The sequence below is a fragment of the Geomonas sp. Red276 genome, from assembly GCF_054784495.1.
The window spans coordinates 1-115,343 of sequence record NZ_BLXW01000017.1 but is presented as its reverse complement, the minus strand read 5'-3'; the positions used below and the strand labels follow the sequence as shown (position 1 = coordinate 115,343).

92 protein-coding genes, 1 tRNA gene and 1 pseudogene (1 of these 94 running past the window's edge) are annotated in these 115,343 nt (G+C 64.6%); 13 read left to right on the top strand and 81 right to left on the bottom strand.

The window, feature by feature from the left end; genetic code table 11:
* Nucleotides 1-668: the 3' end of a selenocysteine-specific translation elongation factor gene (gene selB, locus ACYVL5_RS13465; protein WP_460596092.1), read on the top strand. It extends 1,243 nt beyond the left edge of the window; the window shows 668 of its 1,911 coding nt (coding positions 1,244-1,911); the start codon falls outside the window, past its left edge; the stop codon is at nucleotides 666-668.
* Here the strand turns inward: selB and ACYVL5_RS13460 are convergent.
* From ACYVL5_RS13460 to ACYVL5_RS13430, 7 genes are all read right to left on the bottom strand, one after another.
* Nucleotides 625-840 carry a hypothetical protein gene (locus tag ACYVL5_RS13460; protein ID WP_460596091.1) on the bottom strand — a complete coding sequence of 72 codons (216 nt, stop codon included), beginning with the start codon at nucleotides 838-840 and terminating at the stop codon, nucleotides 625-627. The two genes, selB and ACYVL5_RS13460, sit on opposite strands and share 44 nt — an antisense overlap.
* Before the next feature lie 308 nt (nucleotides 841-1,148).
* Entirely contained in the window at nucleotides 1,149-2,153 is a 1,005-nt protein-coding gene (locus tag ACYVL5_RS13455; protein ID WP_460596090.1) for a peptidylprolyl isomerase, read from the bottom strand.
* 40 nt (nucleotides 2,154-2,193) lie between these two features.
* Nucleotides 2,194-2,754, bottom strand: a complete 561-nt coding sequence (locus ACYVL5_RS13450; protein ID WP_460596089.1) for a tetratricopeptide repeat protein — start codon at nucleotides 2,752-2,754, stop codon at nucleotides 2,194-2,196.
* A gap of 99 nt (nucleotides 2,755-2,853) precedes the next feature.
* Nucleotides 2,854-5,637, bottom strand: a complete 2,784-nt coding sequence (locus ACYVL5_RS13445) for a PKD domain-containing protein (protein ID WP_460596088.1) — start codon at nucleotides 5,635-5,637, stop codon at nucleotides 2,854-2,856.
* A 30-nt stretch (nucleotides 5,638-5,667) separates the two neighbouring features.
* The gene (locus ACYVL5_RS13440) at nucleotides 5,668-7,359 is read right to left on the bottom strand and encodes a hypothetical protein (RefSeq protein ID WP_460596087.1); all 1,692 of its coding nucleotides are present in this window, start codon (nucleotides 7,357-7,359) and stop codon (nucleotides 5,668-5,670) included.
* Nucleotides 7,360-7,450: 91 nt separating this feature from the next.
* The gene (locus ACYVL5_RS13435) at nucleotides 7,451-8,344 is read right to left on the bottom strand and encodes a cytochrome C (RefSeq protein WP_460596086.1); all 894 of its coding nucleotides are present in this window, start codon (nucleotides 8,342-8,344) and stop codon (nucleotides 7,451-7,453) included.
* A 440-nt stretch (nucleotides 8,345-8,784) separates the two neighbouring features.
* Nucleotides 8,785-8,882: transfer RNA gene (locus ACYVL5_RS13430), tRNA-Sec, on the bottom strand.
* Nucleotides 8,883-9,419: 537 nt separating this feature from the next.
* Between ACYVL5_RS13430 and ACYVL5_RS13425 the strand changes: the two genes are divergently transcribed.
* The 4 genes from ACYVL5_RS13425 (at nucleotide 9,420) to ACYVL5_RS13410 (ending at nucleotide 17,553) form a co-directional block, all read left to right on the top strand.
* Complete coding sequence (locus tag ACYVL5_RS13425) at nucleotides 9,420-15,542, top strand: DUF7933 domain-containing protein (RefSeq protein WP_460596085.1); 6,123 nt, start codon at nucleotides 9,420-9,422, stop codon at nucleotides 15,540-15,542.
* Between the two features lie 121 nt (nucleotides 15,543-15,663).
* A complete protein-coding gene (locus ACYVL5_RS13420; RefSeq protein WP_460596084.1) occupies nucleotides 15,664-16,857 on the top strand; it encodes an ATP-binding protein in 1,194 nt (397 codons plus the stop codon).
* The gene (locus ACYVL5_RS13415; RefSeq protein WP_460596083.1) at nucleotides 16,850-17,224 is read left to right on the top strand and encodes a response regulator; all 375 of its coding nucleotides are present in this window, start codon (nucleotides 16,850-16,852) and stop codon (nucleotides 17,222-17,224) included. Before ACYVL5_RS13420 ends, ACYVL5_RS13415 begins: the two co-directional genes overlap by 8 nt.
* A gap of 89 nt (nucleotides 17,225-17,313) precedes the next feature.
* Nucleotides 17,314-17,553, top strand: coding sequence for a hypothetical protein (locus tag ACYVL5_RS13410; protein WP_460596082.1), 240 nt, complete (start codon nucleotides 17,314-17,316; stop codon nucleotides 17,551-17,553).
* Nucleotides 17,554-17,631: 78 nt separating this feature from the next.
* Here the strand turns inward: ACYVL5_RS13410 and ACYVL5_RS13405 are convergent, their stop codons facing one another.
* The 14 genes from ACYVL5_RS13405 to ACYVL5_RS13340 form a co-directional block, all read right to left on the bottom strand.
* Nucleotides 17,632-17,946: an STAS domain-containing protein gene (locus tag ACYVL5_RS13405; protein WP_460596081.1), complete on the bottom strand. Its 315-nt coding sequence runs from the start codon at nucleotides 17,944-17,946 to the stop codon at nucleotides 17,632-17,634.
* Nucleotides 17,931-18,899 (bottom strand): hypothetical protein, encoded by a 969-nt coding sequence (locus tag ACYVL5_RS13400; RefSeq protein ID WP_460596080.1) that lies wholly within the window; start codon nucleotides 18,897-18,899, stop codon nucleotides 17,931-17,933. Before ACYVL5_RS13400 ends, ACYVL5_RS13405 begins: the two co-directional genes overlap by 16 nt.
* A gap of 20 nt (nucleotides 18,900-18,919) precedes the next feature.
* On the bottom strand, nucleotides 18,920-20,119 hold the full coding sequence (locus tag ACYVL5_RS13395) for a PP2C family protein-serine/threonine phosphatase (protein WP_460596079.1): 1,200 nt from the start codon (nucleotides 20,117-20,119) through the stop codon (nucleotides 18,920-18,922).
* Between the two features lie 74 nt (nucleotides 20,120-20,193).
* Nucleotides 20,194-20,331, bottom strand: coding sequence for a hypothetical protein (locus tag ACYVL5_RS13390; RefSeq protein ID WP_460596078.1), 138 nt, complete (start codon nucleotides 20,329-20,331; stop codon nucleotides 20,194-20,196).
* Nucleotides 20,332-20,697: 366 nt separating this feature from the next.
* Nucleotides 20,698-21,747 (bottom strand): prolipoprotein diacylglyceryl transferase family protein, encoded by a 1,050-nt coding sequence (locus ACYVL5_RS13385; protein WP_460596077.1) that lies wholly within the window; start codon nucleotides 21,745-21,747, stop codon nucleotides 20,698-20,700.
* Nucleotides 21,748-21,899: 152 nt separating this feature from the next.
* Complete coding sequence (locus ACYVL5_RS13380) at nucleotides 21,900-22,913, bottom strand: phosphatidylserine decarboxylase (RefSeq protein WP_460596076.1); 1,014 nt, start codon at nucleotides 22,911-22,913, stop codon at nucleotides 21,900-21,902.
* Entirely contained in the window at nucleotides 22,876-25,341 is a 2,466-nt protein-coding gene (locus ACYVL5_RS13375) for a hypothetical protein (protein WP_460596075.1), read from the bottom strand. Before ACYVL5_RS13375 ends, ACYVL5_RS13380 begins: the two co-directional genes overlap by 38 nt.
* Before the next feature lie 203 nt (nucleotides 25,342-25,544).
* On the bottom strand, nucleotides 25,545-25,997 hold the full coding sequence (locus ACYVL5_RS13370; RefSeq protein ID WP_460596074.1) for a DUF2062 domain-containing protein: 453 nt from the start codon (nucleotides 25,995-25,997) through the stop codon (nucleotides 25,545-25,547).
* Between the two features lie 75 nt (nucleotides 25,998-26,072).
* Nucleotides 26,073-26,753 carry a response regulator gene (locus tag ACYVL5_RS13365; protein ID WP_460596073.1) on the bottom strand — a complete coding sequence of 227 codons (681 nt, stop codon included), beginning with the start codon at nucleotides 26,751-26,753 and terminating at the stop codon, nucleotides 26,073-26,075.
* 269 nt (nucleotides 26,754-27,022) lie between these two features.
* On the bottom strand, nucleotides 27,023-27,379 hold the full coding sequence (locus tag ACYVL5_RS13360) for a hypothetical protein (RefSeq protein ID WP_460596072.1): 357 nt from the start codon (nucleotides 27,377-27,379) through the stop codon (nucleotides 27,023-27,025).
* 171 nt (nucleotides 27,380-27,550) lie between these two features.
* On the bottom strand, nucleotides 27,551-29,008 hold the full coding sequence (locus ACYVL5_RS13355; RefSeq protein ID WP_460596071.1) for an SLC13 family permease: 1,458 nt from the start codon (nucleotides 29,006-29,008) through the stop codon (nucleotides 27,551-27,553).
* A 42-nt stretch (nucleotides 29,009-29,050) separates the two neighbouring features.
* Nucleotides 29,051-29,824 carry a beta/alpha barrel domain-containing protein gene (locus tag ACYVL5_RS13350; RefSeq protein WP_460596070.1) on the bottom strand — a complete coding sequence of 258 codons (774 nt, stop codon included), beginning with the start codon at nucleotides 29,822-29,824 and terminating at the stop codon, nucleotides 29,051-29,053.
* Between the two features lie 280 nt (nucleotides 29,825-30,104).
* A complete protein-coding gene (locus tag ACYVL5_RS13345; RefSeq protein WP_460596069.1) occupies nucleotides 30,105-33,818 on the bottom strand; it encodes an AAA family ATPase in 3,714 nt (1,237 codons plus the stop codon).
* Nucleotides 33,815-35,062 carry an exonuclease SbcCD subunit D C-terminal domain-containing protein gene (locus ACYVL5_RS13340; RefSeq protein ID WP_460596068.1) on the bottom strand — a complete coding sequence of 416 codons (1,248 nt, stop codon included), beginning with the start codon at nucleotides 35,060-35,062 and terminating at the stop codon, nucleotides 33,815-33,817. Before ACYVL5_RS13340 ends, ACYVL5_RS13345 begins: the two co-directional genes overlap by 4 nt.
* Before the next feature lie 194 nt (nucleotides 35,063-35,256).
* On the opposite strand from ACYVL5_RS13340, the gene ACYVL5_RS13335 reads away from it, so the two are divergent.
* Both ACYVL5_RS13335 and ACYVL5_RS13330 read left to right on the top strand, forming a co-directional pair.
* Nucleotides 35,257-36,507, top strand: a complete 1,251-nt coding sequence (locus ACYVL5_RS13335; protein ID WP_460596067.1) for an OmpA family protein — start codon at nucleotides 35,257-35,259, stop codon at nucleotides 36,505-36,507.
* A 77-nt stretch (nucleotides 36,508-36,584) separates the two neighbouring features.
* The gene (locus ACYVL5_RS13330) at nucleotides 36,585-37,112 is read left to right on the top strand and encodes a DUF3332 domain-containing protein (RefSeq protein ID WP_460596066.1); all 528 of its coding nucleotides are present in this window, start codon (nucleotides 36,585-36,587) and stop codon (nucleotides 37,110-37,112) included.
* A gap of 192 nt (nucleotides 37,113-37,304) precedes the next feature.
* On the opposite strand, the gene recD is transcribed toward ACYVL5_RS13330, so the two are convergent.
* From recD to ACYVL5_RS13260, 14 genes are all read right to left on the bottom strand, one after another.
* Nucleotides 37,305-39,110, bottom strand: coding sequence for an exodeoxyribonuclease V subunit alpha family protein (recD, locus tag ACYVL5_RS13325; protein ID WP_460596065.1), 1,806 nt, complete (start codon nucleotides 39,108-39,110; stop codon nucleotides 37,305-37,307).
* A gap of 4 nt (nucleotides 39,111-39,114) precedes the next feature.
* Entirely contained in the window at nucleotides 39,115-42,726 is a 3,612-nt protein-coding gene (recB, locus tag ACYVL5_RS13320) for an exodeoxyribonuclease V subunit beta (protein WP_460596064.1), read from the bottom strand.
* Between the two features lie 42 nt (nucleotides 42,727-42,768).
* Nucleotides 42,769-45,996, bottom strand: a complete 3,228-nt coding sequence (gene recC / locus ACYVL5_RS13315; protein ID WP_460596063.1) for an exodeoxyribonuclease V subunit gamma — start codon at nucleotides 45,994-45,996, stop codon at nucleotides 42,769-42,771.
* A gap of 80 nt (nucleotides 45,997-46,076) precedes the next feature.
* Complete coding sequence (locus tag ACYVL5_RS13310) at nucleotides 46,077-46,433, bottom strand: type II toxin-antitoxin system VapC family toxin (RefSeq protein ID WP_460596062.1); 357 nt, start codon at nucleotides 46,431-46,433, stop codon at nucleotides 46,077-46,079.
* A complete protein-coding gene (locus ACYVL5_RS13305; RefSeq protein ID WP_460596061.1) occupies nucleotides 46,430-46,624 on the bottom strand; it encodes a type II toxin-antitoxin system VapB family antitoxin in 195 nt (64 codons plus the stop codon). The genes ACYVL5_RS13310 and ACYVL5_RS13305 overlap by 4 nt, the downstream gene beginning before the upstream one ends.
* Before the next feature lie 165 nt (nucleotides 46,625-46,789).
* A complete protein-coding gene (locus ACYVL5_RS13300) occupies nucleotides 46,790-47,782 on the bottom strand; it encodes a tetratricopeptide repeat protein (protein ID WP_460596060.1) in 993 nt (330 codons plus the stop codon).
* Nucleotides 47,775-48,761 (bottom strand): MlaD family protein, encoded by a 987-nt coding sequence (locus ACYVL5_RS13295; RefSeq protein WP_460596059.1) that lies wholly within the window; start codon nucleotides 48,759-48,761, stop codon nucleotides 47,775-47,777. Before ACYVL5_RS13295 ends, ACYVL5_RS13300 begins: the two co-directional genes overlap by 8 nt.
* Nucleotides 48,754-49,410 (bottom strand): ATP-binding cassette domain-containing protein, encoded by a 657-nt coding sequence (locus ACYVL5_RS13290; RefSeq protein ID WP_460596058.1) that lies wholly within the window; start codon nucleotides 49,408-49,410, stop codon nucleotides 48,754-48,756. Before ACYVL5_RS13290 ends, ACYVL5_RS13295 begins: the two co-directional genes overlap by 8 nt.
* Nucleotides 49,411-49,414: 4 nt before the next feature.
* Nucleotides 49,415-50,194, bottom strand: a complete 780-nt coding sequence (locus ACYVL5_RS13285) for an ABC transporter permease (protein WP_460596057.1) — start codon at nucleotides 50,192-50,194, stop codon at nucleotides 49,415-49,417.
* Between the two features lie 27 nt (nucleotides 50,195-50,221).
* Nucleotides 50,222-50,980 carry a 3',5'-cyclic-nucleotide phosphodiesterase gene (locus ACYVL5_RS13280; RefSeq protein WP_460596056.1) on the bottom strand — a complete coding sequence of 253 codons (759 nt, stop codon included), beginning with the start codon at nucleotides 50,978-50,980 and terminating at the stop codon, nucleotides 50,222-50,224.
* A gap of 309 nt (nucleotides 50,981-51,289) precedes the next feature.
* Nucleotides 51,290-53,377, bottom strand: coding sequence for a CHASE2 domain-containing protein (locus ACYVL5_RS13275; protein WP_460596055.1), 2,088 nt, complete (start codon nucleotides 53,375-53,377; stop codon nucleotides 51,290-51,292).
* Complete coding sequence (locus ACYVL5_RS13270) at nucleotides 53,374-54,420, bottom strand: FecR domain-containing protein (RefSeq protein WP_460596054.1); 1,047 nt, start codon at nucleotides 54,418-54,420, stop codon at nucleotides 53,374-53,376. Before ACYVL5_RS13270 ends, ACYVL5_RS13275 begins: the two co-directional genes overlap by 4 nt.
* Before the next feature lie 19 nt (nucleotides 54,421-54,439).
* Nucleotides 54,440-56,740 carry a GNA1162 family protein gene (locus tag ACYVL5_RS13265; protein ID WP_460596053.1) on the bottom strand — a complete coding sequence of 767 codons (2,301 nt, stop codon included), beginning with the start codon at nucleotides 56,738-56,740 and terminating at the stop codon, nucleotides 54,440-54,442.
* A 119-nt stretch (nucleotides 56,741-56,859) separates the two neighbouring features.
* Entirely contained in the window at nucleotides 56,860-57,741 is an 882-nt protein-coding gene (locus tag ACYVL5_RS13260) for a DUF4384 domain-containing protein (protein WP_460596052.1), read from the bottom strand.
* A gap of 204 nt (nucleotides 57,742-57,945) precedes the next feature.
* On the opposite strand from ACYVL5_RS13260, the gene ACYVL5_RS13255 reads away from it, so the two are divergent.
* Nucleotides 57,946-58,419 (top strand): OmpA family protein, encoded by a 474-nt coding sequence (locus ACYVL5_RS13255; protein ID WP_460596051.1) that lies wholly within the window; start codon nucleotides 57,946-57,948, stop codon nucleotides 58,417-58,419.
* 175 nt (nucleotides 58,420-58,594) lie between these two features.
* Here ACYVL5_RS13255 and ACYVL5_RS13250 read toward each other — a convergent pair whose 3' ends face one another.
* The 13 genes from ACYVL5_RS13250 to ACYVL5_RS13190 form a co-directional block, all read right to left on the bottom strand.
* Entirely contained in the window at nucleotides 58,595-61,474 is a 2,880-nt protein-coding gene (locus tag ACYVL5_RS13250; protein WP_460596050.1) for a caspase family protein, read from the bottom strand.
* 236 nt (nucleotides 61,475-61,710) lie between these two features.
* Nucleotides 61,711-62,316, bottom strand: a complete 606-nt coding sequence (locus ACYVL5_RS13245; protein ID WP_460596049.1) for a hypothetical protein — start codon at nucleotides 62,314-62,316, stop codon at nucleotides 61,711-61,713.
* Between the two features lie 119 nt (nucleotides 62,317-62,435).
* Nucleotides 62,436-63,353, bottom strand: a complete 918-nt coding sequence (locus tag ACYVL5_RS13240) for a hypothetical protein (protein WP_460596048.1) — start codon at nucleotides 63,351-63,353, stop codon at nucleotides 62,436-62,438.
* 120 nt (nucleotides 63,354-63,473) lie between these two features.
* A complete protein-coding gene (locus ACYVL5_RS13235) occupies nucleotides 63,474-65,417 on the bottom strand; it encodes a transglutaminase-like domain-containing protein (protein WP_460596047.1) in 1,944 nt (647 codons plus the stop codon).
* Between the two features lie 178 nt (nucleotides 65,418-65,595).
* Nucleotides 65,596-67,362, bottom strand: a complete 1,767-nt coding sequence (locus ACYVL5_RS13230) for a transglutaminase domain-containing protein (RefSeq protein WP_460596046.1) — start codon at nucleotides 67,360-67,362, stop codon at nucleotides 65,596-65,598.
* 256 nt (nucleotides 67,363-67,618) lie between these two features.
* The gene (locus ACYVL5_RS13225; protein WP_460596045.1) at nucleotides 67,619-68,884 is read right to left on the bottom strand and encodes a CsgG/HfaB family protein; all 1,266 of its coding nucleotides are present in this window, start codon (nucleotides 68,882-68,884) and stop codon (nucleotides 67,619-67,621) included.
* A gap of 26 nt (nucleotides 68,885-68,910) precedes the next feature.
* A complete protein-coding gene (locus ACYVL5_RS13220) occupies nucleotides 68,911-70,032 on the bottom strand; it encodes a flagellar assembly protein T N-terminal domain-containing protein (protein WP_460596044.1) in 1,122 nt (373 codons plus the stop codon).
* Nucleotides 70,033-70,152: 120 nt separating this feature from the next.
* On the bottom strand, nucleotides 70,153-71,091 hold the full coding sequence (locus ACYVL5_RS13215) for a hypothetical protein (protein WP_460596043.1): 939 nt from the start codon (nucleotides 71,089-71,091) through the stop codon (nucleotides 70,153-70,155).
* 34 nt (nucleotides 71,092-71,125) lie between these two features.
* A complete protein-coding gene (locus ACYVL5_RS13210) occupies nucleotides 71,126-72,340 on the bottom strand; it encodes an S-layer homology domain-containing protein (protein ID WP_460596042.1) in 1,215 nt (404 codons plus the stop codon).
* Between the two features lie 191 nt (nucleotides 72,341-72,531).
* Nucleotides 72,532-74,241, bottom strand: coding sequence for a M48 family metalloprotease (locus ACYVL5_RS13205; protein ID WP_460596041.1), 1,710 nt, complete (start codon nucleotides 74,239-74,241; stop codon nucleotides 72,532-72,534).
* A gap of 169 nt (nucleotides 74,242-74,410) precedes the next feature.
* Nucleotides 74,411-74,872, bottom strand: coding sequence for a hypothetical protein (locus tag ACYVL5_RS13200; protein ID WP_460596040.1), 462 nt, complete (start codon nucleotides 74,870-74,872; stop codon nucleotides 74,411-74,413).
* 60 nt (nucleotides 74,873-74,932) lie between these two features.
* The gene (locus tag ACYVL5_RS13195) at nucleotides 74,933-76,000 is read right to left on the bottom strand and encodes a zf-HC2 domain-containing protein (RefSeq protein WP_460596039.1); all 1,068 of its coding nucleotides are present in this window, start codon (nucleotides 75,998-76,000) and stop codon (nucleotides 74,933-74,935) included.
* 61 nt (nucleotides 76,001-76,061) lie between these two features.
* A complete protein-coding gene (locus tag ACYVL5_RS13190; protein WP_460596038.1) occupies nucleotides 76,062-76,940 on the bottom strand; it encodes an RNA polymerase sigma factor in 879 nt (292 codons plus the stop codon).
* Between the two features lie 411 nt (nucleotides 76,941-77,351).
* On the opposite strand from ACYVL5_RS13190, the gene ACYVL5_RS13185 reads away from it, so the two are divergent.
* From ACYVL5_RS13185 to ACYVL5_RS13165, 5 genes are all read left to right on the top strand, one after another.
* Nucleotides 77,352-79,820: an FAD-dependent oxidoreductase gene (locus tag ACYVL5_RS13185; protein WP_460596037.1), complete on the top strand. Its 2,469-nt coding sequence runs from the start codon at nucleotides 77,352-77,354 to the stop codon at nucleotides 79,818-79,820.
* Between the two features lie 322 nt (nucleotides 79,821-80,142).
* Nucleotides 80,143-80,331 carry a hypothetical protein gene (locus ACYVL5_RS13180; RefSeq protein WP_460596036.1) on the top strand — a complete coding sequence of 63 codons (189 nt, stop codon included), beginning with the start codon at nucleotides 80,143-80,145 and terminating at the stop codon, nucleotides 80,329-80,331.
* 272 nt (nucleotides 80,332-80,603) lie between these two features.
* A complete protein-coding gene (locus ACYVL5_RS13175) occupies nucleotides 80,604-80,981 on the top strand; it encodes a response regulator (protein ID WP_460596035.1) in 378 nt (125 codons plus the stop codon).
* Complete coding sequence (locus ACYVL5_RS13170; RefSeq protein ID WP_460596034.1) at nucleotides 80,978-81,682, top strand: hypothetical protein; 705 nt, start codon at nucleotides 80,978-80,980, stop codon at nucleotides 81,680-81,682. Before ACYVL5_RS13175 ends, ACYVL5_RS13170 begins: the two co-directional genes overlap by 4 nt.
* A 1-nt stretch (nucleotide 81,683) precedes the next feature.
* Nucleotides 81,684-82,586 (top strand): sensor domain-containing diguanylate cyclase, encoded by a 903-nt coding sequence (locus tag ACYVL5_RS13165; protein WP_460596033.1) that lies wholly within the window; start codon nucleotides 81,684-81,686, stop codon nucleotides 82,584-82,586.
* Nucleotides 82,587-82,811: 225 nt separating this feature from the next.
* On the opposite strand, the gene ACYVL5_RS13160 is transcribed toward ACYVL5_RS13165, so the two are convergent.
* The 33 genes and pseudogenes from ACYVL5_RS13160 to ACYVL5_RS13000 form a co-directional block, all read right to left on the bottom strand.
* Nucleotides 82,812-83,894, bottom strand: coding sequence for a glycosyltransferase family 9 protein (locus ACYVL5_RS13160; RefSeq protein ID WP_460596032.1), 1,083 nt, complete (start codon nucleotides 83,892-83,894; stop codon nucleotides 82,812-82,814).
* Between the two features lie 122 nt (nucleotides 83,895-84,016).
* Nucleotides 84,017-85,366: a protoporphyrinogen/coproporphyrinogen oxidase gene (locus ACYVL5_RS13155; RefSeq protein WP_460596031.1), complete on the bottom strand. Its 1,350-nt coding sequence runs from the start codon at nucleotides 85,364-85,366 to the stop codon at nucleotides 84,017-84,019.
* 20 nt (nucleotides 85,367-85,386) lie between these two features.
* Entirely contained in the window at nucleotides 85,387-86,139 is a 753-nt protein-coding gene (locus ACYVL5_RS13150; RefSeq protein WP_460596030.1) for a glycosyltransferase family 2 protein, read from the bottom strand.
* Nucleotides 86,121-87,380: a glycosyltransferase family protein gene (locus tag ACYVL5_RS13145; protein ID WP_460596029.1), complete on the bottom strand. Its 1,260-nt coding sequence runs from the start codon at nucleotides 87,378-87,380 to the stop codon at nucleotides 86,121-86,123. Before ACYVL5_RS13145 ends, ACYVL5_RS13150 begins: the two co-directional genes overlap by 19 nt.
* Nucleotides 87,381-87,439: 59 nt before the next feature.
* Entirely contained in the window at nucleotides 87,440-88,417 is a 978-nt protein-coding gene (locus ACYVL5_RS13140) for a polysaccharide deacetylase family protein (RefSeq protein WP_460596028.1), read from the bottom strand.
* A complete protein-coding gene (locus ACYVL5_RS13135) occupies nucleotides 88,414-89,166 on the bottom strand; it encodes a class I SAM-dependent methyltransferase (protein ID WP_460596027.1) in 753 nt (250 codons plus the stop codon). Before ACYVL5_RS13135 ends, ACYVL5_RS13140 begins: the two co-directional genes overlap by 4 nt.
* Nucleotides 89,156-90,397, bottom strand: a complete 1,242-nt coding sequence (locus ACYVL5_RS13130) for a CgeB family protein (protein WP_460596026.1) — start codon at nucleotides 90,395-90,397, stop codon at nucleotides 89,156-89,158. Before ACYVL5_RS13130 ends, ACYVL5_RS13135 begins: the two co-directional genes overlap by 11 nt.
* Nucleotides 90,394-91,623 carry a glycosyltransferase gene (locus ACYVL5_RS13125; RefSeq protein WP_460596025.1) on the bottom strand — a complete coding sequence of 410 codons (1,230 nt, stop codon included), beginning with the start codon at nucleotides 91,621-91,623 and terminating at the stop codon, nucleotides 90,394-90,396. The genes ACYVL5_RS13130 and ACYVL5_RS13125 overlap by 4 nt, the downstream gene beginning before the upstream one ends.
* Nucleotides 91,620-92,549, bottom strand: a complete 930-nt coding sequence (locus tag ACYVL5_RS13120) for a glycosyltransferase family 2 protein (protein WP_460596024.1) — start codon at nucleotides 92,547-92,549, stop codon at nucleotides 91,620-91,622. Before ACYVL5_RS13120 ends, ACYVL5_RS13125 begins: the two co-directional genes overlap by 4 nt.
* Nucleotides 92,546-94,021, bottom strand: coding sequence for a B12-binding domain-containing radical SAM protein (locus tag ACYVL5_RS13115; protein WP_460596023.1), 1,476 nt, complete (start codon nucleotides 94,019-94,021; stop codon nucleotides 92,546-92,548). The genes ACYVL5_RS13120 and ACYVL5_RS13115 overlap by 4 nt, the downstream gene beginning before the upstream one ends.
* A gap of 16 nt (nucleotides 94,022-94,037) precedes the next feature.
* On the bottom strand, nucleotides 94,038-95,216 hold the full coding sequence (locus ACYVL5_RS13110; RefSeq protein ID WP_460596022.1) for a DegT/DnrJ/EryC1/StrS family aminotransferase: 1,179 nt from the start codon (nucleotides 95,214-95,216) through the stop codon (nucleotides 94,038-94,040).
* 7 nt (nucleotides 95,217-95,223) lie between these two features.
* Complete coding sequence (locus ACYVL5_RS13105) at nucleotides 95,224-95,937, bottom strand: CatB-related O-acetyltransferase (protein WP_460596021.1); 714 nt, start codon at nucleotides 95,935-95,937, stop codon at nucleotides 95,224-95,226.
* A 35-nt stretch (nucleotides 95,938-95,972) separates the two neighbouring features.
* Nucleotides 95,973-97,559 carry a hypothetical protein gene (locus tag ACYVL5_RS13100; protein ID WP_460596020.1) on the bottom strand — a complete coding sequence of 529 codons (1,587 nt, stop codon included), beginning with the start codon at nucleotides 97,557-97,559 and terminating at the stop codon, nucleotides 95,973-95,975.
* Between the two features lie 19 nt (nucleotides 97,560-97,578).
* Entirely contained in the window at nucleotides 97,579-98,967 is a 1,389-nt protein-coding gene (locus ACYVL5_RS13095; RefSeq protein ID WP_460596019.1) for a B12-binding domain-containing radical SAM protein, read from the bottom strand.
* A gap of 2 nt (nucleotides 98,968-98,969) precedes the next feature.
* Nucleotides 98,970-100,046: a polysaccharide deacetylase family protein gene (locus ACYVL5_RS13090; RefSeq protein WP_460596018.1), complete on the bottom strand. Its 1,077-nt coding sequence runs from the start codon at nucleotides 100,044-100,046 to the stop codon at nucleotides 98,970-98,972.
* Complete coding sequence (locus ACYVL5_RS13085; RefSeq protein ID WP_460596017.1) at nucleotides 100,043-100,789, bottom strand: class I SAM-dependent methyltransferase; 747 nt, start codon at nucleotides 100,787-100,789, stop codon at nucleotides 100,043-100,045. The genes ACYVL5_RS13090 and ACYVL5_RS13085 overlap by 4 nt, the downstream gene beginning before the upstream one ends.
* A 64-nt stretch (nucleotides 100,790-100,853) precedes the next feature.
* Complete coding sequence (gene neuC, locus ACYVL5_RS13080; protein ID WP_460596016.1) at nucleotides 100,854-102,029, bottom strand: UDP-N-acetyl glucosamine 2-epimerase; 1,176 nt, start codon at nucleotides 102,027-102,029, stop codon at nucleotides 100,854-100,856.
* Complete coding sequence (locus ACYVL5_RS13075; protein ID WP_460596095.1) at nucleotides 102,022-103,059, bottom strand: N-acetylneuraminate synthase family protein; 1,038 nt, start codon at nucleotides 103,057-103,059, stop codon at nucleotides 102,022-102,024. Before ACYVL5_RS13075 ends, neuC begins: the two co-directional genes overlap by 8 nt.
* Nucleotides 103,059-103,781: an acylneuraminate cytidylyltransferase family protein gene (locus tag ACYVL5_RS13070; RefSeq protein ID WP_460596015.1), complete on the bottom strand. Its 723-nt coding sequence runs from the start codon at nucleotides 103,779-103,781 to the stop codon at nucleotides 103,059-103,061. Before ACYVL5_RS13070 ends, ACYVL5_RS13075 begins: the two co-directional genes overlap by 1 nt.
* A gap of 8 nt (nucleotides 103,782-103,789) precedes the next feature.
* Nucleotides 103,790-105,052, bottom strand: a complete 1,263-nt coding sequence (locus tag ACYVL5_RS13065; RefSeq protein ID WP_460596014.1) for an ABC transporter ATP-binding protein — start codon at nucleotides 105,050-105,052, stop codon at nucleotides 103,790-103,792.
* A 3-nt stretch (nucleotides 105,053-105,055) separates the two neighbouring features.
* Nucleotides 105,056-105,883 (bottom strand): ABC transporter permease, encoded by an 828-nt coding sequence (locus tag ACYVL5_RS13060; RefSeq protein WP_460596013.1) that lies wholly within the window; start codon nucleotides 105,881-105,883, stop codon nucleotides 105,056-105,058.
* A 1-nt stretch (nucleotide 105,884) separates the two neighbouring features.
* Nucleotides 105,885-106,787: a glycosyltransferase family A protein gene (locus ACYVL5_RS13055; protein ID WP_460596012.1), complete on the bottom strand. Its 903-nt coding sequence runs from the start codon at nucleotides 106,785-106,787 to the stop codon at nucleotides 105,885-105,887.
* A gap of 9 nt (nucleotides 106,788-106,796) precedes the next feature.
* The gene (locus ACYVL5_RS13050; protein ID WP_460596011.1) at nucleotides 106,797-107,264 is read right to left on the bottom strand and encodes a hypothetical protein; all 468 of its coding nucleotides are present in this window, start codon (nucleotides 107,262-107,264) and stop codon (nucleotides 106,797-106,799) included.
* Entirely contained in the window at nucleotides 107,246-107,515 is a 270-nt protein-coding gene (locus tag ACYVL5_RS13045; RefSeq protein WP_460596010.1) for a nucleotidyltransferase domain-containing protein, read from the bottom strand. The genes ACYVL5_RS13050 and ACYVL5_RS13045 overlap by 19 nt, the downstream gene beginning before the upstream one ends.
* Nucleotides 107,516-107,564: 49 nt before the next feature.
* Nucleotides 107,565-108,416, bottom strand: a complete 852-nt coding sequence (locus ACYVL5_RS13040; protein WP_460596009.1) for a decaprenyl-phosphate phosphoribosyltransferase — start codon at nucleotides 108,414-108,416, stop codon at nucleotides 107,565-107,567.
* 93 nt (nucleotides 108,417-108,509) lie between these two features.
* Nucleotides 108,510-109,382 carry an ABC transporter ATP-binding protein gene (locus ACYVL5_RS13035; RefSeq protein WP_460596008.1) on the bottom strand — a complete coding sequence of 291 codons (873 nt, stop codon included), beginning with the start codon at nucleotides 109,380-109,382 and terminating at the stop codon, nucleotides 108,510-108,512.
* A gap of 22 nt (nucleotides 109,383-109,404) precedes the next feature.
* A complete protein-coding gene (locus tag ACYVL5_RS13030; protein WP_460596007.1) occupies nucleotides 109,405-110,289 on the bottom strand; it encodes a hypothetical protein in 885 nt (294 codons plus the stop codon).
* A complete protein-coding gene (locus ACYVL5_RS13025) occupies nucleotides 110,289-111,080 on the bottom strand; it encodes an ABC transporter permease (RefSeq protein ID WP_460596006.1) in 792 nt (263 codons plus the stop codon). Before ACYVL5_RS13025 ends, ACYVL5_RS13030 begins: the two co-directional genes overlap by 1 nt.
* Before the next feature lie 13 nt (nucleotides 111,081-111,093).
* Nucleotides 111,094-112,848, bottom strand: coding sequence for a tetratricopeptide repeat protein (locus ACYVL5_RS13020; RefSeq protein WP_460596005.1), 1,755 nt, complete (start codon nucleotides 112,846-112,848; stop codon nucleotides 111,094-111,096).
* A gap of 64 nt (nucleotides 112,849-112,912) precedes the next feature.
* Entirely contained in the window at nucleotides 112,913-113,305 is a 393-nt protein-coding gene (locus ACYVL5_RS13015; RefSeq protein WP_460596004.1) for a hypothetical protein, read from the bottom strand.
* A gap of 27 nt (nucleotides 113,306-113,332) precedes the next feature.
* Entirely contained in the window at nucleotides 113,333-113,557 is a 225-nt protein-coding gene (locus ACYVL5_RS13010; protein WP_250680028.1) for a type IV pilin protein, read from the bottom strand.
* A gap of 223 nt (nucleotides 113,558-113,780) precedes the next feature.
* Nucleotides 113,781-115,154, bottom strand: coding sequence for a sigma-54-dependent transcriptional regulator (locus ACYVL5_RS13005; RefSeq protein WP_460596003.1), 1,374 nt, complete (start codon nucleotides 115,152-115,154; stop codon nucleotides 113,781-113,783).
* A 67-nt stretch (nucleotides 115,155-115,221) separates the two neighbouring features.
* Nucleotides 115,222-115,343, bottom strand: a pseudogene (locus ACYVL5_RS13000) (IS1595 family transposase); the annotation flags it as partial.

Here is a 115,343-nt window from a genome sequence, read left to right as displayed (position 1 = left end):
TCCTCCCTCCCCTGCTCACCTCGGGGGCCATCGTGCAGATGGTCAAGGAGCCCCGCATCTTCCTGGGGCGCGCCTCCTTCGACCATCTCAAGGAGCGGCTCTCCCACGAGCTCGTCACTTTCCTCAGGGAAAACACCATGCAGGAGGGGATCGGCAAGGAGGAGCTCAAGTCCCGCATACCGAAGCGGAGCGACCCGCGCTTCTTCGGCCCCCTGCTCGCGAGCATGGAGAAGGAGGGGCTGGCCGTCTCGGACCGGGATCTCGTCCGCCTGCCGGGGAGAACGGCGGAGGTGAGCCGCGACCAGGCCGAGTTCCAGCGCGAGCTCGAGACCACCCTGATCGCCTCGGACCGGGAGCCGCCGGCGGTGAAAGAGCTCTGCGAGCGCCTAAGCTGCCGCGAGAAGGAGCTGTACGAGCACCTGAACCACCTCAGCCGGGAAGGAAGGGTGGTGAAGGTGAGGAGCGATCTCTACTACGCGCCGGCGCCTTTGGCCGACATCCGCAGCAGGCTGACCGGCTATCTCAGGGAACACGGGGAGATCACCCCGCCACAGTTCAGGGAGTTCACGGGATTGTCGCGGAAGTTCATGATTCCGCTACTGGAGTACTTCGATCAGGAGAGGCTCACCATCCGGAGCGGTGACAAGCGGGTACTGCGCAGGGGGTAGCCAGGGAGGGGTCGTAGGCGGGTTTGGCCTCCAGGGCCACCCGCTCCATGGCGGTGTCGATGGTCAGGTAGTGGGCCACCGTCCGGGAGGCGTAGAGAAGAACCCCGAAGTTGAGCGCCGCCAGCAGGGCGACGTAGATCAGGCAGTTCGAGTTCATTGCCTTCTTTTCCATTCTTTGTTCCATTTCCAGCCGTCCTCCGGGTACCGTCTCAGCGTCACCGTCGAAAGTTTCCATCACCTATCTATCTCCTCTCCCGCTACCGGAATCTCCCTCACCCCTGCCCCTTGCATAGTCATCCCCTCTCCCCCCGGGAGAGGGTGGCCGAAGGCCGGGTGAGGGTAGATTTCATAACCTCCCTCACCCCTGCCCCTCTCCCGGGGGGCGAGGGGATAGTAAAGGCATGCCCCTCTCCCATGGGGAGAGGAAATTCTAAAGTTCTGCCCCTCTCCCGGAGGGAGAGGGGTCCTAATAAAGTTGATTTAGAGCATCACGTCGATCTTGGCGGTCTTTCTCGCATCACCCACGAACTTCTCGTTGGCGTCGTTGATCTTCTTGGTCCGCAGGTAGTTGCGGATGCTGTCGCGCGCCTGGGCGAGGGAGATCGACTGCGCAGGCTTTCTCTCCACCAGCTTGATCACGTGAAAGCCGAAGCGGCTTTCCACCACCTCGCTCACCCCCCCGGGGGCCAGGGCGAAGGCCGCCTTCTCGAAGACCGGGTCCATCCTCCCCTTCCCGAAATAGCCGAGGTCGCCCCCCTGCTTCCCGCTGGGGCAGGCGGAGAATTCCTTGGCCACCTTGGCGAAGTCCTCACCCTTCAGGATCCGCTCCCGGAGCATCTCCGCCTTTTCCCGGGCGGCCTTTTTCTCCTCGGGGCTCATCTTGGCGTCCACCGCCACCAGGATGTGGCTGGCCCTCACCCGCTCGTCCCCTTTGAACTTGTCGGGGTTGTCCTGGTAGAACTTGTCGATCTCGCCGTCGGTGACGACGACGTTGGGAGCGATCTCGGTGTTCACGAGGTAGGCGATGGCGAGGTCACGCCGGATGGAGGTCAGGAAGGAATGCTCATCCATCCCGATCTTCTCGAGCTCCCGGCTGTACTGGCCGGGATCGCTGAAGCCGGCCTTGACCTGGGCGAGCTTCAGCTCGGCCTGGTGGTCGAGGTCGTCGATCTTGAGCTTCTGGCTCGCCTGGTAGAGAAGCTCGGTGCTGATCAGCTGGTTCAACGCCTGCTGCTGGAAATCCTTCTGGAGAAGGGGGGGAACCTGCATCCCCGGCTTGTTCGCCAGAAGGATCTTCTCCGCCCGCTTCAGCTCCAGGGCGGTGATATCGGTCCCGTTCACCCGGGCCACCGTCCTGGCCAGGTCGGCCGAGGCGAACTCGGGGTTGGAAGGAGTCACCTTGTTGGCCGCCACCGAGCAGCCGGCCATCACCATCGCCGCCAGCGCCACCGCCATCGCCTTTTTCATGTGTGTTGCCAATTTCATTGCAGTATCCTCCATGTTAATTAATTCACCCAGTATCTCATCACTGCCCCGTGGGCGTGCTTTTGGTCGTCGTCGGATTCTTCTCTTGTGCCACCTTCAGGGGTTCGGCAAGCTCCTCGAGCATCTTCTTGGCCTCCCGGTACCCCTGGCCGGCCGCCCTGGAAAACCATTTCTTCGCCTCCTCCCGGTCCTGCTTACCTCCCAGCCCGTCGAGGAACATCACCCCGAGGTCGTACTGGGCGTTGGCAAAGCCCGTTTCCGCAGCCTTGGTGAAGAGCTCCCGGGCCTTGACCAGATCGGCCTCCACCCCTTCCCCCCTCACGTACATGAAGGCCAGGTTCCACTGCCCGACCGGGTACCCCTGGTCGGCAGCCTTTTGATACCACTTCACCGCTTCCTTCTTGTCCATCCTCATTCCCACACCCGACGAGTAGAGCACCCCCAGTTTAGACTGGGCCGCGGCGTCACCCTGCTCGGCGCGCTGTTTCACCTGGGCGATCTCGATCCCGTCGAAGGCGCGGGCCGGAAGCGCGGCGGCCATCAGCAGGGCGCAGGCCGCCCCTGCCAAAGCGATCCTCTTCACCAGCGAACTTCTCTGCATAACCATCCTTTTCTGGGCGCGTGGCGCCTGAAGAGGTGCCCGGCGGCGGCAGCCGCCACCGGGCACACGTGCATTGCAATTACAGTTCAGTCCTCACCGTCAGGGAGCCAGCTGGCCAGCGGTGCTGGAAATGGCGGTCGGGTTGGTGAGGTACTGGATCCAGGCAGCGCGGTTGGCGTAGGTTCTGCCCAGGACGTCGGTGAAGGTCTGCTCGATCGGGTACATCGCTTCCGACCGGTCGAGGGGTTTCACGCTCTTGAAGGCCCCGTCAGCCGCGGGGGTAAAGGTCTTGGTAGCGGGATCCCAGTTGCCAAGTTCGTCGAACTTGATCTCGAGGGCGCCACCGGCCTTGGTGGAGAGTTCCGCGCCGGTCTCGATGTCGGCAGCCTTGCCGACAACTTTCCACTGCTCGGCCGGGGACATCATGAACTGGCCGCCGGCGGTAGCCTTGATGGCGGTGCCGAGCATGTCGAAGTCGCCGGAGAAGATCTGCGCTTTCGGGGTGGCGGAGTGGCAGTCGGTGCAGCTCTTGCCGAGGACGAAGGTGCTGACCGGGCGGATGCCGTGGGTCACCTTGTACGGCCCGCCGATGAAGGCGAGCTGGGTACCGGCCCAGGACTTGTTGTCGACCGCGCCTTTGATCTGCTCACGGTAGGCCTTGTAGTTGGTGATCTCCTCCGGAGTGGAGAAGAGGATGTTGCCGCCGTAGACGCCGACGTAGGACCAGGCACCGGTGAAGGAGCCGTCGGCGGCGTAGGCGGAGGCGTACTGGCCGGGGCCGAAGCCGACCGGGATCGGGGCGAAGCCGGAAGGTCCGTAGTTGATGCCGGCCTTCATGTCGCGGGCGATCCAGGGATCGTAGTTGGCGGTGAGGGCCCCCGGGTAATCGCCGGCGTGGTGCATGGGGGGCGCACCGGTCACGCCGTCGCCGTTGGCGTCGACGGTGGGATCGGTGTTGTTCCAGATACCGGCGGTGATGATGTTGACCGCGTAGACCTTGCGGCGCCAATCGGCGTTGACGCTGTGGTCGTCCTTGGTCTTCCAGTAGTTGCCGTTTTTCTGCCAGGTGTACAGGGGCTGCCACTCGGTCAGGTTGTTGCCGACCGGAGCGCCCATCCCCATCGGGTCGGAGAACATCCCCATCATGCCGCGGCTGGTGTCGAAACCGAGCATGTTGGGGTAGCGGTTACCGGAGGTGGCATCGAGTTCGCGCACCACCATCTGCTTGCGGGCCAGATGGCAGACGGTGCAGTCGAGGACGTCGAGGTGGTTGCCGGTGAAGGCGACCTCGTTGGTGCCGTCGGTGGTCTTGAGTGCCTGGGTGACGTTCTTGAGGAGCCCCGCGGCCTGGTGGGCGGCAGTCGGGTTGGGAGCGCCGAAGGTGTCGATCGCTACGCCGTCGGCGTTGAGGCCGGTGACGTGGCAGTTCTCGCAACGCTTGACGGTGTTCTGGCTGTTGACGGTTGCCCGCTTGGCGGCGTTACCCTCAACGCCGGCCGCGCTGTCGTACCCCTTGCCGGGGTCGCAAAGGCTCTTGCCGTCGAAGCTCGTGGTGGCGATGGTGGAGCTGGTCGGGTTGGTGAACACGTCGGTCTTGGTGGTGTTGGTGTTCATGTGGCAGCCAGCGCACTCGAGGTTGAGGTGGACGTCGTAGCCCGGAGCCCAGAGGTCACCGCGCTTGAACCACTCAGCCCTCGGGAAGGGGACCACGCTCTTCTTGAGCGAGTTCTGGTCGTAGTTCCCCTGCGGGGTGAAGGCCTGGTAGAAGATCGGGCCAAGGCCCACGCCGGCCGGGTTGCCACCGCCGACGAAGTACTGCTTCATGCCGGGGTTGGCGGCCGAGAAGTTGTCGAAGGCGGCCTGGTTGTAGGGGGTCCTACCCATGGCGGAAGGCCAGCCGGCCGGAATGGCTGGAGAGTAACCGGTAAGGGTGCTCCCCATGCCGGTCTGGGTCATGTAGACCACCGGAGAGGTCTGGAAGCTCCCCATCCCCAGCGTCCAGTCGGGGCTGGAGCCGAAGACGGCACCGAAGTCGTAGGCCGGCATGGAGAGGCCGGTGAAGGACTGGGTGAACTGGTTGATGTACTGCATAGGTGCCGACGACAGGAAGTCGTTGAACATGTCCGGCAGGTCTTTCAGGCCGGAAGGCATGTGGCAGTTGCGGCAGTTCTGGGTGTCAGGCTGGGCCTTCATCTTCGCGAAGAAGGCCGGGGTGAGGGAGACGACACCGTTGGCGTCCTTGGTGATCATGCCGGTGGTGAAGTCGTAGGCCTGGGTGAACATGTTCATCAGCCCCGAGCCGAAGGAGGGGGTGACGTTGTGTGCGCCGCTGTAGGCCATGATGGAGGATTTCATGTTGCTGTAGCCCTGGAGGTGGCACATGAGGCAGTCCATCTCCTTGACGTTGGGCATCATGACCTGGCCCTGGAAGATCGGCATCTGGCTGCCGTCGGGCATGGTGATGATCTTCGGGCTGCCGTCGGCATTGCCCTGTCCCCAGCCAGCCGGGGTGATGACCGGGTTCTGGCCGTTGTACATCGGGTAGGACCAGGGGGAGCCCATAAGCTGGTGGTTGGGCATGCCGGTGTTGGGGTCGTACTGGTCGAAGACGGTCATGGTGTAGGGGGTGTAGCCGTCGATCGCCGGGTTCATCATGCTGAAGCGCTTGCCGTTTCTGTCTTTTTCCACGAAGCCGCCGCCGGGGTGGCAGCTGCCGCAGGTGGTGGAGAGATCCCAGGCCGAAGCGTCGACCATGGTGAACTGGCTACCGGTGTTCGGGGTGGTGCCGGGGGTTACGGTGTTGCTGCTGCCGGATACGAAGTTGCTCAGGTTGTTAACGTAGTCAAGGGCGGAGATGGAGCTGGAGCCGGGGTTCTGATTCATGAAGTTCGCCAACTGGCGAAGCGAGGGGCTTCACCACTTGCCGACCATGGCTGTTGACTGTAGCCATGGCTTGTTCTTGGTGGCGTCAAACTTCCCGGTTGCGCTGTCCTGGTACTCGCTTCTCCCCTGGCCGGAGTGGAAGGCGTGGTCGGAGATCTTGTCGTAGGTGTAGTCCACGCCGTTTTTGACGTGGCACCCGGAGGTGCCGCAGGTCATTTTCGGGGAGTACGGAAGCCCCTTGCCGTTGGCATCGACCTGGACGGGGACGGGCTGGCCGTTGTTCATCTGGTAGCCCACCTCCTCGAAGGTGTAGAGGGTGACCGCGGGGTGGGCGCTCGGGGTACCGAGGGTGCCGGTCACGGTTTTCGGATTGTGCTTGTCGTGGCACTCCACGCAGGCCTTGGTCCCCATGGTCTGTGCGGTGTGGTTGTTCACGTAGGTGTGGCACCCCTGGCAGGCGGTGCGGTTGCCTTTCGGGTTGTGGCTGGCGTCGTGGCAGTCGGTGCAGACCAGCGGCTGGGACGGCATGTTGTAGTGGAGCGAGGACTGGACGGTGGCGACGGTCTGCGCGTGGCAGCGGGCGCAGTAGATGCTCCCGACGGTACCGGCGCTGGCGTTGGTCACCTTGAAGCTCGCGGCGTCCACCGAGCCCTTGACGACCGGTCCCGGCATGGTGGAGTGGCAGGTGACGCAGTCGACGGCCTTGGCCTTGTGGCCGGAGAGGGCCCAGTCGGTGGCGGTCGCCTGGACGGCGGCCGAGGCGGTCAGGTGGCAGGTGCTGGTGCAGCTCTGCATCTGGCCGGTGTTGTCGGTGCCCGGGGTGTAGCCGAGGCTCAGGTTCCCGGTCACGTTGGAGATGGTCACCACGACCGACCCTTTCCAGGGCGCCGAGGTGTTCCCCTGGGCGTCGACCATGGTCGCGGCCCCGTAGTTACCGGAGAGGGTGATGGCGGCCACGGAGTTGTAGGGAGCCATGGGGGCGACCACCAGCTTGACGTCCTTGCCGTAGGCGACCTTCGGGTTGACCGGAAGGATGCCGTTGGCGGCCGAGCCGGCATTGGTGGTCACGGTGTAGACCACCGGCTTGTAGTTGGCGGTGACGTTGAACACCTTGCCGGCGGCCGACGGCTGGACCGTGTAGGACCCGCCGGTGGCCGGGAAGCCGGTCTGGAGCACGCTGTTCACGTACACGCTCGACACGAAGTACCCGGCGGCCGGAGTGACGGTGACCGGAATCGGGGTGGTGTCGGAGTAGTTGTACATCTTCATGCCGTAGGAGCCGACGGAGTGCCCTGCGGCGGAGATGGTGCCGCCGGCGCTGCCGTTTTGGATCTGGAGCTGCCAGGTCTTGGCGGCGGCGGTGGTGGCGTTGGCGCCCACGAAGCCGGCAATGATCTTCACCGTGTGGTTCGGAGTCTGCAGGCCGTTGTAGGTGTAGGAGCCGGAGGCCGGTACGGTCTGGCTGACGTTGTCAACCGTGACCGAAGAAATTTTGTAGCCGGTTGCCGGCGTTACCGTCACCGGAACCGCCTGGGCGGTGGTGAAGCTGGTAAAGCGGATGGCACCGACCCCGGCGAGGCTAGGCGCGTTCGCCACGGTGATGGAGCCACCGGCAGTGGTTGTTTTGGTCTCTACCCAGTACGTCGTGTAGGCCGTGGCTACCCACGCCCATATCGCCGACACCAGAGATAGACAGACCAATGTAGCCAGTCCTTTTCTCATGTCGTAAGTCCCCTTTAAAAAATGAAATTCAGATCGCATCAAAGTTGCCAGTCGAGCATGGTGCCCTGCCGGTCAGCACCGGCTGGCCAGTCTACTTGACGTGGCAGGAAAGGCAGATGAGCGACTCGCTCTGCTTCGCGTACAGGAAGTAGTTCGGGGCCGCCATCGGGTAGGTGGTGCCGCCGACGGTGAGGTTCTTCGGCCCGTCGGTGAAGTTGTCCTGGGTAGCGTTCTCTTTGTTGTGGACCTCGTGGCAGGTGGCGCAGGTCATGATGTTGGTGCCGTAGAGGTTGTCGACGATGCGCTTGCCGCCCACGTTACGCTGAACGTAGTTGTACTTGCCCTGGGTGGTGTTTTCCACGGTGATGGAAAGGGCGTACCCTTTGTCGGCGGAGACGATCTCGGTGTCGCCGGTCGGGTTGTGGTTGGCGTCGAGGGCGCCGTTTTGGGAGTTGGAGTTACGCCAGGCGGCCAGCTCCACGTAGTCGAACCCGATCGGGTGGGTCTGGGTGAGGTCCTTGCCCAGCGCCCCGCGCCCCTGCTGGTTGGTGTAGGTGGTCACGTTGGAGATCGAGGTGGTGGCCTGGCTGGCGTCCTTGCCGAAGGCGGAGTTGTGCTCGTCGACGGCGATGGCGCCGTCATGGCAGCTCATGCAGAGACGGCTCGGGCCGGCCAAGGGATCGGTGATGGTGAACTCACCGTTGTTGGAGTTGAGCGGGGTCGCCCAGGCGTAGGGGGTGTAGGTGGTGACGTCGGGAATGGTGTGGTTCCACAGCGGGAGGTTGTACCCGCCGTCCGAGGACTGGGCGTGGTGCGGGGTGTGGCAGAAGACGCAGACTCGAGCCATCGAGTCCGCCTGGTTTCCCACCACCAGCGTCATGTCGTGCAGGGAGCCGTTGACCCCCGTGCCGGCCGGAAGACCGCCGAAGGCGGTACCAGCGGCGGAGAGTCCAGCGACTACCGCGATTGCCAAGATTTTCTTCATGGTGTCTTTTCTCCTTTGTAGTATTCGCAGCTACTCGGGTAGCTGGATGGTTGCTGCTCCCCCATCCGCCTTAACCACCAGGCCGATGGGATTTGCTGTGGGACTTTTCGATATATCCGCACCCTTCACCTCCTCTCATTATCAGATTCAAGTCCACGACCACGGGAGCAATAACCGGGCCAGCGCGGATTCGACACTTCAACTCGCTAAGTTACCGTTATTACGATGGCAGAGGCCGGTGAAAAAGTAACTGTTTCAAATGAGTTAGAAGCACATGAGGGTGATCTGACCCGGCAGTGGGGGAAATGGTTGGGGGAAATTCCGCGGATGGGTGGGGGAACGGTGGGGTCGCCATGACTGGGAGGATAGGAAGCACCCGGGGAGCCGCCACCCCTTCAAACGACCAAGGCCCCTGAGGAGCTCAGGGGCCTTGATGATTTTGGCGGAAGCACATGGGAATCGAACCCACCAGGGAGATTTCTCATCCCCCTCACCGGTTTTGAAGACCGGGCCACCCACCAGCGATGAAGGTGCTTCCATGAATCGTTCGATTTGCTCTATCTTCTGCACGATGCCTGCCAACCGCGCCCCATCGGCCGCCTTACCCGGAGGCCGCTGCCAAGGAGCCGCCGCAACCGGCGGAAAGTTAGCTACTTCGGTAGAGGGCGGGTTCGAGGTCCGCCTGCCGACCTCGAACCCGCCCTTAGCGGAGCGCCACGAAGGTTGGGTGAAATGCCCCACCCTCCCCTGATTTCACCCACCCTCCCCTTTAACCGCCCCACACCTCTCCCCCGGGCCGTTGCGCACTCCACTGCGCACTCCACTGCGAACTCCACGTCCATTGCCGCCAGCTCCCCGGCCGTTGCCGCAGCTCCCCGGCCGGCACAGGCCATGGCAGCAGCCTGTCCGCCTCCCCTTGAGCCGGTGGACTCCTCATTATGGAAATAACCAAACGTCGCTAATTCATCATTGAATATGCCTAAGAGATGATTTATTATGTCCGCATTTTTTCACTTGCAACATTAATTACTTAGAAATACTGCCGGGTGTCTGTAGCAGCCCGCGGAGACCATCCTTGCCCTTGACCAGGAACGAGCCAACGACAGCAAAGTGCAGCCGCCCCGGCGCCCGACCGGCGTGGAGGGTGGCGTCCGCCGTCCTGTTGCTGGCCCTGACCCTGCTCCTTCCCGGCACCCTCCATGCCTACATCATCATCAACGCCCCCATGACCGACACCAACGCGTCGGGGTGGGTACTGGGGGGAAATCCCGCCTCCGCCTACCTGACCGGCACCGGAGGGGCGTCCCCCGCCTACGACCCGGTGGGACAGGGGTGGCTGAGGCTCACCAACACCAACGGCAACCAGACCGGGTTCGCCTACAACACGACCTCCTTCGACCTCTCCGCCGGGGTCCTCATCCAGTTCGACTATGCGGCCTGGGGGGGAAGCGGCGCCGACGGCACCAGCGTCTTTCTCTTCGACTCCGACGTCCCGACCTTCAACATCGGCGCCTTCGGGGGATCGCTCGGCTACGCACAGAAGATGGCCAACAACCCGATCTGCAACGGCGGAACCAGCGTCTCGCCGGCGGTCCCCGGGGTGAGCGGCGGCTACGTCGGCATCGGCATCGACGAGTACGGCAACTACGCGGCCTGTACCGAGGGGCGCTTCATGGGGTGGAACACCAACTCCTCGAACCTCGACGCCAACACCATCACCGTCCGCGGCACGGTGGTCGGCTTCGGTGGCGGCGCGGTCGGCTCCACGCTGGATCCCTCCTCCTACCCCTGGGTGGCCACCTCGTCCTCCACCACCGGCTACGGCGGGCTCTATACCGGGGGGGGCACCTCGCGGCCGAGCCAGACCGGCACCGGCTATCGCAAGGTGATGATCCAGATATCGCCGGCCCCCAACCCGGTCCTGAACGCCTGGGTCCAGTTCGGCTACAACACCATCCCGGTGCAGGTGGTGAGCAACCAGTCGCTCCCCACCATCTCCCCCTCCCAGACCCTGAGGGTCGGCTTCGGGGCCAGTACCGGGGGGGCCAACAACTACCACGACGTCAGGAACCTCCTGATCACCTCGCTCGGGCAAAGCACCTCCATCGACCTCGGGATCACCAAGGTCCCGGTCACCACCGGCACCTCCACCCAGATCGCCAACGCGAACCTCAATTCGTCGTTCCAGTACCTCCTGACCGCCACCAACAACGGCCCCAACGACATCTACGCCTCCGGCGTGGGGGTCACCGACATCTTCCCCTCCAACCTGACGGCGGGGTCGTGGACCTGCTCGGTGGTGACCGCCGGCTCCTCGACGGGGGGGGCCACCTCCTGCGGAGCCGCCTCGGGAAGCGGCAACATCAACACCACGGTCAACCTCACCAAGGGGGGATCGGTCGCCTTCAGGGTCAACGCCACCGTCAACTCGGTACCGATCGGGAACTCCTTCTCCAATACGGCGAGCCTCACCATCCCGGGGGCGATCACCGACTTTTACCCGGGGAACGACAGCGTCACCGCGACCATCAACTCCTACTCCCCGCTGACGGTCACCAAGGCATTCTCCCCCGCCACGGTCACCTCCGTCGCCTCGACCTCGGTGATGACGGTGACCCTTTCCAACCCGAACAACATCCCGGCCACCGGGGTCACCTTCACCGACACCTACCCGACCGGCCTCACCAACGCGACCACCCCGGCCGCCTCCACCACCTGCGGGGGAACGGTCTCGGCCACCGGCGGGGGGAGCACCCTCAGGCTGACCGGGACCGGCAACACGATACCGGCCAACGGGAGCTGCACCGCCTCGGTCACCGTCAAGGGAGCCACCCTCGGCGCGACCTACACGAACACCATCTCTGCCGGGGCCATAGCCACCACGGCCACCGCCCTGCCGAGCAACACCGCGGCGGCGACGGCTACCTTCACCGCCATGAGCCCGCCGACGGTGGCCAAGAGCTTCACCCCCAACCAGGTGGGGGTGAACCTCCCGTCGTCGGTCAACATCGCCATCACCAACCCGGACGCGGTCCCCATCACCGGGGCGGCCTTTACCGACAGCTATCCGGCCAACCTCTTCAACACCGCCACTCCCGCCCCCACCATCACCGGGACCGGGTGCAGCGGCACGCTCACCGCCACCGCAGGGGGAAGCTCGCTGGTGCTGACCGGGGGGACCATCCCCGCCAATACCACCTGCACCTTTTCCGCCAGCGTCTCCGCTGCCAACGCCGGGACCTACACCAACCGCACCCCGGCGGTGACCACCACCAACACCACCAGCGTGGCGGCGGGGACCAACGTCAACCTGGTGGTCCTCAATCCCCCGACCATCACCAAGGCCTTCGCATCCCCCGGCACCATCCTACCGGGAGGGACCTCGGTGATGACGGTGACCCTCACCAACCCGAACGCGACCGCCATCACGGGGGCCTCCTTCAGCGACACCTATCCGGCCGGTCTCTTCAACACGGCGGCGCTCAACGACGCGACCACCTGCACCGGCGGGACGACCAACTCGACCAACGGCGCCACCGGCGGCACCCTCTCCCTCTCCGGGGCGACCATCCCCGCCAACGGTTCCTGCACCGTTACCGTGACCACCACCAGCCCGACGGCGGGAAGCTACACGAACTCCACCGGGGCGGTCACCACCACCAACGCGGGTACCGGGAGCTCTGCCTCGGGGACCCTGGTGGTGATGGCTACCCCGACGGTGACCAAGTCGTTTTCGCCCAACTCGGTCAACGTGGGATCGACCTCGGTGATGAGCGTGGTGCTGACCAATCCCAATGCGGTCGCCATCACCGGGGCGGCCTTCACCGACGGCTACCCGAGCGGGCTGCAAAATACCGCCTCGGCCGGCGCCGCCATCACCGGGACCGGCTGCAGCGGCACGCTGACGGCCGCCAATAACGGAACGAGCCTGAAGCTCGCTACCGGGGTCATCCCGGCCAACGCGAGCTGCACCATCACGGTGAACACCACCATCACCTCCTCGAACACCTACACCAACACGATCGCGGCGGGAGCGGTGACCACCACCAACGCAGGCTCCAACGCGGTCGCCGCCAGCGCCACCCTCAACGGCCCCCAACCCCCCACCATTGCCAAGGTATTCGGCACCTCCAGCATGGCGACCGGGGGGACCACGAGCATGACGCTTACCATCGGGAACACCAACGGGGTCCCGATCACGCTCACCAGCGCCTTCACCGACACCTTCCCCGCCGGCATGACCATCGCCACCGCCGGCAACACGGGGACCTGCACCGGGGTCACCGCGGGTGCCGGGGCGGGAAGCCTCACCATGGCCAACGGGACCTCCATCCCGGTCGGCGGGTGCACCATCGTGGTCAGCGTCACCAGTAGTACGGCGGGAACGGCGGTCGACACCATCGCGGCGGGAGCCCTGCAAACCTCCATGGGGAACAACCAGACGGCGGTGAGCGCATCGCTCGCCGTGTACGCCCCCCCCACCGTCACCAAGGCATTCTCCCCCGCCAGCGTCTCCTACGGCGGGAGCTCGACCATGACCATCACCGTCACCAACCCGTCGGCCAATCCCGGCAACATCACCGGGGTGGCGCTCTCCGACAGTTACGTCGGGGGGCTCACCAACACGGCCGCGGGAAGCGTGGCGTGCAGCGGCGGCGGGAGCGCCACCCTCTCCGGCGGGGGAAGCGGCGGCAACTCGGTCGGCTTCACCGCAGGCACCATCGTGCCGGGGGGGACCTGCACCATCACCCAGAGCGTCTCGGCGACCGCCTCCTACGCCAACACCACCGCGCCCCCCACCGCCACCGGGCCGGCCGCCCTGACCGGAACCGGGGCCTCGGCCACCCTGACGGTCGCCCCCATCGCACCGACGGTAGCCGAGGATTTCGCCGCCACCAACCTGCCCACCGGGGGGACCACCACGCTGACCGTCACCCTCGGCAACGCCAACGCCGGGGCGATCGCCCTGACCAGCGCCTTCACCGACGTCCTCCCCGCCGGGATGACCATCGGCACCGCGGGGAGCACCGGCACCTGCGGGGGGGTCACCGCCACCGCCGGGTCCACCAGCTTCACCATGGCGAGCGGGAGCACCATCCCGACCGGCGGCTGCACCATCATCGTCAACATCGTCAGCTCCGGGGCGGGATCGGGAAGCGACACCATCGCGGTGGGGGATCTGCAGACCACGGCGGGGAATAACACGGTGGCAGCGAGCGACACCGTCAACGTCTACGCTCCGCCCACCGTCACCAAGACCTTTTCCCCGGCGAGCATCCCGGCCGGGGGTACCTCGACGATGACGATCACGGTGACCAACCCGGCCGCCAACCCCGGCAGCATCACCGGGGTGGCAATCTCCGACAGCTACAGCGGGGGGCTCGTCAACAGCGGTACCGGTAGCGTCGCCTGCAGCGGTGCGGGGAGCGCCACCCTGACCGGCGGCGCCAACGCGGGCACCGCGGTCGGATTCAACACCGGCACCATCGTGGCCGGGGGAACCTGCACCATCACCCAGACGGTGACCACCAACGCGAGCTACACCAACACCACCGGGGCCCCCACCGGCACCGGCCCGGTCGCCTTGACCGGCACCGCCGCGAGCGCCACCCTGACCGCCACCCAGCAGACCGCGCCGACCGTGGTGAAGAGCTTCTCCCCCACCCAGATCGAGACCGGCGGGAGCGCCACCCTCACCATCACGCTCACCAACCCGAGCGCCAACACCATCGCGATCAACGGGGTCGCCTTCACCGATACCTTCCCGACCTCGCCGGCGCAGATGACGGTGGCCGGGGTGATCACCAGCAACTGCGGCGGCTCCACCGGGGTCATCAACACCAACAAGGGGATCTCGCTCTCCGGGGGGACCATTCCCGCCAACGGGAGCTGCTACGTCTCGGTGCCGGTCACCGCCTCCACCATCGGGACCTACACCAACACCACCACCACCATCACCAGCTCCAACGCCGCCACTGCCGCCGCGGCGAGCGGACAGCTCGTGGTGGCCGCCGTGGCCGCCCCGACCGTCACCAAGTCGTTCTCCCCGAGCCAGGTGGGACAGGGGCTCAACTCCCAGCTCACCATCTCGATCTACAACCCGAACTCGAGCATCTCCCTGACCGGGGTGAGCTTCACCGACTCCTTCCCGAGCGGGATGCAAGCCTCCTCCCCTTCCGGCATCTCGACCGGGGCCGCCTGCGGCGCCGCCGCCACGGTAGCCGCCGACAACCTCTCCGTTACGCTCTCCGGGGGGACCATCGCCGCCAAGAGCACCTGCACCATCACCCTGAACGTCAACGGCCCCAACGCCGGGAGCTACCTGAACTCCCTCACGGTCAGCACCACCAACGCCGGGAGCAAGAGCGCCTCGGGAACCCTCAACGTCCTGCAGCCGCCGGCCGCGACGGTGCAGTTCGCGCCGACCATGACGCTCGTGAACAGCGCCACGGTCCTGACCTTCACCCTCTCCAACCCCAACACCATCCCGATCACCGGGCTCGCCTTCACCGACAGCTATCCCGGGAACCTGTACAACTTCTCCTCGGCCAGCACCACCTGCTCCGCGGTCTCGACCATCTGCAACTGCTCGGCCGGGACGGTCACCGCCGCCGCCAACGGGACGTCGCTCATCCTGTCGGGGGTGACGCTATCTGGGGGGGCCACCTGCACGGTGAACGTCAACGTGGCCGCCACCGCCACCGGGAGCTACCAGAACAGCAGCGGCTCGGTGGCCATCTCCACCACCAACGCGGGGAGCGCCTCCGCCGCCCCGGCCTCCATGGTGGTCACCGGCACGCCGGTCCTCTCGGTGGTCAAGACGGCCAATCCGACTACCGGGAAGCCCGGGGACGTCATCACCTACACCGGCACCGTCACCAACCCAAGTGGCGGTTACGCCACCACCGTCGTGGTCAGCGACACGGTGAGCCCCTACACGGCGTTCGGGCTCAACAGCTACGGAAGCGGCGCGCCCTTCCAGTTCAACGACGGCGCCACCCCCTCCGGGGTGACCATGGGGACCCCGGTGTACTCCTCCGACAACGGCTCCACCTGGACCTATACCCCCACCTCGGGAGGCGGCGGCGCCAGTGCGGGATACGACGCCAAGGTCACCAACTGGAAGATCCCGATGACCGGCACCATGAACCCCTCCGGGGCCTCCTTCTCCGTCACCTACAAGGTGCAAATCAGGTAAGAGTCGATTGTTTACCCAACTGTAACAAGGCGGGCAAGAGACTGTAATGTCACAAGACGATCCTGCTGGGGCAGCAGATGCCGAGCATCCGCGGCAACATCACCCACGACAGGATACCCGCATGCAGGAACCCCTCACCCAGGAACAGTTGATCACCGTCGGACAGCTTGCCCTCTCCGATCACCGGGTCGAGCCCGGCATCACCGTCGCCAGTGTCTACGACCTCTTCCGCGCCGACCCAAGCCTCGAGGCTCTCGGAGTCGTGGAAGGGGAGCGGCCGCTGGCCCTCATCACCAGGACCAAGCTCCTCTTCACCCTTTCCAAGCGGTTCGGATACGAGCTCCACGCCAAGTCCCCCATCATCACGCTGGCCGACCGATCGCCCCTCATGGTGGACGAGGAGGAACTCCTCGACACGGTGGTCGAAAAGGCCTGCGGGAGGGCGCCCGCCGACGTCTACGACGAGATCGTGGTGGCCTCATCGGACGGGTCGTTCCTTGGGCTTTTGTCGCTCAAGGAGCTGGTCATCCAGCAAAGCCTCGCCCTCACCAGGAGCGTCCTGATCCAGGAGGTGGCCACCGCCCGCAGCCACGAGCTCGAGAGGGTCAACCAGGTCAAAGCCCACTTCCTCGCCAACGTTACCCACGAGCTCCGCTCCCCGATCAACGCCATCGTCGCCCTCACCCATCTCATGAAGATGGCTGCCGATGCGGGCTCCGTGGACCAGATCCGGGAGCGGCTCACCTTCCTGATGTCGACCGCTTCCCATCTGAGGACGATCATCACCAACATCCTCGACCTCTCGAAGATGGAGGCGGGGAAGATGGAGGTCTCCCTCAAGGAGGTGGATGTGGTCGCCGAGCTTAAGGAGGTGGCCGAGACGGTGCGCCTTTTGGTGGGAGAAAAGCCGGTCACCGTACGGCTGGAGGCGCCCGAACGGCTGACGGCGGTGACCGACGGGATGAAGCTTCGCCAGATCCTTTTGAACCTGGCGGGAAACGCTGCCAAATTCACCGACCGGGGGGAGATTTCCCTTGCCGCCGAACTGACCGGCGGCGGTCTCCTGGTGACGGTGGCGGACACCGGCATCGGCATCAAGGACGAGGACCTCGCCCTTTTATTCACCGCCTTCGGGCAGATCGAGGACGCGGCCACCAAAACCAGGGAGGGAACCGGGCTCGGGCTCGCGATCAGCAACCAGATGGCCAGGCTTTTGGGGGGATCGATCGAATTAACCAGCAGGTACGGGGAAGGAACCACCTTCGTCCTGTCCCTGCCGCTAAACGACCATCAAGGAGAAAGTGTCAGTGAGTAAGAAAAAGAAAGTGTTGGTAATTGACGACGAGGAGATGCACCTTTACACCGCCAAGGCGCTTTTGGAGGCGGAGAACCTGGAGGTGGAGACCTACCAGGGGGCCTTCGGCGCGACCAACTTCGTGAAGAGCTGCAACCCGGACCTGGTCCTTTTGGACATCAACATGCCGGCCCTCTCCGGGAACAACCTGGTGAGCCACCTGAAACCCTTTTGCGCGGAGCGGGAGATACCGATCTTCTTCTACTCTTCCAACGACGAGGCGATGCTGAGAAACCTGGTCGCCGTCCACGGGGTCCACGGCTACATCTGCAAAGGAGACGTGGCGGCCCTGCGCGAGAGGGTGACGGAAGTCCTGGCGCGAAAATAGCGAAATTTTACCCAACCGAAACCTGCGGTTGATCCGCCCGTGATCTTCATGTGGTATCCTTTCTGTTATTCATTGGAAAAGGAGATGTGATGACAGGGTTACCCAAACTTCCACGGGCGGTCAGCCGCACCGGCAATTCCCTTCCGGGCCCCAAGCCCCTCAAGAAACCGAAGAAAAAACCTTTCGATCTTTCCTTCGAACGCTATTGCGAACTCCGTAACGAACTGGCGACCACCAGCGATCTCACTGAAAAAAACAGGATCTATCGCCGGCTGGTTAACCTGCTGGACGTCATGCAGTTCCTCACCTCCCAGCAGATGCCGGGGTAACCGCCAAGCCAACCGCAACGAAGAAAAGGCCCATCCCGCAGGATGAGCCTTTTTTTTTCAACGCCATCATCGCACGACTCACTTGGTGGCACCCTGGACGGCGTCCGCCAGCAGGAAGACACCGGTCATCTTGAAAAGCATGGTGTGCATCGGCGCCAGCCCCTCCAGGGTGATGGAGGCCTGCTTCTTCTCCCTGATCTCCTTCAGGCACCTCAAAAGGAGGGCCACCCCCATCGAGTTGATCCGCTCCGCCTTCGAGAAGTCGAGCCTCACGCGGCTGCGGGTCACCCGGGCGGGGATCCCCTTGAAGAACTTCTCACTGCTGATGTCGACCGTACCGACTACCGCGAAATAGTCGGCCGTCTCTGCGCTGCTTTTCAAAGCGAATGACATGCTGTCTCTCCTTTTTTGTGTTCGGTGACGTGGAATCCGCGCGGGGCCTCGAGGTCGAGGGAGGTGGAGAGGGAAAGATCGCCCCCCACCACCGTCCTCACCCCCGGGTACACCGTAACCTGAAAATGATCGAAGAAACGCCAGATGAGGAAAAGGCCGCGTCCTCCCAGGTCCTCGCACCCGGCCTGCTCCTGGTTGCGGGCCAGGTACTCGACCACCAGGTCGGGATCGAGGGTTCCCCAGTTGTCGGACATCTCCATGGCGAGCGTCTCGCCGTCGAAGGCGAAGCTGAAGGTGAGCCGCTCGCCGGGCAAGGTCTCGCGGGGCTCCCCCTTGGAGAAGAGTTTTACCCCCTGGGCGGCCTGGGGCGCCCCGTAGAGGGCGTTTTCGATGAGCTCGTCGGCCAGGAGGGCGGCCCGCTGGCGGAGCATCTCGAAGAGCTCCCCCTCCCCGTGCAGCGCGTCGCCCAGTTGTCGCAAGAGCCCCTCTTTTTCGGTGGAGGAAAGGACCTGGAAGCTCATCACCTCGTGGCGGCCGGAAAGCCGGTCCGAGACCGAGACGGGGCGCCCGTCGAGCATGGTAGCCATCACGCGGTCGAAGTACCCCTTCCCATCGGCGTCGGCATCGCCGCCGTCAATGGAGAGGTGACGGATGGAATCTGCCGCCAGGCGCGAAAGCGGAGGCGCGGGGTCGTCGGCGAAGGAAAGGAGGAGCGGTTCGGCCGCGGGAAAATAGTTCCGGACCCGTCCCACCAGGTCGGGGTCCTCGGCGGGATAGAGCCGGGAGGAAACGATCACCACGGCGGGATCGATTCCCCGGCGCTGCAATTCCGAGAGGGAGCGGTCGGGATCGTCGGCCGCGCTGATGGTCCAGAGGGCGGCGATGCCGTCCAGGTAGGCGGACCAGGAACCGGCATCGCGGGAATCCTTGAATATGGCGAGTATGGTTTGCATCTGGGGATTCCTTTGGTAGGTCACGCCTTTCTCACGGCGTAGAGCGTGGTTACGTCGTCCTCGAAGAGCGGGGATCCGGAGAATGCCGAGGCACCCCGGCGCATCGAGGCGTGCAGCTGGTCCGCTCTTTCACTTTCTGTCACCTGCTTTAACAGGCTGGTCATCCGCTGGTAACCGAACTCCTCCCCCAGGTAGTTGGTGCACTCGACCAGGCCGTCGGTGTAAAGGAAGAGCGCGTCACCGGCAGCGAAGTGGTGGACCGACTCCTGGTAGCGGGTGTCCTTGTCGAAACCGAGGGGGAATCCTGCCGCGGTCTCCATCATCTCGGGCTCTCCGTTCTCCGCCCGGATGACGAAGGGGAAGTTGTGCCCGGCGTTGGCGATGGTGAGCTGGTGGTTGGTAGTGTCGATACAGGCGATAAGGCAGGTCATCAGGAGGCTTTGGCGCGCGGTCTGCAGGATGGCGTTGTTCATCCCGGAGAGAAGCCCGCCCGGGGTGGTCACCCCGAGGGAAAGGAGGGTGTGCAGGCTCGCCTTGGCGGCTGTGGTCACCATCCCCGCCTGCACGCCATGGCCGCTCACGTCGGCCACCACGAGGCCGACCTGGTGATCGCCGATGGTGAAGTAATCGAAGAAATCGCCGCCGATCTCGGAGCTGGTGGTGATGCCCCCGGCCACCGTCATCCCCTGAAAGGTCGCCAGCGAATCCGGCAGCAAATCCTGCTGGATCTTCACTCCCCGCGCCACCTCCTCCCGGATACGGGAGCTCAGGCGGTCGAGCTCTTCCAGGAGACGTTTCTGCTCCTCGGTGACCGCCAGCATGAGGTCGGAAACCTTGACGACGGCCATGCACTCGCCGTTCTCCAGCAGGGGGAAGGCTTCCGTTTGAAGGGTGGGATCGACGGAGAGGAGTTCAAGGGCGGCGGTGTTGATATCGGTGCCGGGTGCCATCGCCACCCCCAGCCCTTTCAAGGCCCCGAGCAGGGCGGAGACCGGCTTCTTCGCGTAGAGGTCTTGGGTGAAGGGGCGGCTCATCAGGTTCTGGAACGATTTCCGGCTGATGCAGTCGAGAAATCCCTCCTCCCCCTTGACCGGCACCACCATGAGATCAGGGTCGTCCTGGAAGAGGTTGGCGAGAGCCCTCACCTGCTGATCCGCCTCCATCACCACGGCTTGTTTTCCGATGCGGGAAATACTCGGAATATCGTCCTGTTGGATCATCACTGTCTCCTTATCGTGCGGAGGCAGTATGGCTCCTGTATATGAATTTCCTGTTACAACATGGTCACTGTTGACTAAATACGACGGGGTTCGGGGCTTGCGAAGGGGCGGGTCAGGAAGGAGATCAGCAGGACGAAGGCGACGATGACGGCTATATAGGAGTAGAGACCTATTCCCCTCAGCAGTTTCCACAATCCCAGAACGATGGTCATACTCACCCCCGAATTTGCTACTGGAACGCGACGGCGGCAGATACTGGAGGTGTAGAGTCTGAGGGGCGGGCGATGCAGTCAGGGGTGTGACCGGCAGCTTACATCTGGAAGCAAACTCTTTCCGGCTTCAGTATTGAGAGGATCCGGACGGCTCCAGAACCTCGACCGACACTCTTGCGACCAGTATCGGCGGGAATCGGAAAAGCTTTAGTCCTGCGTTGCGACGCCGCCCCACGGAAGGTTCTCCGCACTCTTCCTCCTCAGCACTCTCCTCTCCATCGTCTCTTTGCTGGCCGAAGGCCTGTATCTCATTACCCTCGCCCCCCTTGGGGGAGAGGGTGGCCGAAGGCCGGGTGAGGGGAGATTTTAGATCTTCTCCACATTCACATGGAAGCTCATGGTGGCGGCGGTCACCCTGCTGAGGCCGGTGTAGAGGAAGATGGCGACCCAGATGACCTGTATGAGCAGCATGGCCCCGACGCTCCAGAACCCGTCCATCCCGGCCGCCAGATCCGGCAGGCGTCTGCCGTCCTCAAACAGCCGGACCGCCCAGCATCCGTAGAACACGGCGATCATCCCCATCCACTGGTATGCCGAGATCTTCCCACTCCCCCGGTAGTCGTCCCGCAGGAATTCCGAGGCAACCCTCCAAAGCTGGGTCACCGCCAGCGACAGGAGAAAGGCCGCCCCGAAGAAGCCGTTGAGAAAGAGGGCGGTGGCCCCTATGCCGGTGGCGGTGTAGAGAAGGTAGGTTACCACCTGCACGGGAAACACCTTCACCCCCTCCAGGTGGGAGGCGTAGGAGATCTTCTTGGTGCTGCCGGTGAAGACCAGGGCGAAGGGGGACGCCACCCGGGCGACACCGGGATGGCAGGAGGAGAGCGGTTTGCCGTAGCAGCAGCCGAAGCTGATGCAGGCGAGCCGTCCATACCCCTCGCCGAAGGCGTAGGCGATCGAGATGGCGGCCAGGGCGGGAAGCACCGGGACCAATGTTCCGCGGTCGCCGACCGGTATCTGGTTCACCAGTTCGACCACCCAAGGGGCGACCAGGGTCCCGACGAACACCGCGCCCCCCACCGTAAAGGTGTTGCGCTTCCCCTCCACCACCTGGGCCACGAGCCTCGAGGCGGGGACGCAGAAGGCCAGGAGCAGGACGACGATGGCGGTGATCGCGTTGAAGGAGATGCCGGCGGATCTCATCAGCACGAGAGCGACGATAACCGCGGCCACGTAGGCATTGGCGGTCAGGATCCCGTACCAGGTGAGATTGAGCCCCTGCCAGCGGCCGGCGGCATCCTTTCTCAACGGGACCGCGGCGGCGATCTGCATCCTTTCGTGGGGGAGTTTCTTGATCCCCCAGTAGAGATAGAGAGCCGAGACAAAGGCTAAGAGAGTGATGAAGGTGAATTGATCCATCTATTGTTCCTCCGTGTCGATTTTCTACCCCATCCTCACCCTGCCCCTCCCCTTGAAGGGTTTCCGCCGGGTGGTGGTCAGGGAACCTGATAATTCCCCTCGCCCCCCTTGGGGGAGAGGGTGGCCGAAGGCCGGGTGAGGGTAGCTTTTAGTCAGTAAGATGCAAGGTCGGTCGACGTCGCCAGCAGGGAGCGGACCCTGATGTCCGTTTCCACCAGCGGGCGTCCGAACCCCTCGCTGAAACGGCTGGCCGCGTCGATCCGGTACCGGTTCTCCACCAGGTCCTCGGCGAAGCGCACCCGCCCCCGCTGGAAGATGACGATGTCGGTGCTGCTCCCGGGACGGTACAGCGACTTAGGCTGCCCCTTTTTCAGGAACATCCCCGGCTTCACCTCCCGCGGCTCCCGGTATCCCTCCTCGCTGTAGCACTGGACGATCTCCCCGATCATCAGGGCCACCACCTCGATCATGGCCACCAGCCCGACCCCGGTCCCCCCGGGCACGTCGGTGTCGATGATGGTCACCACCCGGCGGTTCTTCGAGTAGGGGGTCGCCACCGCCACGATGGCGCCGGGGTTGCACGAATTGAAGGAGCCGTCGATCGAGTAGATGTCGATGACCTGGCCGGAGACCGGCAGGTGGTTGTAGTGGTACTTGTCGGGGGTGAGCCTGAAGAGGGCGAAATCGCCATGGCTGAAGGCGCCGATCCAGAGCTTGTGCCAGAGGAGCTCGGGGTAGGTGAAGAACTTGTCCTTGATGAGGAGCAGGGAGTCGTCGCGAAGCGATCCCACCAGCACCCGGGCGTCGGCAGGGGAGACCACCGCCCCGCGCTCGGCGGGCATCGGGCGGCACTCCTCGAAGCGGATCCGGCGCTCGAACACCTGGCGGGGGGTGCGCAGGGAGCCGGGAGGATCGAGGCACTCCCCCAGGTCGACCTTGAGTTCCTTGAGGAACCTGGCGGTCGCCGATCCCCCCGCGAAGGGAAGGTCGTAATTCACGAAGCCGAGAAGGCAGGTCATCCGGGAGCTGGTGACCAGCTTGAAAAGGGACGGGGCACTCTCCCGCACCCGGTGATAGAGGAGGTTCACCACCCGGTCGCCGAAGAGAGGCTCGCTGCGGACCGCCCCGCTATCCCGCTCGATGTACTGGTGCTGCATGGTCTGCATGCTCTTCTCCTGTGGTTGATCGGGTTCCCGCGCCACCCTCACGGGCGACGGTGAGGAGGACGACATTCATCAGGCGCCGCAGCCCTTCCCCCCGCAGGCGGTCGTTGAGGAAGTCGGCGCCCACCGTGTCGAGGAGCGCCTCCGCGCCGGCCTCCACCTCCAGGGCCGCCAGGGTGCTCCGCACCATCTGGTCGCCACCGGCGGCGAGGCGGTCGAGGGAGCGGAAGTCCTCGCGCAGGAAGCGAAGCCCCTCCTCCATGTGGCGCCGTCTGAGCGGGCCGCGGTAGTAGCGCTCCGCCCCCCGGTTGAAGTCGTCGGCCGCAGCATGCATCGGGGAGGTGGCATCGATCTCCCCCAGGATCCCCCTGGTGAGCTTCCCGGCCGCCGAATACTCGTCCGGTTCGGTAAGCCTCCTCGAGAGATCGGTGATGGTCTCCCAAAGCCCCATCATCTCGATCAGGTCGCCGGCCTCCTCCTTGAGGAGCTCCACGAGGGCCTGGCGGTAGTGATGCACTTTCACCCGCAGGTAGCCCGGGTAGCGCCCGCTCCCGCGCACCTCGCGGGTACGGGAGACGATCCGCATCAAAAACCGGTTATCGGTGTTCTTCTTCACATAGAAGGTGGGGATGCCGATGGCGGCGGCGAAGAAGATCTGTCTCCGTTCGCTCTCCAAGGCCGGCCCGTCCGGTATCTCGGAGCGGCTCAGGGTGCCGTCGGCGAGGTATTTGAAGGCGAGGGCGTTGATGAGCGCCTGCAGATCGGTCGCCCGCCCGAGATCCTGCTCCAGGCTGTCGAACTGGCTGTAGTGCCTCCCCTCGAAGCCGGAGAAGCCCATCACGTTGAACTCCCTGAGCTTGTAGAGGAGATAGAGCGACATCTGCCGGTCGAAGACCCCCATCTCGCTCAGGTCGCGCTTGAGCTTTTCGCTGCTCCCAGGCCTGCCATCGAGGGCTGGGCTCTGGGGCGTGGAGAGGAGGCAGATCAGGTAGTCGATCAGCCGGAAGTCCGGGACGAAATCGCCTTTGAGCCCGCAGGCGGCGCTCACCATCCGGTCGATCCAGGGGGGGCCGAACGGGGTGACCGGCTGGCCGAAGACGGTGAGGGAGGCCTTTTTCTGCCACCGCCGCCAGAGCATCCTCAGGTGGGTGAAGTCGAGTTCGTGCGGCAGGTAGCCGAGCGCGCGCTCGGGGTGGAAATCGGTATACCCGAGCCGATAGGGGGCCGCCGAGTAGGTCCCGACGAAGAGCGGGAGGAAATGCTCGGCCATCTTGATGGCAAGGTCGCCGCAGTACTTCTCGTGGAGGTGGTTGAACCCGGAAGTGGGATCGGAAAGGAGCCGGCCGAGCTTGCGGCTTCCGAGGCTAACGTGGGTGCCGTTATTGGCGAGGCTCACGTTGGAGACGTTGGGGAGCACCACCAGGTTGTTGGTGATGATCCCCGCCTCCCTGAGCTTCGCCACCGCGTTCAGCTGGCTCCTGGAGAGGACCTGGTGGCAAAGCTGCATGTACCGGTACTTCTCCTCCCCGCGGTCCCATCCCGACAGGCAGGGGCTCATGAAGAGCTCGCGGTAGAAGGCGTCGGCTATGTGGTCGTTAAGCTTTTTCTGGCGCAGGGGGGGGTGAGGGGCGAAGTGGACCAGGGCCCGCTGCCCGCTCTCGGCGAGCCCGAGGTGCTCGTTGGCGTACTGGGCCAGGAGTTGGGTGAAGAGGAAACGCTTGGAAGTCTCGCGGGCCACCGCCCGCCCCATCCCCCCTTCCCTGGTCAAGGGGACCACGTGGAAGGAGAAGGTCTCGGGCGAGGTGTTGTCGTTCAGGTAGTGTCCCATGAGCCGCTCCCCGGTGGCCCGGAGCTCGGCGGGGAGTCTCTGGGAGCCGATCAGGTCGGCAAGGGAGAGTTTGAGGAGATAGCTGATGGGGAGCCTGAGCAGTTCTTCGCCGCCGGGACCGGCAAGGAAGAAGCGTCCGGCATCGGAGCGTTTCCCCGCGGAGGGATCGGTCTTGTCGGCCAAGAGGTCGGCCTCCAGCACCCGCTGGGCGAAGGGGGAAAGAAGCCGGCGGGGAAACCGTACCCAGCTGTTCTCCCATACGCGGTCCCGGTTGACGGCCAGGTAGCGCTGGAGAAAGTCGATGTGGCTTTTATGGGTGTCGCCGGAAGCCGCCCGTTTGACGAGGTTGGCGAAGTATTCTGACTCCTCGATGGTGCGCGGCAGGTCGACCGCGTCCCGCTCGCCTACCACCGCAGCCTGGAGCTCGGTCTCGGTGCCCGCGGTGCAGTCTCCCAGGCCGAAGGGGAGCCTCTCGAGAAGCGGCTGCCCCGCCCTCTCCGGCTCGAGGAGCCGCTGCATGATGTTTTTCAGATAATGGGGGTCGTAATCGGTTACCGTGGCCGGGGTGAACTGCGGGGGGGATGCTGCAAACTGGCGCGACAAATGAACCTCCTGTCAGACCTTTTACCTTGTCTTAGGGAAGTCTTGTACGCCGTCAATATGAAGATCGTGTTTCGGAAAGGTGAATCCTTCGTTACTGCCGGCACTCCGGACGGTTGGGCCTGAGGATGCCGACCAGCGGGACCGCTACGGTCGAACGGGCCCCTGCGCGCAGGTCAGATCCGCGTGGGCACGGGTTGCCCACCCTACGGGAGGGCGACCGGCCGCTTCCTCAGGATCTTGACCAGCACCGGATAGAGGATCCCGACCAGGGGAGGAACGGTCACCAGCCAGGCGGCCACCGCCTTCAGGGTGATCCACCCGATGAGGCCGAGGCCGACGGTGAACTGGCCGTGCAAAAGCGCCTTCAGCATGGAGAGGGAGACGGCGGGCCCCCAGGGGAGAAAGCGCTCCCCGAGCTGGAAAAAGGGGATGAACAGGGCGATCTGCAGCGGGTAGGCGAGGTAGTTGACCGCCTGCATGGCGGCCTGGTTCAAGCCGAAGCGGGCGGCCAAAAGGACGCAGAGAAGGGTGGTACCGCCGACCACCGGGATGGTGCCCGCAGCGCTCCCGAGGCAGACGGTGAGGGCGATCTGCTCCGGCGCGAGCCCCTGCTTGAGTACCGTTTTCACGGCGTTCGCCACTTTTCCTTTGAGCACGTCCCCTCCCCTTCCCCGCTTCCGGCGTCCAAGCCTGCCCAATTCATAGCACTCTCGTCGGCGCAAGGCAAGGAGTCAGGCCGCTTCCATCTTGTAGCCGAAGCCGCGCACGGTCTTTATGAGCTCTCCGGCGTCCCCCATCTTGGTCCGCAAGCGGGTGATGTGGGTGTCGACGGTGCGGGTATCCTCCACGTAGTTGTACCCCCAGACGTCGCGCAGGAGCTGCTCGCGGCTTTGCACCCGCCCAAGCCGCAGGGCCAGGGTGTGGAGGAGCTTGAACTCGGTGCTGGTGAAGGGGATCTCGGCACCGGCGATGACCACCCGGTGGCGGATCGGGTCTATCGACAGCGCCCCCACGGACAGCACCGAATCGTTCTCCACCTTCGACTTGCAGCGCCGCAGCACCGCCTTGACCCGCAGCACGAGCTCCCTGGTGGAGAACGGCTTCACGACGTAGTCGTCAGCCCCCACCTCGAGCCCCACCACCCTGTCGATCTCCTCCCCCTTGGCGGTCAGCATGATGACCGGGATCGAACAGGTCCTCTCGCCCATCTTCAGGAGTTTGCAGACTTCGGTCCCCGGCAGGCGGGGGAGCATCAGGTCCAGAAGGATCAGGTCGGGGAGGCTGCGGCCGGCCTCCTCGACCCCTTGGGCGCCATCGGAGGCGATCAGGGTCCGGTACCCCTCCTGCTGGAGATTGAAGGCCACCAGCTCGGCCAGGTCCCGCTCGTCTTCAATAATCAAGATTGTGTCCATTACTACCTCAACTGCGGAATTGGGATGATCATCTTCCTACAGGAGGTTTGTGGAGAGTTTGTTACAGCCGGGTGAATTGTTCGCCAAGAGCGCCTACTATCCCCTTCCCCGGGGTGGCCGAAGGCCCTCCCACTATTACCCTCGCCCCTTCGGGGGAGAGGGTGGCCGAAGGCCGGGTGAGGGAGGGTTTCCGCCGGGTGCGTACCACAGGCAAAAAAAAACGCCCCCTTGGTAAAAGGGGGCGTTTTTTTTCGACTGGTAAAGGGAGCTTACTTCAGCAGGCTCGGGTCGATGAGGCAGGTGCCTTTCACGCGGTACCTGGTGTAACCGAACAGGAAGCTGAAGAACTCGTGCTCGAGCACGCCGTCGACCAGGGCAACGCAGCCCGGAACGCGCTGAATAGCGTTGTCCATGGCTTCTTTGGCGTTCGGAATGCCGATCGGGAAGATGATAATCGGCTTGGTGTCGGTCCCTTCGATCCTGTTGATGTCCCTCTTGAACTGAGCCGCGTTGGAAAGATCGACGTTCTTCGAGGAAATGATGGTGAAATCGGTGATCCTCTGAGTGCAACCAGTCATGCTGGTTGCGAACATTGCCAGCGCTGCGAGCCAAACAAGCTTCTTCATACCGCCCTCCCACAAATTAATAAGAATTTATTATACTGCCCGCGTTCAAAAACTGTAATTTGTTTACAATAACAACGCTGTTTTGTCAACAATGAAGAAAGAAATAAACAAATATTTCTGAAGCTTTGAGAGTGTAGTGACCAAGAACAAACTGACTTTGACTGTATCTGGTCAAGGTTTCAGGCCGATCAGCGGCCAAACAAACAGTACCGATGCCATGAATAGCAGCCAGGAAATTGCCATGACCACGGCACCGGCCACCATTATGTCGCGTCCCTTCAGGAAACCTGAGGCGTAGGCAATGGCGGTAGCCGGGGTTCCCATCGGAAGGCAGTAGGCAAGGCCGGCGGGGAGCGCGATGGAGAGGGTCATCACCTTGGGGTCCATCCCGGTGCTTTTGCAGATCCCCATCCCCACCGGCATGAGGATGGCCACCACCGCGGCGTGGCTGATGCACTCGGTGAGCGCGATGGCCACCAGCGAGATGACGGCGATCACCGCCAGGGGGTGGCCGAAGAAACTCCCCATCCCCTTTTTGACCAGCCAGAGGGCGGCGCCGCTCTTCTCGAGCGCGGAGGCGAGCGCGATGGTCCCGCCGTACATGAGGATGATCCCCCAGTTGACGTACTCCTCGATCGTTTGCCAGCTGATCACCTTGAAAGTGAAGAGAGCGGCCGCTCCCAGGATGGCGATGGCGGCGAGCCCGGTCTTCTCCCCGAGGAGGATCCAGCAGATAACGGTGGCCACCATGACCGCCGCGGTCACTATCTCGTTGTAGCCGATCTTCCCGGTTTCCAGCCGCTTCTGGTTGAGAAACTTCCTTCCCACCTCGACGTCGTCGATATCGACCGGGAAGAAACGGATCAGGAGCAGGAAGGCGACCACCATGAGGGGGAGGACGATCAGGCAGGCGGCGCCGGTCCATTCCAGGAAGCCGAAGTGAAGGCCGGTGGCCTCCTTGAGAAGGCCGGCGGCCAAGGGCGCCCGCGCGCCGCCCAGGAAGGTGGCAATCCCGCCGATGATGCATCCCCAGGCGAGCGACATGAACAAAAGCCTTCCGTAGCTGCTCCTCCCCTTCTCCAGCCCGAGCGCGGTGGTGATCTCCGAGACCACCGGGAAGAGCATGGCGGCCACCGCGTGCTCGCTCATGATGAAGGAGAGGAGTGCGGAAAGGAGAAATACAGTGATCGCCAGGCTGGTGGGCGTGCGGCCGAAGCGGGCGAGTATGGCGCGGGCCAGGCGGGCCGAGATCCCGGTTCCGGTCATGGCGGCGGCCAGGATGAAGGCGCCGAGGATGAAGAAGACCGCCTCGTTGCCGAACATCGCGTAGGTCTTCTTGGCGTCCATGATCCCGAGGATCGGGAGCATCACCATGGAAAGAAGCGCGGTGACGGCAATGGGGAGCAGTCCCGATATCCAGAAGAAGACCGTCCCTCCGAAGAGGACCAGCGACCGGTACCCTTCGGGGGAGAGCCCCTCGGGAGGGGACAGCCGCAGGAAGAAGGCCACCAACAGGGCGGCGGCCGCCATGACCTGGTAGCGGGCCGTGCGGTCGATGAGTATGAGCCACATCGGCCGGTTGTCGATCTTTAGGGGCTTGTCGAAGAGCTGCTCGTCGGGAAGAGACATTGCCGGCGATCCTCCTTTAGGTGGGGGTGGTGCGGGGACCGCTTAGAGCCCTGAGGAAGAGAAGGAGGCCTCTACCTCTTTCACCCTCAGCACCCGGCGCAGGTCGGAGGTGGCCAAAAGCCGCCGGCCGTCGATCAGGTCGATGAAGCCGCGCAGCGCCCCGGGCGACGGGGAAGGGACGAACGGCGTGGTGAGATAGATCAAGGGGAGGAGCGGTTTAAGGGTGACCTTGCGGTGCCGCCACCCTCCCTCCAGCGTTTCGAACAGCAATGCCAGGGTGTCCAGGGTGTCCCCCGGGACGCGCCCGGCACCGGGAGCAATGCGGACCAGGGGGACGATGCCGTCGTCCAGGAGGCTCTCTATGGCCTCGATGGAACGGGAAACGCTCTCGTTGCCTGCCGGGAGGGAGGAAACCGTCGACCAGCGGGGGAAGACGGTACGGGCATGGGCAAGGGACGGGGAATTTTCCTCGGGGGCGCCGAATTCCACGATGTCCACCCCGGCGGCATAGGCCCGCTCGATAAAGGAGGCCGGCGCGGCGTAGTCGAAGCGGGCCATCAGGTGGACGTGGAAATTCTTCTTGATGGTGCGGGCGAGCGCCTCCCCGGCCGCGAAATTTTCCTCGGGACCGAAGGTCAGGAGAAAGAGGGAGGCGTTGGACTGGTAATGGCTGTCGTAAAGGCTTTCCAGCGTCGGGCGCTCAGGAAGGTTTCCCCCGACGAAGAAGACATTGTCAACGCGGCGCAGCTCATCTGCCGAAGAGAGAGCCGGCGGGTCATTGATAAGTTTCTTGAGCTTCTTCAGATTGAGATTCATGGCGCATCTACCCTTTCAGACAAACCACCGCGTCCGGGTGTAGAAGCACCATACCGAAACAAACCTTTTCAGTCAACAAAAATCAACCAACATTCTCTACCAATTGAATTGGGTAATATCTCCCTTCTGTTTCCTCCGCCCGGCCTCGTCCGGTTAAGGTGTGCAATGGCTGAATTACCCTTTGTGCAGGCTAACTCTCTCCAGAAAATCTCCCTCACCCTAACCCTCTCCCGGGGGGAGAGGGGATGTCGGATGGGTGAGGAGAGGGAAGGTTCGAATCTTACCTCACCCTAACCCGGCTCCTCCCGCCGCCGACCGGGACCAACTCGATGCGGGCGCCGATCCGCTCGGCGAGACCGGGGACGTGGGAGATGATGCCGACCTTTCTGCCGGAAGCCTGCAGCGAGTCCAGGGTGGCGAGCGCCACCTCCAGGGTGTCCTGGTCCAGCGACCCGAACCCCTCGTCGATGAAGAGCGATTCCACCGTGGTGGAGGCGGACGAGAGCGAGGAGAGCCCGAGCGCGAGGGCGAGGGAGACCAGGAAACTCTCCCCGCCGGAAAGGCTGTTCACGCTCCGGATCTCGTCCCCCATGTCGCGGTCGACGATCTGCAGCTCCATCTCGGAGGAGGGAACCCGGGTCACCGCATAGCGGGGGGCCAGGGAGGCGAGGTGCTCGTTGGCGTACCCGAGCAGGATCTCGAGGGTGAGGCTCTGGGCGTAGGTGCGGAACTTCTTGCCGTCGGCGGATCCGATCACCTCGGAGATCCCCCGCCAGAGGTCGCACCGGCGCGCCTGGACGTCGATACGCGGAAGGAGCTCCGCCGACCTGGCGCGGGCCGCGTCATCGAGCTCCAGACGGTGGCGGATCTCGAAGAGCCGCTGGTCGAGCGCCGTCTTCTCCCGGGCGGCAGCCTCCCGTTGCGCGGGGACCTCGTCCGAGGCCAGGTCCGGTGCCGTACTCTCCTCGTGGAGACGGAGCGAACGCTCCCGCTCCTCGACCACGGTGCGGGCCGTGTGAGCCTCTTTCTCCAGCCGCATGAGACGCTCCCGCTGCTCGGCGATCCAGCTGTGGTCATGGCCAAGCCTTTGGCGCAGGATCTCCTCGCCGAGCCCCTGCCTGGCCAGCTCGGCCTCGAGCTGCGACCTCGATGCCATGACGGCCTGCTCCGCCTGCTTTTGCTGTTCCTTGAGGGTGGCGAGCGCCTGCTCGGCACCGGCGACCTCCCGCTCACGGCGTCCCGCCTCGTCACGGGCCGCCGTGAGCGCGGCTTGAGCGTTACGCTGACGCCCCCCCAGCTCCCGCTCCACTTCATCGACGGGGCGCCCTTCGAAGCAGCTTCGCCGCTCGGCCCTCACCTGTTCGAAGGCGGCGCGGTGGAGCCTGCTGTTTTCGAGCTTCTGGGCCTCGTCGCGCCGTAACCCCTCCAGGCGTCCCCGCGCCCCTTCCAGGCGCGGATCGAGGAGGGCCAAGGCCTCCTTGGCGGAATCGCGCCGGGCGCTCCACTGGTTCCACTCGTCCACCACGGCGGCGCAGCGGGTCACGAACTCCTGCGGATCCCTGGCGAGCTTCGCCTCCCAGCTCTCCCGTCCGGCAAAGGGCTCGGCGAGGACGGCCAGGATCTCGGAGATCTCCTTCTCGGTGCGGGCGAGGTCCCGGTCGGCCCCCTTTCTGCGTTCCGCGGTCTCCGCCAGCGACTTCTCGACTTTCCCTTTCGCCTCGGCGGCCTTCTCACGGGCGGATACCGCCGCGTCGCAGCGCTCCCGGCAGCTCCGCGCCCCCCGGATGGTTTCCTGAAGGGCCCGCTCACGGGCGAGGAGCTCGGTCAGCTGATCCTCCACCTGCGCCTTTTCCGCGGCAAGGATCCCCTCAGACTCGGGGGCCGCCGGGGTGGCGGGGAGTTCGAGGTCGGAGAGGGACGGGATCTCCCCTTGCCAGCGGGACTCATGCCCGGAGAGGGTTTCGGCCAGCGATTGCGCGCGGGCCGCCAGTTCCCGGGCTCGGCCGCCCAGCTGCGCCTCGCGCTCCCGCCCGGCCCCCTCCGCCTTGGCGAGCGCCGCGACGGTCTCCCGCAGCTCGGCGACGCGCCGCTCCTGGCTGTCCAGCAGGGCCGCCACCGGCGACGCGGCCGCCCAGGGGTGGTCGAGGGAGCCGCAGAGGGGGCAGGCCTCGCCGTCACGGAGCTCCGCCCGCCGGTCCTCCAGCGTGGCCGCCGCCCGCGCACCTTTCAGGGCCCGCTCCGCCTCGTCGAGGGCCGCCTGCCGCTTCTCCCGCTCGGCCTGGTCCCGTTGCCAATTCCGGCCCGCCTCGGCCTCCTCTTCCCTCGCCTGCCGGGCCTCGTCAGCCACCCTCCCCTGCTCGGCCAGGGAGGCGAGCGCTTCGCGGTTGAGCTGCGAGAGGAGGGTCAAGGCGTCCCGCCGCCGGTCCAGCTCCTGGCGCCGGGCGGTGAGATGGGCCGGATCGATCTGGGAGGCGGCCCGCTCCGCCTCCTCCATCGCCAGCCTCGCGGTGGACTCGGTCTCCAGCGCCTCGGCCAGGCCGGCCGCCGCGGCCTCGACCGCACCGGTCAGGCGTTCCTCCTCGTCGAGCAGGGAGTGGCGCCGGTCGGAGGCTTCCCCCCGGGCGGCGCTCACCGCGACGTAGCGCTGCAGCTCCTGCTGCCAGCGGTTCCACTCGGCGGCCAAGGGCGCCACCGGCCGGTAATGCTCAAGCTTCCCGTTGGCGAGTTCGAGCTCACCGGCGAGCTTCTCCCGCTCCTCCCCAAGCTGGGCGACTTCCCTGTCGGTCTCGGCGGCTGCGGTGGCGGCCTCTTCGTGTTCGCGCCGCGAGCTCTCCGCCAGGGTGGCCGCCTGGGCCAGCCGGGTGTCGAGCTCGATGGCCCGGGCCACCAGCGGCCTCGCCGCGACGATCTCCCGATCGACGGCCTGATGACGTTCCTCGGCGGCGGCCAGTTCGGCGCGACCGGCCTGAAGAGTCTCGGCCAGCCGGGTCAGTTTCCCCTGCTGCTCCTCCACGTTGCGGGCCGCGTCGGCGGCACGCCCCGCGGCGCCGTCGCACTCCTGGACCATGGGTCGAAGCGGCTGGGCCCGCTCGATGTCGGCCAGCTCCCGGCGTTGCTCCTCCCCGGCCAGGTACCCGCGGTCGGCGTCCTCCTTGGCGCTCCGGGCGAGTTCAACCGCCTCGGAAAGGGCCAGGCGGCGCTGGTACCACCCGTCCGCCTTCTCGATATCCTCCATCCTGCGCAAGACGGCCTCGAGGCCGGCGGTCACCGTCCGAAGCCCCTCCTCGGCGGCCTCCCGCTCCTCCCCGGTCAAAAGCGCGATCTCGTTCTTCTGGCGGTCGAGATCGGAGAGGAGCTGCTCCTCCTCCCGCATCCGGCGGAAGGCGGCCATGGAGATCTTCCCGTAGATCTGGGTCCCGGTCACCCGTTCGAGGAGATCGGAGCGCTCCCGTTCCCCGGCCTTCAGGAAGGCGGCGAAATCCCCCTGGGCGAGGAGCACCGAGCGGCAGAACTGCTCGTAGTTGAGACCGACCAGTTCCTGGATCCGCTCGAGCGTCTCGCTCTTGGTGCGTCCCAGCTGCTGATCGCTCACCGCGTTGCGAAGCTCGACGGTCTGGTCCTGGAAGCGCCCGGTGGCCGATTCGCGGGCCTTTCTCACGGACCAGCGCGCGCGGTAGGCGACGCCGTCCTTGCCGACGAAGACGACCTCGGCGAAGCCCGATCCCGCCCCCCGGCGCAACAGCGAGCGGACGTCGTTACTGGGGAGGCGGTCCTCCTCCCCTTCCCTGCCGATCACCGCCCCGCCCTTCTCGCTCAGCCGCGGGGTCTTGTCGAAAAGCGCCACGCAGATGGCGTCGAGGATGGTGCTCTTCCCGGCACCGGTGGGGCCGGTAATGGCGAAGAGACCGGCGCGCCCGATCGGCCCTTCGGCGAGGTCCATGTGGAACTCCTCCAGGCTGGCCAGATTTTTCCCCCGTACCGACAGTATCCTCATCCCCGCTCCTCCTGGCCGACCTGCTCGATGATCTCGTGGAAAGCCTCCAGTACCTCGGCGGAGGGGTCCTGTCCACAGAAGCTCTGGTAGCGGCGGATAAAGACCTCCTCGGCGGTCAGGTCATGGAGCCCCTGGCCGGATGCCACCCCGGCCAACGAAGTGCCGGTACCGCCGTAGGTGGGGGTTATCTTCATGAGCCTGGCCCGCTTACCCTCCAGCGCCTCGGCCACCCGCGCCCGCAGCCCCGGCTCCGGCTTATCGAGCTGGACCGATACCTCCAGGTAGGGAAGCGCACCCTCTTCGCCGGGAGCGCGGTCGGGAAGGGCCGCCAGCCGCTCCAAGAGCTCCTCGATGGAGAGCGCTCCCCGCTCGGGTATCCGCAGCATGTCGACCGTGCGCGGTACGGCGATCTCCCTGACCGAGGAGCAGATTTCCCCCTCCAGCTCGACGAGGCAGACCTGGCTCGGGTAGCGGGCCTCGGAGAGGGAAAGGGGGACCGGGCTTCCGCTGTAGCGGACATGTTTGCGGCCGCCGACCGCCTGGGGATAGTGCAAATGGCCGAGGGCCACGTAGGCGACGTCGCCGTCGAAGATGTCCACCGGGAGGGCGTGCTGGTTCCCCCCCAGGATCTTCCTCTCGCTCAGTTCGGAGAGGACCCCGCCGGTCATGTAGCAGTGCCCGGTGGCGAGCAGCGCCTCCCCTTTCCCGCACCGCTTGCGCGCCTCGACGAGCACCTCGGCATAGGCGCGCCGCACCCCTTCCACCAGGGGATCCACCCCCTCTTCGGCGACCGGCGCGAGGTCGGCCGGGCGCAGGAAGGGAACCGCCGCCACCCGTGCGCCGACCGAGCCGTCCGCCCGGTGCAGGGGTACGATCAGGCGGTCCCAGTCCGGCTCCCCCTGCGGACCGGTGGGGAAGCCACCCACCACGCGGACGCCGAAGGCCCGAAAGAGCGGTTCGGGAGCGTCCAGCCGCGCCGCCGAGTCGTGGTTGCCGCCGATGACCAGCACGTCCAGCGTCGGGAAGAGGCGCCGCGCCCGGGCCATGAAACCGTACCAGAGGGCCTGGGCCTGCGAGGAGGGATTGGCGGTGTCGAAGATGTCCCCGCAGACCACCAGGGCGTCCACCGCCTCGTCCCCGATCAACTGGAGGAGCCAGTCGAGGAAGGCCTGGTGCTCTTCGTCGCGCGGAACGTCGTGGAGTGTGTGGCCGAGATGCCAATCGGAGGTATGGATCAATCTCATAGCAAAAGGACCTTTTCTATTTCGGTGACTGCCATCTGACAACGAAAAAAATCACTCTGTTAATACGGAGGGATTGCAAATGAAGATTAGTTTGGTATAAATGAGTAAAATATTTGGGTAACGACAATATTAACGTAAACCAACACGTTCACTGTAATTCGTGGGAAACCACACCTATCAAAAAGGAGGATGGAATGGACCAAAGGACCGCTGTTACTCGAGTTGTACTTTCCGCCTTGCTGGTTTCGTCCGGTATGATCGCTGGGTGCGCCAACTACGAGGTGAACACCCATCGCGGGAGCATTCCCGGGCACTACATCCGCTACGAGATGCAGGAGGCCGACCGCGCCGTCGAGTCGGCACGGGCCGCGGGCAAGGACAAGCAGTGCCCCGAGCAATTCAAGGCGGCGGAAAACGCCAAGAACCATGCCTACGACGTCTACCGGGCCTGCTTTACCGAGGAGGGCGCCCAACTGGCCAAGGAGGCGACCGCCAAGGCCAATGCCCTTTGTCCCGCGGTCCCCAGACCGGTATACCCGGTGCCGAGCGACACCCTGACCCTCACACCGTCGACGGTGACCAAGGGGCAGTCCGCCACCCTCTCCTGGTCGTCGAAGGATGCCACCAACTGCGAGATCCAGCCGGGCATCGGACCGGTACCGACCTCCGGCTCCATGCAGGTCACCCCGGACGACGGCACGGTCTACACCCTGACCTGCACCGGGGAAGGCGGGACCGCCAAGGACACCGCCCGCGCCAACGTCCAACTGCCGGCGCCGGTACCGGCCCCCGTCCCGGTTCCTCCCAAGCCGAAGGCGCTCCTTCCCAGCAACAACCTGGCGGTCCAGCCTCAGGCGGTCATGAAGGGACAGAGCGCCACCCTGATGTGGAGCTCGCGTAACGCCTCCGACTGCGCGATCGACCAAGGGATCGGCGCAGTCAACCTGCAGGGGAGCATGCCGATCACCCCGGCAGAGGACACCTCCTACACCCTGACCTGCAACGGCCCCGGAGGCTCGGTGACCAGCGCCGCCCGGGTGGCGGTGACCACCCCTCCGCCGGTCGAGCCGCCGCCCATGGCCGCCCCGGTCGTCGATCTCTGCAAGCCGACCGTCCTCGACGTCCACTTCGACACCAACAAGTGGGACATCAAGCCGGAGTACAACACCGCCCTTCTGAGCGTCGCCGAATTCCTCAAGCGGTATCCGGCCGCTACCGGCACCATCGAAGGCCACACCGACAGCGTCGGCAACCAGGCCGCCAACATGAACCTCTCCCAGAAGCGGGCGGACAGCATCAGGAAATACCTGATCGACAAGTTCGGCGTCGCCCCCGACCGGGTCAAGGCGGTCGGTTACGGTCCCAAAAAACCGATCGCGAGCAACAAAACCGCGGCGGGAAGGGCGAAGAACCGCCGGATCGAGGCCAATTTCTCTTGCAATTAATGAAGAGGATGGCCATTTGAGCCGTGTTGGGTAAACTTTGCATAAGAGATGTTATTTCCACAACCAGGAGGAAGCACATGAAGAGGATGATTTCCCTGACGCTGGCTCTTGCGATCGCCATGACGTCGCTGCAAGGGTGCTACGGCAAATTCGCGCTGACCCGCAAGGTATACCAGGTGAACGGAGAGGTCCAGGACAAGTTCCTTCGCAGCCTGGTGACCTGGGTATTCATCATCGTCCCGGTCTACGGCGTCTCGGCCCTTGCCGACTTCGTCGTGTTCAACACCATCGAGTTCTGGAGCGGCAAGAACCCGGTCGCCGAAGGTGAGAAGGAGTTCCAGTATACCGACAAGGCGGACACCTACCACGTCAAGGCAACCAAGCATGGCGACCAGGTCTCCTACCTGATCGACCACTACCGCAGCGGCAGTCACCTTGACACCATGACCATCAACTGGAACGCGAAGAGCGGGCAGTCCCAGGCCACCCTCGACCAGCACGGCAAGATCACCGACTTCCTCGCCTTCGTGGAAAAAGGCGGGGTCCGTGTCCAGAGCGGCACCGGCATGGCCGCCAACGAGGCAACCGACACCTTCTACCGTTAAGCGCGGGAGGCGTCAGCCAGACCAACAGGGGCCGGTCCAAAGGACCGGCCCTTTTTTTATTTCTTCGCCCCTTACAACCTCCCTCACCCCTGCCCCTCTCCCGGAGGGCGAGGGGATATTGGTTTCTGCCCCTTGAATAGTCCGTCCCCTCCCCCCGGGAGAGGGTGGCCGGAGGCCGGGCGAGGGAAGCTTTTAGAGCCATAACGCCTTCCTGAGCCCCGACATCCGCTCCACCCGGCGGGATACCCCTTCCAGGAAGACCTCCTTCTCTCCCCAGATGGCCACCTCGCTCCGCGCGCGGGTGATGCCGGTGTAGATGAGCTCGCGGGTGAGGGTCTCGCTCTCGTGGCCGGGGAGGAGCATCAGCACCGACTCGAATTCAGATCCCTGGCTCTTGTGGACGGTCATGGCGAAGACCGTCTCGTGCTCGGGAAGCCGCGCCGGGGAGACCTTCCGCACCCCTCCGTCGGGGGCGGGGAAATAGACCCGCGGCGACCCGTCGGAGTCGGGGTCCGGCAGCGCGATGCCGATGTCGCCGTTGAAGAGCTTGAGGTTGTAGTCGTTCACGGTGATCATCACCGGGCGCCCCCGGTACCAGCGGACACTCCGGTCAATCAGCCCCCTTTCGGCCAGGATCTCCTCGACGATCTCGTTGACCCCGGCCACGCCGACCGGACCGCGCCGGAGGGTGCAGAGCACGCGGAAACGGTCGAAGAGCCGCAGCGCCTCCTCGGGAGTGGTGGCGGCGAGATACGGCGCGTACCCCTCCTCGACCTTGGCGGCCAGTGCCTTCTTCAGACGCTCGGGCGCCGGCATGTCCTGCCACCCCACTTGGGCGGAGCTCCCGCCGGTCAGGATCTCCAGGGCCCGCATCCCCTCGCCGCCGTTGACCGCCCTGGCGGCGGCCCCGATGCCGCTGTCGGCGCCGAAGCGGTAGTTCCTCTTGAGCACCACCAGGGAGTCGGCGAGCGGGATGTTTCCATCGGCCGGGGAGACCGGCAGCTCCTCGCCGGAGACCTCCCTGACGAAGGAGGAGAACCCCTCCGAGAACGGCTCGGTCCTCCCGCCGCCGCAGATGTCCCCCAGCACCGCGCCCGCCTCCACCGAGGCCAGCTGGTCGCGGTCGCCGAGCAGGATCAGGCGGGTGGCCGGGCGAAGCGCGATGGCGAGCCTCGCCATGAGCGGCATGGCCACCATGGAGGCCTCGTCCACGATCACCACGTCGTGCGGGAGCGGGTTGTCGGCGTCGTGCCGGAAACGGAGCGAGCCGCCGCGCACTCCCAAAAGGCGATGGATGGTGGTGACGTCTTCCGGGATGAGCTTCCTCATCTCGGCGGAGCAGTCGAGCCGCTCCTTCATCCCGCGGATGGAGTCCTTCAGGCGGGCCGCCGCCTTCCCGGTGGGAGCGGTCAGGGCGATGCGGAGATGTCCCCCCTTGGCCTGCTCGAGGAGAAGCGCCAGGATCTTGATGACCGTCGAGGTCTTGCCGGTACCCGGCCCGCCGGAAACCACGGTCAACGGTTTCCAGAGGGCGGCCAGAGCGGCGACCTTCTGCCAGTCGGTCTCTCCCGTTTGCGCCGGACCGAAGAGACGCTCCACCCCCGCCCTGAGAAGCGGGAGGTCGAGCTCCCCCGGAGTGGGAGCGGCGCGGTGCAGGAGCACCCGCACCAGGTCCCGCTCGTAGCGCCAGTAGCGGTAGAGGTAGAGCCGGTCGTCGTCCAGGACCAGCGGACGGAAGTCGCCGGCATCGGTCACGCAGGGGTTTTTCAAAAGGGCCGCCTTGATCTCCTCCAGCGGCGGAAGGGAGACCGGGGCGGCGTCCACCTCGATGGTGGTCCCGGCGATATCCGCGAGATCGAGGCAGACGTTGCCTCCCACCACGGCGTTACTGACCAGCGAGGAGGCCAGGGAAAAGAGCGGCGAGGAGATCCCTCCCTGGCGTTGCAGGAAGTCGGCGAAGTGCCGGTCGGTCGGGTTCAGTTGAAAGGAGATGGTCATAGGGTCACCCTCCCGCCTGGATCAGGCAGCCGGTCAGCTCGTCGATCATGGCGGCCGGAGGAAGGTCGCGGAAGACGCCGTAGCGCTCGCCGTGCTCCTTGCTGGCCCCGCGCAGGAAGATGTAGAAGACCCCGCCGAAATGGGTGTCGTAGCGGTAGCCGGGGACCCGCAGTGACAGGTAGCGGTTGAGGGCCACCGTGTAGAGGAGATACTGCAGGGTGTACATCCGCTGGGCCATCGCCCCCTGCAGCGCGTCGCGTCCGTAATCCTCGATCCGGTACCCCAGGTGGTTGGACTTCCAGTCGACCAGGTAGTAGCGCCCCCCGTGCTCGAAGACCATGTCCATGAACCCCTTGACCATCCCCTTCACCGGCCGGAAACGAAGCGACTGGCAGAGATGGAGGAGGTCGGCGCACCCTTCGGCCCCGCTCCATTTCTTGAAGAATTCCCTGAGGGTGGCGGAGGTAACGAAGCGCAGGGGGAAGAAAAATTCCAGCTCGGTGAGCCAGCACCCCGGCCGGAGGTCGGCGAGGGTGAAGAGGGCGTCGGGACCGGAGAGCGGAGTGGAAACCACCTGGTCCACCATCTCGCGGATGCAGGGAGCCCATTCCGCGTCGATGTTGTGCCCCTCCAGGCAGGCGCCGACCAGGCCGGCGGCCTTGTCTCCGCTGCAGCCGGCGAAGTCGAGCTTCTCGAAGATCTCGTGCAGGAAGATACCGGCGCCCGCCCCGCGTGGGAAGGTGAAGATGTTCTTCTGGTGCCCCTCGGGACGGACGGAGAGCGGGGCGCCGGTCGGGTCGTCCCCCACCGTCTGGTCGCGTTCGGGGAGCTCCAGCGGCGCCTGGTCGTGGGCGGCCAGCGAGGTGAAGCTGGAGATCTTCCACTCGCGGTCGATGGAGCGCTCGAACGGCCGGCAGCGATAGACGGGGTCGGTTTCCCGGTCGGGAAGATACCCCTCCGCGACCTCCCCTTCCGGAAGGGGGGCGAGGGCGATGGTCCCCTCGTCCTTGGCGGCCAGTTCGGCGAGTTGATCGAGAACGTCGGCGGCGGAAAGTTTCTTCACCTCGGCGGCCAGGGGACCCACCGGTTCCTCGGCGCTCCTCGTGTCGGCTGAGGCGTGGAAGAGATAGGATAAGGGCGACGTTTCCGGCCGGTTCTTGGCCGCTCCCGAGATCTTTCCGCCCACCAGGTAGCAGCGGTACTTGGCGCGGGTCAGGGCGACGTAGAGAAGACGGAGGTCCTCCGCCAGCGACTCCTTGAGGGCGGTGGCCAGCCGGGCTGCGCGCTTCGAGGAGCCGAAATCCTTGGTGAGGCGGTAGCCGTCGTGGTAGGAGATCACCTCGTCCGGCTCCCTGAGACCTCCCCAGTGGTAGGGGCAGAAGACGATCGGGTACTCGAGCCCCTTGCTGACGTGGATGGTGAGGATCTTGACCGCCTTCTCGTCGGTCTCCAGGCGGATCTGGTATTCCTCGTGGCGGTCCTTGGCGCTGATCCTCTCGCCGAGCCAGGTGACCAGCCCCTCGGCGCCAAGCCCCCGCTCCTGCGCCGCCTTATGGAGGATCTCGAAGCAGTGCAGGATGTTGGTGAGCGAGCGCTCCCCGTCCGGGCGGGCGAGCAGGCGGCCGCGCACCCCTTCCGAGGCCATCAGGGCGCGCGCCATCACCATGAACCCCTTTTCCAACCAGAGCTGATGGTACTCCCTGAATTTCTCCAGCCACGCCTCCCAGGCGGGCTCGTCCTCGAGGAGCTCGTGGATGTCGTCGCCGGTGAGCCCGAGGAGATCGGTGACCAGGGCGGCGCGGAGCTTCGACTCGTTTCCGGGGGCGGCCACCGCGTTGAGGACGGTGCAGACTTCCAGCGCCTCGCGGGTGGTGAAGATGCTCTTGTCGCTGCGGACGACACTCGGGATGCCGAGCCTGCGGAGTGCCTCCTGGACCTCAGCGCCCTGGTCGTGCTTGCGGACGATGACCGCGACATGCTCCGGCAGGACCGGCTGGCCGTCGATGGCGAGCTCCCCTTTGCGTCCGGCCGCGAGCAGGCGGGCGACCTCGGCGGCCACCGCACCGGGGATCCGCTGCCCCGCCAGGGTGACGCTCGCCTCCTTGCCGTTGCCGTCCACCGGGATATGCCAGATCCGAAGCGGCGCCTCCTCCCCTGCCGGTACGGTAAGGGCCGCACCCTGGTCGGCCTTCCCGGCCTGGGCGGGATGGAAATGGATCTTGTCGAAGATGAAGGGATTGTCCCCGCCCTGGTAGACCAGGTTGAAGGCGTCCAGGAGGCGGGGCGCCGAACGCCAGTTGCGGGTGAGGGTGAAGCGGCGGCCGTCCTCGACGTTTCGCGAGGCCTCGAGATAGGCGAAGATGTCGGCGCCGCGGAACGAGTAGATGGCCTGCTTCGGGTCGCCGATCAGGAACAGGGGGAGCCCGGAGGCCCCATAGATCCTGCGGAAGATGTCGAACTGGACCGGGTCGGTGTCCTGGAACTCGTCGATGAGCGCGGCGCAGTAGCGATTGCGGAGGCTTTCCGCCAGTTCCTCGCCGCGGCCGCCGTGGAGGCCGTCGTAGAGCGAGGTCAAGAGGTCGTCGAAGCAGCGGACGTTTCGCTGCCGCTTGAGCTCGGGGAGCCTTTCCCTGGCGAAGGCGAGGAGCTCGGCCCGCAGGGCGAGGAAGCGCTCGGAGACCGCCGACTGGAGCCGGTCGCAGACGATGAAGAAGGGGTCCTCAGGTGGGAGCGACTTTCCCTTGGTCCCTTTGGCGATCCCCTGGGAGGTGAACTTGGTGAAGTTGCCGAAAAGGTCGTAGGGATCGCTGCCGGCGGCGAACTGGTCCATTCCCTCCATGAGGGCGGGGAGCAGGTCGCCCTTGTAGGCGTCCTGGGCGCGGGAAAGCGCCTTGCTGTTCTCGAGGAGTTCGCGGACCTCCTCGCGGCGCCCTTGCCACATCTCCTTCACCTCGGAAAAGGCGGTGAGCACGCCGGCCTCGAGCCGGTCGATGCCGGCGGGGTCGAGCTCGGGAAGGATGGTGAGCTTGGGGTCGCCCAAAAGCCCCTTGAGGAACTCCATGAAGTAATCGGGGGTAAGCCCTTTGCGGAGCGCGTACCCGAGAAGCGGCGCGGGTTCGGCGAAGAAGCGCTGCCGCCAGAAGTCGTCGACCACCTCACGCAAAAGTTCCCGCTGGTCGGTGAGAAGTTCGGTGTCGTAGAGCGAGCCGCTCTCGAAGGCGTTGTCCTGGAGGGCGCGGAGGCAGAAGCCGTGGATGGTTAAGATGGAGGCCTGGTCGAAGGACTTGAGGGCGCGGTCGAGGCGGTCGCGGGCAACGGCGGTGTCGGGGCCTTTCCCGTTGGCGTTTTCGAGGAGCCCCCGGAGGAAATCGTCGTCGATCCGCCCCCCTTCGAAGAGCTCGAGGGTTTCGCGGATGCGGGCGCGGATGCGGCCGCGAAGCTCCTCGGTGGCCGCCTCGGTATAGGTCACCACGAGGATCTTCTCCGGGGTCAGGTCGAGTTCCACCAAAAGGCGCAGGTAGAGGCAGGCAATCGCGTAGGTCTTGCCGGTCCCTGCGCTGGCCTCGATGAGGTTGGTCCCCGCCAGCTCGACGTGTAGGTGATCGAGTTCCTTCATGTGCTTAGTTCCTTCTCCCCTCGCCCCTTTTAAAAAGCTCCCTCACCCGGCCTTCGGCCACCCTCTCCCCTGAAGGGGCGAGGGTATTTCCCGGTGCGCGATCAGCGGGTCGAGGAGTTGACGGGAGCAGCTCTCGAAGTCGCAGTTCAAGGGGGCGTCCTCCCGGCCGAAACAGAGCTGGAAGTGGCGGTCCTCCCGCTCTCCCTCGTAGTTGTAGCTGCTCTCCCACTTCTTCAGCGCCTTCGACAGGTCCCAGCCGGTGGATACGTACTCCAGCGAAGAGGCCGGGAAGAACCGAAGCGGCACCTTGAGCCCCTGCCAGTAACACTCGAGTAGCCCTTCCAGCATCTCCCGGGCGCAGGCTACCGGCTTGAAGCGGACCGCCCCATCCTTCATCACCAGCACGCTCTCCCGCGGATAGCCGTCGGGGGCGAAGGCGTTCAGGACGAGGTGCTCGATCCAGCAGGAGATCTCGTCCTTGGCCTTCATCTTCGCGCAGCGGTAACTCACCTTGCAGGAGGGCCAGATACCGTCCAGCTGGCCGCTGAAGACGAAGGCCCCCAGGAACTCCTCGAACCGCACCGGCTCCAGCTGCGCCTCTCCGTCGATGAAGGTCTCGATGGTGGCCGCCAGTTCGTCCACCTCGGCCACCGATTTGGCGAGCACCAGCTCACCGTGGCGGGCCGGCGGGAGCATCCCCCGTCCCCTGGTGGCGGCGATAAGCGGCTCCAGCTCGCCACCGGAAAGCCGGCGGGCCAGGAGCTGCTGCTTGATGCCGTAGGCGTCGAGATGGTCCACCGCGAAGGCCTCCCGCTCTTCCAGGGGAACCGCGAGCTCCTCCAGCCTGATCCCGAGCCGGCTCTCCAAAAGGAAACGGGAGGGGTTCCCGAAGAAGCTGATCAGCTGCTTCAGGGTCACGTTACGCATCTCTTCGGGGGGCTCTTTCAGCCCGGCCGAGATGAAGTGGGAAGGGGGCGCCGTCTGTCCGGCGGCTTCCTTCAGTGCGTCGCAGTTCTCCCCGGAATAACTGAAGAGTCCGGAGCCGGGAAGGAAATAGCTCTTGCTGAAGGCTTGGAGACGGTGCCGGATAACCAGCCTGTCCTCGACGCTCCCCGCCGGGGCGGTGAACCCCTTGGCGACGGCATCGATCAATTCGCTCACGAGGACCGAGGGAGGGATGGGGCTGTTGTCCTTTATGCTCTGGCCGACGTAGCTCAGGTAAAAGTGGTCCCGGGCCGACATCAGGCACTCGAGGAAGAGGTAGCGGTCCTCGTCGCGCACGGAGCGGTCCCCCTTGCGCGGGTTGCGGGCGATGAGGTCGAAGCCGGGAGGACGGCTCTGGCGCGGGAAGGCTTTGTCCCCCATGCCGATGAGCGCCACCACCCGGAAGGGGATGCTCCGCATCGGGAGCATCGCGCAGAAGGTCACCGACCCGGTCAGAAAGCCGGCCCCCTGCTCTTCCTCGCCCAGGCGGGAGGTGAGCCAGGAGCGGATGACCGCGAGCTCGACCGGTCCGGAGAACCCCGCCTTTTCGGCGCAGTCGTCGAGGGATTTGACCACCTTGGTGATGGCGTTCAGCTCGTGGGCCAGATCGTCCCCCGCCTCGACGAAGTCGGCCAGCACCTGGTTCAGGTCCCGGCGCCAGTCGGACAGCGTCCGGGGGGCGGCGAGGGTGCGGGAAAGGTCGAGAACGTGGCGCAGAAATTCGGCGAACTTCCCGAGGGTCCGGGCGCTGTTACCCTCGATCTCCCCGTAGGGAATGATACCGTTGAAGAGGAGGTCTTCCTGTTCGGGCATGGCGTAGCCAAGGAGGAGCCGGTCCAGTCCCGCGCTCCATGAGTTGTCCCGGTAGGCGGGAAGCCCGAGGCTCGAGCGGTGCTCTTCATCGATCCCCCAGCGGATCCGGGTCTCCTCGATCCAGCCGCGCACGAGCTCCAGCTCCTGGAGATCGATGCCGAAACGGCTCCGTACCGGGGGGCATTCCAGCAGGTCGAAGACCGCCGTGGCGGTCAACCGGCTCCCCGCCAGGGCCAACAGCTTCAACAGCACCGAGGCCACCGCCCCTTCGCTCGCCAGGCTCCGGTCGGCGATGGAGAACGGGATCTTCTTGGCCGGGTCGCTCCCGCCGTCGAAGACCATGGAGACGTAGGGTGCGTAACTCTCGATATCGGGGGTCATGACCACGATGTCGCGGCACTCGAGGGTGGGATCGGAGGCCAAAAGGTCGAGGAGGTTATCGTGCAGCACCTCGATCTCGCGCAAAGGGCTGTGGCAGGAGTGGATCTGCAGGGAGCGGTCCTCGGGCGCGATGACCCGCTTCTCCTCCAGCCCCGCCCCCTTCAGGTTCAGGATATCCGACTGGACGGCGGACAAGAGGCTCCCGTCGCCGGGGTCAAGGTAGAGGTCGGTCTCGGAAACGACGGCGCTGCCACTGTCGATGACCATGTTGGAGAAGTCGCGGGCCAGCTTGCCGAGCGAGGCGAGAAGCGGGTTCCCCTCGGTAAAGTACTCCTGCTCGTCGGGAGCAAGCCGCGCCTTTTCCCGGGGAGAGACGATATCGCCCCAGTACTCGCGGCACGGGCTCAACAGGAAGAGGTTGACGCAGGTATGCCGGGAGGCCTCGGCCAGGATGTCGAGGTGGTACTTGGGAAGGTAGGAGACGCCGAAGACCGTGATCCGCTCGGGGAGCGCGGGGTCCCCGGGGCTCGCCTCCTGGAGGAGCCGGGAGAACTCGTACTTGAGCCTGCCGCGGTGCTGGCCGCCGCCGAAACGGGAGAGTTCCCGCCAGAGGATCTCCTGCCAGTCGCCGCCCCTCCCCTCCTCCCACTGAAGGAGCATCTCGGGGCGGAAGAAGGTGTACTGGTCGAAGGTGTCGGCGACCCGGGAGGCCAGCTGGAAGCGCTTGAGGCCGTCGCGGTCGTCGGAGAGGTAGTGGCGAAGCGGAGCGAACTCGTCCCGGGGAAGGAGCGCCGGAAGCATCTCGACGATCTTCCAGGTCATGATCGGCGCCGAGAAAAAGGAGGCGTCGCCGATGCCCGGGAGGGTCCGGGAGAAGAGCTGCCAGGCCATCTTGTTGGGGAACGGGTACTCGCAGTTGGCCCAGATCCCGAGCTGGCGGGCAAGCTCCATGGCGATCCAGCGCTGCATCCCTTTTCTCTGCACCACCAAAAGCTCCGGCGTGAACGGCGAGGCCAGGGGCTCGCGCAGAACCTCGGCCAGGGCCTTCACCAGGTTCTCCAACCGGTTGCTGGTGTAGATATTGAGGGACATGACGGGATCCTTTGAGTCGTTCTTTCTTTGTTACAGGGTAGCGGAAGGTGGCGACAGAATAAGTCGCACGAAGGCGCCCCTCAATGCACCGGCAAAAGCCTTTGCGCCACGGTGTCGAGCCGCTTGTCCAAGGTCCAAAGCGGAATCCTCGCCAACAAAGCGGCAACGAGCAGGTGCATGTCGATGTAGCCGAGACCTTTGCCCATCAGGTTTTGGAGTTCGATGAATTGAAGGACCTCGTGATCCTCGGCAGAGGATACCAGGGGGAGATCCTGCAACAACGAGAGAATGACCCCTCTGTTCTTCAAGTTGCCGCAGGCCAACTCGCCGATGATGAAGGGATGGCAGACCACCTGGCCGGCGTCCAGGAACTTTTCGAGGCCGATGGTGCCGGAGCGAAAATGTTCCACCCAGACGGAGGTATCGACAAGGATCATGCGGGGCTCCGGCGTCGGGGGATGGCGGAGAGCTCAGGCTCGGATCCTCCCAGCCCGGCCAGCCGCTTAGCACTTTCACGAGCCACCAGCGCCTCCAGGCCGAGCCTCACCAGGGCCGTCTTCTCGGAAAGGCCGGTCAGCCGGGCAGCTTTTTCCAGCAAGGCATCGTCAATGTTCAGAGTCGTTCTCATGCCCCCTCCTTTAGTGCTCGAATCATATGCATCAATATGCTACATTTATATGCATCAGTCAAGGAGCCACGCCGCACGCACACCGATGTCTCAGTAATATACCCTCGCCCCTTTAGGGGAGAGGGTGGCCGAAGGCCGGGTGAGGGCAGGTTTTAAAACAAGCCCTCAAGGGGCGGCGGGGGGTAGCTTTTTCAGCTCTTCCTCGATCTGCCGGGAGAGCTTTTCCTGGCCGGTGACGCGGTAGAGCTCGGCGAGGCGCGCCATGTCGTCGGCGGCGGCTTTCCGGTCACCACCGTTGAGACTGGCTTCCATCGAGCGGCGATAGTATCCGATGGCTGAAGCATTGTCACCCTCAACGGCGGCGGCACGCGCGATCCCACGAAGATCCGCCGCCACCTTCCTTCCCAATCCCAATGCCTTGTCGAGCCCAAGCGCCTGCCCGAACAAATCCCGCGCACTCTTCGCCTCACTCTTTGCAAGCGCGATCTCCGCCAAAAGCCTCAGCGAGTTGGCCTCCTCCTGGCTGGCCGAAACGCTTCGGTTGAGATTGCGCGCCCGTTCTGCCTCCACCCGCGCCTGATCCTGGAGCCCCTGTTTCAGGGAGATCAGCGCGGTCAGGTTGGCCATCCTCCCGGCGGCATCCCCCTTCTCGGCACCCTCGGCACGAAGAGCCCATTCCTTGGCGGGGGCAAGGTCTCCCGCGGCAAAAAGGATCTTGGCCTTCTCGAAGTAAACCTCGGAAGCGACGGGCGACGATTCGGAGAGCAGTGAAACCGCCCGGTCGATCGCCTCCCGCGCCGGGACCAGCGCACCTTTGAGCCGCTCGGTCCGGGCTATGTTGACCAGCGCCACCACCATCCCTTCGCGGTTCTCGATCGAGCTTTGCAGCCTCAGCGCCTCGCCGAACTGGGAAAGGGCATCGTCCAGGTGGCCACCGGCCTGGGCGGCGATCCCGCGCTCGGTGCACGCGACGGCGTCGAGGCGCGCCTGCGGGAGGCGCTTAAAGGAACCGCCACCGCACCCGGCAATCAGGAGAACGAGCGCAGCCAGCCCGAGGGTGAGGGGGATCTTCGAAAGGGGGGGACGGTCTGGCCGGGATCCGTGGCAGGGTACGTTCGCGGCGAGTTGAGGCAGACGTCGGAGGAGGCGGCTAGTCATGGCTGTCTCCCGGCACGAACTGCTTCTCGTTGGGCTCCGGGATCTTGCCGCTGATCGGCCAGGTACCCTTGACCGCTCTTATGACCGTGTTGGCTCCGTCGAGCGCCTCGTCCGATTTCCTCACCATGGCCGGGACCTTGGGAAGCACCTGCTCCTCGGTGTGGCGGAGGTCCTTGCTGATCGCCTCCACGTTCTTCAGGGAGCTCTCCATGTTTCCCAGCATAACCGGCAGTTTCTCGTCGACTTTCTGCAGCGAGGCGTTGGCCCGTTTGACGGTGACCGAGGTGTCATCGAGAACGGAAGAGAGCTTCGAGGAAGTCTGATCCACCGCCTTCACGGCATGGGTACTGATAGTCCCGACGCTGTCGGTGGTCTTCTCCAAAAGATGATCCGCCCTCTGCCTGGTCAGCTCCAGGTTCCCCGACAAAGTGGCGAAGTTTCGGAGAGAGCGCTTGATATCCCCGTTTGGATCATTCATGTACCCGATGATGTCCTTGACATCCATGAGGACCGGCTTGACCTTCTCAGCCAGTTCGTCGGCCAGTTCATCCAGTGCCTTGGTCTTTGCGTAGGCGAGCCGCTCCCTGTCCTTCAGTTCCGGTAGTTGGGGATTGCCGACCGACACCTCGATGACCGAGTCGCCGACCAGTCCTTCCTTGACGAGCTTGGCGGTGGAATCCTTCCGGATCCATTTCCGGTACTCGGTGTCGATCTGCAGCACGATGTCGACCTTGGCGGTCTCGTTGAGCGAGATCGACTTGACGCGGCCGATCCGGAAGCCGGAGAGCTTGACCGGCATTCCCCTCGTGAAACCGGTCCCCTTGTCGACGGTGAACATCAGCTCGTACTTCTGGGTGAAGAGGTCGTTCTCTTTCCCGATCAACACCACCACCCCGACGATGACGGCAAGAGCCACCGCAGTGAAGACGGTGATCTTTTTCTTCAGGTGCCTGAAGCGGGGGTCCTCTTGCTTAATCATGTGCCGAACTCCCTTTGACGGAGATGCGAAGGTTGATGTCCAGGTCCTTGAGGGCCGCCTCGTCGGTGGCCAGAAAGAGCGCGGTCCGCTCGGGATTGCCCTTGTTGAACCGGTTGATGGCGGCGACCAGGGAGTTTCGCTCGCTCCCGCTCAGCCCCGAAAAGATCCCCTGGTAGACGGCCAGCGGCGGGTCGGTGAGGATGGCCCGCGCCAGGCCGATCTGCCGCTTCTGATAGACCGACAGATGGGCTGGGAGCTCCATCAGGCGTCCGGTGTAACCGACCTCCTGCAGGGCGGCTGCCCCGCGTTCTTCGATATCTGCAGAGGAAAGCTTCGAGTGATACTCCAGGGGGAGCACCAGGTTTTCCCAGACCTTCAGGTTGGAGACCAGCCCGCCGCTACTCTGCACCACGGCCACTTCCCGCCTAAAAAGGTTGAGCGCCTTCTCGGAAAGCGTTGCGACCTCCTGCCCCAGCACGGTGACCGTTCCGGAATCGGGTGCGGCAAGCCCCAGCATGAGCCTCAGCAGGAGATCGCAATCCTCCTGGCGGGAGGAGATCACCGCCGCCCGGCTCCCCTTGGGGACCGAGAGGGTTACCTCCTCCAGCACCTCCCCTCCCCTCACCTGGTCGAATACGATGGCATTCATGGCGTCACCTGATGAGGAAGAAGAGCGAGATGATGCCGTCGATGATGAAGAGCAAAAAGAGGCTCTGCATGACGGCCTTGGTGGCGGCCTGCGGGATCTGCGTCACGCTCTTGCCGACCGAGAGCCCCTGGCGGCAGCAGATGGCCGCGATGAAGAGCCCGAAGAGGAGGCTTTTCAAAAGCGACAGGGCCAGCTCCCAGATGGTCAGCACGGCGAAGACCCCCTGTGAGTACTGTTCCCAGGGGACGTGCCATCCGAAGGTGGCGACCAGGAAACTCCCCAGCACCGCCCCGATCTCGAAGTAGATGGTGAGCACCACCACGGCGGTGGCGACCCCGAAGATCCTCGGGAGAATGAGGTACTTCTCCGGGGGTATCCCCAGCATTGCCAGCGACTCGATCTCTCCGCCGATCTTCATCTGGCTCAACTCCGCGGCGATGGCGGTACCGGAGCGGGCGACCACGATGATCGCGGTGAGTAGCGGCCCCAGTTCGCGGACCACGATCCAGACCAGGACCTTGCCGGTGAGCGATTCGCTCCCCGTCCCGGCGATGCTGACGATCTGGGTGATCACCACGGTCCCGATGATGAGCGCGGTGCTGAGGACGATCTTCACCGCCTCCAGGCCGGTGAAATATACCTGCCGCAGATAGACGCTGAGGACCGGGCGGGCCCCCTCGCGGACCACCAGGAAGGAGTCCCGAAACGCCTTGAGGATCATCTCGGTGAGATCGTACAGGTAGACGATCATGGTGACGAGCCCGTCCAGCAGCGCGGTCACCATCGGGACCCCTCATGGCCGGGCCGGGAATTACAGCTCATGGACGTCCCCGTCCCGCAGGATCTGGACGCCGGCCAGGCCGAGCGCCGCGAGCTGGGCGGTGATTTGGTCGTAGTACTGGGGCTTTAGGTGGGTGATCAGGACCTTCCCGGGAGGAGACGGAAGTTTCTCCAGTTCCTTCTTCAAAAGGAGCGGCGTGAGGTGGCCGGTCATCCGGGCCAGTTCCTCCAGCTCGTTCGGGAAGGAGACCTCGATTACGAGCGCCGAGAGGTGACCGGCCATCTCCCACAGGGGAGCGCATGGGCCGGTGTCCCCGGTGTAAAGGAGCGACGAACCGCCACCCTCGATGCGGTAGGCGACCGCGGGAACCGTGTGGTTCACGCGGCAGGCGGTCACCCGGTAGTCACCGACCAGGAACTCGCTGCCGGGAGCGATCTCGCGAAACCTCAGGACCGGATTTTCGGGGGTCGGTATCTTGGTGAAATCGGGCCAGATCAGCCCGTTCATGAGATGGGAGCTCAAGGCCCCCAGCGTCTCGGCGGTACCGATCACGTTGACCGGGCCGGAGAGTCCCTTGATGACGATGTTGTCGGCCAAAAGCGGGATGCCGCGGATATGGTCCAGATGGGGGTGGGTGATCAGGATGTCCTTGATCAGCCACTGGTCCTCTTCATCGAGCACGGCGCCGATAGTCCCGCCGTCCAAAAGCAGGCGCCCGTCGATCAGGAAAGCCGATGGGTTATGTCCGGGGAATTCAGCTCCCGAGCAGCCGAGTACGCGTAGTTTCACGGGGTCACCCTTGTCTATCGTTCGTTATTCTTAACCCCACCCTGCTTGCCCTCGCCCCTTCCGGGGGTGGCCGAAGGCCCATAATTCATCCCCTCCCCCCTTCGGGGGAGAGTGGCCGAAGGCCGGACAGTTATCCCCTCGCCCCCTTGGGGGAGAGGGTGGCCGAAGGCCGGGTGAGGGTAGATTTTAAAACCTCCCTCACCCCTGCCCCTCTCCCCTAAAGGGGCGAGGGAATAAGAAAAGCTGCCCCTCTCCCGGAGGGCGAGGGGATATGTGTGTGTTAGAGCGCCCTAACGGGGCGAGAGGATGTTACTTCGTTTTCGCCACGTACACGCCGTCCCACCCGGAGGCGGGAGGGGCGGCGATGAATTCGCGGCAGCGCTCCTCGTACAATGCCGAGACCCGGTCTTCCTTCCCGGCAGCCAGCTCCGCGAAGATGGCCATCGCCTCCTTGAACCGCTCGCCCCGGTAGAGGGTGAGCGCCTGGGCGTAGTTGGCGGCGAATTCCGGCTCGCCCGGAAGGAGCTCGTAGACCGCCACCGGCTCGTGCTTCCCTTTCACCCTGACCAGGTCCACTTCCCGGAAGTGGCACCCCTCACCCGCCTTAGCGCGGGTCGTCTCGCTGACCAGGATGCGGGTGCCGTAGAGCTTGTTGAGCCCCTCCAGCCGGGAGGCGAGATTGACGTTGTCGCCGATCGCGGTGTAGTCGAAGCGGATGTCGGCGCCCATGTTGCCGACGACGGCGTCGCCCGTGTTGATCCCGATGCCGATCTCGATCCGCGGCAGCCCCTGCTTGGCGAACTCCTCGTTGAGGACCTTCAGGCGATCCACCATCTTGAGCGCGGAACGGCAGGCATGGCCCGCGTGCCCTTCCACGTCGAGGGGAGCGTTGTAGATCGCCATCACCGCGTCGCCGATGAACTTGTCGAGCGTTCCCCGCTCCTCCATGACAATCTGGGTCATGGGTGAGAGGTACTGGTTGAGAAGCCGCACCAGCGCCTCAGGGGTGAGCGATTCGGACAGGGTGGTGAAGCCGCGGATGTCGGAGAAGAGGATGCTGACCTCGCGCTTTTCCCCGCCCAGCTTGAGCCGCCCCGGATCCCTGACGATCTCCTCCACGAGCTCGGGGGAGACGTAGCTTCCGAACGCCTTCTTCAGGTAGCGCCCCTTCTTCTCGATGACGAGGTTCCGATACGCCTCGGCGCCGATGTAGGTCAGCACCACCGGAGCCACCGGGAAGATGACGCTCAGGTCCAATGAGAACCGCCGGAAGAGGACGTAGTTTAATACGAAATAGAAGCCGCTGCACAGAGAAAAATAGAGTAATCCCACGATGGTGCGCGGCGTCGTGTTGAGGAGAAGAGCCAGCATGAGAGGGAGGAGGAACATGCATCCCATCTCGAGCCCCAAGGTCCTCCCGTCGCGGATCAGGAAGCGTTTCTCGAGGGTGTTGGCGGCCACGGTGCAGTGGATCTCCACCCCGGGGAGCGCCGGGTCGTACGGTGTGGCGCGCATGTCGTAGATGCCGGTCTCGGTGGCGCCGATGAAGATCAGCTTGTCCTTGAGGGCATTCGCGGAGACCTTGCCGTTGAGGACATCGGAGGCGGAGATGGTCGGGAAGGTGCCGCCGGGTCCGTAGTAATTGAGGGAGAGGCGCCCCTGCTCGTTCACCGGGAGGGGGAGATCGCCCAGCGAGACCGAGCGGACGCCGAAGCCGGCCACCTCGACGATCGGCTCCTTGTCGAGGTAGCGGCTTAGGGCGGTGAGCCCCAGGGAGGGATAGATATCGCCGTCGTAGAGAAGAAGAAGCGGCGCCTTCCGGAAGAGGCCGTCGTCGTCGGGGACCTGGTTGAAGAAACCGAAGGAGTGGGCACCGGCGCCGACGTCGGGGATGTTGGGCTCCAGGCCCGCAAACTCGGTGAGAGGGACGGAGGTGACACCCGGGTCGAGCTTGAGGAACTTGATCTTGGACGAGGCGGTCTGTTCCACCGCCCGCGGGTCGGGATGCTGCACTTCGTTTCTGAAGAAGTACCCCATCACGAGGCTGGGGGAGCTTGCCACCGCCTGCGCCAGGGCGCGATCCTGCGGCACCCCCTGCGGCTCGGAGAAGACCATGTCGAGGGCGACGACCTTGGCGCCGGCCGCCTGCAGCCTGGAGAGCAGCCGGGCGGTGATCTCACGGGACCAGGGCCAGCGGCCGATCTCCTTGACGCTCTTGTTGTCGATCGCCACCACGGCCACATCGGGAGGCGGCCTCACCGCCCCCCTCAGCCGGAAGCGGGCATCCTTGAGGCGCAGATCGACCTGTTCCACGAACGGGAACTGGGCGCGGTACAGGGAAAGGGTCGCCAGGGAGGCGACCAGCGCGATGGCAACGAAGATCAGCGCCTTCTTCATTGCCGGTCGAGCACCTTCTGGAGCGTCTCAACACTGGAGCGGTAACGGCCGTTGGGGTACTCGTCCAGGTACTGCTTGAGCCGCATCCTGGCCAGGTCTTTCTTTCCCATCTGCATGAGGGTCTCGCCGACGTTGAAAAGCGCCGTCTCCTTCTGGGGGATCTTGGGATACTCCTCGAGGACCAGCAGGAACTCGGCCAGTGCCTCCTCCGGGCGGTTCATCAGGCGGCCGTACACCGATCCGCGCTCCAGCCTGGCGTCGGCGCGGATGTCGGCCAGGGTGGTGAGGTCGAGGGCGATCTGGAAGACCTTCAGTGCCGCCTCGTTCATCCCGGAATCGGCGAGGTAGTGGCCGTGGCTGATATCCCAGCGGGCGATGATGTTGGGGAGGTTGTCGGTCGCTTCCCACTCGGCCGGGGGAAGCGACCCGGTGGAGGCCTCGAAGGCCTCCTTGGCCTTGGCGAGCGGGGTGTTCGGTTCGACCTTGACGGCGTCGGTCGGTTTTTCGCCGCGGGTGTTCTGGGTCATGGTGCCGGCGGGGAGTTTCACCCCGGAGCCCGGGGGACCGGAAACCGAAACGACCCCCTCGTTGCCGAAAAAGATGTTGGCCGGCCCCTGGCAGAGCATCAGGAACTCGGTCCCCTTCACCCCTGCCACCGCGGTGCCGCTTTTCACCTTGATATCGGTCTGCTGCCCGGCGAGCTTCATCACGCTCGCCCGCAGTTTCCCCTGGGTAAGGCCGAAGGAGCCGGTCTTCTTGGTCTTGCTCACCAGGTAGCTCTGGACTTCCAGCTCGGAGTTGTTGGCGATGGTGAAGCGGCTGTTGTCGGCCAGGGTAAGCTCGATCCAGCCGTCCTTGCCGGTCTTGATCCAGTTACCCTCGTCGATGTGCTGCCCGGTGTGGAGAGGATGATAGGAGCCGGCCGCGGCGGTCCGGTAGAGGACGGTCCCGCTCGCCTTGGTCACCTTGCCGGCCTGCGCGGCCAGGGCATGGGAGGCAGTCAGCAGGATAGAGACGAAGATAAAGAGAAGCTTTCTGATCATGGTGCCCCCAAGATGAGTGTTATTTCTGTGCTGCCGGAGCCGGGGCCGGAGCCGGAACCAGCCGTTTCAAAACGAACTTCGCCTGGCGGTCCTCAGGGGAGAGGCGGATCACCTCTTCCAGCGCCTTACGCGCCCCATCCTGGTCCCCCTTCTCGTACAGCAGCATGCCGAGCGATTTCCAAAGGAGCGGATCGTGGGAGTACTTGGAAGTCCCTTCCTTCAGCACGCTCATGGCCTTGTCCTGCTCCTGCATCTCCTGATGGCAGAGACTCAGGTAGTAGTAGGTCTCCGGGCTGGGGGAGAGTTTCAGGGTCTCCTGGAAAAGCCCGGAAGCCTTCCCGTAGTTCCTCTGCCTGAAGAAGCTGCCCGCCTCGATCAGGAACTCGGTCCCCTTGCGCTGCCGCTCCTCGGGGGTGAGCTTCTGGTAGGGATCGACCACCGGCGCCACCAGCGCGCCGCCGGGCACCCGGGCGTCGTACACCTGCGCGGCGCTCACCTGGGTGAGCTTCAAGGCGTCCGCCTGGACGGAGCCGAACCAGTTGGGACCGACCGCCAGCGGCTTGTCGGAACGGATGTTGGTCTCGTTCTCGACGAGGTTGTTGTCCCGGATCTCGCCGGAGAACCCGTCGGTGACGATGCCGTCCTTGTTCTGGGTGATCAGCGAACCGGTAACCCGGGCGGCGGTGCCGGTCAGCTTGAGACCGGTGACGTTGCCCGAGATGTTCATCCCCCTGATGTCGACCGCCGGCATCCCGCTCACCGCGAGGCCGCTCTGGCATCCCGTCACCACCCCGCCGTCGGCCTGGAGCTCGGCGTCCTTGGAGGAAACCCCGGTCACGGCGCCCTTGATGTTGAAGCGGGTCATGGCCGCCCCGCCGCCGTCCAGGGAGATCCCCGCCCATTTCCCTTCTGCGGCGGGGATGAAGAGGACGGGGGACTCTCCCCCCTTGACGACCAGGCGCCCCTGGACCAGGAGCCCGGCATCGGGGGCGAAGTAGAGCCGGCTGTCGCCGTTGATGGTGAGGGTGATCCCTTTGGGGACCGTGACCGAAGCGGTAACACGGTAGGAGCCCTCCAGCACGGTGTCACCGTTGAGGACGCCGGAAAGCTGCTGCGGCTCCCCGATCCTCCCCCCGCGCACGCCGTCGCCCGGCTCCGCCTGGTTGCCGACCCGGTCAAACGATGCGACGCGGTAGTAGTAGCTCTTCCCGGCTTCCGCCTTGCCGTCGACGAAGGAGGGAACCTCGACCACGCCGAGCTCCTGGTAACCGGAGAGCGGAGAATCGCTCCGCAGCACCCGGTACCCCTTGAGATCGGGAACGTTTTTCAGCGGCTCCCAGTTCAGTTCCACGCGGTCGGCGTACCCCTTGACCTTCACCGAGGCGACCGGCGGAGGGGGAGTGGTGTCGATGGCGACATACCCGCCGGGGTCGACCCAGGTCGTGTCGTAGCCGCCGGGACGGCTCAGGGTGACGGTGATCGGCATGTCGCTCGTGGTGTCGCCGGGAAGGACGGCATATTCGCCGCTGTAGATCCCCGGCTTCACCTCTTTCATCGGGATCCCCTTCTTGAAGGAGCCGATGTCGAAGCTTCCCACCAGGCCCGGTTCCCCTTCCAGGCCGACGTGGATCACCTTGCGGGGCCCGAACGGCCCGTCGGCCGCGTTGGTCAGCACCTCCTTGACCCGCGGACGGCCGTCCTGGGCGAGGCTCTGGGGAGCGGGGATCTTCTCCATGAACTTGTAGCAGAGCTCGTTCACCATCCGGACCTTCTGGATCTCGCGCAGATTCATGGCGGTGGAGACCGCGGTGACCACGATGGAAAGGGGCGAGGTGGGAATGCCCCCCTCGTGGTAGCGGACCGACTCCCTGAAGCGGAAGACCTCCTTGCCGGTGCGGGCATTGACCAGCCAGACCTCCGCCTCGACGCCGAATTGCGAATAGACGCCGGCCCAGACCCGGTTGTAGTCGGTGACCTTTCCGTAGAGGAGCCCGTCGGCACCGAGTGCCGCGGAGAGCTCCGCCGGGGTCGCCTGGTCGGGCTTTTTACCGGTGGTCTTTTCCATGAGGACGAGTTTCTCGTCCACCACCGGCAATTTCACATCGAGGTATGCCTTGGAGGAGAAGTGGTTGGCGAAGTTGCGGCGGACGATGGCGTCGATCCCGGGCTCCTGGGTGGCGTTGGAGAAGGGAAGGATCGCCACCTGGCGCGGCAGCTCATCGTCCTTCAACTGGAGCTTTCCGGTGTGCTGCTCCATCTTCAGGGTGGGGGCGCAGGCGGCAAGGAACAGGGTAACTACGAGCAACAAGACTTTTTTCATGGAGCGTCCTCGGATTCTGCGTCAATGGCGTAAGGCCTGCGGCGGTGCGGTTCGTCACCCCGGACGGACAGCTGGCCGGCATTCTACAGCCTCATCGCCTCTGCTGTAAAACAAGTTATTTACTGTTTCCCGTCCGCCTTCTTGCAGGTGGTCAGCTCGGCCGCCGACTCGGCGAACTCGGCCGCCACCGGCTTTTTCCGGTCGCCCGCAACGAGCTTGATCCCCCGGGTGGCCACGGGGATGTTGGCGGGCTTGGAGCGTACTTCGTAGACCGCGTCGGCCTCCGTCACTTCGAGGTCCCCAAGCGGTGCGGTACTCGCGTAAAGGGTGATCTTCTCCTTGCCGAACGGGGCACAGGTCTCCATGTTGAAACGGTCCTCGCCGCCGGGAAGCTCGTAGACCACGCCGCCGTTGAAGTAGTTCAACTTGCGGTAAGGATTGGGGAGCAGCTGGACATGGCCGCCGTCGGCCTGGCTGTACACCACCCGGCCGTGGAAGGGCTTGTTCCCCTTCACGAAGATGCGGATCGGTTCCGTCTCGGAATACTTTGGACGGTCGGTCCAGATCTTCACGTTGAGCGGTGCGGACGGGTCGCTCTCAAGCGCCTCGGATCCCTTTTTGGCCAGGGCCGCCATTGCCTTTTCGTCGGGAACCACCTCCACCTTGAGCTTCACCCGGTAGCACTCCCCCAGGCTCGCGTCCTTGTACCACTCCCTCATGAGCTCCTGGAGCACCTTCACCTGCGCGTTGGCGTAAGCGGCAAGGAGATCCTTCTCCAGCATGGCGTCCTTCACCTTGGTTTCCGACTCGATGTAGGTGGCGGCGGATTCGGTTGCCTTGCGCTTTCCGTCCTGGTAGGCGCCGCTCTCCGTCTGCTTGCGGGACTTGTCGTCCCCCATGCAGGAGTACCCCTCGGTCTCGATGATGACCGACTGGGCGGCGCGGGCGACGGCCGGGAGGAGAAGGGTGACACAGATCAGGGTGAGCAGGAGACGTTTCATGAGCACCTCAAGGTTGATGCCCCATCGCCATCCGACCCCAAACGGTGGGCGGACGGCATCCCCACCCGGTGAAGGGAGGGAACGGGGAGTGTGGTTACCTAAGAACTGTCCTTTAGAGACGGACGAGCGGGCGTTTTTCCGCGCGTGGGGAATAAGAGCGGTGTCCGTCCAAGCTAATGAAAACATCGGTTACGGGAGGAAGCCATGTTTAGGGATCACGGAGTTCGTAACGCAGCCCAGGTCGCGGTTCTTTCCGAACGGATGGTGGAAGCCTTCTCCCGGGCGGGAGCCAGGGCTACCGCCGTTTTGCACGGGATGTTTCCGTCCAGGAGGGGAACCAGGGAATTTCCTCCCCTTCCCCCGATGGAAACCGTCCATTTCCCGACCGGCGCCCTCGCCATCACCGAGGAGGCCCGTGACATCGTGGCCCGCAATGTCCAGCTATTGCGGGAGGACCCCCATCTCAAGGTGATCCTGATCGGCCACAGCGACGACCGCGGGTCGGAGGAGCGGTGCCTGGCTCTGGGCGAAAGTTTCGCCCTCGAAGTCCACGACCATCTCATCTCACTGGGGATCGCCCCCTGCCGGGTCGCCTACGTATCCCGCGGCAAGGAGGAACCGATCACCCACGGCCGCGACCCGAAGAACCGGCGGGTGGAGTTCAGGCCGGTCCGCTGACGACGGCCAGGACAGGACTCGATGCGGCCCCCATCCCCCCCCCCTGCCCTCCCCTTGACGACTCCCCCCTTGCATAGTCATCCCCTCTCCCTCCGGGAGAGGGTGGCCAAAGGCCGGGTGAGGGTAGATTCTAGAACCTCCGGATAGGGTCGCGAGGATGGGGTAGTTAAACAGCTTACCGTTTGACCGCCAGCGTGAAGTCCGGGATGGTCCTCGGCTTCGCGGTGGTGGGGGTCTGTTTCCCGTCGGTCAATTCCTGCACCCTTTCCGAAATCCAGAGATCGAGGCTCGTCACCGAGATCTTCCCTTTCCCCGTGTAATCCGCCTTTCCCTTCACACCCTCGACCAGCGCCTTGGTGAAGGCGCCATTTCCCCACGACTCGTCCTCCAGCGAATACTGCCGCCCCGTGGAAGAGGCGAACACCACCACCCCGTTCTCGGCGCTGGAGAGTTCGTTCACCACCGCGCTCACGTCGCTGGTCGCGCTACGCCCTCCCATCACGTCACCGGAGTGACAGGTGTCGACGAACAGCACCGCCTTGCCGGGAAGCGACATGAGCGTGTTGCGGATCTCGGTGAAGACCACCCCGGTCTGGGCGAGCTTTTTCGGGTCCCCGTTGACCGGGAGGAAGTAGTAGCCGCCGCTTGGCTCGGTGATGCCGTGGCCGGAAAGAAAGACCACCGCCACGTCCCGTTCGCCGGCCTCGCGGCGAAGCCATTTCAGCCCGTCCAGGATGACATCCCGGGTCGCCCCGGCATCGGTCATGACCTTGGTGTTGACCTCTCCGTACAGCCCCCCCTTCTGCCCCTGCATCAGCGCGGCGAAATCCTGCGCGTCCTTGGAGGCGAAGTTGAGGGTCAGCTCCTTGTCGGGATAGGCCCCGACGCCGATGGAAAGAATGAACAGCCGCGGAAGAAACGATATCTGCTCCACGGGAGCCTCAGGCGCCTTTGTGCGGACGACCTTGACGGTGGCGGGTTCGCTGGCGGCGTAGCGGTTCTCGGCGATGACGGTGATCTCGCTCTCCCCTTCCGGGACGCTCACCGACGCCTCGCGGAGGTCGCCGGCCTGGGCGCTCTTCTCACGGGAGGTGACCGGCCGGCCGTTGACCAGGAACTTGATCCCGGTGACCTTTTCGCCGGAGGGAGAACGAAGGGCGAAGGAAACGGTGGCCTCGCCTCCTTCCACCTGGATTCCGTCGGCAGGGCCGGTGACGGTGACGATGGGAGGAAGCAGGGTCCTGAGCGAAGCGGGTGCCGGCGAACGTCCGGCGGCCAGATCGGCCACCTTGATCGCCCTCCTCTCGTCGGCCATCTCGAGGACGCGGGCGATGACATCAGGACGGCAATATACCGAGCGGAAACGGGCCAGCGGGAAGAAGTCGGCCGCTGCCTCCCCGCCGTTGTTGAGGTGCCAGCCCGCCAGCTCCTCTCCACCGATGGAGGCCTGGTAATAGCCGGAGGGGGTCCAGAGGACCCAGCGTTTGCGGTCGGCGTGCGGGAAGAAGGCGAGAAGTTCGGCGCCGTCGGCGAGGCGGAACCACCGGATGGTGCCGTCGGCAAAGGCTGCGACCGCCACCATCCCGTTGCCGGCCACGTTCACGCCCCAGGTGTTGCCGGGGGCGGCGATGCGCCACATTTCCCGGCCGCCGTTGTTGAAGCAGCGTAGATTCCAGTCGGTGCCCAGCAACAGGCGGGAGCCGTCAGGCGAGATGGCGAGGCTGCGGACCGCCTCGTGCTCTTCCAGCGGCAACCGGACACCATGCACAGCCAGGAAGCCGTCGGGAGTCCGGGAGAGGCCGAAACGCTGGGCCGCGGTATTGGGCTCCTTCAGGCCGGCTTTGGCCTCCCGTCCCGAGAAGCTGCGATCGAGCACGGAGAAGGCGGCGGAGGCAGCGGGACCGGAACCGTAGGAAAAGCCGACCGTGGAGCCATCAGCCGAGACCAGAAGCGGGCTGTCTCGGAAACTGACGGTACCGGAGCCCAGCCGGATGGCAAGGGCGCCGTCGACACCGGCGATTCCCACTTCGGGACTGACGGAGGCAAAGGCAAGGCGCCCACCCGGAAGGGTGAGCAGTTGCATGACGTCACCCTCCGCCAGCGGAAAGTCGCGGTAAAGCCCCTGTCCTCCCTGCTCCCAGCGACGCACCAGGTATTTCCCGTCTCCCCGGTGGCTGCCGGCGGCGAAGAGGTAGGCCCCGTCCGCCGACCAGGCGACGCTGAAAAGGGTCCCCCCGTCGGCGCCGCCCGGTGCAATGTAGAGCGGCGAGAGGTCCTTGCCGGAGAGGACGGCAACTTTACGGGCGTCGTCGCACCCCACCGCTATGCGGGCGCCGTCTGCCGAGAAGGCGACGGCATAGGGGCGTTCCCCGTTGGGAGAGCGCTCCTTGGCGATCAATTTGAAGTTGGCATCGTACAACCGGACGAAGCCGTCCCAGGAGGCGGTGACCAGCCTGCCGGCGGCATCGAAATCGAGAGCGTAGCAGTCGTTGCCGTACTCGGAGTCGATACCGGCGAGTTTGGAGTCGGAGGCCCTCATGAGGTAAACCCCTTTCCCGGCCCCGAGGCCGACTGCCAGGGATTTCCCGTCACGGGACCAGGCAAGCGACTGGATCACGTTGGGGAAGCCGTCCACCTTCTTCAAGAGTTTCCCCGAAGCGCGGTCGAAGAAGTGGAGAGAAGCGAAGCGGTTGATGTCCCATCCGGTCCAACCGCCGCAGACCACGGTAGAGCCATCGGGGGAGATGGCGACCGCGAAGATTTTTCCCTCGTTACCGGCGCCGATGGGAGGACGCAGCACCCGCGAGGGGAGCAGGGCCATAACCGCCGCCCCCTTTGCCTGGTCGGTCAGTTCCCAGACCCGCACGGTCTTGTCGTCCGATGCCGAGACCAGCCAGCGACCGGCGGCATCCACCGCGATCTTCTTGATCATGGCCGTATGCATCCCGGTCTCGACCCGAAGGATCGGCTCCTGGGAGAGCCCGGCCAAGGCCAGCTGAGGGAACAATTGCACCAGGGCCGCGACGGCAAGCCCGAAAATCCATTTTATGTTCATCGGTTTGACCCTTCCTGATCAGTGCAGCCTCGCCTCTTCAGAGGGAGACGTTGGCCGAAGGCCATAAGAGTTATACCCTCGCCCCCCCTGGGGGAGAGGGTGGCCGGAGGCCGGGTGAGAGAAGATTTTAGAAACTCCCTCACCCCTGCCCCTCTCCCGGAGGGCGAGGGGATATGGATTGTCTGCCCCTTTCTCCAAAGCAGCCGAGGAGATTGGGGGGGGCATGCCCCTTACCCCTACCGGGCCAAGGGAGCATGGTAACCTACCGCGACGGTGCAGATATTTTCTTCCCTGGAGTAGCTGACCTCCTCGACCTCCACCACCCGGCAACTTTTGGGCAGCATGCCCAAGTCGAGAACGGCCCCCCCCTGACCATCCATCACCCCGAGCCTCGTCCTGATTTCCGGCCCATCTTCTCCCGGAACATCGCCCGGCACCCGAAGCACCATGCGATCCTCCCGGTCCATGCCATCGACCACCAGCGACTCACGCTCCACCGTCAGTCCGGAAGGGAACTTCGCCGACGAGGTCATCCGCACCCGGTCGGTAGCCATCATGCCGTCGCTGATGACGGTTGAGCCGGAAAATGCCATGCCCCTGAGCCTTCGTCCCACTCCTTCCACCGCCGCGACCAAAGCGACCGTGCACGCCTCGCGGCGACGGGTCTCCGGATCGGAAGAAAGAGAGCTCCCACGCCCGACGGCCACGACATGAGCGGCCGGAACCCGGGGAGCCGCCGCCTCGCTGCGGAACGGCCAGGCGATCTCCGTGTCGGCCGCGGACAAACCAGGGCATGCCAGCAACGGCAAGGCCAGTATGGCGAAGACAATTCTCCGGCTCACTTGGCAACTCCTCGATGTGGACTCTCTGCCTATCCCCGCCTCTACCGACTCCACCGCTCCCCCACCTTAACCGATGCCCCTCCCCTTCAAGTGGAAGCAGGGGTGAGGATGGGGTTCTATCATCTCCCGTCAAAAACGAAGGCAACCCTCCCCTCCGCAAAAATATGGAAAGCTCGATCAGCCGCCACAACAGCCGCGGCATCGGCATCACCTATCCTGACATCGGCGCCGCGGGAGCCAGCGAGTCCCTTCACGATGAGCGGATTCCGGACCCCGCGCTTCGCGAGAAGACTCCTCGCCTGCCCCTGGCTCGTCGCCAGCACGCCCCCCGTTTGAGCGTAGCGCTCGGGCGACAGGGAGAGGGGAGTGTAGACCGTCTCGCCGGCGGATGTGAACAGCCGGTTGAAGAGCGCCGGTTGGACGTGGAAGGCGCTGACGTCGACGATGACGCCATCGTAGGATGAGCCGCCTATCGGCGCGGAAGGCCGGTAGGGAAGATCCCCCTCCACCATCCTTTTCAGTTTCGGGCTCCCGGCCACCGTCTGGTAAACCTCGGCCAGCATCCCGTCGTCTCCTGCGAGTTCGCCGTGCAGGACCGCCACCCCGATGTCGGTCTCGGGAGAGTAGGCGAAGGTCACCGGGCGTACCATGGGCAGCAACCGGTTGAGGCATCTGCGAGCCGCCTCGTTCTCCTTGGCGATGTCGCCCAGGCGGGCGTTGCCGGCGAAGGGGATCTCGGAGAGGAATTCAGCCACGCTCCGGTACCCCATGACCTCGGCGGCGCGCTCGGTGGTCACCCGGCGCTGTCCGGCCGAGGTGAATGCCGGATTGCCGGCGGCCTCTCCGTACCAGGCAGACTTGCCGCGGAAGAACGCAATGAGGTCGGCGTTGGTTACCCCGTTATAGCCGGCCAGCACGAGTTGGCGCGACTGAAGCCAGCGGCTGATCTCTCCGTACGGCGGGCCTTGACGGAGCTGGACCGCCCAGGCCGGGGCCGCCAGAAGGAGGAATAGTAACAGCCATCTCAGGTATCTCATTGCGGCCTCCTGCAACTCCTTAAAACCACCCTCACCCGGCCTTCGGCCACCCTCTCCCCTAAAGGGGCGAGGGTATAACTTTTAGGGCCTGTATCCCCAGAGGGGCAGGTTACAGGACATCTACTTAGCGACCTCCTTGGCGGAGATCTTGAAAACGAAGTCGTAGGTGAGGATGTCTTCCCACTGCCATCCCTGGGCGGTTGAACGGGTGTCGTCCGGGCCGCCGTAGGGCTTGCCGAGGGAGTAGTACCAGTTCACGACCGCCTCGCCGGAACGGCGGACGACAATCCAGTACTTGCCGGGTTTCAAAGGCCCGCTCTCGGCCGGCAGCGAGAAATCGACCCACTGGTAGCCTGGCTGCTTGCCTACTTTGTCGAGGAAAAGCGGATGGGAGCGCACTCCCTTGGCGTGGGCAGGCTTTCCCTGGTCATCCGCCAGGATGTCCACGTAAACGCTGCCGTCGCCCCCGAACCTCTTCATCGCCAGGGAAACCTTCTCGACCTTGATCGGGCGGTCGATCTTGAAGGCTTGCGCATACACACCCACGGAAGAGGTAACGTATTCGGCGGTTTCCTGGGAGAAGGCCGCCTCTCCGCCGGTCTCGGTTTCGACGAAGGTGCTTGCCTGCTGCGGCAAGGCTATGTTGCCGAATACGACCACACCGTCTTTACCCGCCGGCGGCAGCGTTGCGGTAAGGGCCCTGGTTTTTTCCGGTGCCGGTGCCGGGGTCGTCAATTGCTGCGGTGCGACCGGCTGCGGTACGACCGGCTGAGGTGCGACCGGCTGCGGTACGGGCAGCGGTGCAACTGGCTGCGCCGGTACGGGCAGCGTCGCTACCGGTTGCGGGGAGGCCTGTACCGGAGCCGGAGTCGGTATCGCCGGTTGGGCGGCGGGTTGCTGCGGAGTCGGCTGCACGGAGTGAGGTTGCGGTGCGGCGGCAGGGCTCTTCTGAACGATCTCCGCCTGGGGTTCAGCTGCGCCCTCGGCACGTACCTCGGCGGTCATGGTCCGGGCGGGACCTCCGGCATCGCTGACGCCGACAATCTCACTACTCGCCAGGTATCCGCGCGGCTCGGTCCCCTCCCCTTTCAGGCTGAGTTGGACAAGATCTTTCTCCATCTTACTGGTGATGGCGGACTGGTAACGGGGTAGCACCGGAGAGGAATGCCAGGCCGCACCGATTCCGGAGGCATCCAGGCCATGGGCGTACTTTATGTGGCGGCTCGAGGTGAAAAGCTTGGACTGCAGCGGATCATAGGGAAGCCAGCCTAGATCCGGATAGTAGACCTCGATCCAGGAATGGAGCCCCTCCCCCATGGCCTGCACGAGCGATGATCCGCGGCCATCGAGCGGAATCTTCCACTTGTTCTTGAGGGTGTAGCCGACCACGACGCGGGAAGGAATCCCCGCCGCACGCAGGAGTGCGCAGGAGAGATGGGCGTAATTCTGGCAATTGCCGTTCCCGGTCGAGAGGGCGTAGAGGGCATCGAAGGATTTGGGCTGCGGGAGATAGCGGGTGTTGTTGGCCACGAAGTTGAGAAGGGAGTCGACCGCACCCGATTCGGTGGTTATCCCCTCCGTCAGCCGGGAGGCCTTGGAAACGATTTCGCCGCTGCCGCTTTCCACCAGCCTGGTCGGCTTCAGGTAGAGACGGGCCTCCTCGCTTACCTGCTGAAGAGGAAAAGGTGCTTTCGAGCTCAAGGGATCGAGGACGGCGTCGATGGCAGTTTTGAAGACGATGGTGGCGCGGCAGTCATGCCCGACGTTGCGCCAGGTGACCACCTTGAAGTGGTTGCCGAAGGTGTCGTCCTCCTCTTTTACCGACTCGGGCTGGGGTTCGAATTTCGCCTGGAGCGTGCCGACCCGCTGCGCCACACTGGCGGTCTGGACCTTGGCCGGAACCGGGAAACGATAGACGAGTTCAGAGAGGTCGGTGTCGATGCCGAAAACGATCTGCTGGGTGAGGGTGACCTCGCTGGAGAGACGGCCGGAAACGACAAGGGTCCGAGCTTCCGAGATCACGGGAGCCAGCAGCAAGATTCCAACGATCATCCGCTTGATCACAGGGTCCTCCGGTCATTGCAGGCACATCAAAGTATCAAAGTTCTCGCCCTTACCACCAAGCCTTCTACCATCACCCGGCCTTCGGCCACCCTCTCCCCTATCCAATCTTCCCTCGCCCCCATCGGGGGAGAGGGCCAGGGTGAGGGGGCGGTTTAAGGGGCGAAGGTATAACTATCGGTTACTGGCGGACTACCCGGCCGGCGACTTTGAAGACGAAGTCGTAGGTCAGGATGTCTTCCCACTGCCAGCCCCGTACGGTGGAACGGGTGTCGTCGGGGCCGCCGTACGGTTTGCCGGGGGTGTAGTACCAGTTCATGATCGCCTCCCCGGAGCGGCGGAGCACCATCCAGTATTTTCCCGGCGGGAACGGATCGCTGTCGGCCGGAATGGTGAAGTCGAGCCAGCCGTACCCGGGGGTCTTCCTCACGTTTTCCAGGTAGACGGGCTTGGAGCGCACCCCGTTGACCAGCCCCGGCTTCCCGCCGTCGTCAGCCACGATGTCGAGGTAGACGGTCCCGTCGCCTCCGAACTTCTTCATCGCCAGGGAGACCTTCTCGATCCGCAAGGGGCGGTCCAGCACGAAGGCCTGGGCGTAGACCCCGGTGGAGGTCACGTACTCGGCGGTTTCACGCTCGAGCGAAGCCTCGCCGTGATCGCCGCTGTTCGTGTAGAAGGACAGGTTGGTCGGGAAACGGGTATTGCCGAAGACGACCATCCCGTTTCTGTCCGGCTTGATCGGCGGCGGTCCTAACGGTCTCCTCGGCTTCACCACGTGCCGGGGCGGCTCCGGAACCGGCTCCGGCTTCTTCACTACCTTTTTCGGTTCGGGCACCGGCTCGGGCCGGGGAACCGGGACCGGCTCGTGAACGGTTACCGGGGGGGGCACCGGGATCACCTCCGGGGCCGCGGCGATCATCTCGTTACTGGTGATGTACCCGCGCGGGTCGCTCCCGGAGCCCTTAAGGGTCAGATCCACCACGTCCTTGCTGAAGCTCGAGGAGATGAGCGCGCTGTAGCGGGGAAGCACCGGAGAGGAGCGCCAGGAGGTCCCGATCCCTGCCGCTTCCGGGCCGTGGGCGTACTTGATGTGCCGGGTGGAAGTGAACTGCTTGGACTGCTGCGGGTCGTAGGGAAGCCAGCCCAGGCCCGGGTAGTAGATCTCGACCCAGGCATGGAGCCCCTCCCCCATCCCCTGCACGAGCGACGAGCCGCGATCGTCCAGCGGGATCTTCCACTTGTCCTTCAGGGTGAGCCCGACCGCCACCCGGGCCGGGATCCCGGAGGCGCGCAAAAGGGCGCAGGAGAGATGGGCGAAGTTCTGGCAGTTGCCGGTGCCGGTACGGAGCCCGAAGAGGGCATCGTAGGATTTCGGCGGAGTCTCGTAACGGATCTGGTCCGCCACGAAGTTGAGGATCGCCTCCACCGCGGCCGACTCGGTGGTGGCCCCGGCGGTCAGCTCGGCGGCCTTGGCGACGATCTCCGGATCGGCGCTTTGCACCAGTTTGGAAGGCTTGAGATAGAACGCGGCCTCCTCGGGGATCCCACGCATAGGGAAGCCGGACCTCGTGGAGAGCGGATCGAGCACGGCGTCGATGTCGGTGGTGAAGACGATGGTGGCCCGGGCGTCCCCGGATAGCTTTTTCCAGACCACCACCTTGTAGCTGTTCCCGTACTGGTCGGTTTCGTCGGCGACGCTGTCCGGTTCGGGATCGAAGGAGATGCGGTGATCGATCATCCGCTGGGAGAGGCTCGGCACCCCGACCCGTGCGGGAAGCGGGAACCGGTAGGTGAGCTCGGATATCTTCTGGTCGACTCCGAAGGTGATCATCTGGGTGACGGTCACCTCGCTGGACAGCCGCCCGGCCACCACCAGCGTCTTGGCCTGCGCCAGCGCCGGGAAGAGCAGGAAAATGAGTACCGCCATGCTTCGGACCGCTTTGATCACCGTACCCCCCTCACTTCGGATAAGCCCCACCCTCCCCCCCGCCCCTCTCCCGGAGGGCGAGGGGATGTTGATACCTGCCCCTTGTATGCCCATCCCCTCTCCCTCCGGGAGAGGGTGGCCGAAGGCCGGGTGAGGGTGATTCTCGCCAAACCTGAATAGCCCCGTAGGGTGGGCACCCCGTGCCCACGCGAGACCGAAAGAGAACGGTGGGCAGAGGGCTGCCCACCCTACGTTCTACCAATTGTTCCGGGGGAAATTAAAATCCGCCGCCGAAGGTGCCGAAGCTGCCGCTGGAGCCGCCCCCGGAGTTCCCACCGCGGTACCCGCCACCGGGGCCGCCGATCGGCGCCCGCTCCACGAGAAGCCCGGGCCTAAGCAGGCCGAAATAGCGCGGCTCGCTTCTCACCGAGCACCAGGCGCGGTCCCCCTGGATCTGGTCGGAGACCACCAGCTCGACCGGTATCCTCTGCTGGTCGCAGACCGTCTTGCCGGTCAACGGATCCATGATCTCCTCGAACGCGTACGCATAGAGGGCGTGGCCCGGCTGGAGCTTCTGGTTCTGCCCGAGGCTCACCAGCGCGATCTTCTCGCCCCCCTCGGGGCTCGTCTTGGTCTGGATCACGTACCCCTTGACGGTGAAGAACTTGGAGAAGTCCGCCTGAACCCCGACGAGGCTGCCGCTGACCGCCTTCTTGATCGAGCCGATCAACTGGTCGTAGGTGGGATACGGCATCCTCCCGACGATCTGCTTGCCGACCGCCTTCTTGGAGAGCACGATCTCCCCGGTCTGGACGTCGAGCATGCGGACGTTCACCTCGGTCTCGACCCGCCATCCCTCGGTCTGCTCCATGGCGGTCTTCACCAGGGCGTTGAGGAGGTTATTGTCTCGCCCGGAGGCGTCCTTAAGCCTTTGCAGCGACAGGTAGGAGAGGTTCACGTTGTCGATCGAGCCGGTCATCATGTACCGAACGCCGGTGAGCTTGCCGAGCTGGACCAGGTCCTTGTCCTCGACGAGGCCCGACTGCTGGAGCTTCTGCTCGTCGAGCACCTTCTTCAGATCGGCCCTGGAGTAGAGTTTCAATCCTCCCAGGTTGGAGAGGACGTCGGATATCCCGTCCCCCACGCTCTCGGAGAGGTTCGCGTTGATGTCGCGCTGGATGGTGGTGGCCTCGGCCTGGAAACGGGTCCGTTCGCTGGTTCCCCAGACCACGCCCCCACCGCGGCGCCCGTAGGAGGCTGCCGCGGCGCCGGCCGAATCCTGCTGGACGTTGCCGGCCACCTGCGCCTGGACGGTCTTCGCGTAATCGAAGGTGGTGAAGTTCGATATCTCCGCCACCGCCACCTTGGGGATGGCGCTCTCGTAGGAGGGGCGGCAGACTTCCGGGATGTTCAGACGCTCCTGGCGGTCGGTGATAAAGGCGGCCGGATCGACCCGGGCGGCGGTGGCGGCCGGTACGCAGCCGAGTATCCCCCCCTGCAAAAGCAGCAGCGCCGCAGCGGTCGCGACCTTCCATGCTTTCATGATCCCTCCTGAAACGGGTTGAAATGCTACTTACGGTACTCGACGGTAACCGTCGCCGGGGTGAAGCCGATCAGCCGGAAGTTCTCCTTCTGCCTGATGCTGTTGGCGAGATAGATGCTGTTCTCGGGATAGCCGACGGTGAACTCGCCCAAGCCCCGCTCGTCGACGGCGGTCACCCAGGAGAGCCCCTGCAGGACCTCCTTGACGGCGAAGTTGTCGCTCAGCTCCTTCACCCCCTGGACCTTGACCAGCACCTTGCGGGTGGAGGCCTTCAGGTGGGCCGCCACTTTTTCGACCAGCAACGGGGTGACCTTGCCCGCCACATCCTTCAGGCTTTCGGAGGCGGCGTCCGCGACGTTACCGGCGAGCCCCTTCCCCTGCTCCGAACCGGCGGCCAGGATGACCAGTTGACCGGTGGAGTCCTTGCTGATCAGGCGGTAGGTGAAGCGGGCGGTGACGTTGTTGAACGGCATGGAAAGCCCGTAGCCGATGTCCTCACCCCGCTTGGTGCTGACCGTGTAGTCGACCTTGCCGACCAGCATCACGTTGGTGAGGAACTTGTACATGAGGCCCCGCAGGCCGAGGAGGTTCCCCCCGCGGATGGCGCTTTCCACCGCCTTGTCGTTCAAGGCCTGGGCAGCCGCGGCATCGGCGACCGTGAAGCCTCGCTCGACCAGCTTGTCGATCAGGGTCTGGGAGAGGATGTTCGTTTCCTGGTAACCGGAAGCGTTGCCGGTGGGATCCTTGGCGAGCACGAAGACCGAGACCGCGTTGTTGAGCGCGAGCCCCGCCACCGCATCCTTGGCCTTGGCAGGCTCCACGCAGGCCTTGATGGCGACCTTCATGGTGTCTTCCTGCTGCTTGGCCGAAAGGATCTTGAAGTTCTTCACGCTCCCGTTGACCTGCTTGCTGATGGACTCGTCGACCATCATAAGGTTCTGCACCACGCTTTGAGCCTTGACGTCCACTCCGACCGCCTCCTCGATGGCGTTCCATTTGGCGCGGTTGATGGCCTCGGCCTTGGCGGAAGGGATGTCCCCGTTGACGATGGCCGCCTCGCCTTCCGAGTCCAGGCAGTTGGATTCGGCGCCGGCGGTTACCGGCAGCAGGGTGACGAGCAGCAGAAGTAACAGCGAGAGGTAACGCATGGTGTTCTCCGTGGCGATTGATCTCGTGCCCGAAAAACGGGCTCGTTAGAAACGGGAAAAGAGGAGACCGGGCCGGATGTGAAGCCTGATCTCCTCTTGGGATCCAGAAACCCTCTTTCTCTACTTAAGGACGAAGGCGACCTTGGCGCCGGCCAGGAAGTTGGTCTGCTGGTTGGCCGAGAAGATGGTCACCGCATCCTGGTCGGAAACCTGGAGGTCGGCCGAGGTGACGGTGGCGACCGCCTTGATCACCAGCGGGTTCTTGATCCCGCGGGCCTCGAGAGCGGCCTTGGCCTTCTCGACCGTGTTGGTGTACTCACCGCACCCCTGCTCCACCAGGACCTTCTGGCTCACCTTGGAAGGATCGTAGAGGAGCTCCTTCTTGGCGCTGAAGATGCGGTTGATGAGGGCCGGTTTGAAATCCTGTTCGGTGGCGTCGACGATCAGCCCGTCGTACTTCTCGTCAAGCTTCTCCGGCTTGTGACGGTATTTCGGGGCCGGCTTGCCGTCCAGTTCGGTGACCGCCTTCTTGAGCTGCGGGTCCTTGTTGAGCTTTTCGTACACGGAAGAGGCGAAACCTCTCGGGCCGTGCATGCCGAGTTTCAGGATGGCGATGGCGGTGTCCTTCTCCCTCGAGTAGTCCTGCACGACCACCTGGACCCCTTTCACGATGCCGGCGACCGCGCTCCGGACGCTGTCGTACTGGAGCATGCCGTCCTTCACCACGGTATCGCCGACCAGGGCGAAGCCGTTCAGGTACTCGGCAACCGCACGCTGGGCGACGACCACGGCGGCCCGTTTGGCCCCCTGCTCGCGCTGCGCGTCGGTCCTGGCGTCGGGATTGCCCACCGCCTCGCCGTAGAAGAGGATGGCTTCCTGGGTGAAGGCCGCGTTGTCGTCGCGGGCCGACGGGCTCCCGGTCAGGGAGAGGTTCTGCTGGCTGAGCCAGCTCTTCGCCTTGACGAAGGTATCGTCGATCTGGCCGTTGAGGTTGTCATCGGCATAGGCGTGGCCGGCCAGTGCCAGGCCGAGCAGACATCCGAGAAGCATTTTTTTCATGGTTACCCTCCGAATATGATGGTGTGATCGAAATCTAGTACACGTTCTTCTTCTGGTTCAGCATCCTGATCGCCAAGAGCGCCTCGGCGCCGTCCACCGGGTCGGCGGGACGGAACTCGCCGGAGAGCTCGCCCTCGATGATCCCGCGGGTGGTCATGTTCATCACCGCGTTGTAGTAGGGGGCGGTCGGCCTCACGTCCGGGAAGGGGGAGCGGTCCTGCCCGAAGTAGGCGGTGGCGAGCTTGTTGTCGCCGGTCAGCTTGATCAGCACGTCCTCGAGGATGAAGGCCATCTCGGCGCGGGTGACCGGGTCGGACGGCTTGAAGAGGTAGGCCTGGGAGCTCTCGTCGAACTTCGGCTCCATGCCGCGGACCCTCCATTTCAGCATGGTGATCACCTCGTCCTTGAAGGGCGAGTTGACGAGGTCGGCGGGGATGAACTCGGGCTTCATCTTGGCGAGCTCGGAGGCGACCGGGATGCGGCCGGCCAGGAGCTTCTCGAGCTTCATCTCGTCGATCAGCAGGGCGGCCAGGTCGGCGCGGGTGATGCTGTCCTTGACGGCGATCTTCTTGCCGACGTCACCCACGGTGATGCCCGCCATGGCCCGCACGATCCGGTCGGTCTTCTTCCACCCGAGGTCCGCCTTCTCGTGCCACTTTCCTTCCCGGCGGGAGTTCAGCACGTCGGCGAAACGGTCGCGCGCCTTCTGGAACTCGAGCCCTTCGAGGTAGGCGGCCGCCATGTAGTAGGTGAGCGCCTCGGTCCCCTGGTAGTACACGAGCTTGCGCTCGTCAACCTTGAGGTCGGCGGAGGACTTGTAGGCCTCCTCGGCCTCCTCGAGCCACCCCTGCGGCTTGATGGCGGTGTTGGCGCGGATCAGCGCCACCAGGCAGTCGAAACGCTCGTCCGGCTGCCTGGCGTATTTCTTGGCCTTGTCGAGGTTGTCGTAGGCGCGGTCGACCTCGACCTGCTTCATCTTTAGATCGGCCACCCCCTTGGCGCGCTCGGCGTAGACGATGGCGAGCCCGGCGTACCCCTTGGAGTAGCGGTCATCCAGCTGCAGCGCCCGCTCCAGCTTCTCCTGTGCCTCGGGGAGTTTGCCGGCCTCCAGGGCGTTCATGGCGTTGAGATAATGATGCTCGGGGTTGTCCTCGGGAGAGATGCTGCGCACGCGCGGACCGGTGCAACCTGCCAAAAGCGTCAGGGACGCGGCCAACACCAACAGCATCACCACTAACCTTTTCATCATTTTGGTACCTCCTTTGGTTAAGCAGACCTCTTTCCATTCATTGGAAATTGGAAGCTCACGTCCGGTTGGACGGACACGTGAAACGAAAACCTCTCCAACAATCTCTCCTGAATATACCCTCGCCCCTTCAGGGGAGAGGGTGGCCGAAGGCCGGGTGAGGGTAGATTGTACAAGCCAGCCTCACAGGGTGATCACCTCGTGGCGAACACCGTCCACCCGGCGACCTTCTCCCGCTGATCGAGGGAGAAGATGATCTCCCCTTTGCGGTAAAGGAGGTAGGTCCCTTGCCGTGCCGTCACCTCGCGGCTCGGCGTGCCGTACTTCGCCACCACGTCGCCCCGCGAGCTCCCCACCGAGATCCCGCGGGCGGTCTCCCCCTGGTATCCCTTCCTGGTGGTCAAGAGGCGCTCCATCCTCGCACCGCTCGCGATCACGGCGTCTTCCCAGTGGTCGTACTGGCGGGCATGGACGGCGATGGTGCGCGCTCCCGAGAGCCCCTGCAGCGAGAAGGTGGTGGTTTCCTTGTCCTTGGCGAACGGGTCGCGGCAGGTGAGCCCCCCTACCCGCTCGACCAGGTTCGCTGCCACCTCTCCCTCGGCCGGGGCAGCGACGGCCTTGGTCCCCTCCTCCTGGAGGATGGCGAGGTTGACGGCTGCCACCGACGAGTTCAGGTTTCTCGCGCCGGCGAAGTCGACCAGGGCGCGCGCCCTGTTACCGAGCCCCGCGTAGGCGATCCCGCGCACCACGAGGCCGTTACCGACCGACACCATCTCGTTGGCCTTTCGCCCGAGTTCGATCCCCTTGTTGGCGAGGACGACGGCGGTGTCATGGTCCCCGAGGAGCGAGGTGGCGGCAGCCAGGTTGACGCAGGCGGCGGCATAGGCACGGTCGCGCTGCATCGCCTTTTCGAAGGAATCGGCGGCCAGGTTCAACAGCCGTCTGCGCTCCTCGGCGAACTGGTCCGGCGCTCCCTTGGCGCGCAGCCCCTTCCCTTTCAGCCGGGTCTCGGCGTCGATCTCGAAGGGATAGGCGAGCCGCCGCTGCCCCGGGGGATTGAGGCTCAAGGCCTGCAGTGCGTAGGCGACGCCGAGATTGTTGAACATCTCCCGGCTGGGGAAGTTATGGGTGAGCTGTTCGAAGAGGCGGGCGGAATCGGCGTAGCGCTCGAGGAGGAGAAGCTTGGTGGCGGCATCGAAGACCGGCACCATCTTCCTCAGGTTAAAGTCGGCATGCTCGGCGATGGTCTTGCGATCGCTGCGGGAGGGATAGTTGGGAAGGCGCTCGCCCAGGCCGTACCCGGCGTAGATGAGATCGAGGGCCCGCGGGGCGATGCCGAGGGTGTCGTAGCCGGCCAGGTAGCCGTAGAAGCCGCCGAAGTAATCGGCCTCGGTCTCCCTCTTGATGGTCTCCTCGATGCTGGCGGCCTTGATCATCTTGCGGCCGACATCGAGGGCGGCGAAGGAGTTTCCGAAGTCCCCGACCCAGCCGTGGCGCATGAAGTAGTGAGTGAGCTCGTGCCCGAGCAAGAAGGCGATGCCGTCGTCACGGAAATCCCCGAGGCCGGCCAAGACGTCGTAGGCGCGCTCCTCGATGGCGATGTACCCTTCCTGCATGGGGGCACTGTCGGCCTCCAGGCCGATGGCACCCTCGGTGCCGGGGTCCGACCAGGCAACCAGGTTATGGTTCTGGGAGCCGAGCGGGACGACCATGAGACGGGGGGGGATCCTCCCCTCACCGAAGGCGCGGGCGACCGAGTCGTAGACCGCCTTGATGCGGAGGTACTTCGGGTTATCGGCGGCCAGCGATTCCATGGCGTGGACGCGCGTCTCCCCGAACATGAGCGCTATGAGCACCCACGAGGCAAGGACCAGCCAGCTACCCATACCATGCGATCGAGACAACGGCACCTCCTGAAAAACTCCCTCACACGACTGCGGACACCCTCTCCCCTGATTCATCTCCCCTCGCCCCCATCGGGGGAGAGGGACAGGGTGAGGGGGCGGTTTCGGCCCCCGTCCCTCACCCGGCCTTCGGCCACCCTCCCCAGGGGGGGCGAGGGTAAAATCACCTCTAAAAGATGACGGAAACCTTGACGGTGAATTCCTTCTCCGAAAAACGTCCCTTCACGTCACCGATGGCGACCCGGAAGCGGTAGATCCCGGGGGGAAGGGAGACGTTCTGAATGCTGATCCCCTGCTTCCCTGCGTACGGCCTGATGCGCGGGGTGAGATCTATGGGATTGTTTTTGAGGCATTCAAGCCTCACCGTGGCGGCGTCGACCGGTACCTCCCCCTTCTCGGTGAAACGGACCACCAACGGGAAGGTCGGCGCCGCGGCGGGAACCTCGAGGTCGGAAACCCAGATCTCGGGTCCATCGGCCGGCAGCCGTTCCGCCATCCCGTACACCCTGGAATCGGGCCGGGCCGCCTCCTGGGCGGTAAGGAGCTCCACGGTACCGGAACCGAAGGCGGCGCCCGCCATCGGTAGCAGCAAGAGTAGGACAGCCATCGTTATCCTGGTCAGCGACCTCATGCCATCCTCCTGTCACTCCCGGCGCTCGCGCGCCTCGCGTTCATCCCGTAGCCCGGCATCCTAGAAGGCGTGCATCAGATCGTCGACGTGGGGGGCCAGCGAGGAGAGATCGACGCCCTTCCCCTTGGTCCCCCGCTCGAGCGCCGCGAGCGCCTTGGTGGCTTCCCGCGGGCAATCCGGCAACGAGGCCGCCGTCAGCGCCTTGGGAACCCCGCCGGCGAAGAAACGGGTATTGCCGGTTTTTACCGCCAGACGCGCCCCCTCCGCCCACTCGCCCAGCCGTACGTACCCCTGCTCCCCGGCGGGGATCACCGCGAGGAACCGGGTGCTGGCACCGCTGAACTGGTTGGCCTTATCCCCGCGCTCCAGCCGGGAGTTCAGGTCGTCGATAGCTTTGACATCGGCGTTAGGTGCCACCGACTGAAGCACCGATGCCAACCGGTTGGCGGCAGCCTGGGCCCGGTCGCCGTCCAAGGCGGCCAGGGCGACCTCGAGATCGACCGCTACCCGCCCGGCCCGGAAGGCACCGGACTTGGGATCGCCGGCGGAGGCGAAGCCGAAGGATTTCTCCTGGGTCGAGGTGAGAACCGCCAACTGGGCGGCACCACCGCTCCCGGTCAACCTGGCCGCAATGGCCGATGCGGAGGGAGCCGTCACCCCGCCCCGGCTGACGGCGGCGGACGGACGGGGCGGAATGGACGACGCTGCGGGAGAGGGTTCGGGCTGGGAAGCGGGAGCCACGGCCGGAGCCGGGGCGGCAGGGTTGCCTCCCCTCGCGTCGGCCACCTTGGCGGCCGGAGCACCGGCGGGGGGGCCACCGGGGGCGTGCAGCGCCACCGAGAGGGCCAGCACCATTACCGCCGCAGCGGCAAACGCCGATGGAAGAAGGTAGCGGTTACGTCCCGCCCCGGCGTGCCCTGCCCCCGCGAACTCGCAGGACCTGACGAAGGTCTCCCGGCAGGAGTCGCAGGAGGCGAAGTGGCCAAGGAGGAGATCACGCTCGGCCCCGGTAACGGCCCCGTCCACCAGGGCTGCTATCTCTTCGAGGGCCGGACAGGGACCGGCGGAGCCCGCCTCTGCGAGACCTTTGCCGATCACCTTGGCTAGCGATGAGTTGTCTCTGTTCATTGGTACCCTTCCGTCACAAAGTTGTTCTCACGACACCTGTGACGGACAGTCGCTAAAAAAACTACTCCCCCAGGAGGTCGGAGGCCTTGATCCCACGGGACAGGAGCGTCTCCTTGAAACGGAGGAGCATCCTTCTTACCCGCGCATCCACGCTCTTTTCGGTGAGATCGAGGATCTGGGCGATCTCCCGGACCGACTTCGGCTCCACCTCCTCGTCGTCGGGAAAACGCAGCCTGAGGATGAGGCGGTCTTCGCCGGAAAGATCGGCCAGCAGCCCCGCCACCGTCTCCCGGGCGGCCGATTCCTTCTGGCCGGAGATGATGGCGGCCTCCGCGGTCTTTCTCGGGTCCGTGACCACGATCTCCACCGCCTCGTCTACCACCATCGCCCTCCCCGGGACCATCCAGGCGGCCTCGCCATCGGCGACCAGCGTGAGGTTCTTCTCCCTCCCCCGCATCCGGTCCAGCATGGGCTGCAGGGATTCGAGCGGTTCACGGATCCCGTGGGTGTGCTCCAGGTGGGCACAGGCTTCGTGAAGTGAACAGCCTCCCTGGTAGACCAGCTCGTACAGCCGTTCCGCCACCGGGCCCATCTCCCGGGCGCGTTCCTTGGCCCGGCTGCGTCCCTTCTTGGAGCGGACGAGGTCCACGATGAGGTTGGAGATGATGGTGGTGATGTAGGTGGTGAGTTTCGCCTTCCCCTTGAACTCCCGCAGGGCCTTGAAATCATCCCCCCTCAGGCGGTCCAGCACCTCGTTGAGGAGCTCGTCCACCTCGTTTTCCTGGGATACGTCGCCCTCGCCGTGTCCCATTACGGCGCGCCGGCACTGTTTCTCGATATAGGAAAGATTGCCCGTGATGAGCGCGGCAAGGTCGGCACTCGTCTGAGGAGGAGACGCAGGCTCACTGTCGGTTTTTGTGCCGAACTGAAATAGTCGCATCAAACGGGCCCAATTGTAAAAGAGACGAGCTTTAAAGGTCAGTGCTCTACCAACTAGGCATGTAGTTGGCATAGCGAAAAGCAGTAATATACAACCAGCATTTTATTTCAGAGTATTCGGCACTAAAACTACAGCCGTAACGGCCACTTGTCAAGCCACAACATTCCCGTAACACTAAATATTACTGAGTGTTTTTCTGCAGATTCATGGGGCTTGATCCATTAAAGGAAAAAGAACGGTAGTGCGACAGGTCTTGGATCACCCCGTCGGAGCTGCCGTGCCGGTGGGCAAGATGCTCAAAAAATGTCCGCATAGATATATTGAAATTGTCGGATCGGAGTGGTATGGTACCGCGCTTCGCAGAACCGTATACAAGACGGAGAGCCGCGCTCTCCAGGCATCGAGAGGAAAATGATGGGCCAGAAATACCTGATCGTGGGTGGAGTGGCAGGAGGCATGTCCGCCGCCGCCCGCTTGAGGAGAATCGACGAAGAAAGTGACATCGTCGTGTTCGAACGGGGCGATTACGTCTCGTACGCAAACTGTGGGCTCCCCTACTACCTCGGGGGAACCATAACCGAAAGGAGCCAGCTTCTCCTGCAGACCCCGCAGTCGTTCCATGCCCGTTTCCGGGTCGACGTCCGGACCGGGCACGAGGTCATCGCGGTGGACGCCGACGGTAAGAAAGTCCGGGTGAGACAAACCGCTACCGGCCAGGAGAGCGAGGAGTCCTTCGACAAACTGCTCCTCGCCCCCGGCGGCTCTCCGGTCAGGCCTCCCATCCCCGGCTGCGACCTCCCCGAGATCCATACCCTTTGGACCATTCCCGATACCGACCGGCTCCACGAGCTCCTGTCGGGGAGATCGGTTTCGCGTGCCCTGGTGGTGGGGGGCGGATTCATCGGGCTGGAGATGGTCGAGAACCTGCATGCCCTCGGCATCGACGTCACCCTGGTGGAGGCGACCGACCAGGTCATGGTCAACCTCGACTTCGAGATGGCGGCCCTCGTGCACCGCGAGCTGAGGATGAAGGGGGTCCCCTGCCTGCTGGAGGATGCGGTGCGGGAGTTCGCCCCCAACCCGGAAGGCGGGGTCACGGCGACGCTTACGAGCGGAGCCGTGCTGGAGGCCGACCTGGTGCTCCTCGCAGTGGGCGTCGCCCCCAACACCTCCTTTCTGGCCGGCTCGGGGATCGAGCTCGGCCAACGCGGGCACATCCTGGTCGACGAGCAGTTGAGAACCAGCCGGCCAGACGTCTTCGCGGTCGGCGACGCCATCGAGGTGACCAATCCTTTCACCGGCAGGAGCTGGGCAGTGCCGCTGGCCGGTCCGGCCAACAAGCAGGGACGGATCGCGGCCGACAACATGAACGGAGCCGGGCTTCCCTACCGCGGCACCATGGGTACCTCCATCGCCAAGGTCTTCGATCTCGACGTCGGCGGTACCGGAGCCACCGAGAAATTCTGCCAGGGCGAAGCGATCCCCTGCGCCTCGGTCATCATCCACCCCAACGACCACGCCGGCTACTATCCCGGAGCCACGCCGCTCACCCTGAAGCTCGTCTTCTCCACCGAGAGCCGCAAGGTGCTGGGCGCCCAGGTGGCGGGCTACGGCGGTGTCGACAAGAGGATCGACGTCATCGCCACCGCCATCAAGGCCGGGATGACCGTCGACGACCTCTGCGAGATCGAGCACGCCTACGCGCCCCCCTACTCTTCCGCCAAGGACCCGGTGAACATGGCGGGCTTCGTGGCCCAGAACGTGCTGGACGGCCTGTGCGGCGTCATCACCTGGGACCGGATCGACTCGCTCGACCGGGCGACCCACTTCGTTCTCGACGTGCGTGACGAGATGGAGCTTACCGCGGGGACCATCGCCGGTGCGGTAAACATCCCGCTCAACGAGCTGCGCGGCCGGCTCGGCGAGCTTCCCCGGGACAAGACCATCGTCATCTTCTGCAAGGTCGGGCTCCGCGGTTACCTGGCGGCCCGCATCCTTACCGCGCACGGGTTCACCGGCTGTCTGAACCTTTCCGGCGGCTGGGATACCTACTGTCTCGCCACCACCCGCCAGAGCATCACCAAGGCTTCGGAAGCCACCGGGGAAAACGAAAGGGAGTGCATCATGCCTCAATTACCGATAGAGAACAGGAACGTGGTCAGGGTCGATGCCTGCGGTCTGCAGTGCCCGGGGCCGATCATGCGGCTCAAGCAGGAGATGGACCTCGTGGCCCCCGGCGGGGTGATCGAGATCAGTGCGAGCGATCCCGGTTTCTACAGCGACGTGCAGGCCTGGGCCCGGGCGACCGGAAACCAGGTGAGGAGGCTCGAGGCGAGCAAGGGGACCATCACCGCGCTGGTGGAGAAGGGACATCACCACGAGGTGGCGGTCACCACCGGCAGAGGCGGGAACGACAAGACCATCGTCGTATTCTCGGGGGATCTCGACAAGGTGATCGCCTCCTTCGTCATCGCCAACGGCGCCCTCTCCATGGGGCGCAAGGTCACCATGTTCTTCACCTTCTGGGGGATCAATGCCCTGCGAAAGCCGGAGAACTGCCCCGGCCTCGGCAAGAACCTGATCGAGGCGGCCTTCGGGATGATGATGCCGCGCGGCAGCCGGAAGCTCTCCCTCTCCCGCATGAGCATGGGGGGAATCGGCGGCAAGCTGATCCGCGGGATCATGAGAAACAAGAACGTCCCCTCCCTGGAGGATATGATCCAGCTCGCCATCCGCGGAGGGGCCCAGCTGGTGGCCTGCCAGATGTCGATGGACCTCATGGGGATCAAGGCCGAGGAGCTCATCGAGGGCGTCCAGTTCGGCGGCGTGGCCGCCTACCTGGAGGCCTCCGAGCACGCCGACAACAACCTCTTCATCTGACCTTTTACCCTCGCCCCTTCAGGGGGGTGGCCGAAGCCCCCCCACAATACCCTCGCCCCCCGGGAGAGGGTGGCCGAAGGCCGCATCCCTTCTCCCCTCGCCCCCCGGGAGAGGGTGGCCGAAGGCCGGGTGAGGGTAGATTTTATAACCTCCCTCACCCCTGCCCCTCTCCCGGAGGGCGAGGGGATATGGAGGTTCCGCCCTCTCCCCCAGTGGGGGCGAGGGGAGAAGGTAACAAGGGGGCGAGGGAAGATGGATTCCTTTTTGCTTTTCCCGCCGCTTCGCGGTATGCTTGCCCCAAATTTTCATGAGGGGGCAACAGATGAGCATACTTCCCGAAGGTGAGGAACTGAGACGCGCGGTCAAGTGGGTTTCCGGCAACATCCAGGAGTACCCCGACAAACCGGTCCCGCCCATGGTCCAGGAAGCGATATTCAGGTTCAACCTCTCCCCCAAGGACGCCGAGTTCCTGATCATGTTCTTCCGCGAAAGCACCAAGAAGAAAGAGTAGCACCACCCTTTCCTGCCCGGTTCCTGCCACCCGCAGCACTCCACGCAGTGCCGGTGACCTGCACCTCTCCCCTCCCGTTTCCCGGGAGGGGGGGATGAGGTTAGCCCAGCGCGAGCACTCGCCGAAAAATATATTATAATCCTCTAACGTATTCCTCATTTTCCCCGTACCCGCATCACAACAGCAGCATCGCCTCATCCAGTTTCCGGCCCCCACCGGGAACCGGGGCGTCGTTCGGCGTCGACCTCACGATCCGTCAGAGGAGAGCGAAAATGGCCAAGAAGCTGCAAACCGTCCTGATCGTTGACGATTCCCCCATCTCCAGGAAGATGCTGAAGAGCTGTTTTCCCAAGGAGCGAGAGTTCCAGTTCCACGAGGCGGGTGACGGCCTGCAGGCCCTCAACCTCTACCGGGAGCTCCGTCCCGACCTGGTCACCCTCGACCTCACCATGCCGGTGATGGACGGTTTCACCGCGCTCTCGGAGATCCGCGCCTTCGACCCCGAGGCGACCGTCATCGTCTGCACGGCCGATGTGCAGGACAGGAGCCTCCAGGAGGTGACCGAGAAAGGCGCCTTCATGATCCTCGCCAAGCCCCCCAGCAAGGGGAGCGTGCTGGAGGCGCTCGCCAGGGTGGAGGAGTCGGCATGAGCGAAGCAATCATCAGCGAGATGACAATTGCCCACGCGCCGGAACTCGACCTCTTTCTAAGCGAGGAAAGCCAGCAGCGGATCATGTCGGCCGACGAGCGGGACACCCTCCAGGAGATGATGAACATCGCCTTCGGCCGCGCCGCCGCCTCGCTCGCGGAGGTGATCAGCATCTTCGTCAGCCTGAGCGTTCCCTGCGTGCAGCTCCTCAAGGGGGAGAAGCTCACCGTCTACCTGGAACAGATGGTGGGGCCGGGACCGGAGATCAGCATCGTGGAGGAGAGGTTCTACGGGGAAATGGCGGGGAGCGCCTTCCTGGTCTTTCCGGCCGACGCGGGAGGGCAACTGGTGCCGCTATTTGGCGACGAGGAGACCCTGTACGAGGGGGAAGCGCGCGAAGAGGTGGAACACGACGCGCTGCTCACCACCGGGGGGATCCTGATCGGCGCCTGCGTGGGGAAACTCGCCGAACTGTTGGGGGACCAGGTGAGCTATTCGCCGGCCAAGCTGGTGGCTAAAACCCAGGGGAAGGCCATCCCCGCCACCCTGTGCGATCCCGACGCGGTGGCCATCGTGCTGAAGACCGATTTCGCCTTCCGGGAGGAGTCGGTCCAGGGATTCCTCTTCCTGGTCACCAGCCAGGAGTCGATCGGCTGGCTGAAGGAGGCCCTGGCCGAGTTCCTCTCCCAATACGAGGGATGACATGGAGGGACTCCCGGCACAGATCCTGGAAATCATCGACCTCGGCGTCGTCGTCGTGGACGCCGAGTTCCGGGTCTGTTACTGGAACCGGTGGATGGCTCTCCACAGCGGCATACCGGCGGAGGCCATTACCGGGAGCTCGATCTTCGAGACCTACCCGAAGCTGAACACCCCCGAGTTCCTCCGCGGGGCCCGCATGTCACTCACCTTCGGCTCCCCCGCCGTCTTTCCGCAATCCCTGCATCACTACCTCTTCCCGTTCAAGGTGGTCGGCACCCCCAACGGGATGTTCGACCTCATGCAGCAGCACTGCACGAGCGCGCCTTTGCGCGAACCGGACGGGGAGATCGGGCACCTCTTGATCACCGTGCAGGACGTGACCGAGCGGGTCATCTCGCAGCTTAGGCTTCGCGAACTGAACATCCGCGACCAGTTGACCGGCGCCTACAACCGCCGCTACCTCGACCACCGGCTCGCCGACGAGGTGAAGCGCCACGCCCGCCACAACCGCGCCTTGAGCGTCATCATGATCGATATCGACTTTTTCAAGAAGGTGAACGACCGCTACGGCCACGAGGCGGGGGACCGGGTGCTCGCCGGTGTAGCGGGAAAACTGATGGCGACCGTCCGGAAGACCGACTGCCTGGTACGCTACGGCGGCGAGGAATTCTGCTGCATCCTCCCCGAGACCCCCCTGGAAAACGCCTGCGTGCTGGCCGACCGCTTCCGGAGCAGCGTCGAGCGGCTCGCCATCGCAACAGGGAGCAGGGAACTCAGGGTGACCATCAGCCTGGGAGTCGCGCAACTTTGTCCCGAGGACACCCCCACCACCCTGTTGAAGCGTGCGGACGATGGGCTCTACGCTGCCAAGCAGTCGGGCCGCAACCGGGTCATGGCGCGCTAGCCGGAAAGTTTTTTCCACCGCGGGCGGGGAGCAGGCAGAGGAGAGCGGCAACGGGTACGGAAAAGGGGGAGCGGCAGCCAGCGAGCCGATCCCCCTTTTCTTGCATTTGACGAAAATCTCAATTAAATCTTGTGAAAATTTCTGACTGCACCATGAACGATAACGGGAGGTTAGCGCCAACTTCGGCGCGCCGAAACGGGCCATTCTCAACCATCCCGCTCCCGCCTACTCCGGGTAGCGTCGGTCGAGCACCTTCATGACGGCGTCGACCACCTCGTTGGGAGCGATGTCGGTCAGGCAGCGGGCCTTCTCGGGGCAGGACGGGGTGGTGCCGAAACGGGTGCAGGGGGAGCAGGTGAGCCTCTTGTTGAGGATGAGGTCGAACTCTCCCTGGGGTCCCCACTTCTCCTCGATACCGGGACCAAAGAGTGACACGGTCGGGATCCCGAGCCCGACCGCCAGGTGCAGCACCCCGGAATCCCCGGAAACGAGCAACAGGGAGCGCGCGATGACCGCCGCAGTCTCGGCCAGGGTGGTCTTCCCGGCCAGGTTGGTCCCGCCGCACCACTTCACGATGTAGGCCCCCTCTTCGGCATCCTCCTCCCCCCCTACCACCACGATGGAAAGTCCCCGCAGCGAGAGATGATCGGCGACCCGGCGGAAGCGCTCCATCCCCCAGCGCCGCTCGGGAATGCTCGCCCCCGGGAAGATGGCCAATAGCGGGCGGCCGGCGGGGACGAACGCCTCGGCCCTGGCGGCGGCGTCTTCCGGGATGGTGAGAAAGGGGGTCTCCAGGGAGGGGGGAGGCTCGATGCCGAGCGGGGCGAGGAGGTCGAAGAAGCTTTCCGCCTCGTAACGGTCGTGGGAGTACGGGATCCGGTGGGCGAAGAGGCGCCTGCGGTTGTTGGTGGCGAAGCCGATGGAGACCGGGGCGCCGGCCAGCCGGGCGATGACGCCGGAGAGACGGTGCCACTGCTCGCTGTCGATCACCAGGTCGTAGTTGCCGCGCACCGCCTGGGCGAGCTGGGAGGGATCGTCGTAGAGAATGACGGAGGCGACCGCCGGAGCTAGCGAGAAGGCGGCGGCGTTGCGGCGCTCGGCGAGGACGGTGATCTCCGCGCCGGGGTAGCGCCTCTTCAGGGCGTTCAGCGCCGGGATCAGGAGGACGGCGTCGCCGATCCCCCCGGGTCGGATCACCAGGATACGGGATATCTCACCATGCTGCCGTTCGCGGGCGGAAGGGAGCAGCGCCGCTCCCACGGTGCCCAGGACGGCATCTACTTTTTTCAGGATCTTAATGCGGCTCAACGGTAATTCCTCTTCTGAATTTGGTTTCTAAAAACACCCTCGCCCACCCTTCGGCCCCCCCCCTCCCCTATTCCATCCCCCCTCACCCCGTCGGGGGGAGAGGGGATGGGTGAGGGAAGATTTTACTCCCCCCGGAGCGTTCTCTCCGTCTTTCCGGCCAGGATGCGGTCAACCGCCTCCACTCCCTGCATGAAGCAGTGGTCCATGTTCCCCACCTCGTACTTCCAGGCGCCGAACCGCCCACGGGAGTAGATCCCTCTTTCCTCGAGCCAGGGCTGAATCGCCTCCAGCGCCCGGTCGCGGCCGAGGGTCGGCACCGGATAGGAGTACGGGATGTCGATCAGGTAGCGGCTCACCACCCGCTTTGCCTCCCCTGCCGACAGCAGCCCCGAGTCGATGAGCCCCCGCATGGTCGCCTCCACGATTCCCCCCTTCTCCTCCGGCTTGGTGGGGGAATAGGTGGTCTCGCACATAAGGGAGAAGTAACGGGAGGTATCGCCTCCCGGGACGTTGGCGGCGGCGTAGTTGTGGAAGTTGGTGACCCGGTAAAAAGGCGAGTTGCTCTCCGGGAAGTACATCCAGCATTTCGAATCGTCGCGGCGTCCGCCGATCCCCACCCCCACGATGAGTCCGCCGTTGTGGACGAGCCCGCACGCCTCCTCGCGTAGCCGCTCCGGTGCGTCGGCGCAGGCACCGATCAGGAGATCCAGCGGAGAGGTGTTGATGAGGACGTCATAGCGCTCGATGTGGCCATCGGAAAAGGTGATCTCCCGGGCGGCGCTGTCGACGGAAACCATCTCCCGCCCGAGGTGGAGCCGGCCGGCGAGGCGTTTCGCGATGCCGCGGAAGATGGCGCCGGTCCCCCCCTCTTTCGGGAACTTGAAGGTATTGTTGGGGCCCCAGCTCAAGTCGTCTATCCCTTGGGAGATGTTCCGTTCGATCCGCGCCAGGTCCACCACGCTCACCCGCTCGGCGATCCACCCCTTGCTCATCAGCTCGAGCGGCGTCCCCCACACCTTCTTGTTGTACGGCTCCATGAAGTGCTTCACGATGCCGGCGCCGAAGACCGCGTCCATCCACTGCCGGAAGTGGGCCGCCTGCTGCGGCGTTCCCGAGAGCTCCCGCAGGCCGTCCACGCACTCCTTGAGCGCCTCATCGGGGAGATAACGGACGTTGTTCTGGAAGGGATAGGGCACCCAGGTGTTGAGGATACGCACCCAACTCTCCCGCTGGTGCTCGTGGTAGGCATCCCCCAAGGCCTCGGCAACCGCGGCGTCGAAATAGGGGTAGTGGGAGAAGAGGACATGCCCGCCGACGTCCCAGGTGAACCCGGCCTGGTCGACGAAGGAGGCGGAAAGCCCCCCGACGTAGTTCTCCTTCTCGAAGAGCTGCCAGTCGTGGTGGCCGATTTTTTCAAGATGGTAGGCGGCCCCGAGCCCGCACGGGCCGGCGCCGAGGATGACGATCTTCATCAAATTACCTTGTCGTTTCGCTAAATGCCGAGCCGCCCCCGCAGATCCAGTATCCGCTGGGCAAGGTGCTTGGCGAAAAACTGAATCCAGGCGAGCGGCATGTTGTAGCCGTGAGCCTTCAGGGCCCGGATGTTCTCGCTGAACCCCTGGTAGATGTGCTGGCCGCTCGCGCCGCCGGCCTGCATCCGGACCAGGACCGCGGGAAGATAGCGGATCTCCACCCCCGCTTTTTGCCAGCGCAAAAACAGCTCGAAGTCCATGTGGGAAAACCGGTAACTCAGGTCGAAAAGCCCGAGGCGGCCGAAGAGTTCCCTTCTCGCGTAGCAGGTCGGATGGTTGAACAGGATCATCCGCCACGGGATCCACCAGTAGCGCGGAGGGGCGAGCCTCTTTAAGAGGCGGTCGCCGTCGTAGAGGAGAAGGTCCGCGTGCAGCACCTCGGTCTCAGGATGCTCCTCGAAATAGCTGCCGACCGTGGCGAGGGCACCGGGGAGAAGGGTGTCGTCCGAGTTGATGAAGCCGACGAGTTCCCCGGTGGCGAGGGCCACTCCCTTGTTGAAGGCGTCGGAGATGCCCCGGTCGGGTTCGCTCACCCACTTCGAGATCCGGTCGCCGTAGGAACGGACGATCTCCATGGTGTCATCGGTCGAACCGCCATCGACGATGATGTACTCGAGCTTCCCGTCCCACTCTTGGGCCAGCACGCTGTCGATGGTCCGGCGGATGGTGGCCGAGGAGTTACGGCAGATGGTAATCAGCGAGATGGTCGGCATAGCTCCTCGTAGAGACCGGCATAACGTGTCGCCACCCGCCCGATGGCGAACTCCCGGAGAACCTTGTCCCTCCCCCGCCTCCCCAGCGCCGCCGGCCGCTCGCCGTCGGCGAGCGCCCAGAGGATGCCGCGGGCGAAGTCATCCGCGTCGTAGGCGGCCGCCAGGTAGCCGTTCTCCCCGTGCTCGACCAGGTCGGCCATCCCCCCCGCCGCGAAAGCGACACAGGGGGTGCCGCAGGAAAGCGACTCCAGCACGGTGGTGGAGAAGTTCTCCAAAAGCGCCGGCGCGAGGTAGAGATCGGCGGCGTTGTAGGTGAGCGAGATGCCGAGGTCGTCCTGCAGCCGGCCCGCGTAGCGCACCTCCACCGGCAGCTCCAGCGGTTCGGGGGGGGGCGCGGAGCCGACCACCAGCAGCAGATGGGCATCGGCGAAACCGGCCACCTCGCGGGCGCAGGACTCCAGCGCCCTGACCAGGAGATGGAACCCCTTGTGGTGGTGCCTCGCCCCGTCCACCGCGCTGAAGAGGAGCACCTTTGTGGCGGGATCGATCCCCAGCATCCTCTTGGCGGCCTCCTTGTCGGCCGGGGCGAAGACGGCTGCATCGATGCCGTTGGGGATCACCTCGATCCGCCGCCCGGCCATCACCGAGCTCTCGGCCGCCCGGCCGGCAAGCCAGCGGCTCGGCGCCACCATCACCGGCTTCAGGCGCCGGACACTCTGCTCCTTCATTCCCCACAAAAGCCGGGAAAGGTCGCAGCCGAGGGAGGAGCCCAACTGGGGGCAGCGGCCGCAGCGCTCCCGGAAGGAGCCGCAGCCGTGGGGGACATGGCAGCCGCCGGTAAAGGGCCACGAGTCGTGCAGGGTCCAGACCACCGGGGCCACGATGCGGGGAAGCGAGGCGATTGACGCCATCCCCTCGCCGATCCAGTGCAGGTGGACGATATCGGGCGCGAGGCGGTTCAACTCCCCCACCGTCGGGCTCGGCACCAGGCCGGGGGAAAAAGGGGCGTCGCAGCGGCTTCGGTAGAGGGCCAGCGGCAGGCGGTCGAGGACGTTGCGGGCAAGCCCCATCCCGCGCCCCAGCACCCCTTGCGGACCAAGCACGGTCGGGTCGTCCGAAAACTTCCGCTGCACGAGCATGCGCGACTCCACCCCGAGGCCGAGAAGCCCCTGGTGCAGCCGATAGGCGGCCCTGGCGGCGCCGCCGAAGGTATCCGATGAGTTGACCGCTATGATCTTCATGCCAGAAAGAACCTCTCCAGGATAAAACTCCTCGCAACCTCGATGCCACTTCCCCGGCGTCACACGAGGAGAAAACGGTCGAGCCGGGCGGCAAACTCGGTCACGCCCCAGTCGCGCACCAGCTGACGCGGGATCTGCATCGGGTCGGTCCAGGGGCGTGCCTGGCCCGGGAAATTGGCGGCGACCCGCCGAAAGCCGGCATCCCGGCAGATGCGGACCGATTCCCTGGTGAAATCGCCTGGGCAGCCGAACGGATAGGAAAAGACGGTGATCTCGCGGCCGCAGATCTCCTCCAGCCGGCGCTTGGACGCGAGGATCTCGTCGCGTTGCTCTTCGGCGCTGAGGGCGCAGAGCCGGGGATGATTGACGCAGTGGGCGCCGATGGTCGCCCAGGCGCTTTGCGAAAGGAGCCTGACCTCGTCGGCGGTAAGCGGCCGGTGGCTCTCCCGCCCTTCCCTGCCAAGGCCCGCCCAGTTGCGGATAGCGGCAATGGCGTCTTGGAGGGTGGCCGGGGGGAGGCCTCTTAAAAGCGGGTGCAACTGGTCGTAGCAGCGCCGCCTTCCCGCTGCCGTGGCGGTCTCCCAACGGTAGTTTTTGCCCTCGATGGGGAGCGCGAGCGAGGCAGGGAAATCCCCCCCGCCAAGGAGCAGCCGCTCCAGTTCGTCCCACCAGAGCTCGTCCTTGGTGCCGAGCCCGCCGGTGGTGACGAAGAAGGTCGCCGGCACCTGCTCCTGTTCCAGAATGGGAAGGGCCTCGAGATAGTTGTCGGCGTAGCCGTCGTCGAAGGTGACCACCACCGACGGCTCACGGACCTTCCCCCACTCCGCCTCGAACCTCAAAACCGGGAAGTGATCCTTCAGGTAACGCATCTGGTCCCTGAAGTGGGGAGGCCCCACCGCCAATAGCTGCGGGTCGGCAGCAAGGGACGTCACCCGGTGGTAGATGAGCACCACGACCGGCGGCACGACGGGGTTGATCAGGAGCGAGCCTGCGGCCTGGAAGGTATCCAGGGCAGTGCGGGCGAGCCTGCGGATCACGCGGCCTCCTTCGCGCACAGCACGGTATAGGCGTGGCCGACCAGTTCCGCCACGTTGCGGCCTAGCCACCTCACCGCCATCCTCCTCAGAAATACCTTCACGGCGGCGACCACAACGGCGACCGCGGTCTTCCGTTTCCCGGCCATCACGAAGGTGCTGTGGAAGAAGACTTCCATCTCGTTGATGCTCACCCGGTCCGCCAGCGGCACGAACCCCTCCGTCCGGAGCAGAAACCGGAACAACATGGGGTGGTAGACGTTGATGTGCCCGTAGGCGAGGAAGTGGTCCACCTTGCGGTCGACATCGTAGATGAAATCGAGGGGGATCTCGATCACCTGGTGGCGGGAGACCCGACGGATCTCCCTCAGCAGCGCCCGGGGAAATTCCACATGCTCGATGACGTGGGACAGGATGACCAGGTCGAAAAATTCGTCATCGTAGGGGATCCGGTAGCCGTCGTACTGCTGCACCTCCTTAAGTGACGCGATCCCCCGCTTTCCGATCTCGTCCACGCTGCTTCGCGAGATGTCGATGGCGTAAAGGCTGTCGCAAAACCCGGCCTCGTCGAGCAGCGCGAGGATGCTCCCATCGCCGGCGCCGACGTCCAAGACCCTGCCGGCCCTGGGGAGGTCGCGGCACACCTCCAGGATGTTTTGGACCTTCTGCTTGGCGCAGACCATCCTCCAGGCGGAGACACCGGCCTCGTACTGTGCGTCGTACCTTGTTTGCAGATTCTCGCTAACCTTCACCGCGTCCTCGTCTGTTGCCGATGTTGGTCCTGATGATCCGGTCGAGCTCCGGAGCCCGATGGGCGAAGGTGTGGCTGGCAAGGGTCCTCTTTTGCCCGGCAGCGGCGATCCGCTCCCGCTCGGCGGGGTGCTCGCACAGCCAGCGGACCTTCTCGATGCACTCCTGCGGCGAGCGGTAGAGGACCACTTCGCGGTCCGGCTCGAAGAGCTCCGCGAAGTTCTCCTTCCAGTCGGCCACCATGCACCCCCCCACCCCGGTGATCTCGAAGAGCCGCATGTTCGAGGCGAAGCGCGGGGAGGAGTCGGCATGGATGTTGAGGGAGATCTTGGAGGCGGCCTGCACCTGGAACATCTCCATTCCGTAGACCTCGCGCCTGAGAAACGGCTTGAGCCCCGGATGGACCAGGAAGGCGGGAGGAGTTTCCCGCTCATTCGCTATCCACCCCACCTGGGGGAGCGAGGCGAGCCGCTTCGGGTCGACCCCCATCCTCTTCATAAGGTTGAAGGCGTGGTAGATCCAGACCGACAGCTGCGCCTTGGCGTCGTTGACGGCACCGAGCCTCGCGCTCGACGAGAAGATGGTGATCCCGGTCACCTTTGCCAGCTCGAGGAGCAGCTCCTCGCGCTTGAGATGAAACTGGCTGGTCCGGATCAGCTGCCCGATGAAGGTGAGGTCGTAGCGCTTCTCCCCGGGGGCGAGCCGGTCGTTGATCCGGGGGTCGAAAGCGTGGTGAAGCTGGGTCGCCGGCACTCCCGCCCTGCGCAGGATGTCCACCGACTCCTGGGCGCAGGAAAGCACCAGGTCGAGGTGCCTCCAATGCTGCGAGTTCGGAATCGCGCTCCCCGTCCACCCGAGGGCGAGCCTCAGGGAAGGAACCTGCTCCTTGATGGCGGCCAGTATCCGTTCGTCGTCGTGGTCGTACCAGAGGACCTCCGGCTGGAAGCGGCGCACCTGCTCGATGACTATCTCGGCAAGGCCGGCACGCTGGGGGTCGGGGAAGCAATTCTCCGCGGCCCAGGCCCGCTGCAGCGGCTCCGCGTCGAGATAGATGTCGAGCCCCTGGTAGCCGAAGGGCTCGAGTGCATGGGTCCAGAAATCCGCCCCCCCGTAGCCGTCCCGGTCGAGCGCCTCCTTCTGCGAGGCAAAGCACGCCCCCGCAAGCTGCGGCCGCGCCGCGTAGAACTGCCGGAGGTAGGATGGTCCAAGGGAAGTGATCCTCACGATCTTCATGCAACGCCCCCCGAACTTTTCGCGGTCTCGCGGTAGATCTCGCTCAGCAACCGGCCGCTCAAGGAAACGTCGTACTCCTCTTCGACGTGCCGGCGCGCGGCCCGGCTGAAGCGCTGGTATTCGTCGTCATCCATCAGGTAAAACCGCTCGATGAGGGCCGCCACCGCCGGGACGTCGCCTTCCGGCGCGAGCAACCCGGTCTCGCCGTGAACCACCTCGTCGGGAATATCGCAGTGGGTAGTCGCGATTACCGGCATCCCGGTCGCCTGCGCATCGAGCAGCACCACCGGCGCCCCCCCCTCGCAGTCCCGGGAGGCGCTGTAGCGGCTGGGGTGAATGAAGACGTGGTACTGGGCGAAAAAGTTGTGCAGTTCCTCGAACGGCACACCGTCCACCATCTCCACCCGGCCGGTAAGCCCCAACTCCCTGATCCGGTCCTGGATCCGGCTGCGCACTCCATCCTGCTCCTTTCCCACCAGGGTGAGCGTCATCTCGGGGCAGCGTGCGAGGGCCTGGGCGAAGGCCTCCACGGTGACATCGTACCCCTTCTTCTCCGTGAAGCTCGCCATCTGCAAAAGGCGCAAACGGCCTATGGTTTTCTCCCGTTTGAACAGCGGGATGCCGCTGGGATCGACCCCTAGGTGAAGCACCCTGACCTTGGAGGGGGGGCATCCCATCTCGATCAGCCGGCTACGGCCGAATGCCCCCTCGGTCAGGAACATGCTGGCCTCCCTGAAAAGGGTCTGGTAGCGCATGGCCCACTTCGGATCGCTCCCCGGGAGCCATTCATAGTCGTAGCCGTAAAAGGAGACCACCAGCGGCAGGGAAAGCGCCCTGGCAAGCCAGAGATAGTCCCAGGCCATGAAGGAGAAATGGGCGTGCAAAAGCTGCAGCTTCCTGCAGCGCCAGATCACCCAGGGGCGCCAGGCGAGCAGGAGGGCCAGGCGGGTCCTCGACAAGATCCCGTGGGCGGCCGGGGTGCCCGGGACGCAGTGCCGCGCCAGGGGACCGACCACGAACCGGACCCCGGGGAGGGGAAACCTTCCCTCATTGGCGAGGTTCGCGGTCACCACGGTAAGCTCCACTCCGGGCAGTCCCTTAATGAGCCTATAGCACCAGTTTTCGGTGGCGACCAGGTAGCAGTGCAAGAGCTCCCCTACCCTGACCGGGCCAGCGCCCGAGGAGGCCGGTGCCCCGGCTGGGAAACGTGGGGTGCCGGCCGTCACTTCGCCCCTCCCGCCACCATCTCCGCCAGCCGCCGCCCCTTCCTCGCCGCGAGCTCCAGGTACGGCGTCTTCAGAAAAACGGAAAGCCGGTCGAGCAGCCTCAGCCGGTATCCCTCGCCCAAGGCAGCCACCTCGCCGAACCTCCTCTGGAGAACCAGCTCGCCGGCAATCTGCGCCACGATCTCGGCGATCCTTCGGTCCGCCCCCCCCGCGAGCCTCACCCGGAACTCCGGGAACTCGGCGAGGATCCCCTCCGCGCTTTTTAATAGCGCGCGGGTGATTTCCACCCGGTTGGACGACTTGTTGGCGCCGTGGTAATGGACCACCGCGGTCGGCTTGTCGAGATAGGCGGCCCGGAAGGTGATGGCGATCCTCTGCAGCAGGTCGGAATCCTCGTTGTAGCGCAGCGACTCCTGGTAGCGGAAGCGCTTGAAGACGTGGCTGCGGTACAAGAGGCAGCAGACGTAGGCCCTGGTGGTGAAGAAGTGCTCCTGCGCGAAGCGGGCGGGGTCGCCGGCTGCGGTCGGATAGACCAGGGTGTCCCTCCCCCCCAGGCGGACGAAGGCGGGGCTGTAGACGAAATCGGCGCTGCTTTTCTCCAGGGTGGCGACCAGATCCTCGATGGCGGTGGGGAGCCACTCGTCGTCGGAGTCGAGGAAGGCGACCGCGTCGCCGGTGGCGAGCGAGATCCCCATGTTGCGGGCCGACGCGCAGCCGCCGTTACTCTTTCTCACGTACCTGACCGGCCGCGAGAGTCTCGCGCTGCAGGCGGCTACCACCTCACCGGTGTCATCGGTAGAGCCGTCGTCGACCACGATCACCTCGAGCTCTCGGTAACTCTGGGCCACGATGCTTTCCAGTGCCCTCCCGATGAGGTGCGCCCGGTTGTAGGTGGGGACGATCACGCTGACCAGCATGGCCGTCATAGTTTCATTCTCTTCTTTACGGCCTGCCCCAACTGCTTCACCCTCCCGTTGTAGAGCCGCGCCACCAGCGGGATCTCCAGGGCGGCGATCACTCCCTGCATGAAAACGGCCCTGGCGACCCCCTTGCCGCGCAGGTCGTTTCTGAAGGTCTCCAGGCGGTAACGGCGCCGGTACTTTCTCTCCAGCCGCTCCTTCGCCTCCTGGGTGAGGCGCAGGGCGGTCTTCTTTTCCTCGAGCGTCATCCCCGGCCCGTCGAAGTAGGGAACCCGCTCGTACTCGGCCAGGTCGTTCAGGTAATGGTCCGGCTCCATGAGGAGGGTGCCGTGCTCGGTCACCCACTCCATCAGGGTGGTGTCCGGGATCGGCATGAGGCTGCCGAAATTGCAGCCGCCGCTGGCGTACTTTTCCGCGAAGGCGATCGATTTCCTCACGTCGTCCAGGGTCTCGTGGGGGCTCCCCACGATGAAGTAGAGCACGACGTAAAAGCCGAGCTCGTTGGCGCTTCTTACCGCCGCCTCGATCTCCTCGATGGTCTCGTGCTTCTTCAGCACCTTGAGGATCTCGTTGGAGGCCGACTCGACGCCGAAGGAGAGGTGGGTGAAACCGGCCCGCTTCATGGCGCTAAGGAGCTCGTCGTCCACCCGGTCGGCCCTCACACCCGAGACGTAGAAATCCAGATCCTCGAAGCCGGCTTGCTCCAGCAAGGCGCAGAGCTCGAGGATCCTCCCCTTCTGCAGGGTGAAGTTGTCGTCCACGAAGTTGAAGCGCCGGTAGCCGAGGCGGTACCAGTAGGCGATCTCCTGGAAGATGTTCCCCGCGCTCCTGAACCGGAACTTCCGGCCGAGCATGCTCTTCGACTGGCAGAAGATGCAGTCGTACGGGCATCCGCGGGAGGAGCAGAGAAAGACCCCGGAGTGGTAGCGGGTGAGATCCAGCGACCGGTACCTCGGGAAGGGGATCAGGTCCAGGTCGGCCACCAGCTCGCGCTCGCCGTTGAAGACGATCCGGGAGCCCTGGCGGTGGATCAACCCCTTGATGCTCTCCACACTGGCCCCCTGGCAGAGCTCCCTCATCGGGTACTCCCCTTCCAGGGAGACGCCGAAATCGAGGGCCGCGCACTGCTCGAGCACCTTCGTCTTCCAGGCGGTCAGGTGGGGCCCGCCGCCGATCACGGGGATGGCGGGGAAGCGCTTTTTGACCGCCTCGATCACGGCGTAGTGGTGGCGGTAGCGGAAGGTCATCAACGAGACCGCGATGAGCTCCGGCCGGAACGCCTCGATCCGCTCGAAAAGGTACTCCAGCGGCCACCCCTTCCCCATGTCGACCACGGCGGTCTCCACGCCGATCTCTTCGAGGACCTCGCACAGGTAGCCGATCCCCATCGGGGGGAACTGGTTCTCGCCGCCGTAGTGGTTCCCGGGGTAGTTGGGATAGATGAAAAGCACGCGGCCGTATTTCAAGGGTCCACTCATCTGACGTCTTCCACCTTCAGTCATTTGCCCCCGTGAGGACCGCCTTCACCGAGGAGATCACGTCCTCCACGTCCTGGTCGGAGAGCTTGGGGGAGAGGGGGAGGCTCACGGTCTGCCGCCCGATCCGCATGGCATGCGGGTAGTCCTGCGGCCTCCAGCCGAAGGTATCCTGGTAGTACGGGTGTTCGGGGAGGCTCAGGTAGTGCACCCCGACCCCGATGTTGCGGGCGGTCATCAGATCGAGGAAGCGGTCGCGGGAGATCCCGGTTTTCGCCTCGTCGACCAGGATGGTGTAGAGATGGCGGGCATGCCTGGTCTCCTTTTCGACGGGAGCGGGAATCCCGACCGGCAGAGCTCCGAAGGCCTCGTCGTAGCGTGCCCAGATCAGCTCCCTTTTGGCCCAGTTCTTCTCCACCCGGGCCAGTTGGTGGATGCCGATGGCGGCCTGCAGGTCCATCATGTTGTACTTGTAGCCGCACTCGACGAGGTAGTAGTGCTTGAAACCCTCGTCGCCGAAACGCTTCCAGGCATCCTTGCTCATGCCGTGCAGGCCGAGGATCTTGATGCGGCCGATGTCCTCCTCCCGCTGGGCCACCACCATCCCCCCCTCGCCGGTGATGACGTTCTTGGTGACGTAGAAGGAGAAGCAGCCGAAATCACCGAAGGTGCCGGCCTTGCGGCCGCGGTATTCGGTTTCGATGGCGTGGGCGCAGTCCTCGATGACCTTGAGGCCGTGGCGCTGCGCGATGGCCATGACGGCGTCCATGTGGCAGGGGCGCCCGGCAAAATGGACCGGGATCACGGCCCTCGTTTTGCCGGTCACCCTCCGCTCGATCTCGGCGGGGTCGATGTTCATGGTGACCGGGTCGATGTCGGCCAGGACCGGGGTCCCCCCGGCGTGGATGATGGCGTTGACGGTGGCGCAGAAGGTAAGCGGGGTGGTGATCACCTCGTCGCCCGGCCTGATGCCGGCAGCCACCATGCTCAAGTGGAGCGCGGCGGTGCAGGAGTTGAGAGCCGCGACGTGGCTCACCCCCTGGTAGGCCGCAAAGTCGCGCTCGAACCGCGCCACCCGGGGGCCGGTCCCCAGCCAGCCGCTCTTCATGCAGGCCACCACTTCTTCGATCTCCGGTGCCTCGATGGCCGGAGCCCCGTAAACCAGGAAACCGGCTCTCACCTCGTTGTTATCCGTCATAGCTTTATCAGTCCTTGACCTGGTCGAGCAACTCGCGGCTCATGGGGTTAAGAAAGAACTCCCTGTTGCGGAAGATACGGTCGTCGTCCCACTCCCACCACTTCAAGGCCAGCAAGCGGTCGACGATCTCCTCGTCGAAGCGGTACTTGATGACCTTGGCGGGGCTTCCGGCGGCGATGGCGTAGGGGGGGATGGTCCCGGTGACCACGCTGTTGGCGCCGATGACCGCACCGTCGCCGATGACGGCACCGGAAACCACCACCACCTGGGAACCGATCCAGACGTCGTTTCCGATCACGATCGCCCCCCGGGATGCCATGTCCTCGCCTTGATCGCGGCCAAACACGTTGCTCGCAAAGAAGTAGCTGCTGCAGCGGTCGATCCGGTGGTTGTATTCCTGCATCGAGACGTTGCGGGCGATCGAGCAGAAACTGCCGATGGTGACGGGATTGAGCCGGCAGTAGATGTCGATGTTGGGCCCCCACAGGCTGGTGTTGCGGCCCAGGGTAACCTCCACGCCGTCGGCCAGGATGAAGCTCTCCTTGACCACGGAGTTCTTTCCCACGGTGACCTTCCCGTGAAGCTGGGAGCTCACGATCCTCGCGGCCGGATGCACCGAAGCGGCGGCCGAAACGGTGGAAAAGTCCAGGTCCCTGGGGTGGGCAAGCGCCTGCAAGGCCTTGGCAACGAAGCGCCGTACTCTATTAACCAGATCCGCCATGGTACCTCTCGTGGGTGAAACAGGGGATGGTGCCTTCACACGGCCCGCCCGCCGCCAGGGGGCGCCGGTCGGTCGGCACGCTGCCGGATGCCGACGCCATCCAGGAAGGCGCGGATGGCAGCCTCCGACTCCTCCGCAGAGGCGAAGAGGCGGCGGGAGGCGGCAAGACAGCGCGCCGAGTCGATGGTTTCGCTCTCCTTGATCCGTTGAACCAGCTCCTCGGCCGAGCCTGCGGCGAGCATGACGCCCCCCTCGATGAACTCGCGGTACACCACGGCCCCCTCGTCGGTAACGGTCACGGAGGGGAGGCCGAAAGCGAGAGCCTCCAGGGCGCAAGTGGAGCTGCCGGTGATCAGGACCTGGCTGATGGCCATCAGCGACAGGAGCGGCGCCTGGGTTGCCGTCACGAACTCCACTTTGGAGGGGTGGAGGGCCTCCAGGCGCCGGTGGATTATCCCTTTTTCCCCCTCCGGGGTGGCGGGATGCAGGCGCACCAGCCAAAACCAGTCGTCGGGGGACTGGGCTACCGCCTCGGGCACTAGCTCGCTGTAGCGATAGCCGTGCTGGAGGGCAAAGAGGATGACCTTCTTTCCTGCCGCCTGCTTCCTGACCGCGTCGAAGCGGGCGTCGCGGTAGGCCACCGCATGGCTCCGCCAGGCGCTCAACCAGAGGTTGCCGCCGGGGACCGCCTTGCATTGGCTGGCAAAGGCGGGATTGTCGAGCATGACCTTGGTTGCCGGCTCCTCCCCCCAGCACCAGAAGTAGTCGGGCACCAGCTCGAAGGGGGGAGTGATCCCCCTCCCCCAGCCGTCATAGGCGAAATGGCCGATCCCTTGGGCGCCATGCTGCAGGTCCACCGATGCCACCCCCAGGCGGCGGGCGGCCAGGGTGGCGGCCATCACCTCGGCATCGTACCAGCAGACCGAAACGAGGGCCTTGGCCCCTACCTGCTGCAGCCACCGCTGATAGACCAGGCTGCTCCTCTGCAGGGCGCGGATGACCGGTTCGCATTCGCTCCAGCGGTACCGCCTGCCGGCCAGGCGCTCGGCCAAGGAGGCGAAATCCGCGTACCAGGAAGGTTCCGGCAAGGGGGGCAGCTGGGGCGCCTGCAACAACTCCAGCTCCAGCCGGCGCGTGATCCACGCCGAGCGGCGGCACCTCGGCCAGCGCTCTTCGAGCCGCTCCCAGACCAGGGTGGGAACTCCCATCGCCTCCAGGCACTCCGCCAGGGGGTCGGCGTAGATCTCGTAGAGCCCGCCCCCCATCTCCTGGCGTCGCCCCGAGATGGTGAGGATGACGACCTCCCTCCCCGGCGCCAGCAACTCGTCCTGGTGGGGCGCGTCGACCTCGCGCAGCGATGCCAGCTCCCGGTTGAGCCTGAGGGCCTTGAGGCGCCGATTGAGGGACACCGCCGCGGCGCCCAGGAACGGGATGGAGGCTATCGCCTTCCTGAGGTCCACCCCTTCCGGCCCATCACCGGTCCCGCTTTGGCGGGCCACGGCGAGATAGCCGGCGATGACCCGCAGCAGGGGCCATGCATTCCAGTCGTAGAACCGGTACTGCTCGATCGGGTTGGCGATCTCGTAAGCCGAGAGTGCTTTGACGATCTCTTCACTCATCATGGCTTTTTCCCAGGAGGGGTCAGGTCTGCCTGAAGCCCCGAAAACCGGCGTCGGCGGAGAGGTAGAGCCGCTCGGCTTGTTCCACCGTCTGGCGGACGGCGCGGTCGTAGTAGTTGGCGATAAGCTTCTTGTTGGCCTCCAGCAGGGCACGATGGAACTCCTCGTCGCTCAGGTCGGTGAAGTTCACCGCCAGGAGGTCAGAGTTGATGTGCTTGGTCTCGTAGAACTCCTCGCAGTCCTTGAGCAGCCCGTCCGCCATGGCCTGATAGTACAACGGGGAGCCGGGGTACGGGGTCACCGGCCGGATGGTCCGCAACTGCGCGCCGTCGTCGTACTTCAGCAAGAACTCCACGCCCCGGTTGAGCGACTCCAGCGAATCGCCGGGATTGCCGAAGATGATGTTGAAGCCGGGGCTTATGCCGGAGGCGAGCGTGGCCTCGATCCCCGTCACGATCTGGGCGGTAGTCAGGCACTTGTTCATGCGCCGGAGTACCTCGTCGTCCAGGGCCTCGATGCCGTAGTTGATGAAGACGCACCCAGCCCGCTTCATCAGGGCGAGCAGTTCCGGCTTCGCGTAGTTGAGCCTCCCCTGGCAGGCCCACTTCACCTTCATGCCGCTTTTGAGGATCGCTTCCGAAACCTCGGCGGCCCGCGCGGCCGACGATATCAGGAGTTCGTCTGAGAAGTTGAAGTAGTTGATCCCGTAATCGGTGTTGAGAAGGCGCATCTCGTCGACGATGGCTTCCGAGCTCCGGATGCGCAGGCCGTGCTCCATCCGGTAGCAGAAAATGCACTCGAACGGGCACCCCCGGCCGGAGAGAATCGGCATAACGAAGTCGGCGTTGGTCGCGTGCGCGTTCCGTATCAGCCGGTAGTACTCGACCGGGAAGAGATCGTAGGCGGGAAGCGGCAGCGCGTCGATGTCCTGGATCTGCGGACGCCGCTCGTTGACCTGCACGGCGTCGCCGTCCCGGTAGGCGACCCCTGCCAGCCCAGCCAGCGATCTTTTCTCCTTCAGGCGCTGCACAAGCTCGGTGACCGTCTCCTCCCCCTCGCCAATAACGACCGCGTCGGCCTGGGTGCGGCGGAGGAAATACTCCGGCTCCGGCGACGGCCCATGCCCCCCCAGCATGAAGAACGGGCGCCGGCGGGAGCGGTTGACCGCCTCGGCTATCTCGAGCATCTTGCGGTATTGGTAGTACCCTGCGATCACCCCCAGCCCGACAAGGTCAAACTCACGCTCGTCGAGATACGCGGTCAGGGCCGAGGAAGGGGAATGGTGAAGGTCTTGATGGTAGATGGTGACCTGGCACCCCGCCCTTTGGAGCGCCGCCGCGATGTAGGCGGTTCCCTGGGGGAACCAGTGGATGTAGGAGTCGTTGTCGTAGACGACCAGCAGAACTCGCATGCTCAAACCTCTTGGTGAACGGGGGGGACGCTGTCGTCGCCAAACCACCGTCTGGACATGGCCAGCCGTGACGGGTCCAACAGGACCGGCTGCGGCCCCTCGAAGGACAGCGCGGCCCGGGGATGCCCCGGTGCTTCGTTGTTGTTGATCCTCCCCAGCAGCAGGGGGTGCCGTGCGACGTCGCGGTTCAAGCACATCTCCATGGTGAAACCGAAGCGCGCCCCCTGCGCCTTTGCCAGTTGGGCGACCTGCAGCGACACCGACTCCCGGTACCCGAAGGGATAGCTGATACAGGAAGGTGCGCGGCCGGTGATCTCCTCCAGCAAAGCGGAGCAGAGCGCGATCTCCCGCCGGGCCTCGGCCTCGGCTAGGGAAGCCAGCGAGCGGTGACTGTGACCGTGCATGCCGATCGCCTGGAAGCGCCCCTGCAATTCCCTCACCTCGGACGCCGACAGGTAAAACCAGCGGCAGAACTCTCCCTCGTCACACTGCTCGCCAAAGAGCTGGTCGACAATGCCGACCGAGGTGGCGGTGTCGAGGAAGAAGTTGAGCAGGAACTTCACCGCCCGGGCCGGCGGCTCGTCGTAGGGGTAGTAACCGGGCGGAACTTCGAGCCGGTCCGGGTCGGCCAGCACAAGGCCGAACTTCTCCGCCGCGACCTCGCGCACCCGGGAGAGAAACTGGCCGGGAGCGACCACGGAACGCAGATAGTGGAGCTTGTGGATGAAGCAGGCGCGCCCCTCGGCGAGCGGCGCGGTGTTCACGAAACAGATGAAAGGGATCTGCTTCCCTTCCAGGATGGGAACCGCCTCCGCGAACTGCTCCTTGAGGCCGTCGTCGAAGGTGATCACCGCGGCGTTGCGGGGAAGCTCCCCTTCTCCGAGGGCAGCCTTTTCCAGCTCGCCGGCGCCGACGAATTCGAGGTGGCGCCCCAGCAGGTCGACCTGCTCTGCGAACTCACCGGGGGTGATCCCTATGATCCCCGGATAGGGGTAGCGGTGAGCGCTCCCCAGGTAGTGGTAGTTGACCGCCAACAGGAACGGTTGGCCGTTCCGCGGCCGGTGCCGGGGGAGGTTCATCGCGGGTCCTTGGCCACCTCGAACAGCACGTGGTAGAGGCTGATCTCCATGTTCAGGCCGTTCCAGAGCATCCGCCTTCCATCCGGGCCCGGCACGGTCCACGACCTCATCGGGTTCTCCTCCCTGCGGGGAATGTCGAAGGGCATCTCATGCTTGACGAAGCGATGCGATGCCACCTCGGGGTGCCTATCCAGGAAGGCGGCCACCGAGGCCAGAGCGAACTTGTTCCAGCCGGCGATCGGGAGATCGCTCCCCGCCACCCGGTACCGGATCAGGAGGTCGATGGGCTCCTCGTTGAGGAGGATGACGTTGAGGCAGCGGCCGCCATGCCTGGTGACCCGGATCATTTCCGACAAAGAGGGGCGGAAGTCGTCGAAGATATGGGTGACGCCGAACGAGGTGGCAAAATCGAAGGTGGAGTCGGGGATGCCGGTAAGGTTGTTGATATCGCCGCAGGCACTCTCGATGCGGTGTCGGGCAAGGAAATCGCAGCTGGTGGCCACCAGCTCCTCGTTGTACTCAACGCAGCTCAGCCGAATGGCCGCATTGATGGAACGGACGTAGTAGGCAAACTCGCCGGTGGCTGCCCCAAGATCGACGAGCGACCTTTCGGCATCGACCGCCGGCGGCGAGGCGAGGCCGAGGAGCTCGGCAGCCTGCTTGAACATCTCCTTGGTGTCCCGGTAGCGGTTCTCATTCAGATAGATGGCGCTGTCCACGGCAGGACGGTAGTCGTTCCCCATAGGCTCCTCGTGACCGGCGGCGCCGGCCAATGGTTTGGGTTGTGCGGACGATGGCACGGTGGCCTCACCCGGCGCAGGGGACGGCAGGAATTGCGGCGCTTTCCACCATGGCGACCTCTCCCCGGTCCACAAAGTACTTCTGCAATTTCACCCGCCAGATACCTTCGTCTTTCATGATGGCGAGGAACTGGTCCCGGCTGGTGCCGTTACCGAAGTGCTCGGTCGCGGTCCTCGGCACCCGGTCGATCCCGTCGATGGCGGCGAGGATCTCGGCGGCCGATTCCCGGCAGTTGACGATGGTTTCGCAGGCGAAGCGGCCGTTTTGGCGGCTGCCGATGTTGATGCTCGGGATGCCGTAGAAGGGAGCTTCCCGCACCCCGGCGCTGGAGTTGCCGATCATGAACTGGGCGTGCTTCAAAAGCACCAGGAAGGCCTCGAAGCGGACCGAGGGGAAGACCCGGAAACGAGGGTTAGCCCTCAGAGCCTCCAGTTCCTCGATAATCAGTTCGGAACCCGGGTCGTTGTTGGGATAGATCGCCACGAAGTTCTTGTTCGAGGCGGTCAGGGCCTGAGAGATCTCCTGCAGGTTACTGATGAGGTCATGCAGGCTGGTGGTGACCGGGTGGTAGGCGAAGATGCCGTAGGTGTCGAAGCCGATCTCGTAGTGGTCCTTCACCGCGTGCAGGGCCGGAAGGGCGGCCGACGTCATCAGGTCGAGGTCCGGTGAACCGATGATGAAGATGTTCTCCGGGTGCTCTCCCATCTGGAGCAGCCGCTGCCTGGCCCGATCGTTGGCGACAAAGTGGATGTGGGCAAGCTTGGAGACCGAATGCCGGATCGACTCGTCGATGGTGCCGGAGACCTCGCCCCCTTCGATGTGGCTGACCAGGAGGTTGTTGAAGGCGCCGACGATGGCCCCCGCCAGGGCCTCGGCACGGTCGCCGTGGATGACCAGCATGTCCGGCTTGAGAAGCTCGATGTAGTTCGAGAGCCCCTGCACGGTATTGGCGAGGATGCTCCCCATGTCGTCGTTGGACTTCTGGTTGATGAACCGGTAGATGTTCTTGAAGCCGCACTTCTCCACTTCCTCGCCGGTGTTGCCGTACTTGGGAAGCACGTGCATCCCGGTCACGAAGACGTGCACCTCGAAGGCGGGGTCGTCGTCGAGCGCGTGCATCAGCGATTTCAGCTTGCCGAAATCGGCGCGGGTGGAGGTGAGAAAGAGGATCTTCCTAGCCATGGCTGATCTTTCCCCAGGTGAGCTGCTCGTTCACCCTGATGGCGGCGGCGGCCTTTCTCCCCAGAAGCGACCGGTAGTCGACGGCCTTGATCTCGCCGGTCCCGGGGCGCTTCACCCAGATGTTGTCCCTGGAGAGCTCCTCTCCGGCCGCGATGTCGCGGATGGCCACCACACAGGCGTAGGCGAAGTCGATGGTGGGCTGCTCCTCGGCCAGGATCCCCTTGCTCCCGCCGCGGGCGAGGAAGATGGCGCGGCTTCCGGCGATCAGCTCGGCCAGGTCGTCGGGGTCCATGGAAATCTCGATGTCGGGCCCCGGCCAGCTCTTGTCCGAGGTGAAATGGCGTTCCAGGAGGGAGGCCCCCAGCGCCACGGCGCCCAGGCAGGGGTAGTTGCTCAGGGAGTGGTCGGAAAGGCCGATCACCGCGTCGGGGAAGGCGTGCTGCAGGTCGGCGAGGGCTCCCAGGCGGACCTTCTCGTAGGGGGTCGGGTACATGCTCGTGCAGTGCATCAGGGCGAAAGGAACCCGGTGCCGCCGCAGGATCTCAACCGCCCGGCCGATGCTGGCCAGGTCGTTCATCCCGGTGCTCAGGATGACCGGCTTGCCGAAACCGGCGATGTGCTCGATGAGCGGATAGTTGTTGCACTCCCCGGAGCCGATCTTGTAGGCGGCCACCCCCAGCCTTTCCAGCCGATCGGCCGCCGCGCGCGAAAACGGGGTGCTCAGGTAGATCATCCCCTTGGACTCGGTGTACTCCTTGAGGCGGAGGTCCTCCTCCTCGGTCAGCGCGCAGCGCTCCATGATCTGCCAGATCGATTCGGTCGCGTTCCCCGGCACCACGTCGTTGGGCACCATCTCGTCCTCTATGACGTGGGCCTGGAACTTCACGCACTCGCACCCCGCGGCATGGGCATCGTCGATCATCCGCCGGGCCTTCTCGACGTCCCCCTCGTGGTTGATGCCGATCTCGGCCAACACCAGCGGGGGATGGTCCGGCCCCACGGCTCGGCCGGCTATCCGTATGCAGTTCATCACGGTGATTCTCCCTTCCCCTGCCGGCGGGTCAGCAACAGATCGGCCAGCAGCAGATCGAATTCGGTGTCGATGTCGAGGGACCGCTCGGCGGGCATGACCAGGGGGCGGGTCGCCGGCGGGTAGAAGGTCTTCTCCCTGATCAGCACCTCGCTCTTGATCAGGTAGATCGCGCCGTTTAACCGGTAGATCTCTTCGGCCTCCTGGCGCCTGGCCAGCCGCTCGCCGGCCATCCAGGGGACCAGAAGCCCCCCGTCGTCCACCCTGCGTAACCACTGCACCGGGCGCTCGTTGGGGGTGACGCTCACCACGGCATCGGCGTCACAGGCCGCCTGCAGCCTGACGGCCTCGTCGATGTCGGCGGGGGTCCGCAGGGGGGAGGTCGGCTGGAGCAAAAGGAGCAGCCGGGGGCGGTACCCTTCCCGCTCCTCCAGCCACCGTAGGGCGTGCAGGGCCACCGCTTCCGAGCCGGCGGTGTCCCCGGCAAGCTCGGCCGGGCGCAGAAACGGCACCTCGGCACCGTACCCGGCACTGACCGAGGCGATCTCCGCATCGTCGGTGGAAACCAGCACCCGCAGTTGGTGCGACGATTCCCGGGCCGCCTCGATGCTCCAGGCGATCAGGGGCTTCCCGCCGACCGGGCGGATGTTCTTGTACGGCACCCCCTTGGAGCCGCCGCGGGCGGTGATGAGGGCGATAATGTCGGGGGCGGCTTTGTCCATCGGGTGCCTCAACTTAAGGGGGATGCGTCCTGCTGCCACTTGAGAGGGAGATAGATGTGCCCGGGGCGGGAGGTCCTCACCCCGTGCAGGTCCTCGACCTCGAAGGTCACCGCGTCAATGCAGGCATCCACCGTCCCGGTGGGGGGACGGCCGATGTAGGCGGAAATACCATAGCGCCCCGGCGCGAGCAGGGGGGCGGGGATGGTTACGGTGGCCGAGACCTCACCCGCCGCGGAGAAGCTTGCCGACCCACCGTGGTCCCGGCTGTCGGAGAAGAGGACGTACTCCCCCTTCAAGTCCTTGACCGCCAGTACCGCATACCCGCCGGGGAGGTCACTCTGCAGCCGGCAGTCGACCTGCACGGCCAACTGCTCGTCGACCCCGACCGGGCCGCTCAGGGGGGTACCATCCCCCTTGCAGATGCGGATGCCGGTGACCTGGTGCGCCTTGCCCGGGTCGGGGAGCCGTTTGGCCGAGGTCGCGGCCGAAGAGAGCGCCGCATCGAGGTAGGCCTTGGTCACGGTGCCGACGTCGCCGTCGACGGCGACCTTCCCCTCGCTGAGCAGGATGGCGCGCCCGCACAGCCGGTTGATGGCCCCCATCTGGTGGCTCACGAAGAGCACGGTCCGCCCTTCCCTCCCAACCTCTTCCATTTTCCCCAGGCATTTCTGCTGAAACTGGGCATCGCCCACCGCCAGCACCTCGTCCACCACCAGGATCTCCGGCTCGAGATGGGCGGCGACGGCAAAGGCGAGGCGGACGTACATGCCGCTCGAGTAACGCTTGACGGGGGTGTCGAGGAACTTCTCGATCTCGGCGAAGTCGACGATCTCGTCGAATTTGCGCCTGATCTCCCCCCTCCCCATCCCGAGGATGGCGCCATTTAGGTAGATGTTCTCGCGTCCGGTAAGCTCGGGGTGAAAGCCGGTCCCCACCTCGAGAAGACTCGCCACCCTCCCCCTGATGCGGACGCTCCCGGCGGTCGGCTCGGTGATCCGACTCAGGATTTTCAACAGGGTGGACTTGCCAGCGCCGTTTCTGCCGATAATGCCGATCCGCTCCCCCTGCCCGACCTGGAAGGAGACCTCTTTGAGGGCCCAGAACTCCTCGGTGCGCGAAGGAGCCGCGGAGTGCCTCCCGGCCAGCCGGCGCCCAAGCGACCGGGCCCCTTCGGCCAGTACGTCGCGAAGCGCCACGTAGGAGCCCTGTCCTGCCTGGTGGGTGAGCAGGTACTTCTTCCCCAGGTTGTCGACACTGATCACGGTCGGCATCGGCTACACCACGTCCGCGAAGGTTCGTTCCATGCGGCGAAAGTAGATCACGCCGCCCGCCAGGATGGCCAAGACCAGTAAACCCGACAGCAAAAAGCCGGTCCACTGGACCGGGAATCCTTCCCCCAAAAGGGCCCAGCGGAAGCCGTCGATCACCCCGACCATCGGGTTGAGAAAATACCATAGCCGCCATTTCTCCGGCACGATGGAGCTGGAAAAGCCGACCGGGGAGATGTAGAGGCCGAACTGCACCAGGAAGGGGACCACGTACCGGAAGTCGCGGTACTTCACGTTGAGCGCGGCGAACCAGAGCCCCATCCCGAGCGAGGCGGCGAGTGCCATCAAAAGGAACAGCGGGACCAGCACGATCCTCGCGTCGGGGACGAAACGGTACCAGGCCATGATCCCCCCCAGGATGACGCAGGAGATCGCGAAGTCGACCAGGCTCACCACCACCGCCCCCGCCGGCACGATCAGCCGCGGAAAGTAGACCTTGGTGAGGAGGTTGGCGTTGTCGATCAGGGAGTTCGCGCACTCGGAAAGGGAGTTCGCGAAGAACTGCCAGGGGAGCATGGCGGCGTAGACCATGACCGGATAGGGAACCCCGTTGGAGGGGAGCTTGGCGAGCTTGCCGAAGACCACGGTGAACACCAGCATGGTGGCCAGCGGACGGATGACGCTCCAGGCGATCCCGATGGCGGTCTGCTTGTAGCGGACCAGGATGTCCCGCCAGGCGAGGAAGAGAAAAAGCTCCCGGTAACGCCAGAGATCGCGCCAGTAGTTGAGCTCCCCCATCCCGGGGCGGATGACGATCTCACGCTGTTCGTTCATGTCAGCCGTACTGGAACTCCTTTTTCCTGAACAAAGACGAGATCACCCCGCCGATGAAGCCCAGGCCAAAGCGCCCCATCTCGCGGTTCTTCCTCCCCGGCAAGAGGTACAGCGGCGCGTGGCGTGAGCAGTTGGCGAGCACCAGGAGCCAAAGGGGCCACGAGTAGCGCCCCTTCAGGCGATAGAAGGACTGGCCGACCGCCATCGGCTTGCGGAAGTTGCCGACCAGAAGCGGCGGATGGTAGTACTGGAGCCGGTGCGAGTTGACGCTTTTCGCGCCGGCCACCAGGAAGCGGACCACGAACTCGACGTCTTCCTGGCCGATGAAGGCGGACATGAAGCCCCCCAGCCGGGCGACGATCTCGCGGCGGTAGGCGGTGCAGCGGCTGGTCATGAAGAACTCGTCGTGATGGTGGTAGCGCCCCTTCACCAAGGAAAAGCTCGCCCCCCCGCGCGGTACCACGGCGGCCGCCTCCGGATGCGCGTCGAACTCGGCGAGGAGGGTGGAGAGGAAGTCGGGCTGCAGCAGCACGGTGTCGTCGTCGAGAAAGAGTAGGTACTCGCCGCGGGAGGCCGCCACGCCGTGGTTTCTGGAGTACCCCATGGAGCCGAAATTCCTGTCGAGCGGTGCGTAGACCACCGGGAGCCGGTCCGAGAACTCCTCGGCCATCCTTTTCCCCGCCTCGGTCCCGGCGCGGTCTTCCACGAGCACCACCTCGAACTGGTCGGCCGCAAGGTCCTGCTGGGCAAGCGAATGGAGGATCCCGGCCAGAAGGTCGAGCCGGCCGTAGAAGTTGATCACGCAGGAAAGCCTGATCCCGTCGCGGGCGGGGGGAACCTCGCAGTCGCCCCTAAGGTCGAAGGGGAAAAGCCGGTATGTCGATTTGAGCAGCGCCTGTCGCATCCCCGCTAGCTATGCCTCTCCACTGCGAAAATACCTTTCACTGTAACGGTGCACCCGCTCCACGCAGTCGAACAGGTCCGGCACCATGGCCACGGCCGCACGGTAAATCTCGTCGATGCCGCCATCGGGCTCTACGTACTCGTGGGAAATCCTGTTTCTGAGCTTGCGGATCTCCACGAAGGTGACCGCCGACGCTATCAAGCCCTTTTTTTCGGCGCGGTTGATAGCGTCACGGACGGACTCCGGCGCGCTCTCCAGGTCAAGCAGATCAATGATCTTTATGGCCTGCTTCACGATGAGGTCGGAAAGCCGGGCGAATTTGGAGGTAAGGGATTCGAAGCGGTCCCGCTCCTCCTCGTCGTACACGGCCTTTACGCCGATGCGGCGGCAGATCTCGTAAGAGTAGCGAAGCGTGTCGCTTGCCCTGCGAAGCTTGGCCAGCAGGTCGGCAAGATAGTTCAGTTCGTCTTCTGACAAAGTCTGATCGCCCCCTTGGCGAGGATCATTTTGGCGAAGGCGCTCATAGCGCTCTTGCCGGTCAGTACCAGGTCGATCTTCTGCTCTTCGAGGTGGCGGAAGATTTCTTCACGAATGTCTTCCACCCTCCCCCTTGCAAGCAGATCGGAGCGGATCAGGATGTCTATGTCCCCGCCTCTCTTACTGTCGTCGGTCCGCGAGCCGAAGAGGTACACTTCCGCGGCGGGATCGAACTGATGGACCGAGGCCACTATGACATCCTTTTCGAAAGAAGAAAGCCTCATACGGTTCCCGATACAGTCAGTAGCCGGCGTAGACGCCCCATCCTACCATAGCAGCCCATAAAACCCCCACAATAAAAAGGGGAAGGTCCTTCAACAGCGACTCGGTGGGATCCCCCCCTTCCCCGCTCTGGACCCGCAGGATGAAGCGCAACAGGCCGAAACAGCAGAGGGGGACCGTGTAGACCAGGGCATGGCGCAGGATCACGTACTGGGTGTAGGTGACCAAGACGGCGCCGCCGGTCATGTACATGGCTCCCGGCAGAAAGCCGTCCGGATAGGACAGCAGCGACTTTCGGTGCTCGCCGGCCTGTTCCCCGAGGCTCTGCTTCTCGCCCAGCCGCTTCCCGGTGGCGAGGAAGAGCGCCAGGAGGAAGACGGAAAGAAACAGCCAGTGGGAGATCTCGATCCCGAATGCCTCTCCCCCCGCCTCCAGCCGCAGCAGGAACCCCGAGGCGATGCAGAAGAGATCGACCACCGGCAGCTCCTTCAATTTCAGCGAGTAACAGGCGGATACCACGAGGTAGGCGAGCAGAAGGAGCACAAAGGTGGTCGAGACCCCGACGGCAAGATAGAGCCCCGCCGCGAGGCAGATCGCCCCGAGAACCGATGCGGCCCAGACCGGGACGGCCCCGGACGGGATCGGCCGCCCCTTCTTGCGCGGGTGGTGGATGTCCCGGTGGCGGTCCAGAAGATCGTTAAGGACATAGGTGGAACTGCTGGCGAGGCAGAAGGAGAAAAACGGAAGCGCCCCCCTTTGCACCATGCCGTGCTGAAGGATGGCCCCCCCGAGAAAAGGAGGGAAGTAGAGCATCAGGTTTTTCAACCACTGGGCGGGACGCAGCAGTTTGAGATAGGCGGTTATCTTCAACAGTCGTGATGCCTCGCTTGGCGGTTTTCGCGGCCCAGTATGCCACAGCGCGGGAATCTTGCGCAAGCGCCAAATTCCTGAAGAGACTACGGTTTAACCGTTCTTCCCCTTGATGATGTCGAGGAAGAAGTCCTCGAGGCTCTTTCTTCTCGGCTCGATCAGGGTGACCTCCCCCCCCTTGTCCCGCACCGAGGCGAGGGCGCCGGAGAGCTCGTCCTTGGGGACGTAGAGCTCGGAGGTGGCCCCCTCCTTCTCCCGCAGGGTGAGGTGGTAGCCGATCACGCCGCGGGTCATGATGTCTTCCACCCGCTCCACGCTCTGCAGCTCCCCCTTCAGGATGATCCCCACCCGGTCGCAGACCGATTCGACGTCGGCGATGATGTGGGTGGAGAAGAAGACGCACTTCCCGCGCTTCTTGAGATCGATCATGATCTCCTTGACGAGCGCGCGCCCCACCGGGTCGAGGCCGCTCATCGGCTCGTCGAGGATGCAGACGTCGGGGTCGTGGATCAGCACCTGGCCAAGCCCCACCCGCTGCACCATCCCCTTCGAGTAGCCGCGCATCGGGCGCCGGCGGGCCTCCCAAAGCTCGAGCTGCTTCAGCACCTCTTCGCTTCTTTTGGCGAGGAGCTCGGGTTCCAGGCCGAAGGTAGTCCCCACGAAGGCCAGGTACTCCTCCGCGCTCAGGTAGTCGTAGAAGGCCGGGTTCTCCGGGAGGTAGCCGACCCGGCGGCGGGCCTTGGGGGAGGAGATGTCGATCCCCATGATGCTGGCGGAGCCGGCGGACGGTTCGATGAGACCCATGAGCGTCTTGATGGTGGTGCTTTTGCCGGCCCCGTTGGGACCGAGAAAACCGAAGATCTCGCCCTGCCCCACGGTCAGGCTCAGGTTCTTGAGTGCCTCCACGCGGGTGAAGCGCTTGCCTTTGAAGGTCTTTGAGAGGCCGGAAATTTCTATCGCGTTCATCGATTACCCTCTGTGCGTGTGGTCATTTCTTCTTTTTAACCGGGTAGGCCAGGTTGCTGGTGGTCTTCACCGTCCCGTCGGCGGCGAGGTAGAAGGTGCCGCCGTAGGGGTCCTTGGGGATCTCCTTCAGGTACCCCGCGTACAAGAGCTGCTCGACCGAGCCCGCCGGATGCCCGGTGGCACGCCGGAAGGCGTCCCGGGCCATGTCGATCGCCCGTACCGCCTCCAGGGCCTTGAGCCTCGTGGTGAGCGACTCCCACATCACCTTGTTCTTGGCCCCCTTGGCCATGGTCTTCAAGTAGGCGATGGCCAGGTCGTTTTGCCCCGACTCGTTGAGGTAGCGGCCGGCCAGGTTGATGAAGAGCTCGTTGCCGGAGAGCTCCCCCGCCTTCATGTAGTACTTGGCGGCCATCGGGTAGTCCTTCAGGAAGTAGCCGTAGTTGAAGCCGGCGAAAAAGGGGAGGTACCAGTCCCAGCTCCGGTACTTCATGCCGTAGTCGATCAGGTTGTTGGCGAGCTTAACCTGGTCGACGTCCCAGACCAGGATCGCCTGGGCGAAGTAGTAGGCGTCCATGTTGTACGGGTCGAGCTGGACCGCGCCGTGCAAAAGCCGCGACATGGACTGGAAGTCGGGGGGGGGGTTGACCTTCCCCTTCTCCTTCCCCAAAAGCCCCCCGAAGTACATGAGGACGTCGAGGATGAGCCCCTCGGCGACCACCTGTTTCTGATCGGCCGCGATCACCCGCAGCACCTCCACCCGCGGCAGGGTCCCGAGCTTCTCCACGAACGGCTTGTTGCGCATGTAGCTCGCAAAGGGGCCAATGAGCGCCCCGTAGCAGGCGATGAAGAGGCAGGTCACCGCGAGCGGGCGGGCCAGGCGGCTAAGCCCTCGATTCCCGGCGGCCATCACTTCATTTCCCTTTTGGAGAAGACGATGGCGGCCACCGAGAGAAGGACCGCCGCGTAGACCACGAGGTAGCAGACGGTCAAAACGATCCCTCCGGCGTTGAGCGGGACACCGTAGATGGCGTTCACCTTGAGATCGAAGGCGCTGAAGTTGGGGAGGACGTAGTAGAGCGCGGTGGCGACCTGGCGCACCAGGGGGGAAAGCACCTGGCCTGCGGAGGAATGGACGTAGTCGTACACCTGCTGGCTCGCGCTCCCCACCAAAAAGGCGGAGATGGTCCCGAAGATCGGGAGGAAGAAGGAGGTGCTCACCGTGGAGAAGAGAACGGCGACCGCCAGAAGGAGGATGTACTTGAAGGCGTCGAACAGCACGCAGAGGTAGATGTTGTTCCAGACCACCGGGCGGTCGGGGGGGAAGTTACCCGCCACGATGGTGACCACCACGCTGGCCACGAAGCCGAGCAAGACGGCGGTGATGAGCAAAAAGAGCGCCACCCCGAAAAAACGCCCGAGCAGGTAGCTGGTCCTGGTGATGGGGAGGGAGAGGACGCTGTAGGTGTAGCGTCTTTCCATGTCCTTCCAAAGCGAGGTCCCGCCGAGGAAGACCGCCAAAAGCAGGAGGATGAAAGAGATGAGCGACAGCGACAGGGTGATGGAAAGCTCGGTCACCTGCCTCATGGAAAGCTGGCTTATGCTCGGGATCAACGGCAGCAGCAGAGCCGCCATCAGGATACCGTGGAATACGCGGTCACGGAAGATGCCTTTGACCGTGATGCGGACAATGTCGAACATGGGTGCTAGCTCCTTAAGGTGAAGTGCGGTTGGCGAGTTTCTGGGCAAGTTTCAGGGCCGGCTGCCGGTAGACCGCGTTGGCCGGGGCCCTGGCCGCGGCGGTCGCGAAACATTCCCTGGCCAGCGCATCCTGGTGTTCGGCCAGGTGGATGATGCCGAGCCGGTACTGGTAGAACGGGTCACCGGTGATCTGGTACAGCCGGGTGAGAAGCCGCACCGACTTCGGGTACAGCTTCGCGCTTTGCCGTTTGTCCTTCTGGACCTTCAGGTCGTACACGGCGAGCAGCCGGCGGATGATGTCGGCCTCGTGCTTGCCCGGCTCGGCCAGCGCCTTCTCGAGCACGGCCTGGCCGGCGTCGAGGTCCCCCTTCCTGATCTCCACGGTCGCCTTGGTCATCAGGCCGTACTGGTAGTTGATGAGCGAGGCGGGGGTCTCCATGGAGCTCAGGACGCCGGTCGCCTTGCGGGTCTCACCGCGGTCGTAGAGGGCGATGGCGATCTCGTTTTGGGCCGGCACGAAGCCGGGGGACTTCTTGAGGGTATCCTGGAATAGGGCCAGGTTGTCCTGCCAGAGCATGGTCCGGGTGGCGGTCCCCCAGACGGCGATACCGAGCAGGGCAAGGAAAAGGATGCTCACCCCCTTCCGGTGCCGGCCGGCGAAGGGGAGGCTCTCCACCCCGAACACGCATCCCAGGGCGAAGAAGGCGCTCGGCACGTACAGGTACCGTTCGGCGAGCGGGGTCCAGGTCAGGTTCAACAGGGGGACCAGGAGGGCCGAGCAGGCGACCGCCAGCGCACAGAGGAAAAAGTACGCGGTCAAGGTCCGCCGCCTCAGCAGCCAAAGCCCCAACAGGCAGACCGCCACGCCGACCGGGAGATAGAGGTCGGAGACGTGGATGATGCCGAAATTGAGCGGAAAGGGGACGAACAGCTTCTTCAGGTAAAAGCCCGCCGCCTTGAAAACCAGCCGTGCGTTGACCGCGGCCCCCGCGCTGTCGTGCCCGGCCACGTGGGTCACCACCCGGGCCACCCCCGCGTCGCGGCTGTGGGAGCCGATCCGCCGGAAGACGAAGAATCCGATGCCGGTGGAGAGCATGACCAAAAGGTGCGGCCAGTTGCGCAGGAGGGCCTCCCGCAGCGGGATCCGCCCCCCCCCCTTCCCCGAAAGGAAAAAAGGGAAGATCAGGGCCGCGGGCAGGAAGAAGATCGAGGTTTCCTTGACCAGGCAGGCGGCCAGGATCGACAGGGCGCCGAGCACGCTCGCGGCCGGCGCGACTCTGGAGGGTTCGGCCGGCTTCAAAAGGAAAAAGAGCGAGGCCAGGATGAAGATGCAGGCCAGCGGGTCGGTCCGTCCGGAGATCCAGTTGACTGATTCGGTGTTGATCGGGTGGAGGGCGAACAGAAGTGCCGCGGCCAGGGGAACCAGGGGAGAGGCGATCGCCAGGCGGGCCGCCACCCGGCGGGCCACCGCCAGCAAAAGGAGGGCGTTCACCAGGTGGAACAGCACGTTCTCCAGGTGCATGAAGCTCTCCTGCAGCCCCCACAGGTACTTGTCGGCCATGAAGGAGAGGAGCAGCAGGGGGCGGAAGTAGACGGCCCCGGGGGTGAAGATGTCCCGCAGGTTGAAAGAGTCGGTATTAAGCAGGTAGGTGATGGTGCCGGGATCGTCGATCGAGTTGATGGGGGCGAAGATGGCCGGGTAGTAGACCCCCAGGACGACAAGCACCACAAGCAGCACGCTGGTCCGCGCAGTTATCCGCTCTTGCATGAATTACCCGAAAAAAAAGCGGGATGCCGAGGCATCCCGCCGACGTACGTTGGGAACGGCTTGCTTACATCGAGCTCCAGGAGGAGAACTCGGTGGAGTCGGACTTGGTCGGAAGGGTCTCGACGGCGGTGCCGACGTTGGTCACGTCCTTGTAGTAGACGGAGGTGGAGTCGTAAGCGGTGCCGAAGGCGCGGTTACCGGACTTGTGCTGGGTAGCCATGGCGTAGCCGTTGGCGGAGGTCAGGGCACCCAGGCCGACGCCGGTGGAGGTCTTGCCGATCAGCACGGTCGAGGTGGAGGCGGTGGTGATGTCGCCGTACAGGGAGGCGCCGGTCTTGGAGGCCGGGTCGGCGAGGTTGGAATCCATGGTCACGCCGGCGCCCGGGCCGTAGCTCCCTGCGTAGGCGATGCCGCCGAGAACGAGTGCGAAAGCGGAAAGTGCAATAATCTTTTTCATAGAGATGTTCTCCTCTTTAGTTAGTGATTACTGGTACAGCAGGCTGCCAGGGTACTGCTGCTTGTCGGCCATGAACGCTTCCATACCGGTCTTCATGTTCTTGAGGTCGGCGTTGGCGGCGGAGTTGTAGGCCTTGGCGCGGTAAGAGGAGAACTGCGGGATCGCGATGGCCGCCAGAATACCGATGATGGCGACGACGATCAGGAGTTCGATCAGGGTGAAGCCTTTGCTGCTTCTGAGTTTACGTAACATGTAGTTTCTCCTTTCGTTCGTGTTGTTGCACTGGATTGATACGGCAAGTTTGGTGATTGAAAGATCACGACAAGACGAACAAACGTAGAGCAAGTTGCAGGCCAAAAAGATTAAACGCGATAACTAACCGTTTTTACGAAAGTCGCCGAAAAAGAGCCCGAAAACGGCACCTCTCTCATTAGTAACAGGGACAAAATTAGTCCCCGAGCGGTGACGTTTTTTGTCACTCGTCGTCCATGCCGAACTTGGCCAGCCGGTAACGGAAGGAGCGGAAGGTCATCCCCAGGAGGGCGGCCGCCTTCTTCTTGACCCCGCCGCACTTCTCCAGCGCCTGGACCAGGAGCTTTTTCTCCAGCCCGTCGAGGTAGGCCTGCAGGTCCATCCCCCCGTCGGGGATGGCCAGCTCGTTGGCCGGCGGGGTCGGGATCCGGTACTCCCGGACGCTGGGCGGGAGGCACTCCCGGTTGATCACCCGGCTCCCGAGCACCACGCAGCGCTCCACCAGGTTCTCCAGTTCGCGGACGTTGCCGGGGAAGGGGTAGTTGAAGAGGGCGTCCAGGGCATCCGGAGTGATGATGTCGCCGGTCCCGGACCAGAGGGCGAACTTCTTGTAGAAGTGCTCGACCAGCACCGGGATGTCCTCGATGCGCTCCTTCAAGGAGGGCATGCGGACCTGGACCACGTTGAGGCGGTAGAAGAGGTCCTCGCGGAAGGTCCCCTCCCGCACCTGCTCCTCGAGGTTGCGGTTGGAGGCGGCCACGATGCGGACGTCGGCCCTCAAGGGGGCGCCCCCCCCTATCCTTCTGAACTCGCGCTCCTGCAGGACCCTAAGGAGCTTGGCCTGCAGCTGCAGCGGCACCTCCCCGATCTCGTCGAGGAACAGGGTACCTCCCTCGGCCTGCTCGAAGAGGCCGGGCCGGTCGGAAGTGGCGCCGGTGAAGGCCCCTTTCATGTGGCCGAAGAGCTCGCTTTCGATGAGGGTGTCCGGAATGGCGCCGCAGTTGACCGCCACGAAGGGGAGGGCCTTGCGGCGGCTGTTGTAGTGGATGGCGCGGGCGGCCAGCTCCTTGCCGGTGCCGCTCTCCCCCATGATCAGCACGTTGGCCATGCTCTCGGCCACCTTGCCGATCAGGTCGTAGACCTCCTGCATCTTGCGGCTCTTGCCGACCAGCCCGCTGAAGCTGAAGCGCTCCTGGACCTCCGCCTTGAGACGCTTGTTCTCCACCACGAGGCTCCGCTTCTCGAGGGCGTTTTTCACCAGCACCTTGACCTCCTCGACCTTGAACGGCTTGGAGAGGTAGTCATAGGCGCCGAGCTTCATCGCCTCGACCGCCTGCTCGGAGGTGGTGAAGGCGGTGATCATGAGGACGGCGGTGTCGGGGGCCTGGGCCTTGATGGACGCCAGGAGATCGATGCCGGAGAGTCCCGGCATGCTGACGTCGGAGAGGACCATGTCGTAGCTCTCCCGGGCCAGGAACTGAAGCGCCTCCTCGGCGCTCTCCGCCTGGTCGACCCGGTATCCCTCCCCTTCGAGAAGGATGGCAAGAAACTCCCGCATGCTGAGTTCGTCGTCAACGACCAGAATGTGCGTGTTCATAGTGCCTCGTAGATTTAAGACTGTTCTAGGTTCTAGGTTCTATGTTCTAAGTTAAAAGTCTTCCTGATTAGCGCCAATCTTCCGCTAGGCGTAACCACCGCTCTGGTCGGCTGCCAGTCCGGGCAGCGGCAGCAGCGAGGCGGGGAAGCATAGCAGCAAGATCGAAACGACGGTTAAAGCGGTACTGAT

Bases quoted from the DNA above. Each gene is read 5' to 3' on its own strand.
- ACYVL5_RS13335 (WP_460596067.1), top strand. From the start codon at position 35,257: ATGGACCAAAGGACCGCTGTTACTCGAGTTGTACTTTCCGCCTTGCTG.
- ACYVL5_RS13185 (WP_460596037.1), top strand. From the start codon at position 77,352: ATGATGGGCCAGAAATACCTGATCGTGGGTGGAGTGGCAGGAGGCATG.
- ACYVL5_RS13210 (WP_460596042.1), bottom strand. From the start codon at position 72,340: ATGATGAAAAGGTTAGTGGTGATGCTGTTGGTGTTGGCCGCGTCCCTG.
- ACYVL5_RS13115 (WP_460596023.1), bottom strand. From the start codon at position 94,021: ATGAGTGGACCCTTGAAATACGGCCGCGTGCTTTTCATCTATCCCAAC.
- ACYVL5_RS13445 (WP_460596088.1), bottom strand. From the start codon at position 5,637: ATGAATCAGAACCCCGGCTCCAGCTCCATCTCCGCCCTTGACTACGTT.
- ACYVL5_RS13365 (WP_460596073.1), bottom strand. From the start codon at position 26,753: ATGGACACAATCTTGATTATTGAAGACGAGCGGGACCTGGCCGAGCTG.
- ACYVL5_RS13440 (WP_460596087.1), bottom strand. From the start codon at position 7,359: ATGAGAAAAGGACTGGCTACATTGGTCTGTCTATCTCTGGTGTCGGCG.
- ACYVL5_RS13055 (WP_460596012.1), bottom strand. From the start codon at position 106,787: ATGCGACAGGCGCTGCTCAAATCGACATACCGGCTTTTCCCCTTCGAC.
- ACYVL5_RS13005 (WP_460596003.1), bottom strand. From the start codon at position 115,154: ATGAACACGCACATTCTGGTCGTTGACGACGAACTCAGCATGCGGGAG.
- ACYVL5_RS13345 (WP_460596069.1), bottom strand. From the start codon at position 33,818: ATGAGGATACTGTCGGTACGGGGGAAAAATCTGGCCAGCCTGGAGGAG.
- ACYVL5_RS13270 (WP_460596054.1), bottom strand. From the start codon at position 54,420: ATGATCAGAAAGCTTCTCTTTATCTTCGTCTCTATCCTGCTGACTGCC.
- ACYVL5_RS13075 (WP_460596095.1), bottom strand. From the start codon at position 103,059: ATGAACTGCATACGGATAGCCGGCCGAGCCGTGGGGCCGGACCATCCC.
- ACYVL5_RS13400 (WP_460596080.1), bottom strand. From the start codon at position 18,899: ATGCAAACCATACTCGCCATATTCAAGGATTCCCGCGATGCCGGTTCC.
- ACYVL5_RS13295 (WP_460596059.1), bottom strand. From the start codon at position 48,761: ATGATTAAGCAAGAGGACCCCCGCTTCAGGCACCTGAAGAAAAAGATC.
- ACYVL5_RS13265 (WP_460596053.1), bottom strand. From the start codon at position 56,740: ATGAAAAAAGTCTTGTTGCTCGTAGTTACCCTGTTCCTTGCCGCCTGC.
- recB (WP_460596064.1), bottom strand. From the start codon at position 42,726: ATGAAGGAACTCGATCACCTACACGTCGAGCTGGCGGGGACCAACCTC.
- ACYVL5_RS13420 (WP_460596084.1), top strand. From the start codon at position 15,664: ATGCAGGAACCCCTCACCCAGGAACAGTTGATCACCGTCGGACAGCTT.
- ACYVL5_RS13090 (WP_460596018.1), bottom strand. From the start codon at position 100,046: ATGAACCTCCCCCGGCACCGGCCGCGGAACGGCCAACCGTTCCTGTTG.
- ACYVL5_RS13260 (WP_460596052.1), bottom strand. From the start codon at position 57,741: ATGAAACGTCTCCTGCTCACCCTGATCTGTGTCACCCTTCTCCTCCCG.
- recD (WP_460596065.1), bottom strand. From the start codon at position 39,110: ATGACCATCTCCTTTCAACTGAACCCGACCGACCGGCACTTCGCCGAC.
- ACYVL5_RS13165 (WP_460596033.1), top strand. From the start codon at position 81,684: ATGGAGGGACTCCCGGCACAGATCCTGGAAATCATCGACCTCGGCGTC.
- ACYVL5_RS13275 (WP_460596055.1), bottom strand. From the start codon at position 53,377: ATGAAGAAGGCGCTGATCTTCGTTGCCATCGCGCTGGTCGCCTCCCTG.
- ACYVL5_RS13255 (WP_460596051.1), top strand. From the start codon at position 57,946: ATGTTTAGGGATCACGGAGTTCGTAACGCAGCCCAGGTCGCGGTTCTT.
- ACYVL5_RS13380 (WP_460596076.1), bottom strand. From the start codon at position 22,913: ATGCAGACCATGCAGCACCAGTACATCGAGCGGGATAGCGGGGCGGTC.
- ACYVL5_RS13355 (WP_460596071.1), bottom strand. From the start codon at position 29,008: ATGTCTCTTCCCGACGAGCAGCTCTTCGACAAGCCCCTAAAGATCGAC.
- ACYVL5_RS13395 (WP_460596079.1), bottom strand. From the start codon at position 20,119: ATGATCCAACAGGACGATATTCCGAGTATTTCCCGCATCGGAAAACAA.
- ACYVL5_RS13450 (WP_460596089.1), bottom strand. From the start codon at position 2,754: ATGCAGAGAAGTTCGCTGGTGAAGAGGATCGCTTTGGCAGGGGCGGCC.
- ACYVL5_RS13285 (WP_460596057.1), bottom strand. From the start codon at position 50,194: ATGGTGACCGCGCTGCTGGACGGGCTCGTCACCATGATCGTCTACCTG.
- ACYVL5_RS13130 (WP_460596026.1), bottom strand. From the start codon at position 90,397: ATGAAGATCGTGAGGATCACTTCCCTTGGACCATCCTACCTCCGGCAG.
- ACYVL5_RS13200 (WP_460596040.1), bottom strand. From the start codon at position 74,872: ATGAGGTCGCTGACCAGGATAACGATGGCTGTCCTACTCTTGCTGCTA.
- ACYVL5_RS13110 (WP_460596022.1), bottom strand. From the start codon at position 95,216: ATGACGGATAACAACGAGGTGAGAGCCGGTTTCCTGGTTTACGGGGCT.
- ACYVL5_RS13360 (WP_460596072.1), bottom strand. From the start codon at position 27,379: ATGAAGAAGCTTGTTTGGCTCGCAGCGCTGGCAATGTTCGCAACCAGC.
- ACYVL5_RS13460 (WP_460596091.1), bottom strand. From the start codon at position 840: ATGGAAAAGAAGGCAATGAACTCGAACTGCCTGATCTACGTCGCCCTG.
- ACYVL5_RS13100 (WP_460596020.1), bottom strand. From the start codon at position 97,559: ATGATGAGTGAAGAGATCGTCAAAGCACTCTCGGCTTACGAGATCGCC.
- recC (WP_460596063.1), bottom strand. From the start codon at position 45,996: ATGTCCCTCAATATCTACACCAGCAACCGGTTGGAGAACCTGGTGAAG.
- ACYVL5_RS13105 (WP_460596021.1), bottom strand. From the start codon at position 95,937: ATGGCGGATCTGGTTAATAGAGTACGGCGCTTCGTTGCCAAGGCCTTG.
- ACYVL5_RS13015 (WP_460596004.1), bottom strand. From the start codon at position 113,305: ATGAAAAAGATTATTGCACTTTCCGCTTTCGCACTCGTTCTCGGCGGC.
- ACYVL5_RS13390 (WP_460596078.1), bottom strand. From the start codon at position 20,331: ATGACCATCGTTCTGGGATTGTGGAAACTGCTGAGGGGAATAGGTCTC.
- ACYVL5_RS13300 (WP_460596060.1), bottom strand. From the start codon at position 47,782: ATGACTAGCCGCCTCCTCCGACGTCTGCCTCAACTCGCCGCGAACGTA.
- ACYVL5_RS13225 (WP_460596045.1), bottom strand. From the start codon at position 68,884: ATGAAAGCATGGAAGGTCGCGACCGCTGCGGCGCTGCTGCTTTTGCAG.
- ACYVL5_RS13020 (WP_460596005.1), bottom strand. From the start codon at position 112,848: ATGCAAGAGCGGATAACTGCGCGGACCAGCGTGCTGCTTGTGGTGCTT.
- ACYVL5_RS13065 (WP_460596014.1), bottom strand. From the start codon at position 105,052: ATGCCGACCGTGATCAGTGTCGACAACCTGGGGAAGAAGTACCTGCTC.
- ACYVL5_RS13195 (WP_460596039.1), bottom strand. From the start codon at position 76,000: ATGAACAGAGACAACTCATCGCTAGCCAAGGTGATCGGCAAAGGTCTC.
- ACYVL5_RS13070 (WP_460596015.1), bottom strand. From the start codon at position 103,781: ATGGACAAAGCCGCCCCCGACATTATCGCCCTCATCACCGCCCGCGGC.
- ACYVL5_RS13120 (WP_460596024.1), bottom strand. From the start codon at position 92,549: ATGACGGCCATGCTGGTCAGCGTGATCGTCCCCACCTACAACCGGGCG.
- ACYVL5_RS13410 (WP_460596082.1), top strand. From the start codon at position 17,314: ATGACAGGGTTACCCAAACTTCCACGGGCGGTCAGCCGCACCGGCAAT.
- ACYVL5_RS13455 (WP_460596090.1), bottom strand. From the start codon at position 2,153: ATGAAATTGGCAACACACATGAAAAAGGCGATGGCGGTGGCGCTGGCG.
- ACYVL5_RS13035 (WP_460596008.1), bottom strand. From the start codon at position 109,382: ATGAACGCGATAGAAATTTCCGGCCTCTCAAAGACCTTCAAAGGCAAG.
- ACYVL5_RS13150 (WP_460596030.1), bottom strand. From the start codon at position 86,139: ATGCCGACCATCTCGCTGATTACCATCTGCCGTAACTCCTCGGCCACC.
- ACYVL5_RS13025 (WP_460596006.1), bottom strand. From the start codon at position 111,080: ATGTTCGACATTGTCCGCATCACGGTCAAAGGCATCTTCCGTGACCGC.
- ACYVL5_RS13220 (WP_460596044.1), bottom strand. From the start codon at position 70,032: ATGCGTTACCTCTCGCTGTTACTTCTGCTGCTCGTCACCCTGCTGCCG.
- ACYVL5_RS13145 (WP_460596029.1), bottom strand. From the start codon at position 87,380: ATGAAGATCATAGCGGTCAACTCATCGGATACCTTCGGCGGCGCCGCC.
- ACYVL5_RS13155 (WP_460596031.1), bottom strand. From the start codon at position 85,366: ATGAAGATCGTCATCCTCGGCGCCGGCCCGTGCGGGCTCGGGGCCGCC.
- ACYVL5_RS13340 (WP_460596068.1), bottom strand. From the start codon at position 35,062: ATGAGATTGATCCATACCTCCGATTGGCATCTCGGCCACACACTCCAC.
- ACYVL5_RS13170 (WP_460596034.1), top strand. From the start codon at position 80,978: ATGAGCGAAGCAATCATCAGCGAGATGACAATTGCCCACGCGCCGGAA.
- ACYVL5_RS13180 (WP_460596036.1), top strand. From the start codon at position 80,143: ATGAGCATACTTCCCGAAGGTGAGGAACTGAGACGCGCGGTCAAGTGG.
- ACYVL5_RS13290 (WP_460596058.1), bottom strand. From the start codon at position 49,410: ATGAATGCCATCGTATTCGACCAGGTGAGGGGAGGGGAGGTGCTGGAG.
- ACYVL5_RS13405 (WP_460596081.1), bottom strand. From the start codon at position 17,946: ATGTCATTCGCTTTGAAAAGCAGCGCAGAGACGGCCGACTATTTCGCG.
- ACYVL5_RS13435 (WP_460596086.1), bottom strand. From the start codon at position 8,344: ATGAAGAAAATCTTGGCAATCGCGGTAGTCGCTGGACTCTCCGCCGCT.
- ACYVL5_RS13175 (WP_460596035.1), top strand. From the start codon at position 80,604: ATGGCCAAGAAGCTGCAAACCGTCCTGATCGTTGACGATTCCCCCATC.
- ACYVL5_RS13215 (WP_460596043.1), bottom strand. From the start codon at position 71,091: ATGAAAAAAATGCTTCTCGGATGTCTGCTCGGCCTGGCACTGGCCGGC.
- ACYVL5_RS13190 (WP_460596038.1), bottom strand. From the start codon at position 76,940: ATGCGACTATTTCAGTTCGGCACAAAAACCGACAGTGAGCCTGCGTCT.
- ACYVL5_RS13010 (WP_250680028.1), bottom strand. From the start codon at position 113,557: ATGTTACGTAAACTCAGAAGCAGCAAAGGCTTCACCCTGATCGAACTC.
- neuC (WP_460596016.1), bottom strand. From the start codon at position 102,029: ATGGCTAGGAAGATCCTCTTTCTCACCTCCACCCGCGCCGATTTCGGC.
- ACYVL5_RS13250 (WP_460596050.1), bottom strand. From the start codon at position 61,474: ATGAACATAAAATGGATTTTCGGGCTTGCCGTCGCGGCCCTGGTGCAA.
- ACYVL5_RS13095 (WP_460596019.1), bottom strand. From the start codon at position 98,967: ATGCGAGTTCTGCTGGTCGTCTACGACAACGACTCCTACATCCACTGG.
- ACYVL5_RS13350 (WP_460596070.1), bottom strand. From the start codon at position 29,824: ATGAATCTCAATCTGAAGAAGCTCAAGAAACTTATCAATGACCCGCCG.
- ACYVL5_RS13385 (WP_460596077.1), bottom strand. From the start codon at position 21,747: ATGGATCAATTCACCTTCATCACTCTCTTAGCCTTTGTCTCGGCTCTC.
- ACYVL5_RS13310 (WP_460596062.1), bottom strand. From the start codon at position 46,433: ATGATCCTTGTCGATACCTCCGTCTGGGTGGAACATTTTCGCTCCGGC.
- ACYVL5_RS13330 (WP_460596066.1), top strand. From the start codon at position 36,585: ATGAAGAGGATGATTTCCCTGACGCTGGCTCTTGCGATCGCCATGACG.
- ACYVL5_RS13060 (WP_460596013.1), bottom strand. From the start codon at position 105,883: ATGAACGAACAGCGTGAGATCGTCATCCGCCCCGGGATGGGGGAGCTC.
- ACYVL5_RS13305 (WP_460596061.1), bottom strand. From the start codon at position 46,624: ATGAGAACGACTCTGAACATTGACGATGCCTTGCTGGAAAAAGCTGCC.
- ACYVL5_RS13030 (WP_460596007.1), bottom strand. From the start codon at position 110,289: ATGGCCGCCGGGAATCGAGGGCTTAGCCGCCTGGCCCGCCCGCTCGCG.
- ACYVL5_RS13085 (WP_460596017.1), bottom strand. From the start codon at position 100,789: ATGGGGAACGACTACCGTCCTGCCGTGGACAGCGCCATCTATCTGAAT.
- ACYVL5_RS13240 (WP_460596048.1), bottom strand. From the start codon at position 63,353: ATGAGATACCTGAGATGGCTGTTACTATTCCTCCTTCTGGCGGCCCCG.